Genomic DNA, 95960 nt, shown 5'->3' with positions numbered 1-95960 from the left:
CCCCCAACCCCAACCCCCACGCAGCAGACAGAGACGCGACCACCCCCACGCACCAGCCACCGACCCGACCACCGCAAGACGACGCACCCGACGGGCCAGGGCGACGCGGCCAGCACCCGACAGTTCCGTCCCGCGGGGTGGACAGGCGTAACGCGATCGGTGGCCGGGCACGCTCACCCAATAAGGGCATGATCAGCTTTTGGTCACCGCCTGATCGGGGAGGAACAATCCGAGACAACAGGCAGGACGCACGAGCCGGCCATCCGCCCGTCCGGGACGCCGGCGGCGCGGTCCGGGCGACCGGAGGAGCACATGCAGGGTGAGCTGCAACGCATCGTCGACGCACTCGCCGCCCACGCCGGCCGCCCGGCGTTGATCGAGGACCGGCGGCAGCGGGTCGTGGTCTACAGCGAGCACACCGGCGTGATGGACGACGTGCGCAAGGCGTCCATCCTGCGCCGGCAGACCACGCCGGAGGTGATGGCCTGGTTCCGCGACGTGGGCATCATGGAGGCCCGGGAGCCGGTGCGGACCCCGGCGTCGGCGGAACTCGACCTGATGCCCCGGGTCTGCGTGCCCATCCGCCACCAGGACCTGCTGCTCGGCTTCGTCTGGTTCATCGACCCGGACGGCACCATGGCCGACGCCGACCTGGAGTCCACCGGCCTGGTCAGCGAGCTGTCCCTGGCGCTGTACCGGGAGAACCTGCTCGGCGAGCTGGCCTCCCAACGCGAGACCGAGGTGGCGCGTACCCTGCTCGCCGACAGCGCGGCGACGCGGGACCGGTCGGTGCGGGCGCTGCGGGAGGCCGGCCTGATCGCCGGCGACGGCCCGGCCACCGCGCTCGTCGCGCAGCTGGTGACGGCCGGCCAGCCGCCCGACGAGGTCGCCCGGCTGGCGTTGGAGCAGGCGCTGGTGACCACCCGTCGCTGGATCGGGACCCGGGAGGCGCTGCACGTGGTCCGCGACGACCACGGGGTGCTGCTGCTCTGCGGCGGGCGGTTCGCCGGGCGCCCCTCCCCCGAGGCCGCCGCCAAGCTCCTCGACGACAACCTGCGGCAGGCCACCCGCGGGCTCGGCTCCGTCGAGCGCACGGTGGTGGGGATCGGCCAGGCCCGCGCCGGGCTGGTCGACGCCGTCGGATCGTACGGGGAGGCGCTGCGCTCGGCCCGGGTGGGCGTACGGCTGCCCGCCCTCGGCCGGGTGGTCTCCTGGTCCGGGCTGGGCATCTACCGGGTGCTGTCCCGGCTGGACGGCCAGCAGCCGGACATCTCCGACGTGCACCCGGGGCTGGAGCGGCTGCTGCGCGAGCAGTCCAACCCGGTGCTGCTGGAGACCCTGGAGCGCTACCTGGACCTGGCCGGCAACGCGCACGCCACCGCCGAGCAGCTGCGGCTGCACCGCACCACCCTCTACTACCGGTTGCAGCGGATCGAGGAGCTGGCCGAGACCGACCTGAAGGACGGCAACGAGCGGCTCTGCCTGCACCTGGCGCTGAAGCTCGGTCGGCTCACCGGCCGCTACCGGCCCGAGGGCTGACCGGCCCCGGCCGCCGCGCGCCGGTCAGCCGCCAACCCGCCGTCGGCCGGTGCGTTCCGGGAGGCCGACCGGCGACCAGCAGACCCGAGGCGACCACCAGACCCGAGGCCGACCGACGACCGGTCGACCGAGGGCCGGGCGACCGACGACCGACGACCGTCAGACCGCCGGGTGGGCGGGGCGCCGGTGCCGGCGCCCCGCCCACGGACCAGCTACAGGCCGGCGGCGACCGCGGCGCTGCGGCCGCCGACCACCGGCAGCTCGATCCGGCTGCGGTCGAAGTGCACGGTGATCTCCGCCTGGTTCTGCTTGGCCCGGCTGCTGTAGCCGGAGTACGAGCCGAGCAGCACCACGCCGATCTGGTGGCCGGCCTCGAAGACGTAGTCCTCGGGCAGCAGCCGCACGTCGACGGCGTTCTTCTGCCCCGGCACCAGCGGCGTCGACACGCTCAGCGAGTCGAGGTTGAGCCCGTCGAGGATGCCCTTGGTGACCAGTTCCTGGGGGTTGCTGGCCACCGTCTTCTCGGTCTGCCGGTAGCAGGCCTCCTCGGCGTGCCCGCCCCAGGTGGCCGCGCCGCCCCAGCAGTCCTCCGTGCCGAGGGTGCGGATGCCGTCGCCGGAGGTGCTGAACCGGGGCCGGGTCCCGTAGTCGACCAGCAGCCCGGCGAAGCTGGTGTCCACGTCGTCCACCGACGCGTTGATCTTGACGATCGGCGAGCCGGAGACGTGCAGCGGCGCCAGCAGCGGCCGGGACAGGAACACCAGCCGGTTCTCGGTGTTCGCCTGCGGGTCGGACGGGTGACGGATGGCGTTGGTCTGGCTCATCGAGGGGGTGTCCTGGAAGCTGGCCCGGGCGTTGCCGGGGTGCGGACGCACCGACAGCCCGCCGGCCGCGCCGTCCGCGCCGGGCTGGAGGAACACCTGGGTCGGCCGGGCCTGCGGCACCGGCCAGTCCGCGTACGTCTCCCAGACGTCCGGCGCCCGCTCTATGTCGACCATCGGCTCGGCCATGATGCCGTTGTCGATGCCGTGCAGCCAGTAGTCGAACCACCGGTGCAGGGTGTCCACCCACTCGCCGCGGCGGAAGTCGAACGGGTCGACGTGCCCGGTGCCGGTCAGCCACAGCTTGCGCGGCACGTTCCGCTCGGCCAGCGCGTTCCACCAGGTGCTGAAGTGGTCCGGCCGGACGTTGTTGTCGTTGATGCCGTGCACCACGAAGACGCTGGCGCGCACCTGGCCGGCGTGGGGGACGTAGTCCCGCTCGGCCCAGAAGTCGTTGTAGTCGCCGGTGGCGTCGTCGACCTGCTCGCCCAGCCGTTCCCGTACCGGCGCGCAGTACGCCCGCCGGGCCGGGTTGGTGACCGTGTTGGCCAGGCTGCCGGAGTAGTTGTTGGCCCGGGTGACCAGCCCGCCGCTGCGCGAGTAGTCGTACCAGCTGGAGATGGCGGAGATGGGCACGATGGTGGCGAGCCCGTCCACGCCGCTGGCGGCGGCCGCGTTGGCGAGCGTGCCGTCGTACGACTTGCCGATCATGCCGGTGCGGCCGTTGTGCCAGTCGGCGACGACCTCGCGCCCGGCGGCGTCCCGGCCGGGCCGGCGGCCGTTGAGCCAGTCGATCGCGGTCGGCGCGCTGACGTTGTCGGCGTGCCCGCCGGTGACCGGGCAACCGGTCGAGTTGTTGGTGCCGATCATGTCCAGCAGCACCACCGCGTACCCGCGCGGCACGAAGTAGTTGTCGTAGAACAGCGGCCACTGGTCGTTCAGGCCGTCGCCGTCGAGGTCGCCCTTGCACTCGCCCTCGTTGCCCCGGCAGACCGTGGAGTAGTACGGGCTGGCGTCCATCACCACCGGGACGCGCAGGCCGTCGTCGCTGGCCCGGGGCCGGATGATGTCCATCGCCACCACGTCGGCCGCGCCGTCGGCGTCGGTGTCCACGTCGGAGGTGACGAAGACCCGCTGGCGGATCGCGTCGTCGTACCCGTACACCGGCTGGGTGACCCCGTCCTCGACGACCGGCCCGGGGCGCTCGGCCGCCGGCTGGGCCGTCGCGGTGGCCGCGGGCAGGCCGACGGCGGTGGTCGCCACGACCACCACCGCCGCCCGCCACCAGGTTCTCCTGCTTCGCATCGTGCTCCTCCCTCTCGGCACCGGCCGTGGCCGCCACGCCCGGTCCGGACGCGGTCACCGTGAGCACGGCGCTGTGATCGAACCCTACGAATGGGCGGACGGCCGGTCATCGGACACGTGTGGGAGGTGCCGGCCGGCGGCTCCTACGTCTGTCGCAGGCGAGCCCGGCCCGGCGACCGGCCGGCGGGCCGGTCGCCGGCACGTCGGCGGCGTCCGCGCGGTTCCGGCCGGTACGACAGGCGTAGGAGGCGGCGGGGCCCGATTCCAACAGGTGCCCGATGATTCGCGGGCCCGGCGGCCATAGGTTCGGCGACGTGCGGTTGTCGGGTCGGGCCACGATCCCGCGGATCATCGGGCGTTTCGTGGTGCCGGCCCTGTTCGCGGCGCTGTTCGCCGCCCCGCTGTGGTTCATGGTGGTCGGCTCGCTGCGCCCCGCCGGCCTGCCCCCGCCGCGGACCCTCGAGGTCCTCCCGCCCGAGCCGACGCTGGCCGCGTACGCCCGGCTGCCCGAGCTGATCCCGCTCTTCCGCTACCTGGCGAACTCGGCGCTGGTGGTGGCGCTGGCCGTGCCGCTGACCGTGGCCGTCGCCTCGCTGACCGGGTTCGGGCTGCGGCTGCTCACCCCGACCGCCCGCCGGCGGGTGGTGCTCGGCCTGCTCGCGGTGCTGCTGGTGCCGGTCACCGCGGTCTGGGCCACCCGGTTCGAGCTGTTCCGGCTGGCCGGCGTGGTCGACACGTACCTGCCGTTGCTGGCCCCGGCGGCGCTGGCCGGCAGCCCGTTCCTGGTGCTGCTCTACGCCTGGAGCTTCGGCGGCGTGCCGGACAGCCAACTGTGGGCGGCCCGGTTGGAGGGCGCCGGCTGGCTGACCGTGTGGCGGCGGGTGGCGCTGCCCCAGGTCCGCCCGGCCACCCTGGCGGTGGCGGTGCTCGCCTTCACCTTCCACTGGGCCAACTTCATCGACCCGCTGCTGTACCTGCAGAGCGGCGACCGGTACACCTACCCGCTCGGCCTGCAGTTCCTGCGCCTGCTCAACCCCACGGACTGGCCGCTGCTGATGGCCGGCAGCGTGGTGGCCACCGTGCCGTGCGTGCTGGTGTTCCTGCTGGCGCAGCGGGTGCTGTTGAACGACGATCCACTGGCCGCACTCAGATCTGGAGGACGCAGGTGACGAACACCCGGTCACGACGGTGGTGGGCCCTGGTCATGGCCGCCCTGCTGGTCGGCTATGCCGCCGGCTGTGGCAGCGGGGACGACCGTGCCGAGGACGCGTCGGGCATCACCGTGGTGCTCTTCGGCGACGCCGAGGAGATCGCCGGCTACCGCACCATGGTCACCGCCTTCGAGCAGGCCAACCCCGACGTCGACGTCAACCTCTCCCCGGTGGCCGGCCAGGACGAGCTGATGGCCCGGCTGACCACCGCGTTCGCCGGCGGCAAGCCACCGGACGTGTTCCTGCTCAACTACCGCCGCTACGGCCAGTTCGCCGCCCAGGGGGCGATCGAACCGGCGCAGTCCTACCTGGACCGCAGCACCGTGCTCAAAGAGAGCGACTTCAGCCCGCGGGCGCTGGACGCCTTCCGGTACGACGGCAAGGCGCTGACCTGCCTGCCGCAGAACCTCTCCTCGCTGGTCGTCTACTACAACGCCGACCTGTTCGCCGCCGCCGGCGTGCCGCTGCCCAAGGCCGGCTGGACCTGGGACGACTTCCTCGCCACCGCCCGCGCGCTGACCCGCGACGGCCGCTACGGGCTGGGCGTGGAGCCGTCCGTGCCCCGGCTCGCGCCGTTCGTCTGGTCCAACCGGGGCGAGCTCGTCGACGACCCGGCCCGCCCCACCGCGCTGACGCTGCGCGGCGACCCGGCCACCCGGGCGGCGGTGGACTGGTTCCTCGACCTGCAACTGAAGCACCACGTGGTGCCGCCGGACGCCGAGGAGCAGAGCGAGTCCAGCGAGGCCCGGTTCCTGCGCGGCACGCTGGCCATGTACCTCAACAGCCGGGTGGCGGTGCCGACGCTGCGCACCATCGAGGGCTTCACCTGGGACGTGGCACCGCTGCCGGTCGCCCCGGGCGGGGTGCCCGCGTCGATCCTGCACAGCGACGCGTACTGCATGAGCGCCGGGCTGCCCGAGCACGGCGACGCCTGGCGGTTCATCGAGTTCGCGATGGGCCCGGAGGGGCAGAAGATCCTCGCCGAGTCCGGCCGCACCGTCCCGTCCCGGCTCGACGTGGCCAACTCCCCCGTCTTCCTCGACCCGGCCGCGCCGCCGAAGTCGGCGCGGGTCTACCTCGACGCCGAGCCGCACCTGCGCGCCACCCCGCGCACGGCCACCTGGTCGCGGGTCGAGAAGGAGACCGGCACCCTGCTGGAGGAGCTGTTCTACGGCCGGATCGACCGGGAGGAAGGGCTGCGCCGGCTGGAGGAGCAGAGCCGGCAGCTGTTCGCCCTGCCGGTCGGAGGGGGCTGATGGGCGGGCGCGGCGAGATCCGGCTGGCGGAGCTGACCAAGTCGTACGGGCGGACCACCGCCCTCGACGGCGTCGACCTGGAGGTGCGCGCCGGTGAGCTGCTCACCCTGGTCGGGCCGTCCGGGTCGGGGAAGTCGACGGTGCTGCGGCTGATCGCCGGCCTGGACCGGCCGGACCGCGGCCGGGTGCTGGTCGACGGCCAGGACGTGGCCCGGGTGCCGCCGCACCGGCGGGCCGTGGCGATGGTCTTCCAGGACTACGCGCTCTACCCGCACCTGACAGTGCTCGGCAACCTGACCTTCGGGCTGCGGGTGCGCCGGGTCCCCCGCGCCGAGGCCGACCGGCGGGCCCGCGCGGCGGCCGACCGGCTGGGCATCGCCGAGCTGCTCGACCGCCACCCGGACGAGATGTCCGGCGGGCAGCGGCAGCGGGTGGCGCTGGCCCGCGCCCTGCTCCGCGAGCCCAGCGTCTACCTGCTCGACGAGCCGCTGGCCAGCCTGGACGCGCCGCTGCGCTTCGCCACCCGGGCCGACCTGCTCGCCCTGCACCGCGACCTGGGCACCACCACCGTGCACGTCACCCACGACCAGGCCGAGGCGATGACCCTCGGCGACCGGGTGGCGGTGCTGCACCAGGGCCGGGTCCGCCAGGTCGGGCCGCCGCAGCAGGTCTACGACGAGCCGGCGGACACCGTCGTGGCCGCGTTCCTGGGCAGCCCGCCGATGAACCTGGTGCCCGGCGGCGGGGTGCTCGGCGGCGCCGCCGGGCTGACCCTCGGCGTACGGCCGGAGGACCTGGCGCTCGACCCGGCGGGGCCGATCGAGGCCACCGTGGAGGCGGTGGAGGCGCTCGGCAGCGAGGCGGTGCTGCTGACCCGGTGCGCCGACGGCACCCGGTTGACCGTCCGCACCGGACCCCGTCCCGGGGTGCGCCCGGGTGACCCGGTGCGGCTGCGCCCCGACCCGGACCGCATCCACCGGTTCGACGCCGCGACGGGCCGGCGCCGGTGACCGGCGGCCGCAACCGCCGACCGCTCACCGGCTGGGCGTTCCTCGCCCCGTACGCGGTGGCGGTCGCGCTGCTGGTCGCGCTGCCGGCCCTGCTCAACGTCGGCTACGCGTTCACCGACCACACCGGGCTCACCCGGGATCCGCGGTTCGTCGGCCTGGCCAACGTGCGCCGGCTGCTCGACGACCCGTTCCTGCTGGACAGCCTGCGGGCGTCCCTGCTGCACGTGGCGCTGGCGGTGCCGGTGCGGCTGCTCGCCGCGGTGGGGCTGGCGCTGCTGCTGGCCGCGCCCCGCCCCGGCGGGCGCTGGTTCCGGGTCGCGGTCTACCTGCCGACCGTGGTGCCCGACGTGGCGCTGGCCGTGCTCTTCCTCTGGGTGCTCAACCCGCTGTACGGCCCGCTCAACCAGCTGCTGGGCCTGTTCGGCCATCCCGGCTTCACCTGGCTCGCCGACCCCACCACCGCCCGGCTGGCGGTGGTGCTGATGCTGGCCTTCCCGATCGGCGAGGGCTTCGTCGTCGTGCTGGCCGCCCGCCGCTTGCTCGACGGCCGGCTGTACGAGGCGGCGGCGCTGGAGGGCTGCGGGCCGTTCGGGCAGCTGCGCCGGCTCACCCTGCCGCTGCTGGCCCCGGTGCTGGTGCTGCTGGCGGTGCGGGACACCATCCTCACCCTCCAGGTGAACTTCGTCCCGGCGTACGTGCTGACCGACGGCCGGCCCGCCAACGCCACGCTCTACCTGCCGGTCTACATCTTCGACCAGGCGTTCGAGTTCTCCGGCTTCGCCTACGGGGCGCTCATCTCGATGGTGCTGATGGCGGTCACCGGCGTCATCATCACCGGCCTGCTGCTGATGGTCCGGCGCTGGCGGGTGCTGCGGTGAGGTGGCATCCTGCTGCGGTGAGACTCCGGACGTCCCCCGCCGCCGGCCGAGCCGCGTCGTCGGCCGCGGGGCGCCGCGGCGCGGCACTCCTCGCGCTCACCGTCGTCGCGCTGCTGGCCGGCTGCGGCGGCTCGGACGCCCCGCCGGCCACCGACCGGGGCCGGGGCATGCTGGCCAACCTGCCCAGCTGCGACCGGGTGCCGCTGGACACCGAGCCGGAGGTCGACAGCCCGGTCACCGGCCTGGTGCTGCCTGACGGCGCGCGGGTCACCTCGGTGGTGGAGCAGGGGGCCCTGACCACCGTCGAGGCCACCGTGCGGATGACCCCGCTGGACGTCCGCGCCCACTACGAGGGCCGCGCCGACATCGACCTGCTGCGCGTCGAGGACGAGGTGTTCGAGACCGAGGTGCTGACCCGGGCGCAGCAGCGCCGGATGTACCTGCGGGCCGCCGCGCTCTGCGCCGACGGGACCACGCTGACCGCGGTGGTCGGCCCGGATTCCGACGACGCCGGCCTGCCGGAGTTCCAGAGCGGCTCGTGAGCCGCCGGCTCGACAGGTGTCCTAACCCGACGGCCGGAATCCCAACAGTTGCCTGGTGACGTGGCTCACCGCGCCCTCTAGCGTGCGACAGACGACTGATACCGGTCGTACCCGCACGTGGACAGGGAGATGCCGTATGAGTCCCAGCCTCGTCCGAGGTAGACGCGTCCTGCCGGTGGCTGCGGTCCTCGCACTGCTGACCGCGGCCGCGCTGACCACCTCCGCACCATCGGCGAGCGGCGAGGAGTCGCTGGCCACCAGCACCCCCACCGGCCCGATGGAGCTGCCCGCCGAGTGGATGACCGCGCAGCGGCTCAGCGACGGCAGCACCGACCTGTCCGCCGCCAAGTACGCCCGGGCGCGGGGCGAGGCGAACCAGCTCGCCGCGCACACCCGCAGCGTCTACCGGCACCTCGCCGAGCAGGAGTGGAACTTCTTCGGCCCGAGCAACATCGGCGGCCGGGTGGTGGACATCGCGGTCGACCCGCAGGTGGCCAACCAGGTCTTCATCGCCGCCGCGTCGGGTGGCATCTGGCGTTCCGGCGACGCGGGGGCCACCTTCGAGCCCGCCTGGCCGGACACCTGGCAGCAGAGCATGGGCGCGGTCGCGATGACCACCGACGGGGTGCTCTTCGCCGGGACCGGCGAGGCGCAGCCCGGCGGCGGCTCGATCACCTTCGGCGGCGACGGGATCTACCGCTCCCGGGACCGCGGCAAGACCTGGCAGCACGTCGGCCTGGCCGACAGCCACGCCATCGCCCGGTTCGCCATCGACCCGGGCAACCAGAACCGGATCTTCGCCGCGGCCGCCGGCAACCTCTTCGTCCCCGGCGGCGAGCGGGGCGTCTACCTCTCCGAGGACGGCGGCGACAGCTGGCGGCAGGTGCTCGCCCCGCCGAACCCGACCACCGGCGCCACCGAGGTGCTGATCGACCCGACCAACCCGTCGCGGGTGTACGCGGCCATGTGGGACCACCTGCGCGAGCCGCACCAGCGCACCTACGGCGGCCCCGGCTCCAGCCTGTGGCGCTCCGACGACGGCGGCCGGAGCTGGCAGCGGCTGACCCACGGCCTGCCCACCGACGCCGACCAGGGCCGCTGGGGCATCGCCCTCGCGCCCAGCAACCCCGACCGGCTGTACGCGTACGTCGGCACCGCGCTGGGCCCGTTCCGCGCCTTCTACCGCTCCGACGACGGCGGTGACTCGTGGACGCAGACCCCGGTCAACGCCAACCAGGCGTCCCAGTCCACCTTCAGCTGGTGGTTCGGCAAGCTGTGGGTCGACCCGGCCGACGCCGAGCACGTCTTCCTCGCCGGGGTGAACCTGCGCCGCTCCACCGACGGCGGGCAGAGCTTCGGCAACGTCGGCGGCGTGCACGCCGACCAGCACGTGATGCGCTGGGACCCGAAGGTGCCGGGCCGGGCCTACCTGGGCAACGACGGCGGCTTCTACCGCTCGGAGAGCAACGGGGTCAGCGACTGGGTCAAGTCGACCTACGAGCCGTACACCCAGTTCTACACGGTCGACGTCGCGCAGACCGACCCGTCGCTCAAGGTCGGCGGCGCCCAGGACAACGGCTGCAACCGCGGCTACAACGGCCCGGGCGGCCCCTGGAACGCCATCGGCTGCGGCGACGGCCTCCAGGTGATCATCCACCCGGAGAACCCGAACATCGTCTTCGGGTGCAGCCAGTACGGCTCCTGCTACCGCTCGGAGACCGCCGGCGGCACCCCGCGCCAGTCGATCGGCCCCGGCCAGACCACCTCGGACCGGCGTAACTGGCTGACCCCGCTGCAGTTCGACCCGAGCGACCCGGATGTCATGTACTACGCCGGGAACGTCGTCAACCGGTCGACCGACAACGGCCGCACCTGGACGGCGATCAGCCCGGACCTGACCGACGGCGGCCCGAACGACCCGTCCGGCTACCCGTGGGGCACCATCACCACGATCGCGGCGGCGCCGACCGACGGCGACAAGCTCTACGTCGGCACCGACGACGGCAAGCTGTGGTGGACCGACAACCTCGGCCAGAACTGGCACGAGGTCGACCCGGGCCAGCTGCCCGGCACCTGGGTGACCCGGGTGGCGGTGCACCCGAAGGACGCGAACATCGCCTACGCCACGTTCTCGGCGTTCCGCTCCGGCAGCGACCGCCCGCACGTGATGGTGACCCGCGACGGCGGCCGTACCTGGACCGACATCGGCCGGGGCCTGCCCGACGCGCCGGTCAACTCGGTGGTGCCGACCTCCGACGGGCTGCTGCTGGTCGGCACGGACGTCGGGGTGTTCGTCTCGGCGTGGAACGGCGGCGGCTGGGCGGCGCTCGGCGCGGACCTGCCCGAGGCGGCAGTGATGTACCTGCGCTACCACGAGCCGACCCGGCAGCTGACCGCGGCGACGTTCGGCCGGGGCATCTACGACCTCACCGTGCCGCGTTGCCCGGCGGCGTCGACCAAGCTGCCGCTGCGGGACCCGGGCGTCGGCGTGGTCGGCGCGCTGGCCTCGTGCCGGGCGGGCTGATCCGCTAGCCGGGAGCGGGGGTGTGGACAGCGTCGTCCACACCCCCGCTCCCGTCTCCGCGCCGGTGGTCGCGGGCCGCCGCCGTCGGGCCACCGGGTGGCACCGTACGGGCCGCGTCCTCACGCCGGTGGCGGTCGCCGGCGAGGCGTCAACTCGCCGCCGCCATCGCGATCGGCAGCGCGGCACGAGGCGGACGCGGCAGCAGATCGGCGAGGTCGTCGCCGGTGGCACCGAGGAAGCCGGCCGCCGTCGCGGAGAAGATCGACATCAGCATCGCCGGTTGGAACGGCAGCAGGTCCGCGCCCGCCAGTGCCGCGCGCTGCTCGGCGAGGGACACCGGCTGGTAGGGCACTCCGAGCGCGTCGGCGAGGTCGATGGCGGTGAGCGCGACCGGGCCCGCCAACTCGTACGTGCGGTTGCGGTGCGCGTGCGGCTGCGCGGCCACCTGCACCGCGACGTCGGCCAGGTCCTGCCGGGCCACGGCGGCCAGCGCTCCCGTGCCGAAGGGCGCCCTGATCGCACCGGCGCCGGGAGCGGCCAACTGACCGAACAGCTCCGCGTACAACCCGTTGCGCAGGATGGTCCAGCTCAACCGGCTGTCGCGCAGGCGGCGTTCCGTCCAGCGATGGGCCAGGGCGAAGGCCAGGTGATCACCGGCCGCGGTGAGGCTGGTGTACACCACGTGTTCCACGCCCTGCTGCTCCGCGGCGGTGATCACCCGGTCATGCCGGGCGATGACCAGATCGTCCTCGCCGTAGCCGGCGGAGACCAGCACCAGCGTGCGCACCCCGGAGAGGTCGAGTCCAGCCGGGTCGTCGAAGTCCATCGCCCGGCCCAGCAGGCCGTAGCGGTCGGGGGTCCGGGTGCCGGCCGCCGGGGACAGCCCCCGGTCGACCAGTCCGGCGTGGATGAGTGAACCCAGGTGCCCGGAGGCACCGGTGACGAGCAGCATGGGACAGACCCTTTCCGGGTGGTGATCATTGGTACCGGCCCGATCGTGGAAAACGACCTCGGCGAGTACAAGGAGGCACTTTCGTGTCAGCAGCGAACACCCCGGTAACCGACCAGCTGGAGCCCTGCGGGCTGCCCGGGTATCCGGACTGCGGGATCCGCGACGTCCTGGACCGCATCGGCGACAAGTGGTCGGTGCTGACCGTCGCTGAACTGTCCGCCGGCACCCGGCGCTTCGGGGAACTGCAGCGGGGCATCCATGGGATCTCCCAGCGGATGCTCACCCTGACCCTGCGTCGGCTGGAACGCGATGGTCTCGTGGTGCGGACCGCGTTCCCCACGGTCCCGGTGACGGTGACGTACGAGTTGACCGACCGAGGCCGGAGCCTGAGCCAGCTCGTCCGACAGTTGGCCGACTGGTCCCTGGCGAACAAGGCCGCGATTGCGCAGTCCCACCGGGAGTGGGACAGCGCGCACCCGGGGGCGGAGGTCACCTGACCGACGAGCGAGTGGCGCGAGCCGGGCTGTTCGTTCGCCGGGAGCGGTCGCGCGGGTGCGCCGACGCGGATGGGCGCACTAGTACAAATGGTTGTTACCGGACGACGTCCCGCTTTCTTGACTACCGTAGGTGTCGAGCCGGTTGCGCAGGGCTGCCCGGTCGCGTGGCGAACGGCCGCGGGAGTGCTCGGCCGGCGCGGACACCCGATGGCTGGAGGCGATGCCGGTGACCATGGAAGCGGAGCGCGTGCTGCGCGAGGATGAGGTCGGCCGGCTCGCCGAACTCGCCGCCCAACTGCGGGTGGACGCGATCAGGTGCAGCACCCGGGCCGGGTCCGGGCATCCGACGTCGAGCCTGTCCGCCGCCGACCTGCTCGCCGTGCTGATCTCCCGCCACCTGCGCTACGACTGGGCGGACCCGGGCAACCGGGCCAACGACCACCTGATCTTCTCCAAGGGCCACGCCTCGCCGCTGCTGTACGCGGTCTTCAAGGCCGTCGGCGCGATCACCGACCAGGAGCTGGTCGACACCTACCGGCAGTTCGGCTCGCGGCTGGAGGGGCACCCCACACCGGCGCTGCCCTGGGTCGACGTGGCCACCGGTTCGCTCGGCCAGGGGCTGCCGGTCGGCGTCGGCATCGCGCTGGCCGGCCAGCACCTCGACCGGCTGCCGTTCCACGTCTGGGTGCTCTGCGGGGACAGCGAGACGGCCGAGGGCTCGATCTGGGAGGCGCTGGACAAGGCCGGCCACTACGGGCTGCGCAACCTGACAGCGATCGTCGACGTGAACCGGTTCGGCCAGCGCGGCGAGACCGAGCTGGAGTGGGACCTGGACACCTACCGGCGCCGGGTCGAGGCGTTCGGCTGCCGGGCGATCGTGATCGACGGGCACGACCTGGTCGCCATCGACGAGGCGCTGGGCCGGGCCCGACAGGCGACCGGTCCCACCGTGGTGCTCGCCCGCACGCTCAAGGGCAAGGGGATAGCCGGGGTCGAGAACCAGCCGGGCTGGCACGGCAAACCGATCAAGCCGGAGCAGGCCGAGCAGGCCGTCGCGGCCCTCGGCGGGGTACGCCAGATCCAGGTCACCGGGCCGCGACCCGAGCCGGCCCCGCCCGCCCCCGCCCCCGACCGGCGGCCACCCGAGCTGCCGCGCTACGACAAGGGCGCGAAGGTCGCCACCCGCAACGCGTACGGGGACGCGCTGCGTGCCCTGGGCGCGCGCCCGGACGTGGTCGCCCTGGACGGCGAGGTGAGCGACTCCACCCGGGCCGACCGGTTCGCCGAGGCCCACCCCGACCGGTTCTTCGAGATGTTCATCTCCGAACAGCAGATGGTCGCGGCGGCGGTCGGCCTTCAGGTGCGCGGCTACCGGCCCTTCGCCTCGACCTTCGCGGCGTTCCTCTCCCGCGCGTACGACTTCATCCGGATGGCCGCCATCTCGCGCGCCGACATCGCCCTGTGCGGCTCGCACGCCGGGGTGGAGATCGGGGCGGACGGACCCTCGCAGATGGGGCTGGAGGACCTGGCCGCCATGCGTGCCGTCCACGGCTCGACCGTGCTCTACCCGAGCGACGCGGTGTCCTGCGCCGCCCTCGTCGCGCAGATGGTCGACTGCACGGGGATCAGCTACCTACGCACCACCCGGGGCGGGCACCCGGTGCTCTACGACAACGACGAGACCTTCCCGATCGGCGGCAGCAAGCTGCTGCGCGGCGGCGGGCCGCACGACCAGGTCGCGCTGGTCGGCGCCGGGGTGACCGCGCACAACTGCCTGGCCGCCGCCGACCGGTTGGCCGGCGAGGGGATCGAGTCCCGGGTGATCGACCTGTACTCGGTCAAGCCGCTGGACTCCCAGCGGCTGCTCGACGCCGTCCGGGACACCGGCGGCCGGCTGGTGGTCGTCGAGGACCACTACCCGGAGGGTGGGCTCGGCTCCGCCGTGCTGGAGGCGCTGGCCGACCTCGCCGTCCCCGCGCAGGTGTGCCGGCTGGCGGTCCGCGGGCTGCCCACCTCCGGCACCCCCGCCGAGCTGATGGACCAGGCCGGCATCGGCGTGAGCGCCATCGTCACCGCCACCCGCGACCTGTTGGCCCGGACCAGCTGAGCCCACCGGGTCGTCCGGCCGGCCGCCGGCGGACCGCCCCGGCCACCGGATTGCCGGTCGGCCGCCGGGCGACGGTAGCGTGACGGGGGACACGATCACCACCCGCCGCCGACGCGGTGTCGGCGGCAGGTGATGTGGTGACGCTGGCGACGTCGACGGCGGACCGGGGGGAACCAGTCATGCAGACCCGCACTGATCTCATCGAGGACCTGATGGGGCGGTTCCCGCACGTGCCGCGGGAAGCCGTGATCAAGGAAGACCTGCTGCGCGGGGGCATGGCCTTCGACGACTCCGCGCTGACCGACAACGAGGGCGGCGAGGTCAAGCCGAAGTCGTACTTCATCTTCTCCTTCGACCACCGCACGCTGCCGGAGCTGGGCACCGCCGCGCTGCGCCGGCCGCCGGAGGAGATCGTGCTCAGCGGCGGGCCGTACGGGCTGCGCCGCACTGTCGTCTCCGTGCGGGTCAACCCCGACTCGCCGTACCGGGTGAAGGACGGCGGTGACGGGGTGCTGCGGCTGTACCTGGACGACCGCCCGATCGCCGACGTGGGCCTGCCGCCGATGCCGGAGTACTACCGCCACACGCTCGCCAACGGCAAGTCGGTGATGGAGGTGGCCCCGACCATCCAGTGGGGCTACCTGATCTACCTGACCGTGTTCCGGGTCTGCCAGTACTTCGGCGCCAAGGAGGAGTGCCAGTACTGCGACATCAACCACAACTGGCGCCAGCACAAGGCGGCCAAGCGCCCGTACACCGGGGTCAAGCCGGTCGCCGAGGTGCTGGAGGCGATGGAGATCATCGACCGGTACGACACCCTGGGCGCCTCGCGGGCGTACACGCTGACCGGCGGCAGCGTCACCTCCACCGTCGAGGGCCTCGGGGAGGCCGACTTCTACGGCCGGTACGCCAAGGCGATCGAGGAGCGGTTCCCCGGCCGGTGGATCGGCAAGGTGGTCGCCCAGGCGCTGCCGAAGGCCGACGTGCAGCGCTTCCACGACTACGGCATCCGCATCTACCACCCCAACTACGAGGTGTGGGACAAGCGGCTGTTCGAGCTGTACTGCCCCGGCAAGGAGCGGTACGTCGGGCGCGAGGAGTGGCACCGCCGGATCCTCGACTCGGCCGAGGTGTTCGGCCCCCGCAACGTGATCCCGAACTTCGTCGCGGGCGTGGAGATGGCCGCGCCGTTCGGCTTCACCAGCGTCGACGAGGCGATCGCCTCCACCGCCGAGGGGCTGGAGTTCTTCATGTCCCGCGGCATCACCCCGCGGTTCACCACCTGGTGCCCGGAGCCGACCACCCCGCTGGGCCGCACCAACCCGCAGGGCGCCCCGCTGGAGTACCACATCCGGCTGCTGGAGGTGTACCGGGCGACGATGGAGGCGCACGGCCTGTCCAGCCCGCCCGGATACGGCCCGCCCGGCCCCGGCAACGCGGTCTTCTCGGTCAGTTCGTTCATGGACAGCCTGCCCGCCGAGCCCGACCAGGCCGCCCAGCCGGCGTAGGCCGGACGACCGGTCCCGGCTCCCCCGCGTGCGCCGGGCGGCCGGCCACCGGGCGGGCGGGTGGCCCCGCCGCGACCCGGGCGACCGGGCGAGGGTTGGGCGCCGCCGCGACCCGGGCGGGTGACGGCGACCGCCGCCCGCCCGGGCCACCACTGCTCAGCGGGTGAGCCGGTACAGCTCGCCGCCGCGGGCGTAGTACATGACGCCGGCGGTGTCCATGGTCCACACGTCGCTGATCCCGGTGGCCAGCTTCCGCACCGCCAGCGTCGCCGGGTCGACGCAGGCGACGGTGGTCCAGAAGTTGCCGCAGACCGCGCCGTCCGGCGCCACCGCCAGGTGGTCGCTGCGCCAGACATGGTCGACGTTCCAGTCGAAGGGCTCCACCTCGACGGTGTTGACCACCGTCCGGCTCACCGGGTCGAACTCGAAGAGCGTCCCGACGGTCGACCCCCAGACCCGGCCGTCCGGCGCGACGATCAGCCGGGTGATCGCCTTGGCGCCCGGGATCGCCGGGCCCTCCCAGACCTTCGTCGCGGTGGCCGGGTCCCAGAGGAAGAGTTTCGCCTCCGTCTGGGTCGGCGCGATGCCGAGGCCGCCCCAGATCCCGGTGCCGCCGAGCACCAGGTTCCCGACCGTGGCCAGCGCGGTCACGCTCTGCTGCGGTACGACGTCGCGGTGCACCTCCTTGGCCCCGGTGGCCGGGTCGACGAGGGCCAGCGCCCCGCCGAGCTGGCCGTACTCGGGGATGGTGCCGAAGGCGATCCGGTCGCCGACCCCGGTGATGGCGAACGGCCGGTCCTGGTGGTCGGTGCGGAGCGAGGCGAACTGGCGCGGGTTGGTGCCGCGCACGATCGGCCTGGTCGGGTCGAGCTCGAACAGGTTCGCCCCGGGGTAGACGCCGGCGTAGATCTTGCCCTGGTAGGAGAGCAGGCCCTCGGCCTGGCCCAGCGCGCCGGCGTTCTCGGCGAACGCGCCGGTCGCCGGGTCGTAGGAGGTGATCCCGCCGCTGGGGTAGCCGCTGGACCAGATCCTGCCGTCCGGGCCGGCTTCGAGCGTCTGCAACTGGGCGGGCAGCCCCGGCACCGGAACCGTCACCACCTTCTTCGCCCCGGTCATCGGGTTGAAGTAGTACATCTTGCCGCCGAGGTCGATCGTGACGAGGGTCCGGCCGCGCCACTCGGGTCCACCGAGGTGGGTCCAGCCGAACCCGCGGGACGTGCCGTACCCGGTGAAGGCGGTCGGGGTGAGCGTCCGGGTCTTCAGGTTGTACGCCATCAGCCGAGCCGAGTTCGACGCGAAGTAGACGTTGCCGTCGTCGTCCGGGGTGGAGAAGTCCAGGCCGCGGCCGGTGCCCAGCTCGGCGATCCACTCCCCGGTGGTCAGGTCGTGCACCAGCACCCGGTTGCTGTTGGTCACCCGGGCGAAGAGCGTCTTGTGGTGCACGTCGAGGTCGTAGACGAACTGCTCGGCGCGGTACTGCTCGGGCAGCGGGATCTCCCGCCGGGCACCGGACTCGATGTCCACCTCGACCACCCGGGCGACCGTGCCCAGACCGGTGTAGATCTTGCCGTTCGCCACACCGATGCTGCGCACGTACTGCTCACCGGGCCAGACCTGCCCGTAGTCGCGGACCGCTCCGGTGCGGTGGTCGACGGAGTAGACCTTGCCGGTGGGGAAGGTGCCGACGAAGACCCGCTTGCCGTCGTTGGCCAGGCGCCAGGTCGCCGTCTCCCCCGGCGCGGGCGAGCCCAGGTCCTCCACGTGGTCGGCGCCGGGACGGTAGCGGAACAGCTTGCTGTCGGCGCCGATGTACGCGGTGCCGTCCGGGGTGACGGTGCCGCCCCACGAACCGCCCGCGCCGGGCAGCGGCAGGGTCCGGACCACCGTCGCGGTGCGGGTGTCGATGACGTTGAGCGCGCCGGTGGTGCCGCGCGCCACGGCGTACGCGTAGTCGCCGTCCGGGGTGGAGCCGAAGGTGGCTCCGTAGATGGCCAGGTTGTGGTGCGGCACGCCGACCAGGGTCTCGGTCGGTGGGTCGGCGAGCGCGGGAGTGGCGGACACGGCTGTGGCGGCGACCAGGGTCGCCAGGACCGCGACCGAGGCGAGACGGCGACTTCCAGTGAACGGCATAGGCATCCCTTCTCCGATTACGGTCGTCACCGTAAATCTCGATACATCGAAGGTCAACCGTACGTCGATCACCGACACTCGGATTCGGAGGGTGGTCCGGGGCCGGTCGGCCGACACTGGGTCGGTTACGGCCGTATCCTTTATTCTCCGGACGCCCCGGGGCGGACAGCACGGTGCCGGGTGCGGAGGAGCGTCTCCCCCGCACCCGGCACCGGTGGTGCTACAGCTCCCTGACCCGGACGTTGCGGATCTCGATCAGGTCGTTCGTGCCGTGGTTCTGCAACCCGACGAACCCGCTGAGGAACTGGCGCAGGTCGGTCGGCGGGTCGCCCTGGCGGGACGACGCCTTGCCCGGCGTGTTGTCGAACTCGTTGATCACGACCCCGTTGCGGGTGATCGTGTAGTGCTGCCCGACCACCCGGATCTCGTAGTCGTTCCACTGGCCCTTCGGCGTCACGCCGGCCTGGTCCAGCCCGACCGGGTCGAAGTTGTAGATCGACCCGGTCTTCTGCGGCTCACCGGTGGGCCCGTCGTAGATCTGGATCTCGTGACCGCAGTAGATCGCCACCCACGCCTGAGAACTGCGGGCGGACCCGACCGTGCCGCAACTGCCGGCCGGCCGCTCCTCCAGCGGGGTGCGCGGGTCCGGGAACCGGACGAACGCCCCGCTGTTGGCGTACGTGGTGCCGGTGGAGACGTCCCGGAACTGCAACCGCAGGGAGAAGTCGGCGAACTCCCGCTTGGCGTACCAGAGCATGCCGAGCCCGCCGGAGCTGCGGATCGAGCCGTCCGGCTGGAGCGTGAACGACCCGCCGGGCGCCTGCCGCCAGTCGGCGAGCGAGCCCGCCGAGCCGTCGAAGATCGGCTGGTAGCCGGCGACCTTGCCGATCGGCGACTGGGCGGCGGCCTTCTGCAGCGCGGCCGCCTCGCGGTTGTCCAGGACGCCGGCCTTGCGCAGGTCGCCCACCACGCCGGCGACGTGGCTGACGAACTGGCCGTGGTCGGTCCACATGCGCTCGTCGTCGATCAGGTCGTTGACGGTGCAGTCGCCGCCCACCTCGTGGTTGGTCACCCCGGTGTCGGTGTCGAGCATCCGTACCGTCTTGCGGGTGTCCGGCGCGGCGCAGCCGACCACCACCTGGACCTTGCCGGTGGCCACCTCCCCGTCGGCGTAGGTCACCTTGACCGTCGCCTGGTAGGTGCCGTAGTCGGCGTAGGTGTGGGTGGGGTTGGCCTCGCGGGACGGCGCGCTGCCGTCGCCGAAGTTCCACTCCCAGGCCACGCCGCCGGCCTTGGCGCTGGAGAAGGCGATGGTCTTCGGGGTGCTCGGCGCCACCGCCCGTGCGGTGGCGTGGTTCGGGTTCGGCGTGGCCGGACCGCCCTGGTAGGCGACCCGGATCAGCTTCTGGTTGGGGTGCAGGCTGAAGAAGCCGCCCGCGTAGTCCAGCAGGTACAGCGCCCCGTCCGGGCCGAACTTGGCGTCCATCCAGGACTGGAGCTGGGTGCCGCCGCTGCCCGAGCGGATGATGCTGCGCAGGTCCTCGGCGAACGCCGGGGGCCCGGCGGTCGGGACCTTGCTCGGGTCGACGGTGACCGCGATCCGGTTGTTGGCGTTGGACTGGTCACCGATGAACCACTTGTTGTCCCAGTACTCCGGCCACGCCACGCCGCTGTCGACGTCGACGTTCTCCCGCTGGTACGTCGGGCCGTCCATGATGGCCTGCCCGCCGCCCTTGAGGTACGGCTGGGTGAAGGTCTCGTCGCCGACCTGGTACGTCGGCAGCCCGCTGCCGTCGGCGCGCTTCGGGTAGACCGGGCCACCGCCCTGCGGCGAGTACCAAATCATGTTGTCCCGGGCCGGCGGGATGTTCACCAGGCCGGTGTTGCGCGGCGAGGTGTTCTTCAGGTTGTCGCAGTCGTACCAGCCGGTGAGCACGGTGGCGTCGGTGTTGCTGCGGTCCCGGTAGGGCTGCCGGTTGCCCATGCAGTACGGCCAGCCCTGGTTGCCGGCGGAGGTGATGATGGTGGCCGTCTCGTACTTCGCCGGGCCCAGCTCCGGGTTCGGGGCGCCGGCGTCCGGGCCGACCCAGGCGGCGGTCAGCCAGTCGTTGACCGGGTCCCAGGCGATCCGGGCGATGTTCCGCACGCCCATCACGTAGATCTCCGGTCGGGTCTTGCCGCCACCCTCCTCGTTGCCGGTGAACAGGTTGCCCGGCGGGATGGTGTACGTGCCGTCGGGCTCCGGGTGGATCCGGAGGATCTTGCCGTTCAGGTCGTTGGTGTTGCCGGAGGTCCGGCGGGCGTCCTGGAACGAGACCCCCTGGTACTCCTGGGTCCAGTTGTTGCCGGAGTAGCCGTTCGAGCCGCCAGAGGAGTTGCTGTCACCGGTGCCGATGTAGAGGTTGCCGGACTCGTCGAAGGTCATGCCGCCACCGGCGTGGCAGCAGCTGTGGATCTGCGTGTCCCAGTGCAGCAGGTCCTTGCGGGTGCTCTGGTCGATGGTCTGCTTCGCGGCGTCGTAGGTGAACCGGGACACCGTCCGCTGCCCGATCCGCTTGACCCGGTCGATCGACTCGTGCGGCATCCAGTAGACGTACACCCAGCCGTTCTGCGCGAACTTCGGGTCCAGCGTGATGCCGACCAGGCCCTCCTCGTTCTTGACCAGTTCGCTGCCGCTGCCCCGGTTGCCCATCACGGCGAGCGTGGTGAGCAGCTTGACCTGCTTGGTCTTCGGGTCCCACCGGTGGATGGTGCCGCAGCCGAGGCCGACCTTCGGGTCGTCCCAGCTGACGACCGGCCCGGACGGGCAGGCCGCCTTGCCGATGTAGAAGACAGTGCCGTCCGGTGCGATGGTCAGGCCGTGCGGCTCACCGATCTGGTCGAGCTGGCCGGGCTGGTTGGTGGTGGTCAGCCGCTCGATCCGGTAGTTCGACGCGACGGTGGCCTGGCAGTCGCCGCGGACCAGGCCGGCGGTCCACCGGATGGCGCCGAGCAGGTGGCTGCGGAACTGCCTGTCGGTGGTGTAGCTGGCCTCGGTGCGGCCCATGCCGGTGTAGAAGGACCGGCCGCCGTCGTAGTCCTGGCACCAGGAGATCGGGTGGAAGGCGCCGTTGCCGCTCAGACCCGGGTTGTAGGTGCCCTCCTCGACCTGGGCGACGGTGTGCACCCGGCCGACCGGGCTCGGGTCCCAGTTGATCCACTGGTCGGACCGCTTCATGGTCAGCGGCAGGCCCTCGTTGGCCGGGTGCTGCCGGTCGGTGAGGTCGACCACGGCCTCCTGCACCGTGCTGTCCGGCGGCGGGCCGGCGTCCGGGCCGATCAGCCACAGCTCGGCCAGTTGCACCAGCGGCTCGCCACCGTTCGCGGTGACGTTGAGCCGGTAGTGCTGGTACGCCTTGTCGTTGCTGAAGCTGAACTGCCGGGTCTGGAACCGCTGCGGGAAGGTCTCGTTGCTGCGGGTGTCCAGGTCGATCCAGGAGGTGCCGTCCTCGGAGCCCTGCAGGGTCCAGTTCTTCGGGTCCCGGCCGGGGAAGTCGTTGGCCGAGGTGAGCGCGTACCGGCTGACCACCACCGGCTTGGCCAGCTTCACCGCGAGCCAGCCGGTCGGGTTGAAGGTCAGCCACTTGGTGCCGGTCGAGCCGTCGATCGCCTTCGCGGCGGTCTCGTTCGGCGGGTTCTCGGCGCTCGCCGTGGCGCTGACCGGCTTCTCGGCGTTCGGCAGGCCGGCCGCCGGCCGGGTGCCGATCAGCCCGGTGAACCAGGCGGAGCTGGGCTGGGCGCGGGCCGCGTCGTGCACGCCGAGGAAGCCGCCACCGCCCTTGATGTACGCCTGGAACGCCGCCTCCTGGGCGTCGTTCAAGGTCACCCCGTTGGCGGAGAGGAACACCACGGCCCGGTACCGGGCCAGGTTGCCGACGGTGAACACGGCCGGGTCGGCGGAGGCGTCGACGGCGAAGCCGTGCTCTCCGCCCAGGTCCCGGATCGCGTCGACGGCCTTGCCGACCGGGTCGTCCTGCTGGTCGACCGGGCCGTGGAAGACCAGCAGCTTCACCGCCGCCGCGGCGTCGGCGGCGGCCCGCACGGGGGCCGGGGCGGCGGCCTGCGCGGGCAGGGCCAGCAGCCCGAGCGCGAGCACGGCGCTCGCGGCGAGCGCGCCGGTGCGTCGTACGGCCCGGCGGGTGGTGTGTCGTGGGGAGGCTGTGACGTCGACGGGTGGGCGTCCGACCCATCTGGACAGCCGGGAGCGGTGCTGAGCCATCTCGACTCCTTCACAGGTGAGGTGTGGCGGAGGTGCGTTGTCCGAGCGGTTCGAGCAGGCGGTGCGGTCGGGGTTGGCGGGCGCGGACCACGGCGGTGACCCGTGCCGGGTGGTGGCTGCCGGTCCGTTCAGCTCCGGACGGGCCGGCAGCCACCGGCCCTCGTCGGCGGCGCGGCGGCCGCCGGCGGTCACTTGTGCTGGTGCTGCCCGGCGGCGGTGTCCGCGCCGGTGGTGGTGCCGGCCGCGGTGCCACCGGCCGGGTGGGCGTGCGAGTGGTCGTGGCCGGGCGGCATGTTCCCGTTCTCGTCCAGGACGTGCAGCATGGTCGACATCCCGCCGTCGGAGTGGAACTGCATGTGGCAGTGCAGCATCCAGTGGCCGGGGCCCACCGAGTCGCCGGCGGTCACCGTGACGCCGAACGAGTCACCCGGGCCGAGTGGCTTGTTGTCGATGGTCGGGACGAGGTCGGCGAAGGGTTCGCCGTTGGGCAGCACTCCGGTGCGGTTGTCCGCCCAGGCGTGCCCGTGCAGGTGGAAGGTGTGCATGTCGTTGCCGATGCCGACGACGATGAACTCCACCTTCTCGCCCTTGCGGGCGACCAGGCAGGTCGGCCCCGGCTGCGGCTGCTGCGCGTCGCAGGTGTCGGCGGCCGCGCCCCGGCGCAGGTTGATGCTCTGCCGGTCACCGAAGACCACCGTGTAGGTGCGGTCCGGCTTCGGGTCGCCGGGGCGGCGGACCACCAGCCCGCCGAAGAGCCCCGCGCCGAGGCCCTGGGTGCCGTGCGGGCCACCCACCACGTGGTCGTGGTACCACCAGTGGCCGGCCGTGCCCGGCGCGCCGGTCTTCTTGTTCCGCTGCTGCGCGAACCAGGTGTACGTGCGCGACTCGCCGGGCGGGACGAACGAACCGGACTGCACGGTGCCGTCGGAGAGCTGGGTGTACTTGACCCCGTGCACGTGCAACGAGACGCCCAGCGGGTGCGCCGGGTCGGTCCGCAGCTGCTCCAGAGTGGCCGCGGGCACCTGGTTGTGCACAGTGATGGCGAGGCACTCCCCCTCGGTCATCTCGATGGTGGGGCCCGGGTAGGAGGCGGTCTGCGGGGTGAGGCCGTAGCCGAGCCGGACCTGGTTGCCGTCCTTGGGCAGCTCCACCGCGTACAGCTGCATGCTGCGGTCCGGCTTGGCGCAGCCCTCCGGCCGTTCCGCGAAGAACGACCCGGTGCGGGCTGCGGCCAGGCCGCCGGCGCCGACCAGGGTGAGCAGCACGGTGGCCGCCACCACCAGCAGCCGCCGGGTGCTCGGTCGGGGCCGGCGCGGCTCGCCGCCCCGCTCGCCGCCGCTGGCCCCGCCGCCCACCGGCGGCGGTGGGTCCTCGACCAGCCGCCAGGCGCTCACCGTCCACCCCGCAGATCGACGATCCGCTGGTAGCTGCGCTCGGCGGCGCCCAGCGAGCCGGGCGGGTTCGGCTGGGCGCTCGGCGCGGTGTCCTGCTCCCACAGGTAGGTGAACCGGCCACCCCCGTCGAGCTCGGTGAAGAACTCGGCGAACGGGATGGTGCCGGCGCCGAACTCCACGTCCAGGTAGGAGTTGCCCTGCTGCGGGTCGGGCAGCGGCACGCCGTCCTTGACGTGGAACAGCGGGAACCGGTGCGGGTGCGCCTTGACGTAGTCCACCGGGCGGAACCCCGGGTACTTGCGGGCGCCGCCGTACGCCCACAGGATGTCCAGCTCCAGGAACACGTACCGGGGGTCGGTCAGCTCCAGGAACAGGTCGTACAGCCGCACGTCCGGCCGGTCGACCGCGAAGCTGAACTCGATGGTGTGGTTGTGCTGGTAGAGCTTGATCCCGCGGGCCGCGGCGGCGGCGCCCCAGGTGTTGAACTCCGCCGCGGCGGCCTGGTAGCCGGCGATGGTGCGGTTGCCGGTGGGCGCCGACGCGGTGCCGATCGCCGGCATGCCGAGCGTCTCGGCGACGTCCAGTTCCCACTCCAGATTGTTCCGGAAGTCGCCGAGCCCGCGGTGGCTGCCGGCCGCCTTCAGCCCGTTGTCGTCGAGCAGGCGCCGGATCTGCTCCGGCGTGATCGGGCCGACGGCGCCCTGGGTGTAGCCGGCGAACTCCACCTCCCGGTAGCCGATGCGGGACAGCTCCTCGAAGACCGCCGCGAAGCCGAACTGCGCGATCTTGTCCCGGACGCTGTAGAGCTGGATGCCCAGGTGCCCGCGCGGCACCAGGTGCCCGTTGGAGGCGCCGCCGGACGCCGCGGCGGGCAGCGCCCCGGCGAGGCTGGCCGCGCCGACCGCGACGGTGGAGCCGGCGAGGCCGCGTAGCAGGGCGCGGCGGTCGATCCTGTTCTTCGCCATGGTTGGTTCCCTTCGGTCAGCAGCAGCTGTTCGAGGTGGCAGAGGAGGCCGCGCCGCCGGGGCAGCACGGGGACAGCGGCGCGATCTGTACGTCGCGGAAGCTCACGACGTCGGCGGTGCCGTGGTTCTGCAGGCCGATGTGGCCGCTGGCGTGCTGGCGTCCGGCGCCGCCGGGGTCGTCGGCCCGGGGCGGGCTGAACACCGCGTCCGGGGTGTTGACGTACTCGTTGATCAGCTCGCCGTTGCGGAACACGGAGTAGTGCTGGCCCACCACCCGGATCTCGTAGTCGTTCCAGGTGCCCTTCGGGGTGACCCGGGCGCCGGCGAGGTCGACCCGGTCGAAGCCGTACACCGAGCCGCTCTTGTACTGGTCGCCGTCGGGGCGGTCGTGGATCTGCAGCTCGTGGCCGTACTTGATGGCCACCCACTCGGGCCGGGACTCGGCGGGGTGCCCGTGCACCTTCGGGAAGCGGACGAAGACCCCGCTGTTGGCCCGGCCGGTGCCCGGCGCGTCGTCCCGCCACCGCAGCTTCAGCGAGAAGTCGCCGTACTCGGCGGTGGGGAGCCAGAGCATGCCCAGGCCGGGCACGGCGCGGCTGGTGATCGACCCGTCGGCGTTGCGGGTGAAGCCGCCCGCTCCGACCTGCTCCCACCGGTTGAACGACGCCGCCGAGGAGTCCAGCAGCGGCCGGTAGCCGCTCTTCTGGTCCGGCTTGCCGACGCCGGAGCGGGCGGCGGCGCTGACCAGGCGGCCGTGCTCCTGGTGGTTGATCAGGCCCAGGTGGTGCAGGTGCTCGGCGATCTCGGTGACGTGCTTGACGAACTGGCCGTGGTTCGGCCACTCCCGCTCGTCCTCGATCGCGTTGTTGATCGTGCAGGCGCCCTCGACGACCCGGTTGGGCACGCCGCTGTCGACGGTGCCGAGCCACACCGTCGGCCGGGTGTCCGGCACCGGGCAGCCCGGCTCGCCGCTGGCCACGACGGTGAACGTCACCGACGCGGTGCCCGAGGTGTTGCCGGCCTTGTCGGTGGCCCGGTAGCTGACCGTGTGCCCGCCGACCCGGTTGACCGTCACCGGCGCCGTGTAGCGGGCGTACGGCTGCCCGTCGAGGGAGTACTCCACCCGGTCGACGCCCGAGCCGGCGTCGGCGGCGGTGAGGATCACGGTGGCGCTGCCGAGGTAGGCGCCGTCGTCGTCGAGCTGGCCGGAGAGCGCGGCCGTGACGGTCGGCGGGGTGGTGTCCGGTGCCGGCGGGTCGACCACGGTGAAGGACACCGACTGGGCCGCCGAGGTGTTGCCGGCCTTGTCGGTGGCCCGGTAGCTGAGCGTGTGCGCGCCGACCTGGTTGACGGTCACCGGCGCGGAGTAGGCCGCGTACGGCTGCCCGTCGAGGGAGTACTCGATCCGGTCGACGCCGGTGCCCTCGTCGGTGGCCGAGACGGTGACCGTGGCGGAGCCGACGTACGCCCCGGCGTCGTCCCGCTGGCCGCTCACCGTGGCGGTCGCCGTGGGTGGCGTGGTGTCCGGGGCCGGCGGCCGCACCACGGTGAACGACACCGACTGCGGCGCGGCGGTGTTGCCCGCCTTGTCGGTGGCCCGGTAGCTGACCGTGTGCGCGCCGACCTGGTTGACCGTCACCGGCGCGGAGTAGCCGATGTAGGCGGCCCCGTCGAGGGAGTACTCGATCCGGTCGACGCCCGACTCGGTGTCGGTGGCCGACAGCGTCACCGTCGCCGATCCCACGTACGCCCCGGCGTCGTCCCGCTGCCCGGTCACCGCCGCCGTCACGGTCGGCGGCGTGGTGTCCGGTGCCGGTGGCCGCACCACGGTGAACGACACCGCCTGCGCGGCCGAGGTGTTCCCCGCCTTGTCGGTGGCCCGGTAGCTCAGGGTGTGCTGGCCGAGCTGGTTGACAGTCACCGGCGCGGTGTAGACGGCGTACGGCTGCCCGTCGAGGGAGTACTCGATCCGGTCGACGCCGGAGTCGTCGTCGGTGGCGGAGACGGTGACCCTCGCCGACTCCAGGTACGCCCCGGTGTCGTCCCGCTCCCCCGCCACGGCGGCGGTGACGGTCGGCGGGGTGGTGTCCGGCGCCGGCGGGTCGACCACGGTGAAGGACACCGACTGGGCCGCCGAGGTGTTGCCCGCCTTGTCGGTGGCCCGGTAGCTGACCGTGTGCGCGCCGACCCGGTCGACCGTCACCGGCGCCGAGTACGTCGCGTACGCCCCGCCGTCCAGCGAGTACTCGACCCGGGCGACGCCCGACTCGGTGTCGGTGGCCGACAGCGTCACCGTCGCCGCCCCCACGTACGCCCCGGCGTCGTTCCGCTGCCCGGTCACCGCGGCCGTCACGGTCGGCGGCGTGGTGTCCGGGGCGGGCGGCTCCACCACGGTGAACGACACCGACTGCGGCGTGGAGGTGTTGCCGGCCTTGTCGGTGGCGCGGTAGGTGAGCGTGTGCCGGCCCGGCTGGTTGACCGTCACCGGGGCGGTGTACGTGCCGTAGGTGCCGCCGTCGAGGGAGTACTCGACCCGGTCGACGCCGGAGCCGGAGTCGGTGGCCGACAGCGTCACGGTCGCCGCCCCGAGGTAAGCCCCGTTGTCGTCCCGCTCGCCCGACACGGTCGCGGACGCGGTCGGCGGCGTGGTGTCCGAGCTGCCGCCGGTGACCACCAGCAGCCCGCTCATCCCGCCGTGGCCCGGGATCGCGCAGAAGTACCGGTAGGTGCCCGGCGAGAGGACCACGTCGACGGTCCACCGGCCGCCGTTGGCGTCCGTCGGGTCGGCCAGGATGTTCACGTCGACGTCGCTGTTGTACGCCGGGTTGGTGGTGTCGAAGGTCAGGGTGTGCTGCATGCCGGTGGTGTTGCCGGTCGCCGCACTGTTCTCGAACACCAGCGTCGCCGGCCCGGCCACGGCGGTGGTGGGCGCCGACAGGTACGACAGGAAGTTGTCGCCGGCGGTCCAGGTGAGCACCTGGGCCTGCACCTGGCGCGGCGCGGCGGCGCCGGCGGTCGACCGTCCCGCGTCCAGCGGACGCGCGGTCGCCGGCGCGGCGGCCAGCCCGGCGGTCAGCATCAGCAGGACCGCCGTGGCGACCGCGGTGACCGATCTGCGGAGCCGGCCTCGCGGGCGCCGGCCGGGCGGTGAGTACCCGTTCATGGATGCCTCTCTCACGGTCCAAGGACTCATCTGATCGACGTATGTCGTTGCACTGCCGGCCCGTGCGCCCCCTCCCTGGCCGCACGGGATCCCCGGCCGTGACCAGGCGTCACGGTCGTCCTGACTTGCTTGTGGGGGTGCTGCCTGGGTCAGCGGGCGAGCCGAACCGCCCGCGGCACCAGACACGGTTCCGCGTCGGAGCTGACGGGGTGTGGGTCGAGAGGGGACGGGCATCGGTCAAAGCCACGGCGCTCGCGCACCGGGGCGCCTGCGTGGGCGCCGACCCGGGGTGCCATCCCTGGTCCTAGCCGTGGCCGCCGGACGTGTTGCGCCGCCCGTGGCCTCGATCGAGACTCACCGCGCCGTCGGTTCATCTCGATGAAACATATTGATGTGTCCCGACACTACTAACTTGCCTTCGACGTGTCCAGACCTTTCGCTGACGCCGCCAGTACTTTTCTCCAGACAGACGAAAGTGCGTAGCGTGCCACGCCACGGCGGCGTTACATCCCTGCTCCGTCCGGTCCGGACGGTCGTCGGGACCACCGCCGGACCGCCCGCGCGATGACAGCGGCCGGCGGCACCGATGGTGCCGCCGGCCGTTCGGAGAGCTGTCGTGCTACGCCGGCCAGGACCGGGCGGATGGCGCCCGGCATCCGCGCCGAACCGCGGGCCGGGGTCGGGCTCGGCTCAGCACCAGCCGTTGACCGGGCCGTTCACGCCGGTCCAGAGGTACGCGTCGGAGACCCAACTGCCGTCGGTGAGCCGGTCCCAGAGCGCGGTGGCGCCGTACCGGCCGGTGTGCGTGGTGCCGTTCGCCGAGCAGGAGACGCTCACCGTGGCGCCGTCGGCGAGCGACCCCAGCGCGGCGTAGCCGGTGCCGGGGCCGGCCCGGCGGGTCAACGTGCCGCCGCCGTTGGCGTCCACCACCGCCTGGGTGAGGCCCAGGGCACCGTAGTTGTGGAGAGCCCCGCCGGCGCCCACCCAGGCCGAGCCGTGCCGCGCCCCGCCCTGGTAGGCCGCCGCACCGTTGCCGAACACCCACTTGCCGATGTCGTGCCCGGCGATCGGCACGTACGAGCTGTTCTGCCGCAGCCCGAAGTGGACGTGCCGGCCGTAGGCGGCCCCGCCGCAGGTGACGTCGGTGCCGGTGTAGCCGAGATACGCCCCCTGGCCGACCGCGGCGCCGTTGACCGAGATGCTGCTCCACAGGTGGTAGTAGTCGGTCGAGTAGCCCCGGTCGTGGATCACCCGGATCCAGCCCTGGCACATGGTGTACGCGGTGCCCGCCCGCGCGGCGCGGACCACCTGGTCGCCCCCGGAAAGGTCGATCGAGCTGTACGGCGTCTCGCTGCCGCCCCAGCCGTGCGGGCCGCCGCCGAGGGTCCAGGTCTGCCCGACCGCGAACGGCAGGGCCATCCCGGTCCGGTAGTCGCCACCGGCGTACATCGGGCTCGGCGCGGTGCCGAAGACCGCCTTCTCCGCCGCGTTGACCAGGGGCGACTCGGCGGCCAACGCGGCGAACCCGGGCTCGCCGTCGAACGCCACCCGCCAGGCGCCGGCCCGGCCGTGCGCGACGAAGACCCCGCCGACCGGATGCGCGTCCTCGGTACGCGGCGCGACCGCGACGGCCGTGCCGAACGCCCAGCGGCCGTCCCGCCGGGTGACCGTGATCCGGGTGTCGGGCCGGTTGGCCGCCACCGCCCCGGCCACCCGGGCCTGCCCCAGCAGCTTCGCGGTCACCGCCGCCTCGACAGTGCCGCCGGCCGGCGCCGCCACGGCGGTGTGCACCGTGGCGGCCAGGACCAGGCCCGCCGTGGCCAGCGTCGCGGTGGCGAAGCCGGCCCATCGTCGTGGGTTCATCATTGCCAACCCCTTTTCATAGAAGGTTGTCGCTGCATGATGAGCCGACGATAGGTAACCGATCGAAGAATGTCTACGCGCCGGGTCGGGCACGGTGAAGGTATGTTTCGGCGACCGGCGGGTCACCCCCCGACCGGGCGACGACCCCGGGTCGAGACGAACTGGTAGGACATCACCGCGAACCCCGGGTCGCGCAGCAGCTTGCGGAACGCCTCCAGCTGGCCGGGCGACAGCCCCGCGTCGAGCAGCTCCGGCTCCAGCTGCCGGGAGTTCGTCCCGTACAGCGAGGCGCCGACCGAGCCGCCGGCCCAGCTCTGCGAATGGGTCACCGTGTCCACCTCGACCAGACCCGCCGCGGCCAGCTCGGCGTGCACGTCCTGCGCCCAGGCCAGGTCCGCGCCGTGGCTCTGCAGGATGCCGAGCATCGCGTCGGTCACCTGGGTGAAGAGCTTCGCCGCGTCGTCGTTCGGCGCGGTCAGCACCCGCAGCGGCGCGGTGCAGTCGAACTCCTCCACCACCAGCCACCCACCGGGGGCCAGCGCGGCGGCCAGCGCGCCCAGCACCCGGCGCCGTTCCGGCAGGTGCAGCAGCACCAACCGGGCGTGGATCAGGTCGAAGGCGTCCCCGGGCGGCGGGTCGGTACGCACGTCGTGCCGGCGTACCTCGAGGTTGGCCGCCGGGGCGAGGTGCCCGGTGTCGATGTCGGTCGCCAGCACCCGACCGGCCGGGCCGACCGCGCGCGCCATGGCCCGGGCCACCGACCCGCCGCCGGCGCCGATCTCCCAGCACACGCCGCCCGGGGCGAGCAGCGGCGGGGCGATCCGGGCGGCCGTGATCGGATCCAGGAACGACTCCAGCGCCCGCAGCTGGGGCACCGCCTCCGGGGAGCCGTTGTCGAAGGTGTACTCGGTGTCACGGATGTCTGTCGGCATCGTCGCTCATCCCTGTCGAGAGTGGTCGGGTCAGCTGCCCGGAGCCGGCCCAGAGCCCGGGCACCGGTCGGGGAGCCGGCGGCTCCGCGACCGCGGCGACGCTGAGCATCGCCGCCAGCGCGCCCGGGTCGGCCCGGGCCTCGTCGGCGGGACGGTCGTAGACCACCCGGCCGTACTCGAGCACCGCGATCCGGTCCGCGACCGCGATGGCGTGTGGCAACTGCTGCTCGACCAGCAGCACGGTCAGCCCGGTCCGGGCCAGCGCGCCGACCAGGTCGCGGATGCGGGCCGCCAGCTCGGGGGCGAGCCCTTCGCACGGTTCGTCGAGCAGCAGCACCCGGGGCTGGCCGAGCAGCGCCCGGGCGATCGCCAGCATCTGTTGCTCGCCACCGGACAACTGGTCGCCACGGTGGCGCAGCCGGACCGCCAAACGGGGCAGCAGCTCCAGGATCCGGGCGACCGTCCAACCCTCGCCGCCGGGCGTCGCGGCCCGCCACGGTGCGGCGGCCAGGGCGAGATGCTCGGCCACGGTCAACCGGGAGAAGACCCGCCGGCCCTGCGGGACGAGACCGACCCCGGCCCGGGCGATCCGGTGCGGCTGCCGGCCGGCGACCTGCGTCCCGCCGATCTCGATTCGCCCGCCGGACGGGCGCACCAACCCGGCGACGGCGTGCACCAGGGTGGTCTTGCCGGCGCCGTTGCGGCCCACCACCGCCTGCACGGTGCCGGCCGCCACCTCGAGGCTCACCTCGTGCAGCACGATCCCGCCGGCGTAGCCCGCGCAGAGCCGCTCCGTCCGCAGCATCAGGCCACCCCTTCCGCGTACGCCTGCCGGACGGGGTCGGAGGCGCGGATCTGCGCCGGCGTCCCGGTGGCCAGCGGCCGGCCGTCGCGCAGCACGGTCACCGTGTCGCAGAGCGCGTACACCAGGTCCAGCCGGTGCTCCACCAGCAGCACCGCGACGGCGCGCGGCAGCTCCCGGAGGAACTCCGCCAGCCGCTCGACCTCGCCGGCGGACAGCCCGGCGGCGGGCTCGTCGAGCAGCAGCAGCCGGGGACGGCCGGCCAGCGCCATGGCGATCTCCAACTGGCGGCGCTGCCCGTGGGCGAGCCGACCGGCGGGGACCCCGGCGAGTTCGGGCAGCCCCACCCGGGCCAGCAGGGTGGCCGCGGTGCGCTCGGCGGCGCGCCGCCTGCCGCTCGGGCGCCACCGGCCGGGCCGCACCGCGTGCGGCAGCGCCGCGACCACGACGTTCTCGGCAGCGGTCAGCGTCTCCCAGACGGCGGGGCGCTGGTGGATCCGGCCGATGCCCCGCCGGGCCCGGGCGGCCGGGCCGAGCCGGGTGACGTCCCGGCCGGCGAGCAGCACCCGGCCGCCGCCCGCCGGGATCGCTCCGCCGAGCACGCCGAGCAGGGTGGTCTTGCCGGCCCCGTTGGGTCCGATCAACGCGTGCCGCTGGCCGTGGTCGATCCGCAGGTCCACGCCGTCCAGCGCGGCCAGCGACCCGTAGCGCACCGTGACGCCCCGGGCGGAGAGCAGCGGCGTCATGCCCGTGCTCCCGTCGGCGCGGGCCGCTCCCCGGCGGCGCGGCGGGTGCCGACGTCCGGCAGCAGCCGGCCCCGCACCGGCGGTGGCCGGTGCCCGCCGCCGGGCAGCAGGTAGACCGTGACCACGAAGGCCAACCCCAGCACCAGCGGCGCGTGCCCGGGGAGCGCGCCGAACAGCCAGTCCCGCCCGGCGACGACGAGCACCGCGCCGACCAGGGCGCCGCCGACCGACGCGGCGCCGCCGATCACCACGCCGAGCAGCAGCAGGGCGGACGTCTCGAAGCCGAAGTCGGCCGGCGAGAGGTACTGCTGGGCGACCACCAGCAGGGAGCCGGCGGCGCCCGCGACCGCCCCCGCGGCGACGTGGACGCCGGCCACCTGGAGCGAGACCCGGTGCCCGCTGGCCCGCAGCCGCGCCTCGTCGTCCCGGCCGGCGCGCAGCAGCAGCCCGACCCGGGTTCGCAGCACCAGCAGCACCAGCCCGACCAGCGCGGCGACGACCACCAGCGTGTACAGGTAGCGGGCCCGGTCCGTGGCCAGCACCGGCATCCCCCACAGTGGACGGACCTGGGCGATGCCGGCCAGCCCGTCGGTGCCACCGGTCACCGAGCGCCACCGGCCGACGAGGACCACGGCGAGCTCACCGACCGCCAGGGTGATCATCAGGACCACCACGCCCCGGGCGTGCACCACCAGCGGGACGGTCACCGCGGCCAGCGCCGCCCCGGCCACCGCCGCGACCGCCAGGTGCACCACCCCGACATCGGAGACCTGCCCGCCGAGCACCGCACTGGTGTAGGCGCCGGCCGCGTACGGGGCGGTCTGGCCGAGGGTGGGCAGCCCGGCGACGCCGGTGAGCAGGGCGACGCTCACCGCCACCAGGCCGAGCGCCAGGGTGCGGGCGAGCAGCGCCGCCGTGTAGTCGTCGACCGCCCACGGCGCCAGCACCAGGCCGGCCAGCACGGCGGCGGCCACGCCGCGGCGCAGCGCGCGGACGGCCTGCTCCCTCACGTCGTCCTCCGGGTGGCGGCCAGGCCCCGGGCCCGCACCGCCAGCACGGCCGCCATCGCGGCGAAGAGCAGGAACGGGGCGGCCGACGGCGCGAGCGCGACGCCGAGCGTCTGGATCTGCCCGACGGCCAGCGCGGCGAGCAGCGTGCCGGTCATCGAGCCGAGACCGCCGAGCACGACGACCACCAGCGACAGCAGCAGCACCACGTCGGCGGTGTCCGGCCCGGGCCCGATGATCGGCGCACCGAGCACCCCGGCCGCCCCGGCCAGCGCCCCGGCGGCGGCGAGCACGCCGACCCGGATCCAGGTCGGGCTCACCCCGAGGACGGCCACCATCTCGGCGTCGTCGACGGCCGCCCGGACCAGCATGCCTGCCCGGGTGCGGCGCACCGCGAGGTGGAGCAGGCCGGCCAGCAGCGCGGCGACGACGATGAAGACCAGCCGGTACGCGGCGTAGCGGTGGCCGGCGACGACCACCGACCCGTCCAGCGCGGCGGGCACCCGCACCGGCTGGTCGTCCGGCCCGAACGCCCGCACCAGCAGGCTGCCGCCGACCAGCGCCAGCCCGAAGGTGAGCAGCGCCTGGGTGAGGTGGGTGCGCGCGGCCACCCGGGTGAGCAGCCCGGCGACCAGCGCGCCGGCCGCGGTGGCGGCGATCACCCCGACCGCCAGCGCCAGCAGCAGGCTCGGCCAGCCGCCGTCGAGCAGGGCGGCGGCGGTGTAACCGCCGATCGCGTAGAGCGTGCCGTGCGCCAGGTTCAGGATGCCGGCGACGCCGAAGCAGAGCACCAGCCCCGCCGCGGCGACGAACACCAGCAGCCCGTAGGCCACCCCGTCCAGGGCCGGTACCACGTACGGGTCGATCGGGATGTCGACCGCCACCGCGCTCACCCGCCGACGGTGGCGAGGTCACCCACGACGGTGTTGGACAGCGCCCGGCCGTCCTGGCGCACCTGGCGCAGGTACCACTTCTGCACCGGGGCGTGGGTGGTCGGCGAGAACTGCCAGGTGCCGCGCGGGCTGGCGATCTGGCCGAGCTGACCGATGGCCGCGTTGACGCTCTCCGGGGTCGGGTCGTCGCCGGCGGCCGCGATCGCCCGGTCCAGCACCGCCGCGGCGTCGTAGGAGGCCATCGCGTACGTCGTCGGCGAGCCGTCGTACCTGGCCTTCCAGGCGGCGACGAAGGCGCGGTTCTCCGCGTTGTCCAGGTCGGGCGAGTAGTTGAGCACCGAGTAGATGTCCCGGGCGGCCTCGCCCTGGGCGTCGAGCACCCCGCCCTCGGTCAGGAAGCCGGCGGCGTACAGCGGCAGGTCCCTGATCTCGGACTGGGCGTACTGCTTGACGAAGTCGACGGCCGCGCTGCCGGCGTAGAACGTGTAGACGGCGTCCGCGCCGGAGGCCTTGATCCGGGCGAAGTACGGGGTGAAGTTGGTGGTGGTCGGGAACGGCGTGAAGGTGGTCTTGCCGTCCGGGTTGGCCAGCGTGCCGCCGACCTTGACGAACGTGTCGGTGAAGCCGCGCAGCTCGTCCCAGCCACCCTGGTAGTCCGGGCCGATGGCGTAGACGCTGCCCTTGACGTTGTCCCGCACGTGCTGGGCGATCGCCTCGCCCGGCTCGTCGGAGAGGTAGGAGGTGTGCCAGATCCGGGACACGTCCTTCAGCTCCGGCCGCCCGTTCGAGCCCACGAACGGCACCCTGGTCTCGTTGAGCAGCGGGTAGACGGCGGCCACCGAACCACCGCCGACGATGCCGGTGAGCGCGAGCACGCGATCCTGCTTGAGCAGCTTGGTGGCGGCGGGCACCGCGGTCGGCGCCCCGTTGCCCTCGTCCGCGACGATCAGGTCCACCTTCCGGCCGCCGAGCTTGCCGTCGTGGGTGGAGAGATAGAGCTCGAAACCGTCGCGGATCTCCTTGCCGACCGCCTGGTAGGTGCCGGACAGCGACGCCAACAGGCCGATCTTGATGGATCCGTTCGGGCCGGCGCCCGGCCCGTCGTCGGCACAGCCCGTCGCGGCGAGCAGGACGAGGGCGAGCAGCGCCGCGGTGCGGGCACGGCGACGCCGCGGGGTGGTCAGGGACATGTCTTCTCCTACGGGGGGATGGAAGCGCCGGCGTGGGGGCGCCGGGGGTCAGCGGCTGCGGGCGAGCGCCGCGCGAGCCGCCGGGGTCAACGCGTCGCCAATGCGGTTCGCCAGCTCGGTCATCTCGTAGGAGACCTTGCCGACGTCACACTGCGGATCGGCGAGCACGAGCAGGGAGGCGCCGTCGTTGAAGGCCATGGAGAACATGAAGCCGCCCTCCAACTGGGTGACGTTGGAGATCACCGCGCCGGCGTCGAAGAAGGCCGCCGCGCCGCGGAGCAGGCTCACCAGCCCGCTGCCGGTCGCCGCGAGCTGGTCGGCCCGGTCCGGCGGCAGGCCCCGGGTGGCGGCCACCATCAGCCCGTCGGCGGAGATGGCGATGGCATGGCTGACCTCGGTGGCGCGCTCGGCGAAGGCGTCCAGCAGCCAGCCGAGATCCTGTTGGTCGGTCACGTGCTCTCCCTGTCGGATCAGTTGTTGATCAGGTTGGGCCGCCGGGCCGCCACCCCGCGCGCGTACGCGGCCATCGCGGTGGCCACCTGGGCCGGATCGCGGTACTCGGACCGCTGCCGGGGCACCGTGACGCCGCCGGGCACCAGGTGCCGTTGCGGCTGCCGGCGCGGCAGGCCGGAGGTGGTGGTGGCGGCGACCTCGGGCTCGGTCGCCCGGGCGGCCGTACGCCAGGCGTCGTCGGCCGGACTGGCCCAGGCCGTGCCGTTGCCGTGGTCGGCCTGGAACCAGTGGTTGACCTGCTGGAAGATGACGAGCTCCTCGGTGGGCGCGTCATCGCGCGGGGACGGTGCGGGCCGGAACACCGGCGCCGCCGGCAGCACCCGGTCGGTCGTCGGTGCCCCGGCCCGCGGCTGCGGGACCGCCCCGTACACCGGCTCGGCCACGGTGGTGCGGGCCGCGCGCCGGGACGGTCGGGTGGGGGTGAGCAGGAACTCCTCCGGGGGCAGCGGCCGGATCATCGTGCCCGGCAGCGCCGCCTCGGCGATGGTGCCGCGGCGCGGGCCGGGGCGGAGCTGGACGGCCACGCCCAGCCGGGCGGCGAGGTGCCCCACGACCACCAGCCCCATCGCCCGCACGGCGGCGACGTCGATGGCGGGCGGGCGGGCCAGCAGGTCGTTCAGCTGCTGCCGCCGCTGCGGGGAGAGCCCGACGCCCTCGTCGCTGATCTGGACGATCACCCGGTCGCCCAGGCTGCGCCCGGTCACCCACGCCTCGGTCTCCGGTGGGGCGTACCCGGTGGCGTTGTCCATCAGCTCGGCCAGCAGGTGCACGACCTCGTCGACCGCCTCGGCCGCCACGGCCACGTCGCCGTCGACCATGCCGAGGCGGATCCGGGCGTAGTGCTCGATCTGGCTCTGCGCGGCCTGGAGCACCTGTTGCAGCGGTACGTCGTGCTGGCGTACCCGACCGACCCCCACCCCGCCGAGCACCAGCAGGCTGGCGTTGATCCGTCCCATCCGGGTGGCCAGGTTGTCCAGCGTGTACAGCTGGTGCAGCCGCTCCGGGTCGGTCTCGTCCTGCTCGACCTTGTCGACCTGGGCGAGCACCGCGTCGACCAGCCGCTGCTCCCGGCGGCTCAGGTGGATGAAGATGTCGGCGGTGTTGGCCCGCATCACCGCCTGCTCCGCCGCGGTACGCACGGCCGCCCGGTGCACGGCGGTGAACGCCTGCCCCAGCTCGCCGATCTCGTCGTCGCTGGACGGTTCCAGGGCGTCGGCGGCCTGGCGGCGGGCCAGTTCGTCCGGGTCCACCGAGGAGCTGTCCGGGTGCTGGAGCCGGGCCACCACCTCGGGCAGCCGTTCGAACGCGACCGCGTTGGCGGCGTCCCGCAGCCGGCGCAGCCGCCGGGTGATCTGGCGGGCCACCGCCCAGGTGACCAGGGCGGTGAGCAACAGGGCCAGCACGGCGGCGGCCGCCTCGACCACCGTGCGCCGCCGCTGGTCCGCGTGCGCCGCCCGGATGTCGTCGAGCACCGCCGCGTCGACCTGCTGCCGCAGCTCGGCCAGGCGGATCGACCACTGCTGGGTGGCGGTCACCCAGGCGCCCAGGTCCAGCCGCAGCCGGTCGCCCGACGGGGTGCGCGACACCTCGTCCTGCATCCGTTGCAGCACCAGGGCGTCCTCGCCGCTGCCGGCCCGCTCCCACCAACCCCGCCAGGCCGGTCGGGCGAGCGCCAGGAAGTCGAGGCTCGCCTCGGTGAAGCCGGTGCGGGCGGCGGTGATGTCCTGCTGCATGGCGGGGGTCAACTGGTCGGCCGCCACCGCGCGCAGCACGGCGACCTGCTGCTGGCCGACCGCCTCGGCCACCGTGGACAGCGCCGCGGAGGCCCGGATGCCGTCGGCGATCCGGGCGTTGACCACCCCGAGGGTGACGCTCTCGCGGAGGTTGAGCAGGTCGGCGATGGCGATCCGGTAGCTGAAGGTCATCGCCGACACCGAGGCGTGCGCCGCCGTGCGGACCTGGGCGCGCAGCGGCGGCAGTCCGTCCAGCGCCGCGTCGATCCGGGGCAGGACGGCCTGGTCGGCGGCGGCTCCGGCGGGGACCCGGTCGCGCTGCCGGCGGTAGCGGGCCGCGGCCGCGTCGGTGGCGGCGGTGGCATCGGCGAAGGCCTCCTGCTGCTCCGGTGCGCCACGGGTCAGCAGGTCGGCGGCGACGATGCGCTCGTGTTGCAGCCGGTGGGCCAGGTCGCCCGCCTCGGCGCCGAGTTGCGCGAGGTGCCCGAGGTCGCTCGCCCGGGCCGTCTGGCGGGCGCTCTCGGTCAGCGCCAGGCCGGCGAAGCCCATCACGGCGACCAGCGGGGCCGCGACGATGAGGCGCATCCGGCCGGCGATCTTCCAACCGCGGCGGCGGGTCGGGTAGGGTCGGGCCGCGTGGGACCTCGTGCTCGACGCCAAGACTGACTCCCGCGCTCATCTACGACGGTCTATCTGCACCTTGCCGATTGCACGTTTCATTGCGCCGGAACCCGGGCGTCCAGACCAGACCTGACGGTGGTACAAACAGCCCGTACCAGCATCTGTACCCACAGTCAGCGGCGTTGGCGGAGCCGTCGGCCCCCGGGCGGCGCAGACTCCCGCCGAGGTCAGCCCTGGCCGGTCCGGCCGCCCGACGGGTGCGGCGGGGCGTCCGGCTCCGGCTGGCCGCCGAGCACCTGCCCGATCAGCTCCCGCAGCTCGTCGATCGCCGCCACCACCGCCTCCGGGTCGCGCGCGTCGCGCCGGGGCGCCGGTGGCACGACGGCCGGGTCGAGCCGGGCCACCTCGCCGAACCGGGGGCCGCGCCGGCCGTCCGCCGCCAGTTGCTCGGCGGCGACCTGCGGCCACAGTGCCGCCAGCCGGCCGCCGGTGCCGAGCACCTCGTCGCAGCGAACGGCGAACTCGTGGCTGCCGAACCGGCGGCCGGACTCGACGGCGGCGACCGTCTCGCGGCTGAACCGCACCCGCTCCGCCAACGCCCGCTGGGTGAGCCCCTGCCGGGTACGCCACCTGCGCAGTTCGGAACGGAACTGGCGGCTGGCGCCGGCGTGCGCGGCGCTCGACGGGGGCGTGCGATCCATGTGCTCACCTTCACGACGCCGGCGGTGCGGCGTCGGCATCAGATCGAGGTTGGGCGATGAGTAGCCGTTCGCAGGGGACAATTCTTAACCCATCGGGCGACGGGTGTGAAGACGCGACTGCGGAGCGTGGTCGTGCGGCGGCGGGTGCCGCGACCCGCCGGGCCGGGTCGGACCGGCCGCGGTCCGCCGCGGTCGCCGCACCGGCGCGGACGCTCGGCGCGACTCCTGCCGCAGGTCAGCGTCGACATGCCGGCCCGGTCAGGCCGCCGGCCGCCCGGCGGCGGGCACCGGCGGTCCGCCGGCCGGCAGCGCCGGGTCGATGATCACCGGCAGTTCCCGGTGCGCGCGGAACGCGACGTTGGGCTGGAAGGACCGCCGGTGGTCGGCGGTCAGGCGCAGGCCGGGCAGGGCCTCCGCGAGCCGGGCCAGCGCGATCTCGCCCTCCAGCCGGGCGAGTGCCGCGCCGATGCAGAAGTGCGGTCCGTGACCGAAGGACAGGTGGTCCCGGCCGTCCGGCCGGTTCGGATCGAACCGGTCCGCGACGGTGAACACCGCCGGGTCCCGGTTGGCGGCGCCGATCAGCAGCAGGCAGCGCGCTCCGGCCGGGATGGTGACCCCGCTCAGCGTGACCGGCCGGTTCGTCACCCGCAGCCAGCCGTCGATGGCGGGCGCGAACCGCAGCGTCTCGGTCAGGAACGCCGGGATCAGCCCCGGGTCCTCGACGATGGCGCGCCACCGGTCCGGACTGGACAGCGCCTGGTCGAGCGCGTGCGCGAGCAGCCCGGCCGTGGTCTCGTGCCCGGCGACCAGCAGGTTGAACATGATGCTCGACACCTCGGCCACGGTGAGCACCTCGTCGTCGCCGTCGCGGTACGCGAGCACCTGGCTGACGTAGTCGTCGCCGTACCGGCCGCTGTCGAGCCGGGCCCGCACGAGGTCCTGGCAGTAGTGCCAGAACTCCAGCAGTCCCTGCGCGAGCCGAACCTGTTCGGCCGGCTCCGGGCACCCCCAGATCAGCGCGATCTGGCCGTCCGCCCAGGCGCGGACCCGCCCGATGTCCTCCTCGGGAACGCCGAGGAGGTCGAGCAGGACCAGCAGGGGCAGTTCGGCGGTGAACTCCTGGACCAGGTCCGCCCGCCCATCGGGACGGGCGGCCAGGCGGGACACCAGCTCGTCGACCCGGCGGCGGACGATCTGGCCGTAGCGCTGCTCGACCCGGTCCGCGGTGTTGGCGAACGTCGCGCGCAGGGCCCGGCGGGTACGCGGGTGCACCGGCGGATCGGCGGCGGCGGTCGTGGGCGGCGCGTCGATCCGTACGACGATCTCCATCGCCTCCGGACAGACCTGGTAGACCGGGGCGAGGGTGAGCGCGTTGCCGAAGGTCTCGACGTCACCGAGCGCCCGGCGCACGTCGGCGTGCCGGGTGATCAACCACAGCCCGAGGTCCGGGTCGTGGTGCACCCCGCCGGGGGTGTCGAGGATCCGCCGCCACACCTGCGCGGGATCGGCGAGATACGCCCCGGCGAACGGATTCAACCGCATGACCGCCTCCTGAAGTGCTCTGACGGCGAGTGAATTCGGGAGTCACCGCCGACCGGAGACCTTCACGGTGCGGCAATTCCGAAGGCAAGTCAAGATTTGTGTTCGTCAATGTGAAACGCGGTGGGAATTGCGCATGTCTTTCATTGCGCAGCCCTTGCCATCGTGCAAGTTGCGGCCTGGCGCTTGCGCGCCGTCACCGCTCTGAGCAGCCCAAACTACCAGACGGCGACGGCACGTCCGACGCCCGTTCTTCGACGGTGGCAGCAGCGGTCCGTCCGCCGCGAGCGGGATGTGGTCACCTACGGTGGGTCAGCGGCTATCCGCGTCCCGTTCCGTGGCCCGACCGCCTGCCATCGACCAATGCGACCGGCGCAATCACTTCTTGAAAAGGGGGGCGGGGCCGGTCGGGCGTGTCGGCGTTATGGCCGCCCGACTCGGGTCAGCCGATCCTCCGCGGCCCGGACGGCCCGGCCGTCGCCCCGTCGGGCTCGGCGGTCGGCCGCCGGCCGGCGCGCAGCAGCCAGCGCCAGCGCGGAAGCTCCGCGGCCACCGTGGCCACGGCCAGCACCGTCACGGCTATCGCGACGCCCCGGGGCCACGCGACCCACGCCGACCAGGCGGCGGCGACCAGTTGCAGCACCACCAGGGCGATGGTGACCACGCCGGGCACCGGCACCAGCACGTGCGGCTTGTCGCCGGGTGTCGCGAAGACGGTCGGCAGACCCACGAGCAGCGCCACCGCGGCGACCGCCAGCGGCACCGAGTACCCGGCGAGCGCCCACGGCGTCGCCACCCAGGCGATCAGTTCGGTGCCGAACCGCAGCGCGGAGGCCAGTCCGGGACGGTTCGGCGAGGTCTGCTCGGTCACCGCGCGAGTATGGCCGCCGCCCGCCGCCGGCATCCAGCCGGGCCGACCGCTGGCACACCCACCCGGCTCGGGGCCGTCGCCGAGGGCAGCCGGTCCGGGCGGCGGGCACGGCCCGCCACCCGGAGCGAGCGTGTCAGAGCGTACGGGCGAGCCGGTCGGCGAGGATCCGGGTGAACCGCGACGGGTCGGCCAGTTCCCCGCCCTCGGCGAGCAGCGCGATGCCGTAGAGCAGCTCGGCGGTCTCCTTCAGCGACTCCTCCGTGCCGCCCTGCTCGTGCGCCTTGCGCAGGCCGGCGACCAGCGGGTGGCCGGGGTTAAGTTCGAGGATCCGCTTCACCGACGGCACCTCGTGCCCCATCGCCCGGTACATCTTCTCCAGCGTCGGGGTGATGTCGTGCGCGTCGCCGACCACACAGGCCGGTGAGGTGGTCAGCCGGGACGACAGGCGTACCTCCTTGACGCTGTCGGCCAGCGCCTCGCCCATCCAGGTGAGCAGGTCGGCGTAGTCCTGGCGCTGCCGCTCCCGTTCCGCCTCGGCCTCCTTCTTCTCCTCCTCGGTGTCCAGGTCGACCTGGCCCTTGGCGATCGAGCGCAGGGTGCGGCCGTCGTACTGCCCGACGCGCTCGACCCAGACCTCGTCCACCGGGTCGGTGAGCAGCAGCACCTCGTAGCCCTTGGCCCGGAACGCCTCCATGTGCGGCGAGTTCTCGATCATGCTGCGCGACTCGCCGGTGGCGTAGTAGATGTCGCTCTGGCCGTCCTTCATCCGCCCGACGTAGCCGGCGAGGTCGGTGAGCTCGGCCGGGTCGTGGGTGGAGGCGACGGACAGGATCTCCAGGAGGGTGTCCTGGTTCTCCACGTCGTCGATCAGGCCCTCCTTGACCACGGCGCCGAACTCGGTCCAGAAGGTCCGGTAGCGCTCGGCGTGGTTGGCCTTCATGTCCTTGACAGTGGCGAGGATCTTCCGCACCAGCCGCCGCCGGACGACCTGGATCTGCCGGTCCTGCTGGAGGATCTCCCGGGAGATGTTCAGCGACAGGTCGTGCGCGTCCACCACGCCCTTGACGAAGCGCAGGTAGTTCGGGGTGAGCGCCTCGCAGTCGTCCATGATGAAGACGCGCTTGACGTAGAGCTGCACGCCGCGGCGGCCCTGCGGGGAGAACAGGTCCAGGGGCGCGTGCGAGGGGATGAAGAGCAGGGCCTCGTACTCGAAGGTCCCCTCACCCTTCATGTGCACGATCTCCAACGGATCGGCCCAGTCGTGGCTGACGTGCTTGTAGAACTCGTGGTACTCGGCGTCGTCGACCTCGTCGCGGGACCGCGCCCAGAGCGCCTTCATCGAGTTGAGCGTCTGCACCTCGGTGGTGGTGTCGCCCTCGGCGCCCGTACGCTCGACCGTCATCCGGATCGGCCAGGCGATGAAGTCCGAGTACCGCTTGACGATCTCGCGGATCGTCCACTCGGCGGTGTAGTCGTGCAGGTTGTCGTCGGCGTCGGCGGGCTTGAGGTGCAGCGTGACCGAGGTGCCCTGGGGCGCGGAGTCCACCGGCTCGACGGTGTAGGTGCCCTCGCCGGTGGACTCCCAGCGGGTACCCCCGGTCTCCCCCGCCTTACGGGTGGTCAGCTGCACCCTGTCGGCGACCATGAAGGCGGCGTAGAAGCCGACCCCGAACTGCCCGATCAGTTCCTGCCGCGCGCCCGCGTCGGCCGACTCCCGCAGCTTGCGCAGCAGCTCCGCGGTCCCGGACTTGGCGATCGTGCCGATCACCTCGACCACCTCGTCGCGGGACATGCCGATGCCGTTGTCCCGGACGGTCAGCGTCCGCGCCGCCTTGTCGACCTCGATCTCGATGTGCAGGTCCGCGGTGTCGACGGCGAGGTCCTTGTCGACCAGCGACGCCAGGCGCAGTTTGTCCAGCGCGTCGGAGGCGTTCGAGATCAGCTCCCGCAGGAAGACGTCCTTGTTCGAGTAGATCGAGTGGACCATCAGCTGGAGCAGCTGACGCGCCTCGGCCTGGAACTCCAACGTTTCGGCCCGGTCGGTCACACCATGTCCTTTCTTCTCGCGTCCAACGGGTTCGCGGAAAGGATACGAGCCGTCGCCGACCGCACCCGCCGGGTAGTCCGGGGACCGACACCGGCACCGGGTGCTCCCGCCGCCGCGATCCCGGCTTTGGATCTCTCCGGCGGCTTCCGGCTCGGGACGCGCCTGTTGGGCGCCGTAGTTCCGGTTCGATCCGGTGGACGTCCCGGGGGCGACCGGCGTCGGTCTGACCGTCTGGTCTACTGCTCGCCGGGCCAACCCGTCGATCCGTGGGCGGCCCGGCCGGGCGTGTCGTGCCGGGTGGGCGGTTTGCGCGCCGGCTGATACCTCAGGGTCATAAATATGCCGCTGAGGTATCACGCTCTCGGGCGATTGGTCGGCACCGGCCGTCCCGCGACGCCGACGGTCTGCGATCTGACCCGGAATGCGGTCCGCTGGGTTGATCCACTCCGTGTCGGGGATATCGCGGCATCCCGAGCCTGCGGACACCCCCATATCGCGGACACGGTGTGGATCACCGGGGTGCCATGGGTGAGTCGTTGGCGACATCAGCTCCACACCGTGCCCCTGGGCGCCTGCCCGCACGGGCCGAGCCGGTGTCGCCTGCCGCCCGGTGAGTGGCCGGGTGTCCGGTTCGCGGTGTCCGTTGGTGTGTCCGGGTGCGGGGTTTGGGTGCCGGTGTGGGGTGGTCGGGGCCACCCTGGCGGCGGAATCGGTGGCGGGTCGGGGTCGTTGAACATGGCATACCCGCGCCACACCCCGGGTGCTGGCCTCGCGGGTAGCGGCCCAGCCGGATCGCGGGTGGAATGCCCGCCCGCTGCGGGTCGTTGACACCCCCCCCCCCGACGGGCCAAGCAAGCCTCCGGCACCGAGCCCCCGGAATGGCGGGCCGGCCCGGATGGTTACACCCCCGACGGGCCGAGCACCCCCCCGGCACCGAGCCCTCCGGAATGGCCGGCCGGCCCGGATGGTTACACCCCGACGGGCCGAGCACGCCCCCGGCCCCCGGAGCCCCCGCCGGAATGGTGGGCTGGCCCGGATGGTTACACCCCCGGGACGCCCGAGCAGGCCCCGCCCGCCGGAGCAACCCCCTTTGCACGACCTTTCCTTGCGCGCGGCCCACACCGCCCCCCGTTTGGTGTGCCTCGCGTTTCCCCCGATCGAAAGGCTTGTGATCACCATGCGTACCGACATCCTGCGTAAGACCGCTCTGACCGCTGCTGGTCTCGCCTTCACCGGCGGCGCCCTCGCCGCCCCCGCCACCGCGTTCGCCGCCCCGGCCGAGAAGCCGGCCGTGTCGATCACCACCGACCGCAAGCACGGTGAGCGGGAACTCGGCGTGCGCTACGAAGCCCAGCCGAACTTCTACTACTGCGGCCCCGCCGCCGCCCGCAACGCCCTGTCCGTACAGGGCAAGAACATCGACGTCCACGCCATGGCCAAGGAAATGGGCACCACCGAAGCCGGCACCAACTCCATCAACGACATCACCCCCGTGCTGAACAAGCAGACCGGCAAGGACGTCTACCACAGCGTCGAGATCCGCGACCGCGCAGCCGATGACAAGCAGACCGACAAGCTGCGCACCGACGTCATCAAGGCCGTCGACGAAGGCCGCGCCGTGGTCGCCAACATCGCCGGCACCGCCACCGACACCGACGGCAACAGCCACTCCTTCGAAGGCGGGCACTACATCAGCGTCGTCGGCTACCGCGACGGTGGCAACACCGTCACCATCGCCGACTCGGCCAACCCCGACACCGCCAGCTACCGGATGAACATCGACAACCTCGCCGACTGGATCGCCACCCGCGGCTACACCGCCTGACGACCCACCACCGGCGACCAACAACCGAACACCAAACGCCGAAGGGCCGACCCCCAACCCGGGGGCCGGCCCTTCGGCGTCTCCAGACCCGAGTCACGATCCGAAGCGCGGACCCCGGAGCGCGGACCCGGAGCGCGGGCGGGGAGCCGGGAGCCGAGAGCGCGGGCGGGTTCCGGAGCCGGGAGCGAGAGGGGAGCCAGTTCCAGCACCCGGACACGTATTGACAAGTATCGACACGAGGCCCACTCTGACGAGAGAGCGCTCTCTCACTCGCCCCGGGCACAGCACACCACCACCACAGTTCTGGCCAGGGACCTCCGATGCCTTTTCGGCGGCGGCGCCGGATCGTCCCTGACCCGTACCCCGACAGGAGTCACGAGATGGACAGGGCCGCACCCCTCTCCGGTACCCGCCGCCGGTCGCGCCGCGCGACAGCGATCGGCGCCCTGCTGGCGCTCCTCGGCACGTACGTCGTGCTCACCGGCGCGCGGGCCGACGCCGCCCCGGTCGCCAACGTCATCCGGGTCGCCGAGTTCCCCGCCGACTGCCCGTACAGCCACCGGCTGCCGGACGACCCGATCATCTTCCCCGGGCTGCCCGGCGCCTCGCACATGCACAGCTTCTTCGGCAGCCGGGTGACCAACGCGCACACCGACCTGGCCGACCTGCTGAACTCGACCAGCACCTGCAATCCCCGGGTGGACGTCTCGTCGTACTGGGTGCCGACGCTCTACCGCGACAACGTGCCGGTCGAGCCGACCATCGTCACGTTCTACTACCTGGGTGAGGGCGTCCGGAGCGATGTCGTCGCCCGCACCGAGCCGATCCCGCAGGGGCTGCGGATCGTCGCCGGCAACGCCCGGGCGACCGGACCGAACGACAGTATCGCCCGCTGGTCCTGCCTGCACGCCGGGCACGTGCCGCCGTCGAAGGACTTCGTCACCTGCCCGGCCGGCACCATGCTGGAGTCGTACCTGGACTTCCCGCAGTGCTGGAACGGCCGCGACCTGGACTCCCCCGACCACAAGAGCCACATGGCGTACCCGGTGAACCAGGCCTGCCCGGCGAGCCACCCGGTGCCGGTGCCGAAGCTGCGGCAGGTGCTGCGCTACCCGGTCAGCGGTGACCCGGCGCGGCTCCGGCTCGCCTCCGGACCGGGCTACACCATGCACGGCGACTTCTTCAACGCCTGGCCGGTCGAGGAGATGGCCCGCCGGGTCCGGGACTGCATCCGTCCGGTGATCAAGTGCGGGGCGGACGGCCGGCCGCTCTGATCCCACCGTCCGGCCCGGTGGGGAGCGGACCCGCTGGCACCCCGGGTCCGCTCCCCGCTCGGCGGAGAGGAGGCCGGATGCGCCCGGCCGTACCGTCCGTCCTGGTCGCCGTCGCGCTGCTCGTCGTGGGCTGTACCGGCGGCGCTGGCCCCTCCGCCGCTCCGCCGCGCCCGGCCGCGCCCGCCCCGACGTCTGACGGCGCCGCCACCCCGGACGGCACCGCGTCGGGCGCCAGCGGCACCGCGTCGGGCGTCACCGCGCCGGGCGCCAGCACGTCGGGGGGCGGCGTGGCGGGTGCGTTCAACCCGACCGACGTCGCCTGGCTCCAGGTGCACGTGGCGATGACCGAGCGGATGCTCCCGGCGCTCGACCTGGTGGCGGACGGGACCAGCGACCCCGCCTGGCGACTGCTGGCCGTCCGGCTCGGCACCGTCCACCGCGCCGACCTGGCCCGGTGCCGCCGGCTACTGGCCGACGCCGGCGCGCCAGCGGCCAACCCGCACGAGGGCCACGACATGCCCGGCATGGTCACCGCCGACGACCTCGCGGCGCTCCGGGCCGCCGCCGGCGTGCCGTTGCGGCGGCTGCTCGCCCGCCACCTGCGCGCGCACCTGACGCAGGTGGTCCGGCTCGCCGCCGCGGAGCAACGCGCGGGCAACCATCCGGCGACCACCGCGCTCGCCGCCGCGATCGCCCGGCGGAGCCGTGCCGACCTCGCTCGCCTCGACCGGCTCGACCCCCCGACCAGCCCGGCCCCACGGTAGCGGCGGTGCTGACGACAAGCCGCCCACCTCCGCACCGCTTAGACCCGGGCAACGAATCGGCTGGCCGACCACCGCGTGGGGTGAAGCGGAGCACAGGGACGACGACCGGTTCCCCGACCCGGCAGGCGCTGGGCGCGACCAGCCCTGATGGCCGTGCGGGCGGGGCGAGCACCGCCGCCGGCACCGGCCGGCGGTGCTCAGGCGGCGTACCTGGCGGCCAGGTCGACGGTGCGCCGGGCCGCCGCCACCATCGCCCGGTCGGCGAACCGGCCGTCCGGCAGCACCACGGTCCCGGAGTCCCGGGTCTGCGCCTCGGCCACCGCGGCGAGCAGTTCCTCGGCCCGGGCCACCTCCCGCTCCGCCGGCCGGAACGCCTCGGCGATCACCGGGAGCTGGCGCGGGTGGATGGCCGCCCGCCCGAGGAAGCCGAGCCGCCGGCCCCGGGCACAGGAGGCGGCCAGCCCGTCGGCGTCGGCCACGTTCGCGTACACCGACATAGCCGGCGGCGGCAGGCCGGCCGCGCGGGCCGCCACCACGATCCGGCCGCGCGGCCAGGTCAGCCCCTCCTCGTCGGTGACGCCCAGGTCGGAACGGAGGTCGGCCTCACCGAGACCGATCGAGGCCACCGCGGGATCGGCCGTGGCGATGGCGTACGCGGCCTCCACGCCGACGGCCGACTCGACCAGCGGGTGCAGCGGCACCTCCACCCGGGCCGCGAGCGCGGTCACCGTCGCGGCCGACTCCACCTTGGGCAGCCGCAGCCCGGACAGCCCCGGCCGCCCGGCGACGGCGGCCAGGTCGGCGTCGACGTCGGGCCCGGTCAGTTCGTTGACCCGCACCTGCACCGGCACCGGGTGCTCCTCGGCGAGGAACTCGGCGACCGCCTCGCGGGCGTACGCCTTGCGGCCGGCGACCACCGCGTCCTCCAGGTCGAGGATCACCGCGTCGGCGCCCGAGGCGACCGCCTTGGCGAACCGGTCCGGCCGGTCGCCGGGCACGTAGAGCCAGGTGAGCAGCATCAGATCACCCCCTGCGCGCGCAGCTCGGCCAGCTCGGCGTCGGCCATGCCGAGGGCCCGCAGCACCGCGTCGGTGTCCTGGCCGTGCCGTCGCCCGGCGTGCCGGATCTCCCCCGGCGTGTCCGAGAGCCGGAACGGCACGTTCTGCATCCGTACCTCGCCCAGCTCCTCGTCGGGCACCGTGCGGATGGTGCCCAGCGCGGCGTACTGCGGGTCGGCGAGGATGTCCCGCACGTCGTAGACCGGGGCCACCGCCGCCTGCGCCGCCTCGAACGCGGCCACCACCTCGTCCCGGTCGCGCTTCGCGACCCAGGCGCTCACCGCGGCGTCGAGTTCGTCGGCGTGCGCGGCCCGGCCGCTGCCGGTGGCGAACCACGGCTCGTCGACCAGCTCGGGGCGGCCGACCAGGCGCAGCACCCGCTCGGCGATGCTCTGCGCGCTGGTGGAGACGGCCACCCAGCGCCCGTCGGCGCAGCGGTACGTGTTGCGCGGGGCGTTGTTGTTGGACCGGTTGCCCAGCCGGGGCTGGACGTAGCCGAGCTGGTCGTACCAGGTGATCTGCGGGCCGAGCATCGCCATGATCGGCTCGATGATGGCCAGGTCGACCACCTGCCCGGCGCCGGTCAGCTCCCGGCCGCGCAGCGCCAGCATGACCGCGTACGCGGCGGCCAGCGCGGTGACCGAGTCGGCCAGCCCGAACGGCGGCAGGGTCGGCGGCCCGTCCGGTTCACCGGTGGCGGCGGCGAAGCCGCTCATCGCCTCGGCCAGCGTGCCGAACCCGGGCCGGCGGGCGTACGGGCCGACCTGGCCGAAGCCGCTGATCCGGGTGATCACCAGCCGCGGGTTGACCGCGTGCAGCTCGGCCGGGCCGAGACCCCACCGCTCCAGGGTGCCGGGGCGGAAGTTCTCCACCAGCACGTCGGCGTCGGCGACCAGCCGGCGCAGCAGTTCGGCGCCCTTCGGGTCGGACAGGTTCAGGGTGACCGTGCGCTTGTTGCGCCCGAGCACCTTCCACCACAGCCCGACGCCGTCCTTCGCCGGGCCGTGCCCGCGTGACGGGTCGGGCTTGGCGGGGTGCTCCACCTTGACCACGTCGGCGCCGAAGTCGCCGAGGAACGCCGCGGCGAGCGGCCCGGCGAAGAGGGTGGCCAGGTCGACCACCTTCACCCCGTCGAGCGGGCCGGGCCGGCCCGCTTCGGCTGCGCTGGTCACGGCGTTCCCTTCGTGGGGTCGATGGTGGCGAGGAAGACGTCGCCGTTGCCGAGCGCCCCGCCCGGCACCGCACCGGCGGTGAGTCCGCTGACCCGCAGCCGCCCGTCGGCGCCGAGGGTGGCGTAGACGTTCTCCTCGCCGAAGGCGTCGGCGGCGTCGTCGCGGGCGGTGCCGTACTGGGCGACCCCGAGCTGCCGTCCACGGGCGTCCAGCCGCACGGTGAGCACGTCGGCGCCGCCGACCGGCACGCCGAGGCTGCTGCCGGTGAATCCGACCACCGCCACCGCGCCGTCAGGCAGGGCCACCACGTCGGCGCCACCGTCGGCGCCGGGGCCGCCGGTCACCGTCCGCCAGCGCTGCCGGCCGGCCGCCGTGTACGCCACGGTCAGCACGTCGGTGCCGCCGGCGGTGGCCTCGCCGCCGACCGAGCCGGTGGCCACCACCGTGCCGGTGGAGCTGACCGCCAGCCCGCCGAGCAGGTCGTCGCCCGCCCCGCCCACCGACGTCACCCAGCTACGCGCGCCGGCCTGGTCGAACCGGGCCAGCCAGCCGTCGGCGCCGCCCAGCGCGGTGGTGCCGGGCAGGCCGGCCGTGGTGCTGCCGGCGACGTAGACGCCGGCGGCGTCGACCGCCACCGCGTACGCCTTGTCCTCGCCGGCGCCGCCGAGCTGCCGGCTCCAGGCGATCGACCCGTCGGGGGCGATCCGGGCCAGCACCGCGTCCTTGTCCCCGGCCGGGGTCGACCCGTCGAACGAGCCGCTGGTGTAGCCGGCGACGTAGGCGCCGCCGTCCGGGGCGGCGGCGACGGCGTAGAACCGGTCCGCCTTGGCCCGGTCGCCGGCCTGGGTCAGCCAGGACCGCTGGCCGGTCGCGGTCAGCCGGGTCACGAAGCCGTCGTCGGCGGGGCTGCCGGGGTGCGCGCCGTCGAGGTCGCCGCGGGTGTAGCCGGCCGCGATCACCCCGCCCTCGGCGAGCGGCACCACCCCGTAGAGCCGGTCGTTGGCCGGGGTGCCGAACTGGGTCGTCCACCGGGTGCCGGCGGCGTCCAGCCGGCTCACCACGGCGTCCAGCCCGCCCGCGTACGGCTGCCCGGCCACCGGGCCGGAGGCCGCGTAGCCGAGGGTGGTGGCGCCGTCCGGGTGGGCGGCGACGCCGCCGGCCCAGTCGGTGCCCGCGCTGCCGTACGCCGGCCCGGGCAGCCCCGCCGGCGGGGTGACGCTCAACGTGCCGGCGAGGTGCTTCAGCCCGGCCACGAAGGCCGGCCGCCAGACGTCCCAGTCGTGCCCCCCGTCGAGCACCCGGAACTCGGCGGCCACCCCGTCGGCGCGGCGCACCGTGTTGTAGAGCGTGGCGGCCTCGTAGTCGAGGTCGTGCGCCGCGTGCGCCGGGTCCGGGTTGGCCCACTCGTCGTCGCCGACCGCGACGTACATCCGCACCGGGGACTCCGGGTCCAGCCCCGGCAGCAGCGCCGGGTAGTTCAGCCGCTGGTAGACCTCGTCGGAGAAGCGCTGCTCGCCGGAGCCGAAGGCGCCGAACTCGCGCGCCGACGAGTCGGCCGGCGGCAGCGGCCGGTACACCGCCGGGCTGAGCACCAGCGCGTTGGCGAAGAGGTCGGAGTGGGCCAGCGCGTAGCGCAGCGCACCAGCGCCGCCCATCGAGTAGCCGCCGACCAGCCGGGCGCCCCGGTGCGCGGCGGTGCGGTAGGTGGTGTCGACGTGCGCCACCAGGTCCCGGGTGAGCGCGGTCTCCACCGGCCGGCCCGGGTCGTCCGCGCCGGTGTACGCGGAGTCGACGTACCAGTTGCCGCGGTTGCTCCACGGCGCGTCGGGCAGCACGGCGATCACCGGCGGCACCTCCCCGGCGGCGATCAGCCGGTCGAGGTCGGCCTTCACCCGGGTCCACGCCGCCATGGTGTCGCCCCGACCGTGCAGCAGGTAGAGCACCGGGTAGCGGGTGTCGCCGGCGGCGTCGTAGCCGTGCGGCAGGTAGACGGTGTAGTCGATGTCGCCGCCGAGCGCCGGGGACGGCGCCGCGGCGGTGGTCAGCGTGCCCGCGCGGAGCCGCTCCGCGGCGGCCGGGGCCGCGCCGGCCAGCCCGAGGGCGAGGAGCACGGCGGCCACCCCGCCGCCGATCCGCCAGCGTCTGCTCATCAGGTCACTCCTGTCCGGTCGAGAGGTCCGCGGCGCAGCGGAAGCCGACCTGGTCGGAGCGGGTCAGCCCGGCGCCGGTCAGCAGCAGCTTCACCGACACGTCCGGCGGCTGCGGGCCACCGTCGAAGTACCAGTCCGAGCCCTCCGCCCGGTACGCGGCGCCGCCCTTGACGATGACGAACCGGGTCCGCCCGTCGGAGTGCTCGCTCTCGGTCAGGTTCCACACCAGCGGCTCCCGGCGGCGCAGCAGTCCCGCCTCGGCGGCCACCTGCCACTCGTCCTCGGTGGGCAGCCGCAGCCCGGCCCAGGCCGCGTACGCCCGGGCGTCGGCCAGGTCGACCCCGGTGACCGGGGCGTCGGCCGGCCCCTGCCCGGCGGTGAACCGCTCCGGGCGCACCGGCCGGTAGCCGGTGGCGCGCAGGAACTCGGCGTACTGCCCGTGGGTGACCTCGTCGGTGGCGATGGCGAACCGGCCGAGCTGGACGCTGCGGCGCAGCGTGCCGGTGTGGTGCAGCCGGGGCGGCAGTGGCTTCCACTCGTCGACGTACGGGGTCTCCCCGTACAGGCCGGTCTCCCGCACCCGGTAGCGCACCAGCAGGTCCCGCCGGCCGCCGTCGACGGCCACCATGCCGGCCGGCGGTTCGGCGCGCGGGGCCCACGGCGTGCGCAGCCGCACCGCGGCCCGGGCGGGGAAGGACGGGTCGCCGGTCGGGGCGGGGTGCGCCGGCACGGCGGCGTCGGTGGCGACCACCGCGGCGATCGCGCCGGCCGGCAGCGGGCCGCCCACCGCCACCCGGCCGCCGGGGGTCGGGGTGGCGGTCAGGTCGGCACCGGTGACCAGGTCGACGAAGCGCCGCCCGGGCCGCGCCTCGGTGACCAGCCACGGCCCGTCGTGGTCGCCGCCGCGGTTCACCACTGTCCACAGTGGCACGCCGCCGTGCGTCCAGCGGGACGCGTACACCTGGCCGGTGCCCGGGTGGTCGGCGAGCGGGACCCAGTCCTCGGCGCGCAACCACGCGGCGTGGCTGGCCTGGATGCGGCGCATCGCCCGCAGCACCGCCCGGTCGCGGTCGTTCCAGCCGACCCAGACCCCGAACACGCTCTCCCAGACCAGCACCCCGACCCCGTTGAGCCAGGCGGAGTGCAGCTCGTCGAGGTGGTCGCGGTGCCAGCGGCGGGTGTGGTGCAGCACGTGCCGCCGCTCGAACCACTTGGCCCGCAGCACCCCGGGCACCGGCGAGTCGGCGAACCACTGCGCCCAGGACATCGCGTGGTCGGCGACCCGGGCCAGCGGCACCCGGCTCTCCCCCTCCAGCACCATCCCCGGCCGGACGGCGTCCAGCTCGCGGCGCAGCTCGTCCGCGCCCTCCTTGAGGGTGTCCAGGAAGACCCCGTCGACGCCGAGCTTGCCGGCCAGCGCGGCGACCTCCTGCGCGTCGGTGCCGGTCTCCCGCCGGGTGCCGGTGTCCCACGGGTTGTAGTCGACGAACACCCGGACCCCGCGGGCCTGGAAGGCGCGCACCACCTCGGGCAGCTCGGGCACGTCCCGGTACCAGTCGAACTGGTTGCGCTCGTCCAGCCCGATCACCGGGTACGCGTGCCAGAGCACCACCCCGTCGAAGCCGCCGAAGTCCCGGTCGGCCGCGTCGAGGAAGTCCTCGACCGTGAACACGCCGCGCTCGTGGTCGTAGAGCGTCTCGTCCCAGAGCCAGGCCAGGCAGACGCTGAAGCAGTCGAGCGGGATCTCGTCGTAGTGCGCGCGGGTGTAGCCGAGCCGGGCCCGGGCGTCGGCGCGCCAGCGGGTGAGCTGGTCACGCCAGGCCGGCCAGTCCGCCGGGTCGTCCGGGGCGGCGAAGATCTTCGCCTCGTCCAGCGCGGTCAGGTCGGCGTCCCCGCCGAGCGGCACCTCGGTGGGCCGGTCGATCGGGCGCGGCACGTACGGGTTGAAACCCACGGGCGTCACCTCGGTTCGCGACTGCGGGGCTCGCAAACCCGGCTCACTCCTCGCGCTCACGGGCGCCACCTCGGTTCGCGACTGCGGGGCTCGCAAACCCGGCTCACTCCTCGCGCTCACGGCGTCCCCTCGTAGGTCGCGGTGTACAGGGCCTCGATGGCGGCCCGCTCGGGCAGCGCGGTCGACGCGCCGGGGCGCTGGGCGCAGGCCGCGCCGGCGGCGCACGCCCAGCGCAGGATGGCGGTGACCGTGTCGGCGTCGACCGCGCCGCCGCGTTCGGCCCAGCCGACGGCCAGCGCCCCGGTGAACGCGTCACCGGCCGCTGTGGTGTCCACCGCGTCGATCCGCGGCGCCGGGATCTCCAGCCGCAGCCCGGCCCGGTCGGCGTACGCGGCGCCGCGCGCGCCGAGGGTCAGCACCACCCGCGGCACCAGCTCCAGCAGGGCGTCCAGCAGCACCGGCGACTCGTCGGCGAAGACCCCCGCGACGACCGCCGCCTCGTGTTCGTTGACCACCAGCACGTCGACCAGGTCGAGCAGCTCCGCCGGCAGCGGCGCGGCCGGCGCGGCGTTGAGCACCACTGTGGTGCCCCCGGCGCGGGCCAGCCCGGCGGCCGCGACAACGGTCGGCAGCGGCACCTCCAGCTGGAGCAGCAGCACGTCGGCGGCGGCGATGGCCGCCCGGTCGTCGCCGTCCAGGTCGGTGAGTTCGCCGTTGGCGCCGGGGGCGACCACAATGAAGTTCTCCGCGTCCCGGTCCACCGCGATCAGCGCGACGCCGGACGGGCCGGGGACGGTGCGCAGGCCGCGCACGTCCACCCCCGCGGCGACCAGGCTCGCCCGCAGCTGGGCGCCGAACTCGTCGTCGCCGACCGCGCCGACGAAGCCGCAGCCGGCACCGGCCCGCGCGGCGGCGACCGCCTGGTTGGCGCCCTTCCCGCCGGGCACCGTGCGGAAGTTCTCGCCGAGCACCGTCTCGCCGGGGCGGGGCAGCTGCGGCGCCGTCACCACCAGGTCCAGGTTGGTGCTGCCCACCACGACCACCGCGGCGCTCACCGGGCACCTCCCGCGGCGGCCGGGTCGGCGGCCGAAGCCGCCGCGGCCGGGTCGGCGGCCGGAGCCGGGGCGGCCAGCGCGGCGGTCCGGGTGGCCAGCTCGTCGAAGCCGATCCCGTCGAAGCCGGCGATGCTGCTGGCCAGCCGGTTGCGCAGCGGGGCCACCCAGCGCTCCGGCAGCCCGGACGCACCGGCCAGCGCACCGGTGACCGCGCCGACCGTGGCGCCGGTCGAGTCGGTGTCCCAGCCCCCGCTGACCACCGCGCAGATGGACCGCTCCAGGTCCCCCCGCCCGTACGCCAGCGCGGCCGCCACCAGGGCGGCGTTGTTGCGGACGTGCACCCAGTGCAGGTGGCCGTGCCGGGCGTACAACTGGTCCACCACCGTCTCCCAGTCGTCGGTGGACGCGCCCAGCGCCCGCGCCTCGCGGACCGTGGCGGCGAACCGGCTGCCCGGCGGCAGCACCGCCTCGCCGGCGTCGAGCACCTCGTCCACCCCGCTGGCGACCGGCGCGGTGGCCGCCATGGCGGCCACCCAGATCGCCCCGTGCACGCCGCCGCGGACATGGCTGACCGTGGCGTCGCGCCAGGCCAGCTCGGCGGCCCGGTCGGGCCGGCCCGGGTTGACCCAGCCGTAGACGTCGGTGCGGATCTGCGCGCCGATCCACTCCCGGAACGGGTTGTGCCGCCGCGCGGTCAGCGGCGGAGCCAGCCCGAGCAGCAGGTTGCGGTAGGCCACCCGCTCGGCGGTGAAGACCCGCCCGCCGGGCAGCCAGTCCAACCACGCCTGCGCCACGTCGGCGCTGGTGAAGTCCCGCCCGTGGGTCTCCAGCACGCGCAGCGCCAGCAGCGCGAAGTTCAGGTCGTCGTCCTCGGGCATGCCGTCGATGTTCTCGGCGAGGCTGGTCGGCGCGCTGCGCCGGTTCCACGGCCAGCGGGCGGCCACCTCGGCGGGCAGCCCCCGCGCGGTGAACCAGTCGCGCAGCGGCCACCGGCCGGTGGCGACGAGGATCTCCCGGATCCCGTGACGGGGGATCTTCTCCACCGGCTTGCCGAGCAGGCAGCCCGCCGCCCGGCCCAGCCACGCGCCGTGCAGCCGGTCGTACACCGCCGTGGTGGGCAGCGACCAGGCCGCCGGCCAGGTCGCCGCCAGCGCCGCCAGGTCGTCCGGCTCGTCGGCGGTGGTCCCGGCGGGCAGCGCGTCGGCGGCGTCCAGCAGCTCGACGGCGAGCGCCCGCAGCGCCGGCGAGGCCGGGGTCGGCGAGGCCCCGCTGACCGGCGGGGTGAGGTCCCCGCCGGCCGCCGTCCACCGCTCGGCGAGCGGCCCGACGTCGCGGCCCTCGTCCCGGCTGGCCGCCAGTTCGTGCGGCAGCAGGTCCTCCGGCTGCACCCAGGTGATCCTCACCGGGTCGGCTCCTCACCCCGCGCCGCCTCGCCGGTCAGCCCGGCGAAGCGCTCGGCCCGCTGGGTGAACCGGGCGCGGTCGCGCTCGAAGACCTCGGTGGCCACCGCCGCGAGCACGCGGGCCGGCTCCACCAGGTCGGTCCGGGAGGCGGTGCCGACCGCCTCGGCCCACTCCACCGGCACCGCCGCCGCGCCGCCGAGCGCGCCGGCGATCGCGCCGGCCATGGTGGCGGTGGAGTCGGCGTCCCGGCCGTAGTTCACCGCGCCGAGCACCGCCGGGCGGAACTCGCCGCCGGCCACCACCAGCATGCCGATGGCCACCGGGAGTTCCTCGATGGCGTGCAGCCGGCTGGGCCGGCGGGCGCCGAGCCCCGGGCTGCGGTACTCCTCCCCCACCGTGTCGTAGGGCGCCACGGCGGCCCGCAGCGCGGGGATCGCGGCCTTCCAGTCGTGGTGGCCGCGGGCCTCCTTGACCACCGCGTCGATCGCCGACCGGGTACCGTCGCGGGCCAGGTCCAGGGCCGCGGCGACCACGTCCTCGACGCCCGCGCCGGGGGCCGCCGCGGCGGCGACCGCGGCGGCGAAGACCGCCGCGGCCTCCCGCCCGTAGCTGTGCTGGTGCGCCCCGGCGATCTCCACCGCCTCGGCGTACGCCCCGGCCGGGTCGCCCGCGTTGACGATGCCGACCGGGGCCATGTACATGGCCGCGCCGCAGTTGACGATGTTGCCGACGCCCGCCTCGCGGGGATCGGCGTGCGCGTGGTGCAGGCGGGTGACCAACCACCGCTCGGCGGCCGCGAGCCGGTGGAAGGTCACCCCCTCGCGCTCCAGGTCCGGGATGTACACCACCCGCTCGATCAGGTCGGGGACGAGCAGCTCCACCACGTCGTACGCGTCGAGGTGGTCCCGCTTGGCCGCGTACGCCCGCACCAGCGCGTGGGTCATCAACGTGTCGTCGGTGATGTGCCCGTCGCCCTTGTGGTACGGCGCGAGTGGCCGCGCGGTGGCCCAGTCGGCGTGGTACGGGGGCACGATGCCCTCCACCCAGCCGCCGAAGCGGGCCCGGATCTGCTCCGGTAGTGCCGTCTCGGTGGCCCCGCCGAGGGCATCGCCCACCGCGGCGCCGACCAGACATCCGACCGACTTGTCGAGCAAGAGTGCCATGGTTACCTCAGAACCTGCTTGCCCCCGTCGACCAGCTGCGTGCCGAGCTGGTCCAGGGTGATCTTGTTGGCGAAGTACTGCTGCAGGGCCGGCGTGGCGTACTTGGTCTTCCACTCCGGGTACCCGTCGGCCATCTGGAACGGCGCGACGGTCAGGTCGGCCGCGCTGTCCGCGGCGACGTCCCAGCCCTGCTTGCCGCCGGTCAGCTTGACCAGCTCCTCGTTGGCCTGCTTGCCGGTGGGCACCAGCCAGTCACCCTTGGCCAGCGCGGCCATGTTGGTCGGGTTGAGGAAGTACTCCAGGAACTGCGCGGCCTGCTTCTTGCCCTTCGAGTCCTCGGAGATGGACAGCGTCTGCGGGTTCGCCGCCTGCTTGCTGGACAGCCCCTTGATCGGCGGCAGGGTCACCCACTCGAAGCCGGCCGGCGCCTGCTCGACCATCTGCTGGCGCAGCGACACCGAGCCGGGCAGCATGGCGTACTTCCCGCCGAAGAAGCCGGGCAGGGTGTCCGCCCCGCTCATCCCGAGCGCCTCCGGGGAGGCCGACTTCGTCGTGTAGATCATGTCGTGGATCCGCTTCGGGACCTCCTTCTCCGCGTCGCCGACCTTGACCTCGGTCTTGCCACCGTCGGTGTAGAAGAACTTCCCGTCGAAGTTGAGCGCCAGGTTCAGCACCCGGTTGGTCGGCGACTTCAGCGCCCACGCCACGCCGTACTGGCCGGGCTTGGTGAGCTTCTGCGCGTTGGCCTGGAACTCGTCCCAGGTCCAGCCGCCGTCGGCCGGCGGCACCGCGACGCCGGCGGCGTCGAGCAGCTTCTTGTTGGCGATGACGACCTGCGACTCCAGCAGGAACGGCACGCCGGTGACCTTGCCGTCGTAGGTGACCGTGTCCCAGACGCCCTGGTCGATCTGACCCTTCAGGTCGTCGGAGATCAGACCGGACAGGTCGGTCAGGTAGCCCTGCTTGCTGAACTCGCCGATCGCCGACGCCTCGTAGTGCACGATGTCCGGCGCGTCGCCGCCCTCGAAGGAGGTCAGCAGCTGGTCGTGCACCGAGTTCCAGTCACCCTGGACGTACTCGACCTGGATGTCCGGGTGCTCGGCGTTCCACTTGGCGACCAGGTCCTTGTTGGCCTGCAGCGACTCCTTCTGCCAGGCCAGGCTGAGGAAGCGCAGCTTGACCGGGCCGGATGTGGTCTCGTCGTCGCCGCCGTCGCCGCACGCGGCGAGCGCGCCGACGCCGACGACCGCGACCGCGGCGGCCGCGGCGAGTCGACGGAATCTGCTACGGAGCATGGGGGAAAACCTCCTCGGTGGTGGATGGGGGTGGATCAGCCCTTGACCGCGCCGGCGAGCGACCCGGACGAGAGCCGGCGTTGCATGAACGCGAAGAAGATCAGGCTGGGCAGGGTGGCCAGCAGCGAACCGGCCGCCAGCGGGCCCAGACGGGCGGTGCCCTCGATGCCGACGAACCGGGCCAGCGCCACCGGCAGGGTGGCCAGCTCGGGCGTCTTGATCAGCACCAGGGCGAAGAAGAACTCGTTCCAGGCGGAGATGAACGAGAACAGCGCGGTGGCGACCACGCCGGGGGCGAGCAGCGGGAAGACCACCCGGCGCAGCACCTGCACCCGGCTCGCGCCGTCCACGCTGGCGGCCTCCTCCAGCTCGCGCGGGATGTTGCGGACGAAGCCCTGGAGCATCCAGAGCGCGAACGGCAGCGCCCAGACCACGTAGATCAGCACCAGCCCGGCGTGCGTGTTGGCCAGCCCGACCTGCCGCAGCACCAGGAAGATCGGGATGATCAGCAGCACGAACGGGAAGAGCTGGGAGAGCAGCACCCAGCCCAGGGCGGCGGTGCCGAGCTTGGAGCGGAACCGGGCCAGGGCGTACGAGGCGGGCAGCGCGACCAGCACGGTGAGCACCGCCGAGGCGAGCGAGACCTGGAGGCTGTTCAGCGCCGCCCGGCCGAGTTCCTGCTCGGTGAAGGCCTGCACGAAGTTCTGCACGGTCGGGTTGCTCGGGATCAACGTCGGGTGCAGCTGCACCAGTTCCCGGGGCGGCTTGAACGCCGTCGAGACCAGCCAGACCAGCGGGAACCCGAGGAAGATCAGGTAACCGGCCAGCGCCAGGTACTGCAACGTCCGCCCGGTACGGCTCGACTTTCCGATCATCGCTGCCCTCCGATCAGGACTGCGGGGCTCGCAAGCTGACTCCTCGCACCGATCACGACTAGTTCGCCTCCCTCAGCCGGCGACGCAGGTAGACGGCGAGCAGCGCCACGATGATCACGACCATGACGTTGCCGAGCGCGGCGGCGTAGCCGTAGTTGCCGTAGCGGAACGCCTCCTCGTAGGCGAAGAGCATCGGCAGCATGGTCTTGCCGCCCGGCCCGCCCGCGGTGAGCACGTAGACCAGCCCGAACGAGTTGAAGTTCCAGATGAAGTCCAGCGAGGTGATCGCCACGATCACCGGCGTCAGCGCGGGCAGCGTGACGTGCCGGAACCGGTGCCAGGCGCTGGCCCCGTCGACCGCGGCGGCCTCGTGCAGCTCGCGGGCCACCCCCTGCAGCCCGGCCAGCAGCACCACGGTGGTCTGCGGCATGCCCGCCCAGACCCCGACGATGATCACGGCGGGCAGCGCGGTGCCGAAGTCGCCGAGCCAGTTGGTCCGCAGGCCGTCCGCGCCGACCCGGTGGAAGAACTCGTTCAGCAGGCCGGCGTCCGGGTGGTAGACCAGCTTCCACAGGATGCCGACCACCACCGGGGGCATCGCCCACGGCACCACGGCCAGCACCCGGGCCACGCCCCGGAAGCGCAACTGCTGGTTCAGCAGCAGCGCCAGGCCGAGGGCGAGCACGAACTGCAGCACGGTCACCCCGAACGCCCAGAGCAGACCGATCTTGAAGGAGTTCCAGAACAGCTCGTCGCCGAGCAGCTCGCGGTAGTTCTCCAGCCCGGTGAAGGTGACCTCGACGTTGCGCCCGGCCCGGGCGTCGGTGAAGCCCAGGTACATGCCGCGCAGCAGCGGGAAGACCGACAGCACCAGGATCGGCAGCAGCGACGGGAGCAGCAGCAGGTAGATCATGGTCCGGTCGGAGCGGGACCGGCCGCCCCGACCGGGCTTTCCGGCCCGGTCGACGTCCGGCCGCTCGGCCAACGTGGTCACCGGTCCACCTCCTCGTTCACTACTGCTGGGCTGGGAAGCTCACTGCCCGTGCCCGCCGACGCCGCGCCCGCCGGGCGGGGACCCGGCACGGCGGCCCGGCTGGACGCGCGGACAGCGAGGCTGGGCGGCACCTGCTCGCGGCGGGGCGGCAGCGCCGGGTCGGCGATCCGGGAGAGCAGCAGTTCGGCCGCCCGGCGACCGCGTTCGGCCGAGCCGAGCGAGACGCTGGACAGCTGCGGAAACATCATCTGGGCCAGTTCCGTGTCGTCCATGCCGACCACTGCCACGTCCTCGGGCACCCGGTGCCCGGCGGCCAGCAGCGCGTGCAGCGCGCCGACGGCGATCAGGTCGTTGGCGCAGATCAGCGCGTCCGGGCGGGCCCGGGCGAGCAGCCGCTCGGCGGCGCTGCGGCCGGCCGCGTACTGGAAGTCGCCGACCTCGACCAGGCGCTCGTCGAGCTCGATGCCGTGCTCGGCCAGGGCGGCCCGGAAGCCGGCGTCGCGGGCGGCGCCGGGGACGGTGTCCAGCGGGCCGTTGACGAAGCCGATCCGGCGGCGGCCGGCCGCGACCAGGTGCGCCACCGCCAGCGCGACGCCCTGCCGCGAGTCGGTACGCACGTTGTCCACCGGCGCGTCGGCGCCGAGCTGACCGATCACCACCACCGGCACCGGGCTGTCCACCATGGCGGCGAGATGGTCGTCGGTGACCCGGATGGGCGAGAGGATCATGCCGTCCACGTAGCGGTTGGCCAGCCGGCGCAGCAGCGCCGTCTCGTTGTCGATCCGCCCGCCGGTCGCGTGCACCAGCAGCTGCCGCCCGGACGCGGCGACCACCGCCTCGATGGCCCGCATCATCGCCACGTACACCGGGTTGCCGATGTCCTCGACGGCGAGCGCGAGCAGGCCGGTGCGCTGGGACTGCAGGGAGCGGGCGATGGCGTTGGGCACGTAGCCGACCTCGGCGGCCGCGGCGCGTACCTTGCGGATGGTCTCCGGGCTGCCGCCGACGCCGTTGAGCACCCGCGAGGCGGAGGCGATGGAGACGCCGGCGCGGGCGGCCACCGTGTGGACGGTGGGCCGGCCGTCGGTCGACTCCTGTAAACGTTTACGACCCACGCCCGGCACCTCCACCTGATTGCTGTAAACGTTTCCGGGAGTTTGCGCCGTGCGCCGTGCCAAGGTCAAGGGCTCGTTACGAAAACGTTTCCAACCGGGTGCCGTGCCTGCGCGGACCGCCGGGTCGGCGCGGTGGGGTGTCGCCGCCGACGGCGAGACCTCCCCCGCGACCTGGGATTTCGGTGCCGGTGGATGCCGTCGGGTGGGCGCGGGGGCTCAGGAGCCCCGGTTGCGCTCCTGGGCGAGCCGTTCGTCGAGCCGGCCCAACTCGTAGATGGCGTTTAGGTTGGTGGGCAGCCGGGTGACGTTGTCGTCGACCGGCCCGGGCTCGGACTCCGCAACGGCGGCCGGCGCGGCCGGCGCGGCGGGCGCGGCGGGCGCGGCGGCGGGCACGACCCGGGGCCGGCCGCGGCGCAGCAGCAGCACCACCGGCACCGCCAGGGCGCCGATCGCCATGCCGAGGACCATCCACTGGAGCCGGTCGTCGTCGCCCGGTGCGGCGGGCCCGGTCAGCGGCGCCGGGTCCTCGACCGTGGCGCTGCGCCCGTCGGGCGCGGGCACCACACCCTCCCGGCCACCCGACCCCTGGCCGGCCCGCCCGGGCACCGGCACGCCGGGTGCCACGGACGCCGGGGCGGAGGTCGCCGACGACGGGACGGCGGGGGCGGGCGTCGGTGCCGACGTGGCGGAGCCGCTCGGGCCGGGCGAGACGCTCGGCGGCGGCGTGGTGCCGCCGTCACCGCCGCCCAGCAGGCCGTCGACCACGTCGCCGACACCGCCGAGCAGCCCACCGACCAGCCCGCCGGAGTTCGACGACGAGGGCGCGGGCGTCGGCGCGGGCGCCAGGGCCAGGGTCAGGGCGAGCGCGGCGACGGCAGGCATGGATCACCTCGGAAGGGGTCGATATGTGAGCACCGTACCGCACTCCGCGTGTCCGTCGAGTGACGCCCCACCGCCGTCGGCCGGCGGGCACGGTCACGGGGGACGCCACCGGGCGGCGTCCCCCGTGACGGGCGCAGCGATCAGGCCGGCAGACCGCCGACCTGGGTGTTGATCCACGACCGGATGGAGGGCAGGTCGCCGTAGATCGAGGGGCCGGTGGCGCAGACCGAGTTGTTGTTGCCGGACCGGCTGGTGGCGCCGATCAGGTTCCACACCCCGTTGATCCGGCGCACCTGCGGGCCGCCGGAGTCGCCGTAGCAGGCGCCGGAGTTGCCGTTGGTGTTGTTCGTGCAGATCTCGTACGGGCCGTTGATGCCGATACAGCGGCTGTCCGACACGATCGAGGTGTCCAGCTCGTTGGCGACCGCCGGCGCGCTGCCGCAGCCGCGGGTCGGGCAGGTCTGGCCCCAGCCGATGATCCGGGTCGCCGTGCCGACCGCGCCCGAGGTGGTGGGGATGGGTGCCGGGGCGTAGCTGACCGAGCTGGCCAGTTGCAGCAGCTTGACATCGATCGTCGGGTGGTTGACCGCCCGGGTCACCCGGACCACCGTCCCGCCGCTGGTGCGGTTGACGCTGCCCACCCGCACCGAGGTGGGCGTCGAGCAGTGCCGGGCGGTGACCGCCCAGTTGGCCTTGATCAGGGTGCCGGTGCACCCGGAGACGTAGACCATCCACGGGTAGTTCTCGGTGGCCGGGCGCCCGCCGACCACCAGCGGCGCCACGTCGCCCTCGGCGTCCGCACCGTCGGTCCAGGTGTACGACCGGGCGACGTCGGCCTCCGTCGCGGCCAGGCCGCCGGCGAAGAGCTGGTTGACCCGGCTGGCCTCGGCCGAGCTGGGGTACGCGTTGCGGCAGGAGACCGGCGCGCTGCTGCCCGACATCAGGTCCGAGCAGAGGCCGGTACGCCGGTCCGGCAGGCCGAGGATGTGACCCAGCTCGTGGCTGGCGATCCGGGTCCGGTCGTAGCCCTGGTTGACCGCCGTCCAGCCCATCCAGATCCGGCCCGAGCCCAGGCTGGTGACCTGCGCGCGCGGCCAGCCGCTGTCCACATAGATGGTGACGTTGCCCGGCGTGCGGGCCACCAGTTGCACGTTGCTGACCCGGCTGTTCCAGATCTGTGCGGCCTGGTCGAAGTTGGTGCGGAACTCACCGGCCCGGCTCGCGTCGTAGTAGACGGTGCGGACCGCCGCGGACGCGGTCGTGCCGCTGGCCACCTGGACCCCGGCCGCGGCCAGGACGGCCGTCAGCACGGCGCCCGCGGCGCGCAGCAGTTGTCGTCGGAACATCACGCACTCCCCTGTGTTCACGGCGGCAGGACCGCCGAACATCGATGTACGTGAATGTTAGATCGATCCTGGTCGATGTCCCCCATAACGGATCCGTCATACCGGGCGCGGCCGACCCACCCGGCGGCGGTACCGGGCCGGTCAGGGCAGCGGATCGGGCAGCATCGCCAGGGTCGCCGGCGCCTGCGAGTGCAGCGGGGCGGGCAGCGCGTCGCGGGTGAACCAGCCCAACCGGTCGAACTTGTGCGGCTCGCCGATCGCCACCGTCGCCGGGTCGACCCGGACGGCGAAGACCACCGCCACCCAGTGCGACGGCGGGTCGGCCCGCAGCACGTTGCGCACCCCGAGCAGGGTGACCGCCAGCGGCGTGGTCGCGTACTCCTCGGCGACCTCCCGGCCGACCGCCGCCTCGAACGTCTCGCCGAACTCCAGCGCGCCCGCGCCGGTGTCCCAGGTGCCCGGCTCGTCGCGGGCACCGGCCGCGCGCCGGGCCAGCAGCAGCCGACCCGCGCCGTCGTGGCAGACGAACACGCAGGAGACCTGGGGCGTACGCCCGGTCATGGGTCGCCTCCCGTGAGGTGTCAGGGTGCGGCGGCGACCAACGCCTCCGCCGCGGTCGTCCGGGCGTAGAGCACGAACCGGCCGGCGCGGTGGGCGCCGACCAGACCCGCCGCGCGCAGCGCACCGAGGTGTGCCGACACCGTACCCGGGGTCAGCCCGCACCGGTCGGCCAGTTCGGTGGTCGAGGTCGGCACGGCCAACTCGTGCAGCAGCGCGGCCCGGGTCCGGCCGAGCACCCGGGCCAGCCCGCGACCGTGCGGGCCCGGGGCCCGCTCCCAGAGCGTGGCGACCGCGCGGGCCGGGTAGCGCAGCACCGGTTGGCCGGGCGAGCCGAAGTTGGACCAGACCCGGGGGCCGCAGAAGACCGACGGGACCAGCAGCAGCCCCCGCCCGTCGAGGTGTACCGCGCCGGAGACGACCAGGTGGTCGACGTGCAGCGTGTCGCCCTCCAGGCGGACGTACGGGTCGAGGTGGTTGAGCAGTCCGGCGACCCCGTCGCTGGCCATCCGCTGCGCGCCCAGCAGCACCTCCCGCTCCAGCAGCGTGCGCATCCGCGGCCAGTACGGCCCGATCGCCGCGTCGGCGTACGCCCGCACCACCCCGGCCAGCCGGGCCAGCCCGGCGGGCGGGTCGTCGTACAGCTCGGCCAGCCGCGCCGACCGCGGCCCGGCGCCCAGCTCGGCCCGGACGGCCTCGGCCGGGGTGGCGGCGAGGGTGGCCAGCTCCACGTCGAGGGTCGGCTGGGAGGTCGATGGGGGCGGGCAGAGGAAGCTCGGCACCACCCCGGTCAGCACCGGCACCAGGTCGGCCAGGAGCCGCCAGTCCACACCAGCCAGCCGTGGCCGGGCCCGCTCGGCCCAGGGCAGGTGCTCCGGGAACCGGTGTGGTTGCCGGATGACCCGGACGCTGGCCACCACCTCCCAGAGCGGCGACACCGCGAACCGGGTGGTCGCGAGGTCGCGGGCGGCCAACCCGACCAGCATCATCGGCGCCTCCGTGGATTTGGCGGTGACCAAATCTATCGCCCGCGGCGCGAGGCCTCGGCACGGTGGTCGGCATGCTCACCGCTCCTGCCGCCCCGCCCGCCGGCCGCCACGGGACCGGCCGCTGGCCCCGCCCGTTCCGGCTGCTCTACGCCGGCGCGCTCGTCCACGACCTCGGCTTCCAGGTCGGCCAGTTGGCCGTACCGGTGCTCGCCGTCGCCCTGCTGGCCGCCACCCCCGGCCAGGTGGGGCTGCTCGGCGCGCTGAGCACCGCCGCGTTCCTGCTGATCGGCCTGCCGGCCGGCGTCTGGGTCGACCGGCTACCCCGGCGCACGGTGCTGGTCACCGCGAACCTGACCCGGGCCGCGCTGGTGGGTTCCGTGCCGCTGGCCTGGTGGGCCGGCTGGCTGAGCATCGAGCAGCTCTACCTGGTGGTGCTGCTGACCGGCGTCGGCACGGTCTTCGCCGACATCGCGGCGCAGAGCTACCTGCCGGAGCTGGTCGGCCGGGACCGCCTGGTCGCGGCGAACTCCCTGCTGGCGGGCACCAGTGCCACCCTGCAGATCGCCGGACGAGGGCTCGGCGGGCTGGCCGTGCAGGCGCTCACCGCGCCGGTGGCGATCGTGGCGGACGCGGTCGCCTTCGCGCTCTCCGCGGTCATCCTGCGACGGATCCCGGCCGGCCCGCCCCGCGAGCCGTCCCGGCAGTCGGCCGGCGGGTTCGGCCGGCAGCTCGGCGCGGGTGTCCGGCACGTGTTCGGCAACCCGCTGCTGCGCCCGCTCGCCGTCTCCACCGCCGGCATCAACCTCACCATGCAGCTGACCACCACGATGCTCCCGGTGGTGTTCCTGCGCGAGCTGAACCTGGGCCCCGCCGCCCTCGGCCTGTTCCTCGGCCTCGGCGGGGTCGGTGCGCTGCTCGGCGCGCTCACCGCCCGGCCGCTGGCCGAGCGGATCGGTCACGGCCGCGCGCTGTGGCTGCCCGGCGTGCTCGTCGCGCCGCTCGGCGGGCTGGTCGCGCTGATCGACGACGGGGCGCTGCTCTGGCTGGCCGGCGTCGGGTGGACGGCCCTGGCCTGGCGCACCGGGGTGGGCAACGTGATCGGGGTGAGCCTGCGCCAGGGCAGCACCCCGGACCCGCTGCTCGGGCGGATGAACGCCACCTTCCGGTTCCTGCTCACCGGGGCGCTCACCGTCGGCGCGGTCGCCGCCGGCCTGCTCGGCCAGTACGCCGACGTGCGCACCTCGCTGGTCGTCGGCGCCGTCGCCAACGGCCTGACCTGGCTGCCGGTCTACTGCTCGCCGTTGCGCACGCTGCGCCGGCCGCCGGAATCCGATCCGGACGCCTGACCACGGCACCTGTTACCCGGGCGTTACGCCACGGCGAAGTCGCTGTGGCGGACCGGGCCGACGGTGGACGCCGAGGCCACCGGCGACGATGCCGACCGGGGTGGCCCGAACGGGAACGACCCGGAGGGGAAGACGATGAGGATCAGGAGCGCGCTCACGGCGCTGGTGGTCGTGCTCGGCGGGCTGGTCGCCGGCGCGGGCACCGGCACCGCGGCGACCACCACCACCGCCGCGGCGACCGGGTCGCCGTACTGCGGGATCACCTGGGGCAGCGGGGCGAAGTCGGCCGGCACGCTGAGCACCGCCCCGCTGGTCGAGGTACGCACCGGCCGGCACGACTGCTACGACCGGGTGGTGTTCGAGTTCGCCGGGGCGGTGACCGGCTACACGGTCACCTACGGCGAGACCTGGACCGAGGGCGAGGGGCTGCCGCTGTCGCCGTACACCGCCGGGGACGAGCTGCTGCGGGTCTCGCTCCAGGCGCCGGCGTACGACGACGAGCACGTGGCCACCGTGCCGTACCGAGTCGGCGAGCACGCGGCCAACGTGCTGCGCTACCGGACCCTGCGGGACGTGGTCTTCGGGGGCAGCTTCGAGGGCTACACCACGTTCGCCGTCGGGGTGCGGGCCCGGCTGCCGTTCCGGGTGTTCGTGCTCAGCGGCCCCGGCACGCACAGCCGGATCGTGCTCGACGTCGCCCACCAGTGGCAGCAGTGAGCGAGCCGCACGGTGGAGGGCCCGGCGTCGCCCGGGCCCTCCACATCGTCCGTTGCGGCAGGTCGGCGCCGGGTCGCGGCGGGACTAGTCTCGGATGATGGAGGGCCACGTGCTGGTGGTCGAGGACGACGCCTCCATCCGGGAGGTCACCGCCCTGGGGCTGCGCCGTGCCGGATTCCGGGTCAGCACCGCCGTCGACGGCCGCGAGGCGCTCGCGGCGTGGCGGGCCCGGCCGGTCGACCTGATCGTGCTCGACGTCATGCTGCCCGGTCTGGACGGCTTCGAGGTGTGCCGGGAGATCCGCCGCACCAGCCAGGTGCCCGTCCTGATGCTGACGGCCCGCACCGACACCATCGACGTGGTGGTGGGCCTGGAGTCCGGCGCCGACGACTACCTGCGCAAGCCGTTCGACCTGCCGGAGCTGGTGGCGCGGGTCCGGTCGGTGCTGCGCCGGGCCACCGCGCCGGTGGCCCCGGAGGTGTTCACCGTCGGCGGGCTGGAGATCGACCCGGCCAGTTTCGTCGCCCGCAAGGGCGGCCGGGACCTGCCGCTGACCGCCACCGAGTTCCGGCTGCTGCTGGAGCTGGCCCGCCGGCCGGGGCAGGTCTTCACCCGCGAGCTGCTGCTGGAGCGGGTGTGGAACCACAGCTACCTCGGCGACAGCCGGCTGGTCGACGTGGCGGTGCAACGGCTGCGGGCCAAGGTCGAGGACGATCCGGCCCACCCGCGGCTGGTCCGCACCGTCCGCGGCGCCGGCTACAAGCTGTCCACGGCGTGAGAGAGGAGGCGCTGATGGCCACCGACGCCGTCGCACCGGGCCGCCTGCGCCGCCGCCTCATGATCGCGTTCGTGCTGGTCGCCGGGGTCTCCGCCGGAGTGCTCGCGGGCGGCTCGTACCTGCTGCTGCGGCAGGCCCGCCTGGACGGCTCGCTGCACCAGGCCGCCGCCGACGCCCGCTACCAGCTGGTGCTCGCCGGGCAGTTCCTGCCGCTGACCGACCAGCGCCGCGCCGACCTGCTGGCCAGCTTCGAGAACAGCGGCCGGCACGTGGTGCTGGTGGCCGGCGAACCGCAGCCGTCCAACCCGGTGTACGCGCCGGCGCTCGGCGCGCAGCTGCGGGCCACCGTGGCGGCCGGCCAGCTCGGCTACGAACGCTCCGCGCCCGACGCCCGCCCCCGGCTGCTGGTGGTCGGCGGCCGGATCCCCGGCTCGACCGCCGAGCTGTACGTGGTCACCGTCGAGGACGCGGTCGTCGCCGACCTCGACCAGCTCCGCACCGCGCTGCTGGCCGGCTGGGTGCTGGTGGTGCTGCTCGCCGCCGGGGTCGGGCACAGTCTGGCCCGCCGGACCCTGGAACCGGTGGGCCGGGCCAGCCGGGCCGCCCGCGCCATCACCGAAGGGCTGCTCGCCACCCGGCTGCCCGTCCGCGGCCGCGACGAGTTCAGCGCCTGGGCCGCCTCGTTCAACGAGATGGCCGAGGCGCTGGAGTCGAAGATCGAGGCGCTGTCCCGCGCCCAGGCGCGGGAGCGGCGGTTCACCGCCGACGTCGCGCACGAACTGCGTACCCCGGTCACCGCCCTGGTGGCCGCGGCCTCGCTGCTGCGCGACCACCTGGACCAGCTGCCCGGCGACGCCCGGCGCGCGGCCGAACTGCTGGTCACCGACGTGGTCCGGCTGCGCCGACTGGTGGAGGACCTGATGGAGATCTCCCGGCTCGACGCCGGCCAGGAGCCGGTCTCCGTCCGCCCGGTCGACCCGCCCGCCCTGCTCGACGCCATCGTCTCCGCGCGCGGCTGGCGGGACCGGGTCAGCGTCGCCGCCGAGCCGGTCGAGCTGTGCACCGACCCGCGGCGGCTGGAACGGGTGCTGGCCAACCTGATCGCCAACGCGGTCGAACACGGCGGCGGCGAGATCCGGGCCGCCGTCCGCCGAGCCGGGCCGCTCGTCGAGTTCGAGGTCACCGACCAGGGGCCGGGCATCCCCGCCGAGCACCTGCCGCGGCTCTTCGACCGGTTCTACAAGGTCGACCCGGCGCGCGCCGGCCGGGGCAGCGGACTCGGGCTGGCCATCGCCCGGGAGAACGCCCGGCTGCTCGGCGGCCGGCTGTCCGTACACAGCGAACCCGGCCGCGGCACCCGGTTCCGGCTGGAACTGCCCGCCACCGGGCCGGTCGGTGGGGGCGGGACCGGGCTTTCTGACCCGCCCCCCGATCCCGCCGACGCCAGCGCCCGTCCGGCAGCACAGCCCGGAGGTGCCCGATGACCCGCCCCGCCGCCCGGCACCCGGCCGGCCGCGCCCCGCTGGCCAGCAGCGGCGCCGCGCTGGCGGTCGTCCTGTGCCTGCTCGCCGGCTGCGCCGACCCGCGCGGCGGCTCGCTCGGCCCGGCGCCCACCGCGGCGTCGCCGGCCAGCACCGCGCCCACCGGCCCGACCCCGCCACCCACCCCGGCGGACACCGGCTCGCCGCCGGCCACGCCGGCGACCCGCACCGCATCCCCGAGCACCGGCGCCACCCCCCGCCCGCAGAACCTCACCATGGAGCTGTGGTACGTCCGCGACGGGCGGATCACCCCGACCCGGCGCACCAGGCCGGCCACCCTGGCCACCTCCCGGCTGGCGCTGACCGAACTCGCCGCCGGGCCGACCACGGCGGAGGCCGCCACCGGCATGAGCACCCTGCTGCCGGCCGGCGTCGAGGTCACCCGGATCGCCGACGGCGTCGCCACCCTCCCCCCGCTGCCGGCCGGGGCGGCGGCGACCCGGCGACTGCGCGAGGCCCAGGTCGTCTACACCCTCACCCAGTTCCCCAGCGTGCGGCGGGTCCGGTTCGGCACCGGCGACCCGGTCGACCGCGCCACCTACGCCGACCTGCTCCCGGCGATCGTGGTGACCGGCCCCGTCGTCGGCCAGCGGGTCACCTCCCCGGTCACCGTCACCGGCACCGCCGACGTGTTCGAGGCGACCGTCAGCGTCCGGATCCTCGACGCCGCCGGTCGGGAACTGGCGACCACCTTCACGACCGCCACCTGCGGCACCGGCTGCCGCGGTGACTACCGGGTCGGCGTCCGCTACCGGCTGGCCCGGGAACAGGTCGGCACCGTCGAGGTGTACGAGGTGTCCCCCGCGGACGGCAGCCGTACCAAGGTGGTCGCGGTGCCGGTGACGCTCGCCGCCACCGGCCGCTGACCGCCTCCCGGCGTCGCACGCGCCACGACGGACCGATGAGGTCTCGACCGTCGCGGCGGCCAACCGGGGTGGACGGCCAAGATCGGCGCTGCCATGATCCCCCGCGTGAATGTCGATTCGCGTGCCGTGGCCGACAGGCGCCCTGAGACCAGGGGCAACGGCCGGCGCTGGGCGGTGCTTGTCGTGGCTTCTCTCGGGCTGGTGCTGCTGGCCGCCGCCCAGTACCGTCCCTGGGTCAGCGTCCGCGAGGTCATCGGCGTACTCTCACCGGGAGCCGGCGCCTTGGAGCAGACGTACACCCTTTCCGACCTGGCCAACGATCGTGTCTCGCTGTACTCCGGATGGGCACTGCTCGTGACCCTGCTCGCGGTTCGGTGGGCCAGGCCCGAATGGCGTCGACGCCTACACCCCATCGCCGTGGTGGTGGTCGGCGCCCTGATGTTCCTGACCTTCGATTCGGCGCAGTCCGCACTGGATCTCTACGGCTATGGCAACGCCCATCCGCAAGCGCGGCTGGCTAGCGGCGCATGGCTCGCCGTGTTCGGGACTCTGCTGCTCGGTGCCGCGGCGACGGTCCTCCAAATCCCCGCTCCAGGCAGCGCCGAGTCCGCCAGCACCGCGTCGCAGTCCGGCCCGCCACCGCTACCATCGGCTGGCCCCTCCCCGGAGCGGCCGGATCTGCTTGTGGCTTCCCAGGATCCACCGGTGCCGGCAGAGGCGGGACGCGGATGGTCAGAGCGACCAGTTCAGGTGTCGTGGTGGCGTCGTCCTGGCCCTCTCGCCATCGCCACCAGCGCAGTGGTGACGGTGACGCTGCTATCGGTCGCCGCGGTGTGGTTGGCGTTCAATCGGCCGACTCCGTCTCGTCAGCACGACATGGACCTCGGTGATCTCGTCATCGCTGCTCCTGCATCAGCGACCCCCGATCCATTACCCCCCAGCACGAACGCGCAACTGCACCTGCAGCACGCCCACCAACCCTCCGCACCGTCGATGAGTGCGCTCCAGGTGCTGACAGCCCGGCGTCAACTGACCGCCGGCTGGGCCTATCCCGACGGCACCACGGTGACCGTGGCCCTGCTGCAGTTCGAGTCTGACCAGGCGGCAGCGGAGTTCTTCAGCGCCTACAGCAACGAAGCCGCCGCCACTGTCGGCTTGGCCCGAACTGCTGAGGTGCCTGGAGTCAACTCCGCGAAGGCATTCGTCCAGCCGGGCCTTGACCCCAAGGGTCGGCAGCTCCAGCAGGCCGTCGCGTACCGGGACGACATCGCATTTCTCATCACCGAGACGAGGCGGCAGCCAACGACCCTGGCTCATCTCCACACGCTCACCCTGGACCAGTACGAGCGTCTACCTTCCCGGGGGTGAGCGCGCCTTACCAGCCCCCACGGGCCGCCCGGCGCGCTCGCGCCGGGCGGCGTACGACGTGCCCCGGCCAGGATTCGAACCTGGACCCTCCGGATTCGTAGACCGGCGCGCTCTCCGTTGCGCCACCGGGGCGTGCGGACCGGCGCCCCCAACCCCCCGGGGCGCCGGCCTGCGGTCATCCCTTCACGCAGACCACCTGCTTGAGGTGCGCCACCACCTCGACCAGGTCCTCCTGCTGGGCCATCACCTCGGTGATGTCCTTGTACGCGCCGGGGATCTCGTCGACCACCCCGGCGTCCTTGCGGCACTCCACCCCCGCGGTCTGCGCCGCCAGGTCGGCCGTGCTGAACGTCCGCTTGGCCTGCGCCCGGGACATCCGCCGCCCGGCCCCGTGCGAGGCCGAGCAGTACGCGTCCGGGTTCCCCTTGCCGCGAACGATGTACGACCCGGTGCCCATCGACCCCGGGATGATGCCCAGGTCCCCCCGACCGGCCCGGATCGCGCCCTTGCGGGTCACCAGCACGTCCACCCCGCCGTAGCTCTCCTCCGCCACGTAGTTGTGGTGGCAGGAGATCGGCTCGTCGTAGCCGACCTGCGGGAACCGGTCGCGGACCACCTGGCAGAGCAGGGCGAGCATCACGGCCCGGTTGCGCCGCGCGTACTCCTGCGCCCAGAACAGGTCCCGCCGGTAGGCCGCCATCTCCGGCGTGCCGGCGAGGAAGACCGCGAGGTCCCGGTCGGGCAGGTCGGCGTTGTGCGGGAGCCGGCGGGCCACCCCGATGTGCCGCTCGGCCAGTTCCTTGCCGATGTTGCGGGACCCGGAGTGCAGCATCAGCCAGACCCGGCCGTCGTCGGCGCCACCCTGCTCCAGGCAGACCTCGATGAAGTGGTTGCCGCCGCCGAGCGTGCCCAGCTGCCGCTGGGCCCGGGTCTCCAGCTGGGCGACCCGCTTGTCGAGGTCGGCGAAGCCGCGCCAGAACGCGTCCCAGCCGGCCTGCTCCAGGCCGCGCACCCGGCGCGGGTCGACGGCGGTGTCCCGCTGGGCGAAGCCGACCGGGATCGCCGCCTCGATCGCCGAACGCAGCCCGGCCAGGTCGTCGGGCAGGTCGGCCGCGGTGAGCGAGGTACGCACCGCGGACATCCCGCAGCCGATGTCCACGCCGACCGCGGCCGGCGAGACCGCCTGCCGCATCGCGATCACCGAACCGACGGTGGCGCCCTTGCCGAAGTGCACGTCCGGCATGACCGCGACGCCCTCCACCCAGGGGAGCGCGCCGATGTTGCGCAGCTGCCGCGCGGCCTGCGGCTCGATGCCGTACGGGTCGGTCCAGACCCGGACCGGCGCGCGGGTGCCCGCGAGCGTGCTGAACGTCATCGTCGTCTCCTCGTGTCGTCTGGTCGCCACCGTCTCCCGGTGTGACCGAAAGTGATCGTGGACCGCCCGGGCATCGAACCCGGCGGGAGTGGCGTGCAAAGCCGCTCCGCGCCCAGCGTGCGGCCCGTGCCGGGCGAGGTGCCCGGCGGTCGAGCGGTTGGCCGGACTCGAACCGGCGATCTTCACCGTGGCGAGGTGACGCGCTGCCAGACTGCGCTACAACCGCGGGTGGCGGGCGACGCCGTGCGGCGTCGCCACGTAGGCCGTACGGGGTTCGAACCCGTGACCTCCCGGCTGAGAACCGGGTGAGCTTCCGTTGCTCCAACGGCCCGTGCCGGGACGGGCTCGCCGCCCGTCCCGCCGTCCGGGACCGGGGAATCGAACCCCGTGTCTCTCGCGCCCAAGGCGAGCGGGTCAGCCAGCTCCCTCGTCCCGGTGGTGTGCCGCTCCCGGCCGGACCGGGGGCGGCGACTCGTGCCGTCCGCTGTGGAGTTGAGAAGGATCGACGGTCCCGGCGAGCCCGGAACGCGGAGGTACGGTCGGGGAACGAAAAAGCCGCCCGGCCCCGGCGGGGTGGGCGGCTGCGCGATTCGCGCCGGCGCTAGTCGCGCCACCGCCCCGGTCGCCGGCCCCGCCGACACTGACCCTGGGCGCCTTCGCCCGCGGGCCGCAGGGCACCACCACGCGGCGACAGCCACGTGGGGTAGGTGCGGTTGCGCTGCGACACGGCGTGCTCCAAACGGGATCGTGCGGTTCGGTTGACCTTGCGACATGGACAGTAGGCGTGTCCGCGGCTGACCGCAATTGATATTCGACGGCGAGGGGATCACGACCCGTCGCGCCGCCCGGCGACCCGACGGACGACCGCCAGCAGATACCTCCGGCGGTCCGTCGGGTCGTGGTCCGAGCGGTCCCGCACCGGCACCGGGCCGCGTACCGGGCGGTGGTGGTCGAACGCGGACTCCAGCATCCCCTCGCCCCGGGTCACCGCCGGCAGCCGCTGCTCCAGCGCGTGCACCCGCCCGGCGGGGATGTCCCCGACCACCACGTACGCGGCGCCCTGGGCGGTGGTCTGCCGGGGCACCGCGGCCAGCCCGACCAGCACCGGCAGCACCGCGCCGAGCACGTCGCCGGGCACCTCCAGCCGGAAGCGGTGCATCGGCTCCGCCACCCGGGTGGCGGCCTGCCGCAACCCGGCACCGCGATGGGCTACGGTCGGGCACCGTGGCCCTGATGCGTGTCGACTTCTACTCCGAGGTGCTCACCCTCAGCACGTCGATGACGGTGATCCTCCCGCAGCGCACCACCTCGCAGATCGGCATGGCCGGCGGCGTCACCGCCGGCGACCCGCCGGTGCTGTACCTGCTGCACGGCCTGACCGACGACGACACCATCTGGTCGCGCCGCACCTCGATCGAGCGGTACGTCGCCCCGCTCGGCCTGGCGGTGGTGATGCCCCAGGTGTCGCGCAGCTTCTACACCGACGAGGAGCACGGCAACCGGTACTGGACGTTCCTCAGCTCCGAGCTGCCGCAGGTCTGTTCGTCGTTCTTCCGGCTGTCGCAGCGGCGGGAGGACACCTTCGTCGCCGGGCTGTCGATGGGCGGCTACGGCGCGGTGAAGTGGGCGCTGCGTGAGCCGGGCCGGTTCGCCGCGGCGGCCAGCCTCTCCGGCGCGCTGGACGTGGCGACCCGGCGGCACCACCCGACCAGCCCGCTGGACCCGGCGGTCTGGCACACCGTCTTCGGCGAGCGCCAGGTGACCGGCACCGAGGACGACACGATCGCGCTGCTCGACCGGTACGGCGACGGCGGCGCCGAGGCACCCGCGCTCTACCTCGCGTGCGGCACGGAGGACTTCCTCTACGAGGACAACGTCCACTTCGTCGAGACGGCCCGGCGGCGCGGGGTGCCGCTCACCGTGGACTTCTCCCCCGGCGCCCACGACTGGGGGTACTGGGACGCGAAGATCCAGGACGTGCTGGCCTGGTTGCCGCTGCGCGGGTGACGGCGCCGGGCGGGCTCACCCGACCGAGGCGCGGGCCACCGGGGCGTCGAAGTAGGTGTCCGGGTAGGGCTCGTCGCGGTAGCGGTAGTGCCACCACTCGCGGTCGTAGTTGACGAAGCCGGCGTCGGTCATCAGCCGCTCGAGCAGCCGCCGGTTCTCCCGGGCGACCCCGGTGACGCGGGGGGCGTCGGTGTGCGCGAGCGGGTCGAAGCAGTCGAACCCGGTGCCCATGTCCACGCTGTTGTCGGCGTACCGCTGGCCCACCGGCGCGGTGCAGGAGACCAGCGGCTGGCCCGGTGCGTACGGGGGCTGGCTGGGGGCGGGGACGCCGACCAGGGTCAGGTCGAGCGTGCTGCCCCGGCTGTGCGCGGTGGGCGCCCCCACGTAGCCCTGGTCGAACAGCGCCGACTTGGCCACCCGGGGATAGAACTCCCCCTTCATCTGCTGCTCGCCCGGCCGCTTCGCCCAGGCGACGAAGTCGTCGACGGCCGGCTGGGGGCGGTAGCAGTCGTACACCTTGAGGCTGTGCCCGCCGGCCAGCGCGGCGTCCTGGGCGCGGCGCAGCGCCTCCGCGGCCTCCCGGGTGAGCAGGCAGAGCGGTTCCCGGTAACCGGCGATCGGCCGGCCGACGAAGTTGTGCGGGCCGGCGTAGCGCAGGTCGGTCAGGATGCGCGGGTCGACGTCGGAGAGCACCACGAAGCCGGGCAGGCGGGGCGCCTCGGTCGGGGCCGGCGGCCGGCTCCGCGCCGGCTCCGGCGCGGGCCGGTCGCAGCCGGCGACGGTCGCGGCGAGCAGCCCGACCACCGCGACCACCGCGGCCGCCGACCTGCCTGGCCTGGTCACACCTCCTGTGTATCAGGCCCCGCGGCGGCCGGAACCCGGTCCGGCGACAGGTGGCCGCGCAGGAAGCGCAGGGCGGCCTCGTCGTCGTCGATCCCGCCGGCCTCGTGGCCGTTGTACCGCCAGACCGACACCTCCGCCGGCCCACGGTAGGCGTTGACCGCCGCGAAGACGGTCGACGGTGGCACGATCTCGTCCATCAGCGCGACGGAGAACCGGGCCGGCACCTCGGCGCGGCGGGCGAAGTTGACGCCGTCGACGTAGCCGAGGGTGGCCAGCACCCGCTCCTCGGCGTGCCGGTGGATGGCCAGGTAGTCGCGGATCTCCCGGTACGGCCGGGCGTCGGTGACCAGCACGGCGCGCGGGATGTCGGACAGGAACGGCACGCCGGCCACCAGGGCCGCCAGGTCGGGCACCAGGGCGGCGACGGCGAGCGCCACCCCGCCACCCTGGCTGTGCCCGAGGACGGCGACCCGCGCCGGGTCGACCGCCGGCAGGGTACGGACGGCGTCGACCGCCCGGACCCCGTCGGCGATCAGCCGCCGGTAGTAGTAGGTGCGCGGGTCCTCGATCCCCCGGGTGGTCACGCCGGGCGCCTCCGGGCCGGCGGCGGCCGGGTCCGGGGTGTCCCCCCGGCTCCAGCCCGACCCCTGCCCCCGGGTGTCCATCTGCAAATGCGCGAAGCCGGCCGACGCCCACAACAGGTTCTCCAGCGGGTGCCCCCGGCCGCCGCCGTAGCCGGCGTACTGGACCACGGTGGGCAGCGGCCGCCGGGCGTGCCGGGGCAGCCGCAGCCAGGCCCGCACCGGCTGACCCGCGTAGCCGGCGAAGGTGACGTCGAGGACGTCGACCGTGGCCAGGCCGGTCTCCACCGGCGCGGTCCGCGCCGGCCACCCGCGGTCGCGGGTCTCGGCGAGCGTGTCGGCCCAGAACCGGTCGAAGTCGCCCGGCGCCCGCACCTCGCTGCGGTACGCCCGTAGCTGCTCCTCCGGCAGGTCGGTGAGGACCATCGGCTACCGCTGCCCGGCGGGCGTCACGGCGGACCCGGGGCGTGCCCGGCGGGTGTGGTCGACCACCCGGTCGGCGGCGGTCGCCGGCGCGGCGGGGGCGAGCGTGGGCACGGCGCGGACCGCCGCACCCGCCGGGCCGGTACGGGTGAGGTGCACGCGACATCCCTTCGCAGCGGTGCGGGACGGCCGCCCGCTGGTCCGGGCGACCGAAAGGGCCCGACAAATTTCCGGAAGACCCTCGCGCTTCGTCGGAACGCTAGAACCGACCTGCCATGTCGTCAACCCCCGTCCGTGGGGCAAGATGACCGTGCGGCGGCGTGCCGTTCCGGGATTTCGGTGGCGACGGTCGGCCCCGGCCGACCGGTGAAGGAGACGCGGGTGGACGCGGACCAGGGACGCAGGGTGACCATCACCGCGATCGCGCGGGAGGCGGGTGTCTCGGTGCCGACCGTGTCCCGGGTGCTCAACGGGCGCTCGGACGTGGCCCCGGACACCCGGGAGCGGGTGGAGGAACTGCTGCGCCACCACGGCTACCGCCGCCGGGGCAGCCGCACCGTACGCCGTGCCGGCCTGGTCGACCTGGTCTTCAACGACCTCGACAGCCCCTGGGCGGTGGAGATCATCCGAGGCGTGGAGGACGTCGGGCACAGCGCCGGCGCGGGCACCGTGGTCTCCGCGATCCACCGGCAGCCGACCGCGGCCCGGCTGTGGCTGCAGAACCTGCGCGCCCGGGCCACCGACGGCGTCATCTTCGTGACCTCGCACCTGAGCCCGCCGCTGTACGCGCAGCTGCGCCGGCTCAACGTGCCCGTCGTGGTGGTCGACCCGGCCGGCGTGCCGGCCACCGACGTACCGACCATCGGTGCCACCAACTGGGCCGGCGGGCTCGCCGCCACCGAGCACCTACTCTCGCTCGGGCACCGGCGGATCGGCTTCGTGGCCGGGCCGACCCAGCTGCTGTGCAGCCGGGCCCGGCTGGACGGCTACCGGGCTGCGCTGGAGGCCGCCGGGGTGCCGGTGGACGACCGGCTGGTGCAACCGGGCGACTTCTACCACGCCTCCGGCTTCGCCGGCGGGACCGCGCTGCTCGACCTGGACGACCCGCCGACGGCCATCTTCGCGGCCAGCGACCAGATGGCGTTCGGCGTCTACGAGGCGGTACGCCGCCGCGGGCTGCGGGTCCCCGACGACGTCAGCGTGGTGGGCTTCGACGACCTGCCGGAGGCCCGGTGGGCCTCCCCGCCGCTGACCACCGTCCGGCAGCCGCTGGTGGAGATGGGTCGGCTGGCCGCCCGTACCGTGCTGCGGCTGGCGCAGGGCGAGGCGATCGACTCCCCGCGGGTGGAACTGGCCACCGATCTGGTGGTGCGGGACAGCTCCGCCGCACCGCCGGCCCGGTCGAACGGCCGGCCGTGACGGCCACACCTTTCTCGGCCGGCCGGTGGCTCTGTTTCCGGTGACGATCCGATAGTTGCGGCCCGCCCCGGTCCAGGATGGATGGGACCGGGGCGGGCTGTCGCGGTCAGCGGTGGTGGTGCCGCACCGCCCGGCAGATCTCCACCGGCAGCGCCGGCGCGCCGTCCACCGGCGCCGGGTTCTCGGCCGTCGGGGCGATGCCACCGGCCGCGATCCGGTCCAGCGTGGCCAGGCCGGCGGCGTCCACCGAGCCGAAGATCGTGTAGTGCGGGCGCAGCGCCGAGTTCGACTGCACCAGGAAGAACTGGCTGCCGTTGGTGTCCGGCCCGGCGTTGGCCATGGCGAGCACACCGCGGGCGTAGACCTTGCGCTCCCCGGTCGGGTCGGTCGGTGCCGGCGGCAGGTTGGTGGGCAGCTCGTCGCGGTACCGGTAGCCGGGGCCGCCGGAGCCGGTGCCGGACGGGTCACCGCACTGGAGCACCTTCAGCGTCGGGTACGCGGTCAGCCGGTGGCACGAGGTGCGGTCATAGAAGCGGTGCCGGACCAGGTGCAGGAAGCTCTGCACGGTGCACGGGGCGGCGGCCCGGTCGAGGGTCAGGCCGATCGGCCCCTGGTTGGTGCGCAGGGTGACCCGGACGGTACCCCGGTCGGGGGTGCGCCGCGGGTCGGGCGGCAGCGGGACGGGCCGGGCCGCCGGGTCGTCCGGCGTCTCGGCGTACGCGCACGGCCCGGGGGTGGTCCGCGGCGGCTCGCTCCCGGCGGCGACGGTCGGCGTGGTGCCACCGGCGCCGGGGGCGGCCACCGCGGCGGTGCCGCCGGCGCCGACCAGCGCCCCGGCCAGCAGGGCCGCACCGGCGAGGCGGGCCAGCGTGCGGGACGGTCGGCCGGGCGTCGCGGTGGCGGGCGGGACGGGTTGCGGTCGGGGTTCGCTCGACACGGGCATCCTCCTGGGACTCGTGGTGCCAGAGAGACCGCAGTCTATGGAGCCGATAGCCGGTTGTCGATCGGCGACACACCGGCCGGTCACCGGGTGCGGCGGCGGGCCGCCCGGTCAGCGGGCACGACGGCGGGCCGCCCGGTCAGCGGGCGCGACGGCGGGCCGTCCGGCGTCCCCAGAGCAGGCCGCCGAGCAGCAGCACCCCGGCCCCGCCGAGGGCGACGCCCCACCACCGGCCGGCCAACCCGTCGTCGACCGGACCGCTCACCGCCGCCGGGCGCGGGTCGCCGGTGGCGGCCGGGGCCGGCGACGGCGGGTCGTCCAGCTCACCCGGCTCGACCAGCCGGCCGACCGCGGCGTCGCGGGGCAGCGCGAAGCCCCAGTCGAGCAGGGCCGCGCCCTGCTCCCAGCCCCGGGCCGGTCGTGGCTCCGCGCCCAGCAGGGTGACCACCAGCCGCCGCCCGTTCCGCTCGGCGGCGCCCACGTAGGTGTGCCGGGCCAGGTCGGTGAAGCCGGTCTTGCCCCCCAGCGCACCCGGGTAGCGGTAGATCAACTGGTTCTCGTTCTGGATCTCGAAACCCTTTGCCTTCCGGGTGGGTTGGGCCGGGATCCGGGTCCGCTCGGTCAGCGCGTACCGGCGGAAGGTGGCGTCGGCGAAGCAGACCCGGGCGATCAGCGCCAGGTCGTACGCGCTGGTGAACTGGCCCGGGCCGTCCAGCCCGGACGGGGTGACCGCGTGCGTCTGGCGGGCGCCCAGGCGGCGGGCGTACTCGTTCATGGCGCGGACCCCGCCGGCCCGCCCCTCCGCGCCGCCGCCGAGGCGGGCCAGCAGGTTGGCCGCCTCGTTGCCGGACTGCAGCAGCAGCCCCAGCCAGACCGTCTCGATCGGATAGCGGCCACCGGGCACCAGGCCGACGGCGGACGAGCCCGGTTCGATGTCCAGGTCCTCGTCGACGACCGTGACGACCTGCTTCGGGTCGAGCCGGGGCAGTATGGTCGCCGCCAGCAGCAGCTTCTGCACGCTGGCCGGGGTGCCGTACTCGTGCGGGCCGCAGCCGCCCAGCACCTGGCCGGTGTCCAGGTCGGCGACCAGCCACGAGGTGGCGGTGACCGCTGGCGGGGTCGCGACCCCGGCCGGGACGACCAGCCCGGCGGTGTCCAGCGCCGGGCCGCCCACCGTCCGGTCCTCGGGGACCGCCGGCGGCGGCGAGGGCCGCGGCGGCCGGGAGACCTTCGGCGCCGGCGCACGCGGGCAGGGCCGCGCCGGCCCGCCGGCCACCGTCGCGGGCCCGCCGGGCCCCGTCCCGGGCGCGGTGGGCGCGGAGGGCGCCGAGGGCGCTGGGTGGGCGGCGAGCGCGGTGCGGGCGGTAGGCGCGGCGGCCGCCGCCGGAGCGACCGCGCCGGCGGGCAGCAGGACGGCGGCCCCGGTGGCCACCAGCAGCCGAACCCTCATGCCCGTCACCCTAACCGGCGGGATGTCCGGCGGGGCCGGGCCGCGGGCGCCGGGCCGACGACGCTGGTGCCGGACGCCACCCGCCGTCCGGGACCATCGGCCCTGCCCACCGGCCAGCCGGTGGACGACGCTGGTGACCTGGTGCGGCAGCCGACCGCCGGCCGGCGCCCGCGCGAACCGTCCAGCAGAGCCACGGAGGTCGACCATGGAGGTCCTGTCGCTGTCCCAGCTCGCCGAGGAGCAGCTCGCGTCGGCGCGCGAGGCGAGCAGCGGACGCAGTGGACGTTCGCTGCACCCCGGTCAGCACCATCGGCTGCGGCAGACCCTGGTGGCTCTGCTCGGCGGCCGGTCCCTGGACGAGCACGAGAGCCCGGGCGAGGCCACCCTCCAGGTGCTGCGCGGCCGGGTCCGGCTCACCGCCGGGGAGCAGTCCTGCCCGGGCGGACCGGGCGACCTGCTGGTCATCCCCCCGCGCCGGCACGCCCTGCACGCCGACGAGGACGCGGTGGTGCTGCTGACCGTCACGCCCCGCCCCTGACCGGCCCGCCCGCCCCTGACCGGCCCGCCCGGCCCGGTCAGCCCCGGACCCGGGGTGCGGTGGCGCGGTCGCTGGTGCGGTGCGGGCGGCGACCCGCAGGAGCCGCGCCGCGCGCGGGGTGCCGGCCGGCGGTCGTTTGGCTCACAAGCCGTTGCCTACGGCGGCAGCGACCGACTAGAACCGGGTGACGATCGCCCGGACCGGCCGGCGACGGTGGCGAGGTGATGGCGTGGCTCTGATCTCCTTCGACGACACCGACGCGGCCGCCTTCGCCGCGACCCGCGAGCTGCCGCGCAACGGGTTGGACCGCTGGCGGCACGCGGTGGGCCAGCATCTGCGCCCCCGGGCCGGGATGACCGTGCTCGACCTCGGCGCCGGCACCGGCGCCTGGGCCGCCGCCTTCACCGACTGGTTCGGCGTCCGGGTGGTGGGCGTGGAACCGGCCGAGGCGATGCGCTCCCGCACCACCCACCGCCCGCTGGTCGCCGGCGACGCGGTGGCGGTGCCGCTGCGCGACGCCACAGCGGACGCCGCCTGGCTGTCCACGATGATCCACCACATCCCCGACCTCGACGCGGCGGCCCGCGAGCTGCGCCGGGTGCTCCGCCCGGGCGCGCCGGTGCTGATCCGCTCGCCGTTCCCCGGCCGGCACCACCGGATCGCGCTGTTCCACTGGTTCCCGGAGGCGGTCCGGGTCCTGGAGCGCTACCCCGACCTGGCCCGGGTGCGCTCGGCGTTCGCGGCGGCCGGTTTCCCGGTGAGCAGCGTCGAACCGGTCGCGCAGACCACCGCCGCGTCGCTGGCGCAGTACGCGCAGCGCCTCGACCGCCGGGCGCACACCCCGCTCCAACTGATCAGCGACGACGAGTACGCGGCCGGGGTGGACCGGCTGCGCGCGGCCGCCACCGAGGACAGCGGACCGGTCGTCGACCACCTCGACCTGCTCGTGCTGCGCTGAACCCCGCGCCGGTGAGGTGCGCCCGCCGCTGGATCTGCGCACGGTGTCCGAGCCCGGCCGGGCCGCACGGCCTCCCGTCACCTGTCGCGGTGGGCTCAGTCGAGCAGGCCCCGGTGGCGCAGGTAATCGTGCAGCGCGGCCGAGCCGCCCAGCCGCCGCAGGCTGCGCCGGTGCAGATCCTGCTCGCGCCGGGCGAGTTCGGCCCGGACCCGCTGCGGGCTGCCGGTGCTGCGCAGCTCGTCGAGCACGGCCGCGATGATGTCGAACGGATAGGCGCCCCGGCGCAGCAGCGCGACCACCTGCGCGGCCCGTAGCTCCGCCTCGTCGTACACCCGGTAGCCGGTGCCGCGCTCGCGCACCGGCCGAAGCAGGCCCCGCCCCTCCCACAGCCGCAACTGCGAGGTGCGGACCCCGACCAGGCCGGCGACCACGCCGATCCGCAGGGCACGCCGGGGCGCCGCCACGGCGGGGCGCGGTGCGCCCACCACCGTCTCGAACGCGCCGAGCACCCGCCGGATCTCGGCCCGCTCCCGGTCCAGCTCGGCATGCCCGGCATCCAGCGCGGCCAGCGCCGCCGGCAGGTCACCGCGGTGCACCGCGGCCATGATCTCCCGGGTACGCGCCCAGCCGTGCCCCTCGGCCAGCCGCCGGGCCACGTCGAGCGCCCGGGCGTGCCCGGTGGTGAAGATCCGGTAGCCGGCCGGGGTGCGCTCGACCGGCGGCAGCACGCCGAGGTCGACGTAGTTGCGCACCTGCTGCACCGAGATGCCCGCGGTGGCGGCGAGGTCGACCGCCCGCAACCGCCCGCCCCGCCCGTCCACCGGCTCACCCTACCGCTTACACGTCGTTTGAGACTTTGCCGGCTTTCCCGGCGGGCATACAGCGCAACGCTGCGCGAAAACCCTCCACCAGGCCATGAATGAGACAATTGAAGGCTGCCAGACCCGTGGAAGCTCGGGCGGGATCAACCCTGCCCACGATCACACGAAGGGTTCGCATGCCGCAGCCAGCACGGTCCGCCGCCGACAGCCACGACATGATCGAGGTACGCGGGGCGCGGGAGAACAACCTCGCCGCCGTCTCGGTCGACATCCCCAAGCGCCGCCTGACCGTCTTCACCGGAGTGTCCGGATCGGGGAAGTCCTCCCTGGTCTTCGGGACCATCGCCGCCGAGTCCCAGCGGATGATCAACGAGACCTACAGCGCGTTCCTCCAGTCGTTCATGCCGAACCTGAGCCGGCCGGACGTCGACTCGCTGCGCAACCTCACCCCGGCCATCGTGGTCGACCAGGAGCGGATGGGCGCCAACTCCCGCTCCACCGTCGGCACCGCCACCGACGCGTACGCGATGCTGCGGATCGTGTTCAGCCGGCTGGGCACCCCGCAGGTGGGCGGGGCGGGCGCGTTCAGCTTCAACCTGGCCGAGGGGATGTGCCCGACCTGCGAGGGTCTCGGCCGGGTCTCCGACCTCGACGTGCACGAACTGGTCGACGTCGAGCGCTCGCTCAACGACGGCGCCATCAAGGTGCCCAACTTCGCCGTCGACTCGTGGTACTGGCAGGCCATCGTCGGCTCGGGCCTGTTCGACCCGGACACGAAGCTGCAGGACTACACGCCGCAGCAGTGGGAGGACTTCCTCCACAAGCCGGCCACGAAGATCAAGATGGGCAGCAACAGCTGGACGTACGAGGGCCTCGCGGTGAAGGTGCGCCGGCTCTACCTGGCCAAGGACCGCGAGTCGATGCAGCCGCACATCCGTGCCTTCGTCGACCGGGCGGTCACCTTCACCACCTGCGCCGCCTGCGGGGGCGCCCGGCTCAACGAGGCGGCGCTGTCGTCCCGGATTGCCGGCCGCAACATCGCCGAGTGCTCCGCGATGCAGATCAGCGACCTGGCCGAGTTCGTCCGCGGCATCGACGACCCGTCGGTCGCGCCGCTGGTCGGCAACCTGCGTGACCTGCTCGACTCGCTGGTCGAGATCGGCCTGGGCTACCTCAGCCTGGACCGGGAGTCCGCCACCCTCTCCGGTGGCGAGGCGCAGCGGGTGAAGATGGTCCGGCACCTCGGCTCCAGCCTCTCCGACGTCACGTACGTCTTCGACGAGCCGACCGTCGGCCTGCACCCGCACGACATCGCCCGGATGAACGACCTGCTGCTGCGCCTGCGCGACAAGGGCAACACGGTGCTGGTGGTCGAGCACAAGCCGGAGACCATCGCCATCGCCGACCACGTGGTCGACCTCGGCCCCGGTGCGGGCGCGGCCGGCGGGCAGGTCTGCTACGCCGGCGACGTCGCCGGCCTGCGGCGCTCCGGCACGCTGACCGGCCGGCACCTGGACCACCGGGTCCGGCTGCGCGAGCGGGTCCGCCGGCCCACCGGTCACCTGCCGATCCGCAACGCCGACCTGCACAACCTGCGCGACGTCAGCGTGGACGTGCCGCTCGGCGTACTGACCGTGGTGACCGGGGTGGCCGGCTCCGGCAAGAGCTCACTGATCCACGGGTCGCTGCACCGCCGCGACGGCGTGGTGGTGGTCGACCAGTCCCCGATCCGCGGCTCCCGGCGCAGCAACCCGGCCACCTACACCGGGCTGCTCGACCCGATCCGGGCGGCGTTCGCCAAGGCCAACGGGGTCAAGGCGGCCCTGTTCAGCGCCAACTCCGAGGGTGCCTGCCCGACCTGCAAGGGCATCGGCCTGGTCTACACCGACCTGGCCATGATGGCCGGCGTCGCCTCGGTCTGCGAGCGGTGCGAGGGCCGGCGCTTCACCGACGAGGTGCTGACCTACCGGCTGCGCGGGAAGAACATCAGCGAGGTGCTGGCCATGTCCGCCACCGAGGCCCGGGACTTCTTCCCCGGCGGCCAGGCGCGGGTGATCCTCGACCGGCTGGTCGACGTCGGGCTCAGCTACCTCACCCTCGGGCAGCCGCTCAACACGCTCTCCGGGGGCGAGCGGCAGCGGCTCAAGCTGGCCATCCACATGGCCGACAAGGCGAGCACCTACGTGCTCGACGAGCCCACCACCGGGCTGCACCTGGCCGACGTCGACCAGTTGCTCGCCCTGCTGGACCGGCTCGTGGACGCCGGCAACACGGTGATCGTCATCGAGCACCACCAGGCCGTGATGGCCCACGCCGACTGGCTGATCGACCTGGGGCCGGGTGCGGGGCACGACGGCGGGCGGATCGTCTTCACCGGCACCCCGGCCGAGCTGGTCGCCCACGGCGACACCCTGACCGCCCGGCACCTGCGCGAGTACGTCGCGGCGTGAGCCGGCGCGCCGTGGTCCCGGTGCCCGGGCACCGGGACCACGGTGGTCAGCGGCCGGACGCCGTACTCACCGTCGGCACGGACGGGGCGTCGAGATCGCGCAGCCAGGCGCGCAACGGACGCAGCGCCGCCACGACCGGCGTGAGCAGGCCGACGGTGATCAACAGCGCGTCCAGGAAGAGGACGGCGAGCACGCTGAGCACGGCCAGCGACGCGGCCGCCCGGGCGACGGACGCCATCCGCGTGGCCGGCCGACGGTGAACGCCCTGGTAGCGGGGTGGTGCCATGGTGGTTCCTGCCTAGATTGTCGACGAGGGTGCCCCTCCTACCCCGGCGCGGCCGGGCGAACCCGGTTCATGACCGGCGCCACAGGTTGACCGGGGTATCGCCTCGTGACCAGCGGATTCACCGGGGCAGTCGGCGGAGCCAGCGCCGCTGCCAGGGTGTCTCCACCGCGCGTGGCCGGTAGTTCGCGCGTACCCACTCCACCGCCCGCTCGGCCGGCAGCCCGTCGAGGATCGCGAGCGCGGCGATGGCGGTGCCCGTCCGGCCGGTGCCGCCGCGGCAGGCCACCTCGACGCGTTCACCGCCGTGCGCCCGGCGCAGCGCCTCCCGCAGCGCGTCGAGCGCGTCGGCCCGGTCGACCGGGACCCAGAAGTCCGGCCACCGGATCCGCCGGTGCGGCCACCGCGGCGCCGGCCCGTCCGCCAGCAGCAGGGCGAAGTCGGCCGGCGAGGCCGGATCGCCGATGCGTCGCCCGCGCACCCTCACGCCACTGGGCAGGGCGACCACTCCGGTCTGCTCGGTCCATGCCTGCTTGACACCCATCCGGGCATTGTCCGCTCCCCGCCGCCCGTCCCGAGGTCCCGTTCGCCCTGGGCTGAGCGCGATCTCCGATTCGGGCGGCCGGCCGCTCCTCCGAGTGCCGGCGCTCCCGCTCCTCCGAGGGCTGGCGCCCCCTCGGGGCCGGCGCTGACCCGGATCGGCTGCCGCCCGAACGGGCCAGCCGCACCGAACCGAGCAGCGCACCCGTGCCGGGCCAGGCCGTCCGGCGGGTCCGGCGTGCCGGGCCAGGCCGTCCGGCGGGTCCGGCGTGCCGGGCCAGGCCGTCCGGCGGGTCCGGCGTGCCGGGCCAGGCCGTCGGGCGGTCCGGCGTGCCGGCGGTGGTCCCGGTCAGGGCGGGGCGGACGAGACAGCGCCGCCCCCGGGCCCTGGTGGGCTCGGGGGCGGCGCTGGGGTGTCGGTGTGCAGGTCGCCTCTCGGCGAGTGGCGCGACGCGGCTCCAGCCGGACGGTATTCCGCGAAGGCAATATGGTGAGGCCCGGGGACACTGATCACACCGACACCTCCCTCAACCTACCGACTCCGGTTCTTGTTCCCGGCCCGGTGAGACCGATTTCTCAGGTCGGTCGGCGGGTCGACGGGCGGCGTTGTCCCGGTCGAGGGCTCGCTGGTGGCGGGCCCGGGCCCGGCGGTGCGCGAGGTCGAGCAGCCGGTCGACCTCCGGCAGGCGCTCGACCCCGGGGTTGAGGACGCACGCCCAGCCGTGCAGCCCGTACGCGGGATGGGGCTGGATCACGTCCAGCCGGGTGAAGTCCAGCGCCGACCTGCGGTCGGGCAGTTCCGCCGGCGGGTAGCCGAACAGGCGCTGGAACTCCAGCCGGCCGAGTTCGATGTTCAGCCGGAAGACGCCCGGCCGGTCGAGGCGGGAGTCCTCGTCGAAGCCGGGCGTGTCGTGGTAGACGAGGGTGGCGAACGGCCGCCGTCGATCCGGCCCGACGAAGAAGAACCGGTCGCCCCAGTGCGTCTCGGGCACGCCCGACTCCTCGTCGGCCACCACCTGGGCGACGTCGGGCAGCGCGAGGATCCGCTCGGCGAGCGCCGCCGCGGAAACCGCCCCCCGACCGTCGTCGTACGGGGATCCATCTCCAGAAGTCATGGCCTCAACCGTATCCTTGAACCACCCAGTGAAGGTTTCGCGTCAGCCAAGGCAGGAGAGTCAGCTGAAGTCTCAAGCCGCAGGACATGCCGCGGCAGGTGGCCACCGTCCGGTGGACCTCGCGCGGGAGCACGGCATCTCCACCCAGGCGGTCCGCAACTACGAACAGGCCGGCGTCATCCCGGCGGCCCACCGCACGCCGAGCGGGTACCGCCGCTACTCGGCCCGCCACGCCCGGGCCCTGCGGGCGTACCTGGCACTGATCCCGGCGCACGGCCACGCGACCAGCGGCGAGATCATGCGTGCCGTCAACGCCGGCGACCTGGACACCGCGCTGCGGGTGATCGACAGCAGCCACGCCCAACTGCTGCGGGACCGGGAGACGCTCGACGCCGTCGAGTCGGCCATCGGCATCCTCACCGCGCCGCCGGCCACCGACCGGCCCGCCCGCCCGCTGACGGTCGGCGCCCTGGCCCACCGGCTCGGGGTGACGGCGGCGACGCTGCGCAAGTGGGAGCGGGCCGGCATCCTCGAACCGGCCCGTGACCGCGCCACCCACTTCCGCCTGTACGGCCCGGACGACGTCCGCGACGCCGACCTGGCCCACCTGCTGCGTCGCGGCGGCTACCCGCTGGAGCAGATCGCCACCGTCCTGCGGCGGGTCCGCGACGCCGACGGCCCCGGGGCGCTGGCCGGCTCGGTGGCGGGCTGGCGGGCCCGGCTCGCCGCCCGGGGGCACGCCATGCTGGTCGCCGCCGCCCGCCTCGCCGACTACCTCCACCCGCAGGACGACGAACCCCCGGCCGATGCCGCAACCACCACCGGGCCCGCACAGCCGACCGCCTGAACGCCGGTCCGTGTGCTTGTTCCGGGCTCGGCTGGGGTCCGCTGCCGGGCGAGGAGGTCAGCGGCCTGCTGTTCCCACCGGCCCGCCACAGGGCTGGACCGGATTGATCGACACCGGATCGCCGATACGGCGCCATCCCGGCGGGGTCGATACCGCCACATCGCCGAAACCGCCGTGCCCCGCACGCCCGCAAGACCCGACCGCCCAGCGGCGGCCGTGGGGCCCGTCGCCGGCCAGAGCGAGGAGGACGGTTCAGAGTTCCAGGTAGCGCAGCACCGCGAGCACCCGCCGGCTGTACCCGGCCGCCTGCGACAGGTCGAGCTTGTCGAAGATCGTGTTGATGTGCTTCTCGACGGCGCTCTGCGACACGTGCAGCCGTTCGGCGATCGTGGCGTTCGTGTGCCCCTGGGCCATCTGGTGCAGCACGTCCCGTTCGCGGGGGGTGAGCCGGCTCAGCGGATCGGCCGGATCGGCGCCGGCGAGGACCCGGCGGACCACCTCCGGGTCCAGAGCGGTCGCGCCGGCGGCCACCCGATCCAGGGCGTCGAGGAAGTCGTCGACCTGGGCCACCCGGTCCTTGAGCAGGTACCCGACCCCCTCCGGACGGTCGGCCAGCAGCCGGGTCGCGTACCGCCGCTCGACGTACTGGGAGAGCACCAGGACGGCGGTGGCCGGCCAGCGGCGCCGGATCTCCAGCGCCGACCGCAGGCCGTCGTCGGTGTTGGTGGGCGGCATCCGGACGTCGGTGACGACCACGTCGGGGCGGTGCCGTTCGACGGCGGTGACCAACTCGTCGGCCGCGGCTACCGCCGCGACGACCTCGTGCCCCTCCTCGGCGAGCAGCCGGGCCAGCCCCTCCCGCAACAGCGCCGAGTCCTCCGCCAGCACTATCCGCACGGCAGCTCCGCCAGCACGGTGGTCGGGCCGCCGGGCGGGCTGTCCACCCGGAGCCGGCCGTCCAGCGCGGCCACCCGACGGGCCAGGCCGGTCAGTCCGGCGCCGGTGGGATCGGCGCCGCCCACGCCGTCGTCGTGCACCCGCAGCCGGATGGTCCCCGCCCGGCTCTCCACCTCCACGGTGATCAGGGTAGCCGCGGCGTGTTTCGCGGCGTTCGTGAGCGCCTCGCAGGCCACGAAGTAGAGCACCGTCTCGACCGGACGGTCGGGGCGGGTCGGCACGTCGTACCGGATGCGCACCGGGATGTCGGAGCGGTCCGCGACGACCCGGAGCACCTCGCCCAGGTCACCGTCGTCCAGCGCCGACGGGTAGACCCGCCAGGCCACCTCGCGCAGTTCGGCGATGGCCTGCTGGGCGTCCTGGTGCGCCTGGGCCAGCAGCGCGGCGGCGCGCTCGGGGTCGCGGCTGCGCCGGGCCCGGCCGAGCAGCATGCCGAGGGCGACGAGGCGCTGCTGGAGGCCGTCGTGCAGGTCCCGTTCGATGCGCTGCCGTTCGGCGTCCACGGCGGCGACGACCTCGGCCCGGCTGGTGGTCAGCTCGCGGACCCGCCGTTCCAGCTCGGCCCGGGAGCCGGCGCCGAGCAGCCGGTGGGCGAGCCGGACGTCCAGCGCCGCGATGCTGGCGACCGCCTGGACGTTGACCAGGAGCAGCGCGGCGCCGAGGACGACCTGCACCAGGGCGTCGGCGGGTGCCATCTCCCCCCGCAGTACGGCCGACAGCACGATCACCGCCAGCACCACGCCGACGGCGAGCAGCCCGTACGCCAACGCGCCGAGCGCACCGGGCAGCAGCCGGGCGGCCAGGTAGCCGACCGCACGCCGGCCCGGTGTCGCCGGCCCGCCCGGCGCCGCCCCGGCGGTGAGGAAGCCGGCCAACCGGCGGCGTTCCAGCCCGACCAGCCGGGCGGCGTACCGCAGGATCGCGGCGTGCACCCGGCGCCGGGCCGGCGGGACGGCCGCCGCGCCGGCGGCCGCCACGGCCGCGACGACCAGGAAGAGCAGCTCGCCGAGGGCGGTCAGGATCCCGGCGGCGACGCCGACCGGCACCCTGGCCGCGCGCGGCAGCGCGGGCCAGGGAGGTGCCACCTCACCGCACCCCGTCGTAGTCCCAGCCGTTCTGCTGGGTGTCGGAGTAGGTGCTGCGGTAGATGGTGCCCCGGCCGCTCGGGTCGGGCATGCCGGCGGCCGGCGGCGCGGACGGCGGCGGCGGGACCGGCTCGGCGCCCGCCCGGGACCGCCGGCGCAGCCGGGAGACGACGAACCAGCCGAACGCGGCCACGCAGGCGACGATGACGACGTTCTGGAGGACGCCGACGTACCCCTCGACGAGGTGCCAGTTGTCGCCGAGCAGGTAGCCGGCGAGCACGAAGGTGCTGTTCCAGATCAGGCTGCCCAGCGTGGTGTAGACGACGAAGGTCCAGACCGGCATCCGTTCCACGCCGGCGGGGATGGAGATCAGGCTGCGGAAGATGGGGATCATCCGCCCGAAGAAGACCGCCTTGACGCCGTGCTTGAGGAACCACGCCTCGGTCCGGTCCACGTCGCTGAGCTTGACCAGCGGCAGCCGTTCGGCGATGGCCCGGACCCGTTCCCGGCCCAGCGCGGCGCCGATCCAGTAGAGCGCGAGGGCGCCCAGCACCGAACCGAGGGTGGTCCAGAAGATCGCGCTGACCACACTCATCCGGCCCTGGCCGGCGACGAAGCCGGCCAGCGGCAGGATCACCTCGCTCGGGATCGGCGGGAAGAGGTTCTCCAGGGCGACGGCCAGGCCGGCGCCGGGGCCGCCGAGCCGTTCGACCAGGCCGGTGACGTAGCCGACCAGGCCGTCCTGGGGCGGTTCGGCCTGACCGGCGGCGGCGAGCAGGGCGTGCGGCGCGCTACGAATCATGACCCACACGCTACGAACCCTTCCTGGGAGCCGGCCATGGGGCCGGCCGTCGATCCCGGCGGGCGGTCCGCACCGGCGGGGGTGCGGAAAACCACAGGGTCACCGCCTATCCTGCGGGTCCGCCGAGAAGAGGAGCCGCCATGCGTACGCCGTTGCGCATCGTCGTCGCGCAGCCGCCCTGTGTCGCGTACGACGTGGGGGCGAACGCGGCGACGCACGCCGCCACGGTCCGCGCGGCGACCGCCCGGGTGGTGGTCTTCCCCGAGCTCTCGCTGACCGGCTACCAGCTGGACGCCCCGCCGGTGGACGTCACCGACCCCCGGCTCGGGCCGCTGGTCGAGGCGTGTGCCGACACCGGTGCGCTGGCCCTGGCCGGCGCCCCGGTCGCGGGTGAGCACATCGCCATGCTGGCCGTCGACGCCACCGGGGCGCGGGTGGCGTACCGGAAGATGTGGCCCGGCGGGGCGGAGGGCGACCGCTTCTCCCCCGGCCCGGCGCCGGCGGTGCTGACCGTGGACGGCTGGCGGCTCGGGCTGGCGATCTGCCGGGACACCGGGATCGCCGAGCACGCGGCGCGGACCGTGGCGCTCGGCGTCGACGTCTACGTCGCGGGCGTCCTGGAGCACGCCCGGGACGCGGCCGTCGCGCCCGAGCGGGCGCACCGGATCGCCACCACCCACCGGGTGCACGTGGCGGTGGCCAGCTTCGCCGGGTCGACCGGCGGCGGCTACGCCGAGGCGGCCGGCGGGTCGGCGATCTGGGCACCGGACGGCAGCGTGCTCGCCCGGGCCGGCGACGCGCCGGGCGAGACGGCCGGCACGACGCTGACCTGACCCCGCCCGGGCTGCCCGCCGGCGGGACGGTCAGCCGTGCCGTGCCGCCCGGGCCGCGACCGTCCGGGCCGTCTCGTGGTGCGATGCGGCCCGCTCCGGGTGCCCCAGGGCGGCGGCGAGGTCGCCGAGGTGCCCGGCCACCGGGCCGAGGGTGAGCACGCCGCTGCCCGCCCCGGCCAGCTCGTCGGCGGCGGGCAGCAGTTCGGCGTAGGCGTGCCGCATGGTGGCCCGGTCGTCGAGGGCGAGCGCGGCGCGGGCGGCGAGGCAGAGCCGGGCCTCGCGGAGCAGGTCGTGCGGCGACTCCGGCAGGGCCCGCAGCGCCTCGGCGGCCTCGTCCCGCAGACCGGCCCGGAGCAGCACCAGCGGCCGGGCCCACGGCTGGTACGGCCCGAAGTCCCAGCCCGCCCAGTCGTCCGGGTCACCCGGCGGCGGTCCGGCCGCCAGCCACCCCGCCTCGGCCTCCGGCCCGGCCAGCCGCAGGCAGAGCAGCGCGAGGGCGAGCAGCCCCTGCTCCATGCCGGGCATCCCGCTGCCGGCGAGGCGGGCCTGGGCGGCGCGGTACCGGGCCTCCGCGGCGGCCGGTTGCCCGTCCACGGCCAGCCGCAGGGCGGCGTACCAGCCGGTGAAGACGCCCACCAGCGGCAGGTCGTACCGCTCGGCGAGGCGGTCGGCGGCGCTGGCGTGGGCGTCCGCGGCGGCGAGGTCGGCCAGCGCGCAGTGGGCCTGGAGCAGGACGAGGTGACCGAGGACCTCGAAGCTCACCAGCTCGTGCCGGGCCGCCAGGTCGACCAGTTCGGCGCCGATCCGGGCGCGCTCGCCCGCGAGGCCGGTGCGGGCGAAGGTGTGCAGGTAGCGGGCGTTCAACGCGACCGCCAGCAGCGCCGGGTCCGCCAGCCGCCGGGCGATGGCCTCCGCCTCGCCGGCCGCCCGGCGGCCCCGGTCCGTGGTGGTGCCGCGCAGCTCCAGGGCGAGGGTGCTCAGCAGCCGGCCGCGCCGGGCCGGCTCGTCCCCGCCGGGTGCGGCCAGGGCCCGCTCCGCGGCCCGGACCAGTTCGCCGGAGAGCCGCTCGTCGTCGTTGCGGGTCCAGCTCGCGGGCACGTCGAACGCGGTCAGCAGGCTCGTGGTCAGGTCGGGTTCGTCGAGCCGGGCGGCGGTGGCGAGCGCGGCGGACCGGAGCCGGCGGGCCTCGTCGAGGTGGCCGGTGACGGCGAGCGCCCGGCCCAGGCCCATCACCGCCACCAGCCGTCCGCGTACGTCGCCGCCACCGGCCCGGTCGTGGGCGGCGACCGCCTGCCGCCACCGGCGGGCCGCCTCGTGCGGGCTGAACCGGCGCTCGGCCTGCTCGGCGGCGGCCCGGGCGTAGCGTGCGGCGCGCGGTGCGGTGGCCCGGCTGGCGGCGTGGGTGAAATGGTGGGCCAGGGTGGCCACGTCCTCCGGGTGCAGCCGTTCGACGGCCGCACCGGCGGCGGCGTGCCACCCGGCGCGGCGCAGCGCGGACAGGTCGCCGTAGAGGGTGTCCCGCACCAGGATGTGGGTGAACCGCAGCCGCCCGTCGGCGCCGTGTTCGGTGAGGAAGCCGGCGTGCAGGGCGTGGTCCAGCGCGTCGAGCACTGTCGCCGGGTCACCGCTCATCGCGGCGAGGACCTCCGGGTCGACGTCGCGGCCGAGGACGGCGGCCTGGCGCAGCACGGTCCGTGCGTCCTCCGGCAGCCGGCCGAGCCGGTGCCGGATGACGTCCCGCACCCCGGCGGGCACCTCGCGCAGCGCCGCGTCCCCCTCGGCGGCCAGCAGCCGCGCCAGCTCGCGGACGAAGAACGGGTTCCCGCCGCTGCGCTGGTGGATCAGGTGCACCACGGACGGGTCGAGGTCCGGCCCGGCGACCGCGCGGGCCAGCTCGCCGGTCGCCGGCTCGGCGAGCCCGCCCAGGTAGACCCGGACCGGCTCGGTGCGGGCGACCCGGGCCAGCGCCGCGGTCAGCTCCGGGCCGATCTCGGCGGCCCGGTACGTGCCGACCACCAGCACCGGGCCGGTGACCGGCTCGGGCTCGCCGACCAGGGCGGTCAGCAGGTCCAGGCTGTCCGGGTCGGCGCGGTGCAGGTCGTCGACGACCAGCAGCACCGGCGCCCGGGCGGCGGCCGCGGTGACCAGCGCGGCGACGGCCCGGTGCAGGCGGAACCGGCGCGCCGCCGGGTCCTCGACCCGGTCCGGACCGGGCGCCGGGGTGGGTCCGGCCGGCGGGGTCGGAGGGCTGTCGGGCGCGACCGCCGAAGCGGCGAGCGGGGTCGCGGACCCGGCCGGCGCGGTAGCGGGCCCGGCCGGCGCGGTTTCCGGTCGGGCCGGGCCGGTGGGTTGGGTGGCTGCCGTGAGGGCGTCGGTGAGCTGGGTCCACGGCCCGGCGACGGGCGCGCCCTCGTACTCGGGGCTGCGGCCCCACGCGGTCGTCCAGCCGGCGGCCGAGAGGCGCCGGGCGAGCGCGTCGGCGAGCGCGGTCTTGCCGGCGCCGGCGTCGCCGGAGACCAGCGCGAGCGCGGGCCGGCCGCGCTGGACGACGCGCTCGGCGGCCTGCCGCAGCTGGCCGAGCTCCTCGCCCCGACCGACGAACGGCCGCCGGTTCTCGGCCACGTCCGGCGACGGCACCGCGGCCGGCCCTGCCTCGCCGACCGCCGTCGGCGCCCCGGCCGGTGTCGGGCCCCCGGCCGGCACGGGCCCTGCGGGTGGCACGGGCCCGGTTGGTGGCACCGGCCCTGCGGCCGGTACGGGCTCGGTGGATGGCGCGGCCCCGGCGCTCGGCACGGGCCCGGCGGGTGGCGCGGGCGCGGTGGGCGACACCGCCCCGGCGGGCAGCACCGGCCCGGTGGGCGGTTCCGGCGGGGTGAGGTGCGGGGCCTGGGCGAGGATGTCCGCCTCCAGTTGCCGCAGCCGCGGGCCCGGGTCCACGCCGAGTTCGCTGACCAGGGTGGCGCGGGCCTGGCGCAGCGCGGCCAGCGCCTCACCCTGGCGGCCGGACCGGTAGCGGGCCAGGGCCAGCAATGCCCAGGCGTCCTCGCGGAGCGGGTGGGCGGCGGTGTGCGCCCGCAGGTCGGTGGCGGCCTCGGCGGCCCGGCCCAGCGACAGCAGCGCCTCGGCGCGGCGTTCCACCGCCAGCGTCCGCAGCTCGTCCAGCCGGTTGATCTCGGCGCGGGCCCAACCCTCCCCGGCGAACTCGGCGTACGCGGGGCCGCGCCACAGGGCGAGCGCGTCCGTCAGGCGGTCCAGCGCCGTCCCGGCCCGGCCGGCGGCGAGCAGCCGGCCCGACTCGGCGACCGCGTCCTCGAACCGCCAGGCGTCGACCGCGTCCGGCGCGGCCCGCAGGGCGTAGCCGGGCGGGACGGTGACCAGCGTCCGGGCGGGTTGTCGGGGCCGCCGGTCGGGCTCCAGGGCCCGGCGCAGATCGGCCACGAAGGTCCGGACCGCCGCGACCGCACCGTCGGAGGGCTCCGCCCACAGATCACCGACGAGCCGCTCGACCGGCACCACCCGGCCCCGGGCGATGAGCAGCCGGGCCAGCACCGCACGCTGCCGGGGCCCCTTCAGCGGGACGGGACCGCGGGCGTCGAGGGCGCGGACCGGCCCCAGCACGCCGAAGGTCACCCCCTCCGTCACCGCCCCGGTCATGGCACCCAATCTAGGTCGGTGCCCGGTGGCGAG

General features: G+C 74.4%; 76 protein-coding genes and 4 tRNA genes. 26 read left to right on the top strand and 54 right to left on the bottom strand.

The window, feature by feature from the left end; all coding sequences use genetic code 11:
* Nucleotides 1-312: 312 nt before the first annotated feature.
* Nucleotides 313-1539 carry a CdaR family transcriptional regulator gene (locus Q3W71_RS22890; protein WP_302921453.1) on the top strand — a complete coding sequence of 409 codons (1227 nt, stop codon included), beginning with the start codon at nt 313-315 and terminating at the stop codon, nt 1537-1539.
* Nucleotides 1540-1751: 212 nt separating this feature from the next.
* Here Q3W71_RS22890 and Q3W71_RS22885 read toward each other — a convergent pair whose 3' ends face one another.
* Nucleotides 1752-3665, bottom strand: a complete 1914-nt coding sequence (locus Q3W71_RS22885) for a Xaa-Pro dipeptidyl-peptidase (RefSeq protein ID WP_302921452.1) — start codon at nt 3663-3665, stop codon at nt 1752-1754.
* Nucleotides 3666-3979: 314 nt separating this feature from the next.
* Between Q3W71_RS22885 and Q3W71_RS22880 the strand changes: the two genes are divergently transcribed.
* From Q3W71_RS22880 to Q3W71_RS22855, 6 genes are all read left to right on the top strand, one after another.
* On the top strand, nt 3980-4834 hold the full coding sequence (locus Q3W71_RS22880; protein WP_302921450.1) for a carbohydrate ABC transporter permease: 855 nt from the start codon (nt 3980-3982) through the stop codon (nt 4832-4834).
* Nucleotides 4831-6132 carry a sugar ABC transporter substrate-binding protein gene (locus Q3W71_RS22875; RefSeq protein ID WP_302921449.1) on the top strand — a complete coding sequence of 434 codons (1302 nt, stop codon included), beginning with the start codon at nt 4831-4833 and terminating at the stop codon, nt 6130-6132. Before Q3W71_RS22880 ends, Q3W71_RS22875 begins: the two co-directional genes overlap by 4 nt.
* Nucleotides 6132-7142 (top strand): ABC transporter ATP-binding protein, encoded by a 1011-nt coding sequence (locus tag Q3W71_RS22870; protein WP_302921448.1) that lies wholly within the window; start codon nt 6132-6134, stop codon nt 7140-7142. The genes Q3W71_RS22875 and Q3W71_RS22870 overlap by 1 nt, the downstream gene beginning before the upstream one ends.
* The gene (locus Q3W71_RS22865; RefSeq protein WP_302921447.1) at nt 7139-8020 is read left to right on the top strand and encodes a carbohydrate ABC transporter permease; all 882 of its coding nucleotides are present in this window, start codon (nt 7139-7141) and stop codon (nt 8018-8020) included. Before Q3W71_RS22870 ends, Q3W71_RS22865 begins: the two co-directional genes overlap by 4 nt.
* 17 nt (nt 8021-8037) lie before the next feature.
* Nucleotides 8038-8562 (top strand): hypothetical protein, encoded by a 525-nt coding sequence (locus tag Q3W71_RS22860; protein ID WP_302921446.1) that lies wholly within the window; start codon nt 8038-8040, stop codon nt 8560-8562.
* A 175-nt stretch (nt 8563-8737) separates the two neighbouring features.
* Nucleotides 8738-11086 (top strand): sialidase family protein, encoded by a 2349-nt coding sequence (locus Q3W71_RS22855; protein WP_302921445.1) that lies wholly within the window; start codon nt 8738-8740, stop codon nt 11084-11086.
* 148 nt (nt 11087-11234) lie between these two features.
* Here the strand turns inward: Q3W71_RS22855 and Q3W71_RS22850 are convergent, their stop codons facing one another.
* Complete coding sequence (locus Q3W71_RS22850) at nt 11235-12038, bottom strand: NAD(P)H-binding protein (RefSeq protein ID WP_302921444.1); 804 nt, start codon at nt 12036-12038, stop codon at nt 11235-11237.
* Nucleotides 12039-12121: 83 nt separating this feature from the next.
* Here Q3W71_RS22850 and Q3W71_RS22845 point away from each other — a divergent pair, with 83 nt between their 5' ends.
* The 3 genes from Q3W71_RS22845 to Q3W71_RS22835 all read left to right on the top strand — a co-directional run bounded on the left by Q3W71_RS22845 (nt 12122) and on the right by Q3W71_RS22835 (nt 16150).
* Nucleotides 12122-12535: a helix-turn-helix domain-containing protein gene (locus tag Q3W71_RS22845; RefSeq protein WP_302921443.1), complete on the top strand. Its 414-nt coding sequence runs from the start codon at nt 12122-12124 to the stop codon at nt 12533-12535.
* A gap of 232 nt (nt 12536-12767) precedes the next feature.
* A complete protein-coding gene (locus Q3W71_RS22840) occupies nt 12768-14642 on the top strand; it encodes a transketolase (protein WP_302921471.1) in 1875 nt (624 codons plus the stop codon).
* A gap of 179 nt (nt 14643-14821) precedes the next feature.
* A complete protein-coding gene (locus Q3W71_RS22835) occupies nt 14822-16150 on the top strand; it encodes a radical SAM protein (RefSeq protein ID WP_302921442.1) in 1329 nt (442 codons plus the stop codon).
* Between the two features lie 156 nt (nt 16151-16306).
* Here Q3W71_RS22835 and Q3W71_RS22830 read toward each other — a convergent pair whose 3' ends face one another.
* The 18 genes from Q3W71_RS22830 to htpG all read right to left on the bottom strand — a co-directional run bounded on the left by Q3W71_RS22830 (nt 16307) and on the right by htpG (nt 43518).
* Entirely contained in the window at nt 16307-18286 is a 1980-nt protein-coding gene (locus tag Q3W71_RS22830; RefSeq protein WP_302921441.1) for a hypothetical protein, read from the bottom strand.
* 214 nt (nt 18287-18500) lie between these two features.
* A complete protein-coding gene (locus tag Q3W71_RS22825) occupies nt 18501-22538 on the bottom strand; it encodes a ThuA domain-containing protein (protein WP_302921440.1) in 4038 nt (1345 codons plus the stop codon).
* Between the two features lie 188 nt (nt 22539-22726).
* Nucleotides 22727-23932 (bottom strand): multicopper oxidase domain-containing protein, encoded by a 1206-nt coding sequence (locus tag Q3W71_RS22820; RefSeq protein WP_302921439.1) that lies wholly within the window; start codon nt 23930-23932, stop codon nt 22727-22729.
* Nucleotides 23929-24897: a sugar phosphate isomerase/epimerase gene (locus Q3W71_RS22815; RefSeq protein WP_302921438.1), complete on the bottom strand. Its 969-nt coding sequence runs from the start codon at nt 24895-24897 to the stop codon at nt 23929-23931. Before Q3W71_RS22815 ends, Q3W71_RS22820 begins: the two co-directional genes overlap by 4 nt.
* Nucleotides 24898-24913: 16 nt before the next feature.
* Nucleotides 24914-28060 carry a family 16 glycoside hydrolase gene (locus Q3W71_RS22810; RefSeq protein ID WP_302921436.1) on the bottom strand — a complete coding sequence of 1049 codons (3147 nt, stop codon included), beginning with the start codon at nt 28058-28060 and terminating at the stop codon, nt 24914-24916.
* 690 nt (nt 28061-28750) lie between these two features.
* Nucleotides 28751-29923: a peptidoglycan DD-metalloendopeptidase family protein gene (locus tag Q3W71_RS22805; protein ID WP_302921435.1), complete on the bottom strand. Its 1173-nt coding sequence runs from the start codon at nt 29921-29923 to the stop codon at nt 28751-28753.
* A gap of 122 nt (nt 29924-30045) precedes the next feature.
* Nucleotides 30046-30855 (bottom strand): class I SAM-dependent methyltransferase, encoded by an 810-nt coding sequence (locus Q3W71_RS22800; protein ID WP_302921434.1) that lies wholly within the window; start codon nt 30853-30855, stop codon nt 30046-30048.
* On the bottom strand, nt 30836-31660 hold the full coding sequence (locus Q3W71_RS22795) for an ABC transporter ATP-binding protein (RefSeq protein WP_302921432.1): 825 nt from the start codon (nt 31658-31660) through the stop codon (nt 30836-30838). The genes Q3W71_RS22800 and Q3W71_RS22795 overlap by 20 nt, the downstream gene beginning before the upstream one ends.
* On the bottom strand, nt 31660-32403 hold the full coding sequence (locus Q3W71_RS22790) for an ABC transporter ATP-binding protein (RefSeq protein ID WP_302921431.1): 744 nt from the start codon (nt 32401-32403) through the stop codon (nt 31660-31662). The genes Q3W71_RS22795 and Q3W71_RS22790 overlap by 1 nt, the downstream gene beginning before the upstream one ends.
* Nucleotides 32400-33413, bottom strand: coding sequence for a branched-chain amino acid ABC transporter permease (locus Q3W71_RS22785; protein WP_302921430.1), 1014 nt, complete (start codon nt 33411-33413; stop codon nt 32400-32402). The genes Q3W71_RS22790 and Q3W71_RS22785 overlap by 4 nt, the downstream gene beginning before the upstream one ends.
* Nucleotides 33410-34303, bottom strand: coding sequence for a branched-chain amino acid ABC transporter permease (locus Q3W71_RS22780; protein ID WP_302921429.1), 894 nt, complete (start codon nt 34301-34303; stop codon nt 33410-33412). The genes Q3W71_RS22785 and Q3W71_RS22780 overlap by 4 nt, the downstream gene beginning before the upstream one ends.
* Complete coding sequence (locus Q3W71_RS22775; protein ID WP_302921428.1) at nt 34300-35493, bottom strand: ABC transporter substrate-binding protein; 1194 nt, start codon at nt 35491-35493, stop codon at nt 34300-34302. Before Q3W71_RS22775 ends, Q3W71_RS22780 begins: the two co-directional genes overlap by 4 nt.
* A gap of 48 nt (nt 35494-35541) precedes the next feature.
* Nucleotides 35542-35946: a roadblock/LC7 domain-containing protein gene (locus Q3W71_RS22770; protein ID WP_088994396.1), complete on the bottom strand. Its 405-nt coding sequence runs from the start codon at nt 35944-35946 to the stop codon at nt 35542-35544.
* Nucleotides 35947-35963: 17 nt separating this feature from the next.
* Nucleotides 35964-38324 carry a nitrate- and nitrite sensing domain-containing protein gene (locus Q3W71_RS22765; protein ID WP_302921427.1) on the bottom strand — a complete coding sequence of 787 codons (2361 nt, stop codon included), beginning with the start codon at nt 38322-38324 and terminating at the stop codon, nt 35964-35966.
* Nucleotides 38325-38587: 263 nt separating this feature from the next.
* The gene (locus Q3W71_RS22760; protein ID WP_302921426.1) at nt 38588-39061 is read right to left on the bottom strand and encodes a helix-turn-helix transcriptional regulator; all 474 of its coding nucleotides are present in this window, start codon (nt 39059-39061) and stop codon (nt 38588-38590) included.
* A 258-nt stretch (nt 39062-39319) separates the two neighbouring features.
* On the bottom strand, nt 39320-40603 hold the full coding sequence (locus tag Q3W71_RS22755) for a cytochrome P450 (RefSeq protein ID WP_302921425.1): 1284 nt from the start codon (nt 40601-40603) through the stop codon (nt 39320-39322).
* A 439-nt stretch (nt 40604-41042) separates the two neighbouring features.
* Nucleotides 41043-41471: a hypothetical protein gene (locus tag Q3W71_RS22750; RefSeq protein ID WP_302921424.1), complete on the bottom strand. Its 429-nt coding sequence runs from the start codon at nt 41469-41471 to the stop codon at nt 41043-41045.
* A 133-nt stretch (nt 41472-41604) separates the two neighbouring features.
* Nucleotides 41605-43518, bottom strand: coding sequence for a molecular chaperone HtpG (htpG, locus tag Q3W71_RS22745; RefSeq protein WP_302921423.1), 1914 nt, complete (start codon nt 43516-43518; stop codon nt 41605-41607).
* A 1177-nt stretch (nt 43519-44695) separates the two neighbouring features.
* On the opposite strand from htpG, the gene Q3W71_RS22740 reads away from it, so the two are divergent.
* The 3 genes from Q3W71_RS22740 to Q3W71_RS22730 all read left to right on the top strand — a co-directional run bounded on the left by Q3W71_RS22740 (nt 44696) and on the right by Q3W71_RS22730 (nt 47381).
* Nucleotides 44696-45343, top strand: a complete 648-nt coding sequence (locus Q3W71_RS22740) for a C39 family peptidase (RefSeq protein ID WP_302921422.1) — start codon at nt 44696-44698, stop codon at nt 45341-45343.
* Nucleotides 45344-45723: 380 nt separating this feature from the next.
* Nucleotides 45724-46617, top strand: a complete 894-nt coding sequence (locus Q3W71_RS22735) for a DUF1996 domain-containing protein (RefSeq protein ID WP_302921421.1) — start codon at nt 45724-45726, stop codon at nt 46615-46617.
* A 77-nt stretch (nt 46618-46694) separates the two neighbouring features.
* Nucleotides 46695-47381 (top strand): DUF305 domain-containing protein, encoded by a 687-nt coding sequence (locus Q3W71_RS22730; RefSeq protein ID WP_302921420.1) that lies wholly within the window; start codon nt 46695-46697, stop codon nt 47379-47381.
* 197 nt (nt 47382-47578) lie between these two features.
* Here the strand turns inward: Q3W71_RS22730 and Q3W71_RS22725 are convergent, their stop codons facing one another.
* The 15 genes from Q3W71_RS22725 to Q3W71_RS22655 form a co-directional block, all read right to left on the bottom strand.
* Nucleotides 47579-48400 carry a CoA ester lyase gene (locus Q3W71_RS22725; RefSeq protein ID WP_302921419.1) on the bottom strand — a complete coding sequence of 274 codons (822 nt, stop codon included), beginning with the start codon at nt 48398-48400 and terminating at the stop codon, nt 47579-47581.
* Nucleotides 48400-49611: a CaiB/BaiF CoA-transferase family protein gene (locus Q3W71_RS22720; RefSeq protein WP_302921418.1), complete on the bottom strand. Its 1212-nt coding sequence runs from the start codon at nt 49609-49611 to the stop codon at nt 48400-48402. Before Q3W71_RS22720 ends, Q3W71_RS22725 begins: the two co-directional genes overlap by 1 nt.
* Nucleotides 49608-51761, bottom strand: a complete 2154-nt coding sequence (locus tag Q3W71_RS22715; RefSeq protein ID WP_302921417.1) for an alpha/beta hydrolase-fold protein — start codon at nt 51759-51761, stop codon at nt 49608-49610. The genes Q3W71_RS22720 and Q3W71_RS22715 overlap by 4 nt, the downstream gene beginning before the upstream one ends.
* Nucleotides 51762-51765: 4 nt before the next feature.
* The gene (locus Q3W71_RS22710) at nt 51766-53715 is read right to left on the bottom strand and encodes an SUMF1/EgtB/PvdO family nonheme iron enzyme (protein ID WP_302921416.1); all 1950 of its coding nucleotides are present in this window, start codon (nt 53713-53715) and stop codon (nt 51766-51768) included.
* Between the two features lie 116 nt (nt 53716-53831).
* Entirely contained in the window at nt 53832-54770 is a 939-nt protein-coding gene (locus tag Q3W71_RS22705) for a PfkB family carbohydrate kinase (RefSeq protein WP_302921415.1), read from the bottom strand.
* Nucleotides 54767-56173 carry an ADP-ribosylglycohydrolase family protein gene (locus Q3W71_RS22700; RefSeq protein WP_302921414.1) on the bottom strand — a complete coding sequence of 469 codons (1407 nt, stop codon included), beginning with the start codon at nt 56171-56173 and terminating at the stop codon, nt 54767-54769. The genes Q3W71_RS22705 and Q3W71_RS22700 overlap by 4 nt, the downstream gene beginning before the upstream one ends.
* Nucleotides 56170-57336: an ADP-ribosylglycohydrolase family protein gene (locus Q3W71_RS22695; protein ID WP_302921412.1), complete on the bottom strand. Its 1167-nt coding sequence runs from the start codon at nt 57334-57336 to the stop codon at nt 56170-56172. Before Q3W71_RS22695 ends, Q3W71_RS22700 begins: the two co-directional genes overlap by 4 nt.
* 2 nt (nt 57337-57338) lie before the next feature.
* Nucleotides 57339-58631: a sugar ABC transporter substrate-binding protein gene (locus Q3W71_RS22690; protein WP_302921411.1), complete on the bottom strand. Its 1293-nt coding sequence runs from the start codon at nt 58629-58631 to the stop codon at nt 57339-57341.
* Nucleotides 58632-58666: 35 nt separating this feature from the next.
* Nucleotides 58667-59506 (bottom strand): carbohydrate ABC transporter permease, encoded by an 840-nt coding sequence (locus Q3W71_RS22685; protein ID WP_302921409.1) that lies wholly within the window; start codon nt 59504-59506, stop codon nt 58667-58669.
* Nucleotides 59507-59564: 58 nt separating this feature from the next.
* Nucleotides 59565-60500, bottom strand: a complete 936-nt coding sequence (locus tag Q3W71_RS22680; protein WP_302921408.1) for a carbohydrate ABC transporter permease — start codon at nt 60498-60500, stop codon at nt 59565-59567.
* A complete protein-coding gene (locus Q3W71_RS22675) occupies nt 60497-61615 on the bottom strand; it encodes a LacI family DNA-binding transcriptional regulator (RefSeq protein WP_302921406.1) in 1119 nt (372 codons plus the stop codon). The genes Q3W71_RS22680 and Q3W71_RS22675 overlap by 4 nt, the downstream gene beginning before the upstream one ends.
* A gap of 216 nt (nt 61616-61831) precedes the next feature.
* Nucleotides 61832-62497, bottom strand: a complete 666-nt coding sequence (locus tag Q3W71_RS22670; protein ID WP_302921405.1) for a hypothetical protein — start codon at nt 62495-62497, stop codon at nt 61832-61834.
* A gap of 140 nt (nt 62498-62637) precedes the next feature.
* Nucleotides 62638-63843, bottom strand: a complete 1206-nt coding sequence (locus Q3W71_RS22665; protein WP_302921404.1) for a snapalysin family zinc-dependent metalloprotease — start codon at nt 63841-63843, stop codon at nt 62638-62640.
* Nucleotides 63844-63984: 141 nt separating this feature from the next.
* Nucleotides 63985-64404 carry an NUDIX domain-containing protein gene (locus tag Q3W71_RS22660; RefSeq protein WP_302921403.1) on the bottom strand — a complete coding sequence of 140 codons (420 nt, stop codon included), beginning with the start codon at nt 64402-64404 and terminating at the stop codon, nt 63985-63987.
* 20 nt (nt 64405-64424) lie between these two features.
* On the bottom strand, nt 64425-65390 hold the full coding sequence (locus Q3W71_RS22655; protein ID WP_302921401.1) for a DUF5937 family protein: 966 nt from the start codon (nt 65388-65390) through the stop codon (nt 64425-64427).
* Between the two features lie 71 nt (nt 65391-65461).
* Here Q3W71_RS22655 and Q3W71_RS22650 point away from each other — a divergent pair, with 71 nt between their 5' ends.
* The 6 genes from Q3W71_RS22650 (at nt 65462) to Q3W71_RS22625 (ending at nt 72006) form a co-directional block, all read left to right on the top strand.
* Nucleotides 65462-66736 (top strand): MFS transporter, encoded by a 1275-nt coding sequence (locus Q3W71_RS22650; protein ID WP_302921400.1) that lies wholly within the window; start codon nt 65462-65464, stop codon nt 66734-66736.
* A 135-nt stretch (nt 66737-66871) separates the two neighbouring features.
* Entirely contained in the window at nt 66872-67453 is a 582-nt protein-coding gene (locus Q3W71_RS22645; protein ID WP_302921399.1) for a hypothetical protein, read from the top strand.
* 97 nt (nt 67454-67550) lie between these two features.
* Nucleotides 67551-68231, top strand: a complete 681-nt coding sequence (locus tag Q3W71_RS22640) for a response regulator transcription factor (RefSeq protein ID WP_302921398.1) — start codon at nt 67551-67553, stop codon at nt 68229-68231.
* Nucleotides 68232-68245: 14 nt separating this feature from the next.
* Complete coding sequence (locus Q3W71_RS22635; protein WP_302921397.1) at nt 68246-69715, top strand: HAMP domain-containing sensor histidine kinase; 1470 nt, start codon at nt 68246-68248, stop codon at nt 69713-69715.
* Entirely contained in the window at nt 69712-70638 is a 927-nt protein-coding gene (locus tag Q3W71_RS22630) for a Gmad2 immunoglobulin-like domain-containing protein (protein WP_302921396.1), read from the top strand. Before Q3W71_RS22635 ends, Q3W71_RS22630 begins: the two co-directional genes overlap by 4 nt.
* A gap of 105 nt (nt 70639-70743) precedes the next feature.
* Nucleotides 70744-72006 (top strand): hypothetical protein, encoded by a 1263-nt coding sequence (locus Q3W71_RS22625; RefSeq protein ID WP_302921395.1) that lies wholly within the window; start codon nt 70744-70746, stop codon nt 72004-72006.
* A 59-nt stretch (nt 72007-72065) separates the two neighbouring features.
* Here Q3W71_RS22625 and Q3W71_RS22620 read toward each other — a convergent pair.
* The 6 genes from Q3W71_RS22620 to Q3W71_RS22595 all read right to left on the bottom strand — a co-directional run bounded on the left by Q3W71_RS22620 (nt 72066) and on the right by Q3W71_RS22595 (nt 74573).
* Nucleotides 72066-72138 (bottom strand) — tRNA-Arg (locus Q3W71_RS22620).
* A gap of 43 nt (nt 72139-72181) precedes the next feature.
* Nucleotides 72182-73381, bottom strand: a complete 1200-nt coding sequence (locus Q3W71_RS22615) for an RtcB family protein (protein ID WP_302921394.1) — start codon at nt 73379-73381, stop codon at nt 72182-72184.
* A gap of 152 nt (nt 73382-73533) precedes the next feature.
* Nucleotides 73534-73607 (bottom strand) — tRNA-Gly (locus Q3W71_RS22610).
* 33 nt (nt 73608-73640) lie between these two features.
* Nucleotides 73641-73712: transfer RNA gene (locus Q3W71_RS22605), tRNA-Glu, on the bottom strand.
* Between the two features lie 32 nt (nt 73713-73744).
* Nucleotides 73745-73817 (bottom strand) — tRNA-Pro (locus Q3W71_RS22600).
* A gap of 390 nt (nt 73818-74207) precedes the next feature.
* Entirely contained in the window at nt 74208-74573 is a 366-nt protein-coding gene (locus Q3W71_RS22595; RefSeq protein ID WP_302921393.1) for a hypothetical protein, read from the bottom strand.
* 32 nt (nt 74574-74605) lie between these two features.
* Between Q3W71_RS22595 and Q3W71_RS22590 the strand changes: the two genes are divergently transcribed.
* Nucleotides 74606-75388, top strand: a complete 783-nt coding sequence (locus Q3W71_RS22590; RefSeq protein ID WP_302921392.1) for an alpha/beta hydrolase family protein — start codon at nt 74606-74608, stop codon at nt 75386-75388.
* 15 nt (nt 75389-75403) lie between these two features.
* On the opposite strand, the gene Q3W71_RS22585 is transcribed toward Q3W71_RS22590, so the two are convergent.
* Genes Q3W71_RS22585 through Q3W71_RS22575 form a run of 3 tightly spaced genes read right to left on the bottom strand, consistent with a single transcriptional unit; the run spans nt 75404 to nt 77394 of the window.
* On the bottom strand, nt 75404-76231 hold the full coding sequence (locus tag Q3W71_RS22585; protein ID WP_302921391.1) for a M15 family metallopeptidase: 828 nt from the start codon (nt 76229-76231) through the stop codon (nt 75404-75406).
* On the bottom strand, nt 76228-77238 hold the full coding sequence (locus tag Q3W71_RS22580) for an acetylxylan esterase (protein WP_302921390.1): 1011 nt from the start codon (nt 77236-77238) through the stop codon (nt 76228-76230). Before Q3W71_RS22580 ends, Q3W71_RS22585 begins: the two co-directional genes overlap by 4 nt.
* Nucleotides 77239-77241: 3 nt before the next feature.
* Nucleotides 77242-77394: a hypothetical protein gene (locus Q3W71_RS22575; protein ID WP_302921389.1), complete on the bottom strand. Its 153-nt coding sequence runs from the start codon at nt 77392-77394 to the stop codon at nt 77242-77244.
* 222 nt (nt 77395-77616) lie between these two features.
* On the opposite strand from Q3W71_RS22575, the gene Q3W71_RS22570 reads away from it, so the two are divergent.
* A complete protein-coding gene (locus tag Q3W71_RS22570) occupies nt 77617-78654 on the top strand; it encodes a LacI family DNA-binding transcriptional regulator (protein WP_302921388.1) in 1038 nt (345 codons plus the stop codon).
* Nucleotides 78655-78760: 106 nt separating this feature from the next.
* Here Q3W71_RS22570 and Q3W71_RS22565 read toward each other — a convergent pair whose 3' ends face one another.
* Together Q3W71_RS22565 and Q3W71_RS22560 are read right to left on the bottom strand one after the other, a co-directional pair.
* The gene (locus Q3W71_RS22565; RefSeq protein ID WP_302921387.1) at nt 78761-79591 is read right to left on the bottom strand and encodes a peptidylprolyl isomerase; all 831 of its coding nucleotides are present in this window, start codon (nt 79589-79591) and stop codon (nt 78761-78763) included.
* A 142-nt stretch (nt 79592-79733) separates the two neighbouring features.
* Entirely contained in the window at nt 79734-81044 is a 1311-nt protein-coding gene (locus tag Q3W71_RS22560; RefSeq protein ID WP_302921386.1) for a D-alanyl-D-alanine carboxypeptidase family protein, read from the bottom strand.
* 205 nt (nt 81045-81249) lie between these two features.
* Here Q3W71_RS22560 and Q3W71_RS22555 point away from each other — a divergent pair, with 205 nt between their 5' ends.
* Together Q3W71_RS22555 and Q3W71_RS22550 are read left to right on the top strand one after the other, a co-directional pair.
* The gene (locus Q3W71_RS22555) at nt 81250-81582 is read left to right on the top strand and encodes a cupin domain-containing protein (protein WP_302921385.1); all 333 of its coding nucleotides are present in this window, start codon (nt 81250-81252) and stop codon (nt 81580-81582) included.
* A 229-nt stretch (nt 81583-81811) separates the two neighbouring features.
* Nucleotides 81812-82540 (top strand): class I SAM-dependent methyltransferase, encoded by a 729-nt coding sequence (locus Q3W71_RS22550; RefSeq protein ID WP_302921384.1) that lies wholly within the window; start codon nt 81812-81814, stop codon nt 82538-82540.
* 95 nt (nt 82541-82635) lie between these two features.
* On the opposite strand, the gene Q3W71_RS22545 is transcribed toward Q3W71_RS22550, so the two are convergent.
* Complete coding sequence (locus Q3W71_RS22545) at nt 82636-83361, bottom strand: MerR family transcriptional regulator (RefSeq protein ID WP_302921383.1); 726 nt, start codon at nt 83359-83361, stop codon at nt 82636-82638.
* 176 nt (nt 83362-83537) lie between these two features.
* Here Q3W71_RS22545 and Q3W71_RS22540 point away from each other — a divergent pair, with 176 nt between their 5' ends.
* Complete coding sequence (locus Q3W71_RS22540; protein ID WP_302921382.1) at nt 83538-85811, top strand: excinuclease ABC subunit UvrA; 2274 nt, start codon at nt 83538-83540, stop codon at nt 85809-85811.
* 46 nt (nt 85812-85857) lie between these two features.
* Here Q3W71_RS22540 and Q3W71_RS22535 read toward each other — a convergent pair whose 3' ends face one another.
* The 3 genes from Q3W71_RS22535 to Q3W71_RS22525 all read right to left on the bottom strand — a co-directional run bounded on the left by Q3W71_RS22535 (nt 85858) and on the right by Q3W71_RS22525 (nt 87749).
* Nucleotides 85858-86097 carry a hypothetical protein gene (locus Q3W71_RS22535; RefSeq protein ID WP_302921381.1) on the bottom strand — a complete coding sequence of 80 codons (240 nt, stop codon included), beginning with the start codon at nt 86095-86097 and terminating at the stop codon, nt 85858-85860.
* A gap of 118 nt (nt 86098-86215) precedes the next feature.
* On the bottom strand, nt 86216-86638 hold the full coding sequence (locus Q3W71_RS22530) for a protein-tyrosine phosphatase family protein (protein ID WP_302921380.1): 423 nt from the start codon (nt 86636-86638) through the stop codon (nt 86216-86218).
* A gap of 523 nt (nt 86639-87161) precedes the next feature.
* The gene (locus Q3W71_RS22525; protein WP_302921379.1) at nt 87162-87749 is read right to left on the bottom strand and encodes a DUF6194 family protein; all 588 of its coding nucleotides are present in this window, start codon (nt 87747-87749) and stop codon (nt 87162-87164) included.
* Nucleotides 87750-87861: 112 nt separating this feature from the next.
* Between Q3W71_RS22525 and Q3W71_RS22520 the strand changes: the two genes are divergently transcribed.
* Nucleotides 87862-88596: a TioE family transcriptional regulator gene (locus tag Q3W71_RS22520; RefSeq protein ID WP_302921378.1), complete on the top strand. Its 735-nt coding sequence runs from the start codon at nt 87862-87864 to the stop codon at nt 88594-88596.
* A 252-nt stretch (nt 88597-88848) separates the two neighbouring features.
* On the opposite strand, the gene Q3W71_RS22515 is transcribed toward Q3W71_RS22520, so the two are convergent.
* The 3 genes from Q3W71_RS22515 to Q3W71_RS22505 are packed head-to-tail and all read right to left on the bottom strand — an operon-like array spanning nt 88849 to nt 91440.
* A complete protein-coding gene (locus Q3W71_RS22515) occupies nt 88849-89493 on the bottom strand; it encodes a response regulator transcription factor (RefSeq protein ID WP_302921377.1) in 645 nt (214 codons plus the stop codon).
* Nucleotides 89484-90638: a sensor histidine kinase gene (locus tag Q3W71_RS22510; protein WP_302921376.1), complete on the bottom strand. Its 1155-nt coding sequence runs from the start codon at nt 90636-90638 to the stop codon at nt 89484-89486. The genes Q3W71_RS22515 and Q3W71_RS22510 overlap by 10 nt, the downstream gene beginning before the upstream one ends.
* A 1-nt stretch (nt 90639) precedes the next feature.
* Nucleotides 90640-91440, bottom strand: coding sequence for a DedA family protein (locus Q3W71_RS22505; RefSeq protein WP_302921374.1), 801 nt, complete (start codon nt 91438-91440; stop codon nt 90640-90642).
* 140 nt (nt 91441-91580) lie between these two features.
* Here Q3W71_RS22505 and Q3W71_RS22500 point away from each other — a divergent pair, with 140 nt between their 5' ends.
* Nucleotides 91581-92273, top strand: coding sequence for a carbon-nitrogen hydrolase family protein (locus Q3W71_RS22500; protein ID WP_302921373.1), 693 nt, complete (start codon nt 91581-91583; stop codon nt 92271-92273).
* A gap of 30 nt (nt 92274-92303) precedes the next feature.
* On the opposite strand, the gene Q3W71_RS22495 is transcribed toward Q3W71_RS22500, so the two are convergent.
* Nucleotides 92304-95927 (bottom strand): BTAD domain-containing putative transcriptional regulator, encoded by a 3624-nt coding sequence (locus Q3W71_RS22495; RefSeq protein WP_302921371.1) that lies wholly within the window; start codon nt 95925-95927, stop codon nt 92304-92306.
* Between the last annotated feature and the right edge of the window lie 33 nt (nt 95928-95960).

It is taken from the genome of Micromonospora sp. C28SCA-DRY-2 (genome assembly GCF_030519475.1).
GTDB lineage: Bacteria > Actinomycetota > Actinomycetes > Mycobacteriales > Micromonosporaceae > Micromonospora.
This window is presented reverse-complemented; position numbering and strand designations above follow the sequence as displayed.

Bases quoted from the DNA above. Each gene is read 5' to 3' on its own strand.
- Q3W71_RS22805 (WP_302921435.1), bottom strand. From the start codon at position 29,923: ATGAACCCACGACGATGGGCCGGCTTCGCCACCGCGACGCTGGCCACG.
- Q3W71_RS22800 (WP_302921434.1), bottom strand. From the start codon at position 30,855: ATGCCGACAGACATCCGTGACACCGAGTACACCTTCGACAACGGCTCC.
- Q3W71_RS22615 (WP_302921394.1), bottom strand. From the start codon at position 73,381: ATGACGTTCAGCACGCTCGCGGGCACCCGCGCGCCGGTCCGGGTCTGG.
- Q3W71_RS22870 (WP_302921448.1), top strand. From the start codon at position 6,132: ATGGGCGGGCGCGGCGAGATCCGGCTGGCGGAGCTGACCAAGTCGTAC.
- Q3W71_RS22655 (WP_302921401.1), bottom strand. From the start codon at position 65,390: ATGATGCTGGTCGGGTTGGCCGCCCGCGACCTCGCGACCACCCGGTTC.
- Q3W71_RS22495 (WP_302921371.1), bottom strand. From the start codon at position 95,927: ATGACCGGGGCGGTGACGGAGGGGGTGACCTTCGGCGTGCTGGGGCCG.
- Q3W71_RS22790 (WP_302921431.1), bottom strand. From the start codon at position 32,403: ATGACGCCGCTGCTCTCCGCCCGGGGCGTCACGGTGCGCTACGGGTCG.
- Q3W71_RS22690 (WP_302921411.1), bottom strand. From the start codon at position 58,631: ATGCTCCGTAGCAGATTCCGTCGACTCGCCGCGGCCGCCGCGGTCGCG.
- Q3W71_RS22815 (WP_302921438.1), bottom strand. From the start codon at position 24,897: ATGGCGAAGAACAGGATCGACCGCCGCGCCCTGCTACGCGGCCTCGCC.
- Q3W71_RS22830 (WP_302921441.1), bottom strand. From the start codon at position 18,286: ATGCCTATGCCGTTCACTGGAAGTCGCCGTCTCGCCTCGGTCGCGGTC.
- Q3W71_RS22795 (WP_302921432.1), bottom strand. From the start codon at position 31,660: ATGCTGCGGACGGAGCGGCTCTGCGCGGGCTACGCCGGCGGGATCGTG.
- Q3W71_RS22560 (WP_302921386.1), bottom strand. From the start codon at position 81,044: ATGAGGGTTCGGCTGCTGGTGGCCACCGGGGCCGCCGTCCTGCTGCCC.
- Q3W71_RS22740 (WP_302921422.1), top strand. From the start codon at position 44,696: ATGCGTACCGACATCCTGCGTAAGACCGCTCTGACCGCTGCTGGTCTC.
- Q3W71_RS22835 (WP_302921442.1), top strand. From the start codon at position 14,822: ATGCAGACCCGCACTGATCTCATCGAGGACCTGATGGGGCGGTTCCCG.
- Q3W71_RS22530 (WP_302921380.1), bottom strand. From the start codon at position 86,638: ATGGGTGTCAAGCAGGCATGGACCGAGCAGACCGGAGTGGTCGCCCTG.
- Q3W71_RS22755 (WP_302921425.1), bottom strand. From the start codon at position 40,603: ATGCGGTTGAATCCGTTCGCCGGGGCGTATCTCGCCGATCCCGCGCAG.
- Q3W71_RS22640 (WP_302921398.1), top strand. From the start codon at position 67,551: ATGGAGGGCCACGTGCTGGTGGTCGAGGACGACGCCTCCATCCGGGAG.
- Q3W71_RS22635 (WP_302921397.1), top strand. From the start codon at position 68,246: ATGGCCACCGACGCCGTCGCACCGGGCCGCCTGCGCCGCCGCCTCATG.
- Q3W71_RS22850 (WP_302921444.1), bottom strand. From the start codon at position 12,038: ATGCTGCTCGTCACCGGTGCCTCCGGGCACCTGGGTTCACTCATCCAC.
- Q3W71_RS22810 (WP_302921436.1), bottom strand. From the start codon at position 28,060: ATGAACGGGTACTCACCGCCCGGCCGGCGCCCGCGAGGCCGGCTCCGC.
- Q3W71_RS22685 (WP_302921409.1), bottom strand. From the start codon at position 59,506: ATGATCGGAAAGTCGAGCCGTACCGGGCGGACGTTGCAGTACCTGGCG.
- Q3W71_RS22840 (WP_302921471.1), top strand. From the start codon at position 12,768: ATGGAAGCGGAGCGCGTGCTGCGCGAGGATGAGGTCGGCCGGCTCGCC.
- Q3W71_RS22890 (WP_302921453.1), top strand. From the start codon at position 313: ATGCAGGGTGAGCTGCAACGCATCGTCGACGCACTCGCCGCCCACGCC.
- Q3W71_RS22505 (WP_302921374.1), bottom strand. From the start codon at position 91,440: ATGATTCGTAGCGCGCCGCACGCCCTGCTCGCCGCCGCCGGTCAGGCC.
- Q3W71_RS22730 (WP_302921420.1), top strand. From the start codon at position 46,695: ATGCGCCCGGCCGTACCGTCCGTCCTGGTCGCCGTCGCGCTGCTCGTC.
- Q3W71_RS22725 (WP_302921419.1), bottom strand. From the start codon at position 48,400: ATGCTGCTCACCTGGCTCTACGTGCCCGGCGACCGGCCGGACCGGTTC.
- Q3W71_RS22765 (WP_302921427.1), bottom strand. From the start codon at position 38,324: ATGCGCCTCATCGTCGCGGCCCCGCTGGTCGCCGTGATGGGCTTCGCC.
- Q3W71_RS22760 (WP_302921426.1), bottom strand. From the start codon at position 39,061: ATGGATCGCACGCCCCCGTCGAGCGCCGCGCACGCCGGCGCCAGCCGC.
- Q3W71_RS22715 (WP_302921417.1), bottom strand. From the start codon at position 51,761: ATGAGCAGACGCTGGCGGATCGGCGGCGGGGTGGCCGCCGTGCTCCTC.
- Q3W71_RS22580 (WP_302921390.1), bottom strand. From the start codon at position 77,238: ATGGTCCTCACCGACCTGCCGGAGGAGCAGCTACGGGCGTACCGCAGC.
- Q3W71_RS22645 (WP_302921399.1), top strand. From the start codon at position 66,872: ATGAGGATCAGGAGCGCGCTCACGGCGCTGGTGGTCGTGCTCGGCGGG.
- Q3W71_RS22540 (WP_302921382.1), top strand. From the start codon at position 83,538: ATGCCGCAGCCAGCACGGTCCGCCGCCGACAGCCACGACATGATCGAG.
- Q3W71_RS22630 (WP_302921396.1), top strand. From the start codon at position 69,712: ATGACCCGCCCCGCCGCCCGGCACCCGGCCGGCCGCGCCCCGCTGGCC.
- Q3W71_RS22535 (WP_302921381.1), bottom strand. From the start codon at position 86,097: ATGGCACCACCCCGCTACCAGGGCGTTCACCGTCGGCCGGCCACGCGG.
- Q3W71_RS22665 (WP_302921404.1), bottom strand. From the start codon at position 63,843: ATGTTCCGACGACAACTGCTGCGCGCCGCGGGCGCCGTGCTGACGGCC.
- Q3W71_RS22525 (WP_302921379.1), bottom strand. From the start codon at position 87,749: ATGACTTCTGGAGATGGATCCCCGTACGACGACGGTCGGGGGGCGGTT.
- Q3W71_RS22885 (WP_302921452.1), bottom strand. From the start codon at position 3,665: ATGCGAAGCAGGAGAACCTGGTGGCGGGCGGCGGTGGTGGTCGTGGCG.
- Q3W71_RS22670 (WP_302921405.1), bottom strand. From the start codon at position 62,497: ATGCCTGCCGTCGCCGCGCTCGCCCTGACCCTGGCCCTGGCGCCCGCG.
- Q3W71_RS22735 (WP_302921421.1), top strand. From the start codon at position 45,724: ATGGACAGGGCCGCACCCCTCTCCGGTACCCGCCGCCGGTCGCGCCGC.
- Q3W71_RS22660 (WP_302921403.1), bottom strand. From the start codon at position 64,404: ATGACCGGGCGTACGCCCCAGGTCTCCTGCGTGTTCGTCTGCCACGAC.
- Q3W71_RS22650 (WP_302921400.1), top strand. From the start codon at position 65,462: ATGCTCACCGCTCCTGCCGCCCCGCCCGCCGGCCGCCACGGGACCGGC.
- Q3W71_RS22500 (WP_302921373.1), top strand. From the start codon at position 91,581: ATGCGTACGCCGTTGCGCATCGTCGTCGCGCAGCCGCCCTGTGTCGCG.
- Q3W71_RS22555 (WP_302921385.1), top strand. From the start codon at position 81,250: ATGGAGGTCCTGTCGCTGTCCCAGCTCGCCGAGGAGCAGCTCGCGTCG.
- Q3W71_RS22825 (WP_302921440.1), bottom strand. From the start codon at position 22,538: ATGGCTCAGCACCGCTCCCGGCTGTCCAGATGGGTCGGACGCCCACCC.
- Q3W71_RS22775 (WP_302921428.1), bottom strand. From the start codon at position 35,493: ATGTCCCTGACCACCCCGCGGCGTCGCCGTGCCCGCACCGCGGCGCTG.
- Q3W71_RS22695 (WP_302921412.1), bottom strand. From the start codon at position 57,336: ATGGCACTCTTGCTCGACAAGTCGGTCGGATGTCTGGTCGGCGCCGCG.